The sequence below is a fragment of the Arthrobacter sp. 7Tela_A1 genome, from assembly GCF_049311065.1.
In the GTDB taxonomy this organism is placed as follows: Bacteria; Actinomycetota; Actinomycetes; order Actinomycetales; family Micrococcaceae; genus Arthrobacter_B.
On record NZ_JAXIOO010000015.1, the window covers coordinates 1 to 84628 of the forward strand.

Below are 84628 nucleotides of genomic sequence, written 5' to 3' on the forward strand. Positions count from 1 at the left end.
GTGCCCCCACACACCCCGCACCTCTCCACCCGACACTAGGCGCCGCAGAATCCTAGCCACCTAGTGAAATTCCTGTTTTACTAGGTGGCATTAGCAGGTGAGGGAAAGTGGACGGATGACCGAGGCAGCCAGGCCAGACAGCACCACACGGACAGTGGAACGCGCACTGTCCCTGCTGAGCGTGGTGTGCCGCCAGGGCGCAGTGACCCAGTCCGAAGCGGCCAAAGCTGCGGGCCTGTCCACCAGCACGGCCCTGCGCCTGCTGCGCACCCTGGAAGGAACCGATTTCCTGCGCCGGGAAGAGAACGGGATTTACCGCCCCGGTCCGGCAGTCGTACAGCTGGGCGTCCTCGCCCTGAGCTCAGAATCCCTGATCTCCACCTACCGTGCCGCCATGGACCGGATCGTTGAACAGACCGGTGAATCCACCTACCTCAGCATTCCCGCGGCCGGCGGCCACGGCCTCTACATTGCGATCGCGGAGGGCACCCAGTCCGTCCGGCACGCCAATTGGGTGGGGCGGCGCTTCGTCCTGGAAACCAGCGCCGCCGGCAAGGCAATGCGCGGCGAGGCGAACGGCACCGGCTGCGCGGTGGTGAGCGACGGCGTCGAACCAGACATCACCGCCATCGCCGTGCCGCTGACTGCCGGCGGAAAAGCCGTGGCGGCGATGAGCGTGGTGGTGCCCAGCTACCGCATCACCCCAGACCGGCTGGCGGATATCTGCCGGGTCCTCACAGCAGAAACCAGTGCAGTTCAAACACACGGCTAACCGACAACGACGACGGAGAACCCCATGAACGAAAACACCCCGCGCACCGTCCGGGCTCCGCGCGGCACCGACCTGAACGCCAAAAGCTGGCAGACCGAAGCACCGCTGCGGATGCTGATGAACAACCTGGATCCGGAGGTCGCTGAGCGGCCGGAGGACCTGGTGGTCTACGGCGGCACCGGTAAGGCCGCCCGGAACTGGGAAGCCTTCGACGCGATCATCCGCACCCTGAAGACTCTCGACGACGACGAAACCCTGCTGGTGCAGTCCGGCAAACCCGTCGGAGTGTTCCGCACCAACGAGTGGGCTCCGCGGGTGCTGATCGCCAACTCCAACCTGGTGGGGGACTGGTCCACCTGGCCCGAGTTCCGGCGGCTGGAGGCCGAAGGACTGACCATGTACGGACAAATGACCGCGGGGTCATGGATCTACATCGGCACCCAGGGCATCCTGCAGGGAACCTATGAAACTTTTGCCGCCATCGCCAACAAGCGGTTCGGCGGCACCCTCGCCGGCACCGCCACCCTCACCGGCGGCTGCGGCGGCATGGGCGGTGCCCAGCCGCTGGCGGTCACGCTCAACGGCGGAGCGGTGCTGATTGTCGACGTCGACGGGTCCCGGCTGCGGCGCCGGGCCGGCAAACGCTATCTCGACGACGTCGAAACCGACCTCGACGCGGCCCTCGCCAAGGTGATGGCCGCCAAGGCCGAAGGCCGGGCCCTGTCCGTGGGACTGGTCGGCAACGCGGCGGAGGTCTTCCCCGAACTGCTCCGCCGCCGGAACGCCGGCGAAGGCGCGGACTTCGACATCGTCACCGACCAGACCTCGGCCCACGATCCGCTCAGCTACCTGCCGGAAGGCGTGACTGTAGAGGACTGGCACCGCGAAGCCGAAGCCGACCCGGTGGGCTTCACCAAAAAGGCGCAGGCCTCCATGGCCCGCCACGTCGAAGCCATGGTCGGCTTCCAGGACGCCGGCGCCGAGGTCTTCGACTACGGCAACTCGATCCGGGATGAAGCCCGCCAGGGCGGGTACGACCGGGCCTTCGACTTCCCCGGCTTCGTTCCCGCCTATATCCGGCCGCTGTTCTGCGAAGGCATGGGCCCGTTCCGCTGGGTGGCGCTCTCCGGGGACCCCGCGGATATTGCCGTCACCGATGCCGCACTGAAGGAACTCTTCCCCGAGAAGGAACACCTGCACCGCTGGCTGGACGCCGCGGCCAAGCACGTGGAATTTGAAGGCCTTCCCGCCCGGATCTGCTGGCTCGGCTACGGGGAACGCGCCCAGGCCGGGCTGCTGTTCAACCGGCTGGTCGCCGAGGGCAAGGTCTCCGCGCCGATCGTGATCGGCCGGGACCACCTGGACTCCGGGTCCGTGGCTTCCCCCTACCGCGAAACCGAGGGGATGAAGGACGGCTCCGACGCGATCGCCGACTGGCCGCTGCTCAACGCCCTGCTCAACACGTCTTCCGGCGCCACTTGGGTCTCGATCCACCACGGCGGGGGAGTCGGCATCGGCCGTTCACTTCACGCCGGGCAGGTCTCCGTCGCCGACGGCACCGACCTGGCCGCCCGCAAGCTCGAGCGGCTGCTCACCAACGATCCGGGTACCGGCGTCATGCGCCACGTCGACGCCGGCTACGACGAGGCAGGGCAGGTCGCCAAAGAACGCGGCGTCCGTATCCCGATGGCCGAATAGGGTAAACCCATGGCAGCAGTTACTACCCTCCTGGACAGCATCTCCGATATCGGCCGGGATCCGGTCCGCGGCGGCTACAGCCGCCCGGTCTTCTCCGCGGCGGAAACGGACCTTCGCGCCTGGTTCACAGCGGAGGCGCAGTCCCGCGGGCTCGACGTCGAGACTGACCGCAACGGCATCCTCTGGGCCTGGTGGGGCGAACCCCAGAAAGGCGCACTGGTCACCGGCAGCCACCTGGACTCCGTTCCCGGCGGCGGAGCTTTCGACGGGCCGCTCGGCATCGCGGCGGCCCTCGCCGCCGTCGACGTCCTCAAAGAGCGCGGGGTCCAGCGCAACCGGTCCCTCGCCATCACCGTTTTCCCCGAGGAAGAGGGCTCGCGCTTCGGCGTCGCCTGCCTGGGGTCGCGGCTGATGACCGGAGCCATTGACCCGGACACTGCCCGAAACCTGCGCGACGACGCCGGCACCACCTTCGCCGACGCCGCCCGCGCCGCTGGGCTGGACCCGGCGCACCTGGGCCGGGATGAGGATACCCTCGCCCGGATCGGCGACTTCGTGGAACTGCACGTGGAACAGGGCGGAGGACTCGGAGACGACGGTCCCGCCGTCGCCGTCGGCAGTTCCATCCTGGGCCACGGGCGCTGGAAACTCACCGTGCACGGGCAGGGCAATCACGCCGGCACCACGCTGATGGAAGACCGCGCGGACCCGATGGTCGCAGCCGCGCAGATCATCACCGCTGTTCAACAGGCCGCAGCCGCACTGCCCGGGGCGCGTGCCACCGTGGGCCGGATCCAGGCCGTTCCCGGCGGCAGCAACGTGATCGCTTCCCGGGTGGAACTCTGGCTCGACGCCCGGCATGAGGAGGACGCGCTCACCGCACAGCTGGTGGAAACCATCCACGGCAAGGCCCAGAAGATCGCCGCCTTCGAAGGGTGCTCCGTGACGCTGGCGCAGGAATCCTTCAGCCCCACGGCCACCTTTGACCCGGCCCTGCAGCGCCAGCTGCAGCTTGCCCTGCCGGAGGCGCCCGTCCTGGCCACCGGAGCAGGGCACGACGCCGGGATCCTGGCCGGGCACGTGCCCGCGGGCATGGTCTTTGTCCGCAACCCCAGCGGAATTTCGCATTCCCCGGAGGAATATGTGGAAGACGCCGACGCCGACTACTCCGCCACAGCGCTTGCAGATGTCCTGGAGGACCTGCTGTGATCCGCCGTGCGGCAGGGGTCTGGTGCGCACAGGCCGTGTGGGACGGCAGGATTGAATCCGGCGTCCGCCTGAGCGTTGATTCCGCAGGAATCGTCGCCGCCGTGGAAACCGGCGCGGCACCGAGATCCGGGGACCTGGTCCTGGAAGGCATCGTGTTCCCCGGCGCCTCCAACGCGCACTCGCACGCTTTCCACCGGGTGCTGCGCGGCCGCACCCACACCGGGGGAGCGGACAGTTTTTGGACCTGGCGCCAGGCCATGTACCGGGCCGCCGGAACGCTCACCCCGGAGCTGTATGAGGAAGTGGCCACCGCTGTTTTCGCCGAAATGCTGACCGCCGGATATACCTCGGTGGCCGAGTTCCACTACGTCCACCACCGGCCCGACGGCACTCCGTATCCCGGTCACGACATGGAACTGGCACTTGGCCGCGCAGCACGTGCCGTGGGTATCCGGCTGACGCTGCTGGACACCTGTTACCTGGCCGGAGGGTTTGGGGAACCCCTGGCACCGGAACAGCTCCGCTTCGGGGACAGCAGTGCCCAGGCGTGGCTGCAGCGGCTCGCCAGTCTCAGGAAGGCGTTCGAGGCAGAGTTCGACCCGTCTGAGGCCAGCATCGGCGCGGCCCTGCACTCCGTCCGCGCCGTCCCCGAGGAAGCCCTGGCAGACATCGCCAGCGGTCTGGAGCCCGAACTTCCCCTGCACATCCATATCTCCGAACAGCCCGCAGAGAACGACGCCTGCCTGCGGGCCACCGGCCTGACCCCGGTGCAGCTGCTGGGAAAACACGGCCTGCTCAGCCCTCGCCTTTCCGCAGTCCACGCCACCCACCTGGGCCCGCAGGATATCGCGCTGCTGGGCCATGCGGGTGCCACGGTCGTGATGTGCCCCAGCACCGAAGCGGACCTCGCGGACGGTATTGGACCGGCTGCTGCACTGGCGGGAGCGGGCGCGCGGATCGCGCTGGGCTCGGACCAGCACGCCGTCGTCGATCCCTGGCTCGAAATGCGGGCGCTGGAGCACGGAGAACGGCTGGCCTCGGGCACCCGCGGCCGGTTCGCCCCCGTTGACCTGCACCGGGCACTGTCCGACGGCGGTGCTGCCGCGCAGGGGCGGCGCGTGCCCGGTTTCGCGGCCGGACGCATGTGCGACCTGATCGTGGTGGATCCCGCCAGCGCCCGGACCGCCGGCGCGGACCCCGCCCAGCTGGCACTCTGTGCGACGGCGCAGGACGTGAGAGCCGTCGTCGTCGGCGGTGTCCTTACCGCTGACCGGGGAGAGCATGTGCGGCTGGGGGATCCGGGGCGACTGCTCGCTGCTGCGATACGGAAACTTGATGCGGCTCCGGGCAGGCAGATGACCGAAACCGCGTCCGGAGCCCAGGCATGAGCACCCTGGTCACCAATATCGGTGAGCTTTCCACGATGGACGCCGCGCGGGGCAGCGAGTCGGTGCTCCGGGACGCGGCGATCGTGTTCGAGGGTGAACGGATCAGCTGGATTGGCCCCGCCGGGCAGGCCCCGGCAGCTGACGAAGCGGTCGACGCCGGCGGGCGGGCCATGCTCCCGGGCTGGGTGGATTCCCACACCCACCTGGTCTTCGCCGGAGACCGCAGCGCGGAGTTTGAGGCGCGGATGGCCGGGGAGCCTTATGCTGCCGGCGGGATCGCCGTCACCACCGAAGCGACCCGCGCGGCGGGGGACTACGACCTCACCCGGCTGCTGCTCGGCCGGCAGGCCGAAGCCGCCGCGGGCGGCACCACCTGGCTGGAAACCAAGACCGGGTACGGGCTGGACGTGGAGCAGGAAGCACGCAGCGCCCGGATTGCCTCCACCGTTGTGGATGACGTGACGTTCCTCGGCGCGCACCTGGTTCCCGCGGGCAGCGACCCGGACGAGTACACCGAGCTGGTCTGCGGCCCGATGCTTACGGCGGTGCGGCCGTACGTGCAGTGGGCCGATGTGTTCTGCGAGCGCGGGGCCTTCACGGAGGACCAGTCCCGGCGGGTGCTCACTGCCTGCAGGGACGCCGGGCTGGGCCTGCGGGTACACGGCAACCAGCTGGGTCCGGGGGCGGGGGTCCAGCTTGCGGTGGAGTTCGCTGCCGCCAGCGTGGACCACGTCAACTATCTTTCAGCGGACGACGTCGCTGCGCTCGCGGGCAGCTGGGCCGACTGGGACGCCGCCGCCGGAGAGGGAACTCCGGGAACCGTGGCCACCTGCCTGCCCGCCTGCGACCTCTCGACCCGGCAACCGCTGGCTCCCGGACGCCGACTGCTCGACGCCGGCGTCGAAATAGCGCTGGCTTCCAACTGCAACCCGGGAACGTCCTACACCTCGTCCATGAACTTCTGTGTGGCAACTGCCGTGCTGCAGATGGGGCTCAGCGTCCCCGAGGCGGTCCGGGCAGCAACCTACGGCGGTGCCCTGGCCCTGCGCCGGCACGCCGGGGAGGACCGGGACGGTGCACGGGCGGTGGGTTCCCTCGCCGTCGGGCACCGTGCCGACCTCCATCTGCTGAACGCACCGTCGGCAGCGCACCTTGCCTACCGTCCCGGGATGCCGCTGACGGCCGCCGTGTGGCGGGCCGGAACCCGCGTCGGACGCTAGCGTCGCCTGGCCCGCGGAGCCGAGGCGGGCAGCCATCGCAGTTTACGAGCACGTTCTCTGGACTGCCCCCGGCGGGCCACCTACGATACAAGGCACACTGGCCTGCGTGTGAGCCGGGCGGTGGACGGCCAGGACCTCCTGCGGACCCAAGGCGGCGTTGATGTCTACGTTGAAGTATTCGGCAGACGAAGGAACGACTGTACCTCCGCGTGTTGTGCCGGTGTCCAAGGGCCGGGCGGTGGTCGACTGGCTGACAACGACGGACCACAAGAAGGTCGGCTACCTGTACCTGATCACGTCGTTCATCTTCTTCTGCCTGGCCGGGGTGATGGCCCTGATTATCCGGGTCGAGCTGTTCCAGCCCGGGCTGGAGATAGTGTCGTCGCGGGAGCAGTACAACCAGCTCTTCACCATGCACGGCACCCTGATGCTGCTGATGTTCGCAACGCCGCTGTTCGCCGGTTTCGCGAATGTGATGATGCCGCTGCAAATCGGTGCGCCCGACGTCGCTTTCCCCCGGCTCAATGCCTTGGCCTACTGGTTCTTCCTGTTCGGCTCCCTGATCGCGGTGTCCGGGTTCATCACGCCGCAGGGCGCAGCGTCCTTCGGCTGGACTGCCTACGCGCCGCTGTCCAATACGACGTTCTCCCCCGGCGTCGGGGGCGATCTGTGGGTCTTCGGCCTCGCCCTGTCCGGATTCGGAACCATCCTCGGCTCGGTCAACTTCGTCACCACGATCATCTGCATGCGCGCCCCCGGCATGACTATGTGGCGCATGCCGATCTTCACCTGGAACACCTTGGTCACGGCCATCCTGGTGCTGATGGCGTTCCCGCCGCTGGCTGCGGCACTGTTCGCACTTGGAGCGGACCGAAGGTTCGATGCCCACATCTTCGATCCGGAGAACGGCGGGGCCATTCTCTGGCAGCATCTGTTCTGGTTCTTCGGCCATCCCGAGGTGTACATCATTGCCCTGCCCTTCTTCGGGATCATTTCCGAGATCCTCCCGGTCTTCAGCCGGAAACCCATCTTCGGCTACAAGGGCCTGGTCTTTGCCACAATTGCGATCGCCGGGCTGTCCATGACGGTGTGGGCGCACCACATGTATGTCACGGGGCAGGTTTTCCTGCCTTTCTTCGCCATCATGACCATGCTGATCGCCGTGCCGACCGGGGTGAAGTTCTTCAACTGGATCGGCACCATGTGGCGCGGTTCCGTGACCTTCGAAACTCCGATGATCTGGGCCCTGGGGTTCCTGATTACGTTCCTCTTCGGCGGGCTCACCGGGATCATCCTGTCCTCCCCGCCGCTGGACTTCCACGTCTCGGATACCTACTTCGTCGTCGCCCACTTCCACTACGTCGTCTTCGGCACCGTGGTCTTCGCGATGTTCGGCGGGTTCTATTTCTGGTGGCCCAAGTGGACAGGGAAGATGCTCAACGAGCGCCTGGGCAAGATCCATTTCTGGCTGCTGTTCCTGGGCTTCCACCTGACCTTCATGATTCAGCACTGGCTCGGTGTGCTCGGCATGCCCCGGCGCTACGCCGATTACCTGGTGGAGGACAACTTCACCGGGATGAACCAGCTCTCCACCATCGGCTCCATGATCCTGGGCTTCTCGATGATTCCGTTCCTCTGGAACGTGTACGTGACTTGGCGCCGCGGTAAAAAGGTGGAGGTCGACGACCCGTGGGGCTTCGGCTGCTCACTCGAGTGGGCAACCTCCTGCCCGCCGCCGCGGCACAACTTCACCTCCCTGCCGCGCATCCGGTCCGAGCGGCCGGCGCTGGACCTGCACCACCCGGAGCTGAAACCCCGTGCCAATGAGAAGACCGACAACCCGGTAGCGAGCGTGCTCGGCGCCGCGGATATGGGCAGCGAGGATCCGAAGAACCCCGATCCGCGGCAATAGAGCGGGGCCTTCGTCTCACCCAGTTCTAAACTGGAACCAGGGGATTCCACCGCAGGAACGTGCCACCAGAGTGCACGCGCAGGGGCAATGCCGCCCTTCGGCCCCGCGTGAGAGGAGTTGTTGTGAAAGCCTGGCAGTACATGGGGGAGTGCAAGCCGATCCAGCTGAATGACATCCCGGAACCGGTTCCGGGTCCTACGCAGGTCATCATCGACGTCAAAGCCGCGGGACTGTGCCACTCCGACGTGATGTACATGGAAGTCGGGGACCAGGCCATGCCGTTCCTGCCCATGACGCAGGGGCACGAGAACGCCGGCGTCATCACGGCACTCGGAGCCGAGGTCACCGGCTTCAAGGTGGGGGACGTCGTGGGCGTCTGCTCGTCGGGAGTCCAGCCGCCGCTGGGCATGTTCACGCCGGGCGGTTTCGCCGACAAGCTCGCGGCTGACTACCGCGACCTTGCCCGGGTCCCCGAAGGGCTGGACCTCTCCCTGGCTGCCCTCGCCACTGATGCGGGCATGACCTCCTACCACGCCATGATCAAGGTCGGCGGCGCGGCGAAGGGCATGAAGGTAGGTGTCATCGGGTTCGGCGGCCTGGGCCAGATCGGTGCCCGTGCAGCCGTGCTCGCCGGTGCTGAAGTCCACGTCGCCGAGATGAAGGAAGAAGCCTGGGACAACGCCCGCGAGGTGGGTGCCGTCAGCTGTGTCAAGGACGCAGCAGAGTGGGTAGCTAATCCCCGCGCCGGCGGCGACTTCGACCTGATCGTCGACTACGCAGGCTTCGACACCACGCAGAAGGCCATCAACGCCGTGAAGCGCGGCGGCAAAGTGGTGCAGGTCGGCCTGGGCAAGCCCACGTTCACGGTGGCAACCAACACCATCCTGGGCAAGAAGCTCGAAGGCTCGCTCGGCGGCACCGTGGAGGACATCGAGGAAGTCTTTGACCTGATGCTGCGCGGAGAAATCCGCCCCGGTTATGAGGAAATCGGCTTCGAGGAGATCGCCAGGGGCCTGGAACGGCTGAAGAACAACGAGGTCCTCGGCCGCCTCGTGGCGAGGTTTGGCGACTAAGGACACCTCTGCGGTACCGTCCCCACCGCGGCTACGTGCGGATCAGCTCGGGCGAACCCTCCCTGATCCGGGCGGCAAGGTCTGCGGCGTGCGATGCCGGCCACCAGTGGCCGGCATCCACGGCGGTGAACCGTACGCGGGGAGCAAATTCCTCCACACCCTGGTTCAGGGCGGGGGAGAGGAACGGATCCCGCAGCGGCACCATTACGTCAACGGGTATTTGGACAGCGCCCTGCAGGGCGGACGTCCCGCGTGCGGCCAGGTTCGCCCGGTACAGGGCCAGGCCGCGCTGCGGGTTGCGGCCGGCAGGTCTGCCCTGGGTCCGCTCGTAGAGCCGTGCCCCGACCGTGGAAAAGAACAGTTCGGGGAGCACCGGGATCTGGAATCCCGCCACGTAGGAGCTGCGCAGGCACTGCTGGGCGACGTCGGGCCAGCGGGCCGGCACCCGCAGCCGCCGGGCAAACCAGCCGCGGAAGTGCTGCAGGTCCGGACCCGAGATGCTCAGATACCGGGAAAGCCGGGACGGTGCCCGCGGGTCACGCGCAGCAGCCCAGCCCTGTATGGATCCCCAGTCGTGCCCTACCAGCTGGACGGGTCCGGCCGACGCCGCCTTGAGAACCGCGTACAGATCCTCGACCAGCAGTGGAAGCCGGAAGTTTGCCAAGGCGGTTTCCTGCACCGTGGACAGTCCTGCGTCACGGGTGTCATAGGCGATCACGTGGTGGTCTTCTGCCAGCAGGGGAATCACCCCGGCGAAGACCGTGTGGTCGTCGGGATAGCCATGAACCAGCAATACCTCGGGGACACCCGGTCCCGGTTCGGGGCCGTATTCATAGACGGCAAGCTGCGCCCCTTCTCCGCTCACCCAGCTTCGCCGTTCGCTGGGGTGCAGTGGTGCGGGGGCAGATCGGCGGGTTCCTAGGAGGCTCACTGTCCGGTTCCTTCCGGTCGCATTCTTCTGCTCGCGCCGCAGCCGCGCCGCAGCCGCGCCGCGTGGCCGCCAGCCTACCCTCCTCCGGGGGTGGCGCCGCTCCTACCGGCTGCCCTTCAGCCTGGTGAGGGCTGCGCTGACCTCCCACAGGTGAGCGGCAGCGGCCCGGTCGTAGCTGCGCTTGGAGGATCTGCGTGGTTTGCCCCTGCTGAAGTATGCTCCGCTTGCCGTTTCGAGTTCGGAAGCGGAAGCCAACCGGACCGAAGTGGCTGCACCCGTCCCCGCACGCTGCATAAGGGGCCGGAGCAGCGGCACGAACACGCGCTGAACAGCTCCGGGATCCTCCGTCGCGAAGGACGTTCTCACTATTCCCGGATGAAGCGCATTGGCCGTTACCCGGCTACCCTGCAGCAGCCTTGCCAGCTCGTAGGTGAAAAGCACATTGGCGAGCTTGGACTGGCTGTACGCGCGTGCCCCCGAGTAGGAGTTCTCCCCCTGCAAATCGTCGAAGTCGATCCGGCCGGAGGTGTGCGCGTTGGAGGAGACCGTCACCACCCGGGCAGGTGAACTCTCCCGCAGCCGCTCCAGCAGCAGATTGGTCAACAGGAACGGGGCCAGATGGTTCAAGGCAAATGTGTGCTCGAGACCATCGGCGGTGTCGTGCCGGGTGTTCCAATACCCGCCGACGTTGTTGACCAGTACATTGATGCGGGGAAGCGCCGTCAGAATCTCGCCCGCCAATCGCCGGACCTCAGCCTGGGAAGAGAGATCGCCGGTAAAGACGTCTACCTGCCCGCCGCCTTCCTTCCTGAGCTCCTCCGCTGCTGCCTCTGCGCGGTCCGGCCTGCGCCCGGTGACCGCGAGCCGCGCACCCATTGCTGCCAGTTTCTGCGCGGTCGCGAGGCCGATGCCGCCGGTGGCACCGGTGACGAGCACAGTCTTCCCCTGCATGGGGCGGCCCTGGCTCTGTTCCATGACGTGCATCCTTGGTCATCAGGTCCGGACCGAGACCGCCCGGGAGGCTGTTCGTATTCCGGCACCTTATTCCTTCACGCTACGCCCGAAATCCCGCGTGATCGAGCGGTTCAGCATCCGGGTCCGGGGTGGCCGGATTCAACGTCAGCACAATGAAGCGGCGCCGCCCGGACCCAAAGGGCCGGACGTCGCCGCTTCATGTGTCTGCCTAGCCGGAGCGGGTTAGCCGCGGCCGGAGAGGCAGATCAGGTACCGTGCGTAGTCCACCGCGTACTTGAGCCAGCCCCGTACATCCCACCAGTTCTTCGGCGGGACGGGACGGACACAGGTGGGCTGTTCCGGTGCTGCGGGCTCAACAGTGACCGGGATGGTGACGGTTGTCCCTGACGGATCGGCGGTCAGCACCAGGGCACCGGGGCCGGAGGCCGACGCCGGAATGGCGGCCGTGACGCTTGCGGCACCGGCAGTGACGGGAACCGTTCCAAGCGCGACGGCGGTTCCTCCGGCAGGAACCCAGTTCACGGCCAGCGTGGTGTTGGCCGGGCTGCCCAGGGAGGTCAGGTCCAGCTTCTCCACGGAGAAGGAAGCGCTGGAACCGGCCTTTGCAGTGGCCGGAGCGCCCTTGACGACTACGCCCTGGCGGGCGAAATCGGGGGAGACCGGGCTGCTGGCCTGGAGGTAGCTGATCCACGCATCACGGTCGATCAGGCCGGAGTCACGGGTGTCCGTGCCCTGGGCGAAGGTGGAGAAGTTGTCCCCGCCCTGGGCCAGGAAGCTGAACGTACCCACCCGGTAAGCCAGGTTGGGATCCAGCGCTTCGCCGTTGACGGTGACCGACTGGATCCGGGAGCCGCGGGCCTGGTCCGGGTCGTACGTGTAGGTCACGTTGTCGGAGAGCCCCAGGGCCAGGAATGCGCGGGAACTTCCGTCCGGCTGCCACTGTTCCTCGAGGACCGACTTCAGCTGAGCACCGGTCAGGGTGGTGGTCCACAGGTTGTTCACGAACGGCAGCACGGCGTTGGCTTCGGCGTAGGTGATCACGCCGTCCTCGCCGTAGTACAGCTCCGCCCGCATACCGCCCGGGTTGACGACGCCGATTTCCGCTCCGCCGCGCTCGGGTGAGCCAAGGGAGGAGAGCAGCGAGTCAGCCACCAGGTTGCCCAGGGTGGATTCGTTGCCGCGGTCATCGCGGCCTGTTCCAGTGAACGCCGTGGTGATGTCCGCCGTGACCGAGCCGATCGGCTGGTTGCCGACCTCAGCTGCGTACGCCAACGCGGCGTCGACAATCCGCTTCACTTCGGCAACCGCAGGGTACGCGGCCACCAGTTCGGCCGCCGGAGCAGCAGTACGGGCCACGTTGCCGGCGGCGTAGGAAAGGACCTCATCCGTTTCGGCGCTGTATTCGAGCTGGATCTGGCCGATGAACTCACCGTAGGAACCAGTCTGGACCACGGGACGGGTCTTGCCCTCAACACCGGGGACCGGTGCGTCCCACGCGTACTGCTTGTGCGTGTGGCCCGTGTAGATGGCATCTACCAGTGCGCTGGTTTCCGTTACGATCTCGGCAAAGGCACCGCCGCCGGCGATCTCCTCTTCCAGGGTGGCGCCGTCGGGCGCTCCCGATCCGGCACCCTCGTGGTACTCGGCGATGATGACGTCGGCCAGGCCCTCGGCTTCAAGGCGCTCAGCGACACGGTTCACTGCTTCCACCGGGTCACCGAACTCGAGCGTGGAGATGCCGCCGGGGGAAACCAGGGTTCCGGTCTCTTCGGTGACGGCTCCGATCACTGCCACCTGGACGCCGTTCACGTCCAGGATGGTGTACTCCGGCAGGGCCGGGGTAGTGGTGCCCTTGAGGTACACGTTGGCGCCCAGGTACTCGAAGTCCGAAGCGGAAGCCACACGGTCCGTGAGGTCCGCGAATCCGCCGTCGAACTCGTGGTTGCCCACTGCCGAAGCCCGCAGGCCCAGCGCGTTCAGGACGTCGATGGTGGGCTGGTCCTGCTGCACCGAGGAGGCGAACAGGGAAGCGCCGATGTTGTCGCCGGCGGAGAGGAACAGTGAGCTGCCCTCTTCAGCGGCGGCCTTGAGCTGCTCGACGGTGCCGGCGAAGTTGACGGTGTTGGCGTCAATGCGGCCGTGGAAATCGTTGATGTTGAGCAGGTTCAGGTCTGTGACCTCGGCTTCCGCCGGAATCAGGTTCATCCCCACCAGGATCGGATCGTGGTCCGAGGAACGGTAGGGATCGGCTGCGTAGTAGTCGGTGGCGTTGTAGTTGTACCGGCTGTATTCGAAGGCGATCGACTCAACCGAGTTGATGTTCCAGATGTCGGTGCCGGTGACATCCTCAGCTGCAGCGGGGGAGGCCAGGATGTGGTCCAGGGATCCGACCAGGCCGCTGAAGGCGTAGGAGTGCTTGCCGGTGGCCTTGCCCAGGTTCAGGTACCCGGCGTCGGCGAAGACCTGCATGGGGTCTTCCGCGGCGTAGGAGTTGAAGTCACCGAGCAGGAAGACCCGCTCGGTTCCGGCATCCTGCGCCACGGCGTCCGCAAACGCGGCCACGGCCTGGGCCTGGCGGACGCGGTCGGCGTTCCAGCCGCCCTGCCCATTGTCTGCATTCTCGCCGCTGGCCGGCGCAGAACCCTTGGACTTGAAGTGGTTCGCGATCGCCACGAAGCTCTCGCTGTCTTCTCCGCCGGCCGGTTTGAAGGCCTGGGCCAGCGGTTCGCGGGCGTTGGAGAAGACGCTCTCATCGTTCAGGATGACCGAATCTCCCACCGGCTCAGCGGAAGAGGTCCGGTAGATGAACGCAGTGCGGATGACATCTTCGTCGTCGGGCAGTGCCGCGGGGGAGCGGACGTAGTCCCAGGTGCCGGGAGCTTCTGCGTTCAGAGCCTCGGTGAGGTGGGCGAGGGCGGTGTCCCGGTCCTGTCCCAGCTCGGCGGAGTTCTCGATTTCCATAAGACCGACGACGTCGGCGCCCAGGGCGTTGATCGCCGCAACGATTTTCGCCTGCTGGCGTTCGAGGTTCGCCTCATTGGCTGCGCCGCGGGCGTCGCAGCCGCCGCGGACGGTGACCGGAGCGCCGGAGCGGTCGTTGTAGTAGGTGCAGCCGGTGAGGTCGTCACCGGTGGTGCTGAAGTAGTTCAGCACGTTGAAGGCGGCGAGCTTCAGGTTGCCGCCCACACTCTGGGGTGCCGGTGTGCGGGTGTTTTCGAACGACGCCGGCTGGACGGTGTCGGCGTTGGCCGGAGTCAGTTCGGTCAGCGGCTGGAAACGCCAGGCACTGTTGCGGAAGTCCAGGATCACGTTCGTGGTGAACTCCGCCGGGGCACCGATGCGCACCGGATCGGTGGACGTCAGGTACGGCAGCGGCTTGGCCTGGTTGGCTGCGGAGAGGAAGTTGGTGGTGGCGCCGTCGTCGAGCTTTACGGCCTTCGCCGCGTTGGTGGCGACAACTGCCGCGTGTTCCGGGGTGCCAACGGGCGCGACGGCGGTGGGCTGCACCAGCGTCTCGGTGCCGGCGGCGAGGCCGATTTCCGCGTACTGGTTCAGCGTGTAGTTATCCGTGACGGTGAAGTCGCCCTGGGGTGCCAGCAGCATGCCCTCGAGGGTTTCGCGCTCGGCGTCAGTGGCGGGCCAGGTGACTGAGGCCGGCTTGACCTCTTCCGCGGGTTCGCTGAGCTTGGTCAGTGCACCTGCGGGAACGGTGAGCTGGGTCAGGCCGAAGTACTCGCCGACCGTGCCGGTGACCTCGACGTAATCGCCAATTGCTACCTGGCCGACGGTGGCCGAGGAGAAGACGAAGATACCGTGGGATGCCGTGTGGGTTGCGGGGTCCAGTTCGCCGCCGGTGCCCGGGGTCTGGAGGTAGTAGCCGCTGAAGCCGCCGGTTGGGTACGCGGCGGTGACTTTGCCGCGGGTGGTGACGCTCTGGCCGACCAGGGTGCTGGCGTCCCCGGTGCCCTGGATCTCGGCGATCGTCACGGCTCCGGCCGGAGGATCAGTGGGCTCCGGATCCGTGGGCTCGGGGTCCGGTACGGTTCCCCCGCCCGCGGTGTTCGTTGGAGTGACGGAAGCACTGAGGGTGAAGTCTGAGGCGTTGTTGTTCGTGTCCGCGAACCCGGTCCGGTTCAGCGACTTCGGGTCTGAATTTCCGGCAGGAGCCGCAGCAGCCGCGGTCTCGAAAGTGTTGGAGGTGCCGTAGCCGAGCAGGTCTACGACGCCGGTCTGGCCAATGACGGAACCGGTGGGAAGAGGGTTAACTGCAGCTGCCTGGTTGGAGAGCACCAGGGTTCCGGCGGAACCGGAGAAGCTTGCTCCGATCGTGGCATCCGCAGCAGGCAGTGCAGTGCCGTTGGTGCCGTTGCTGGCGCCCTGGATCAGGTAGTACCCGCCGGCGGCGATCGTGCCGGAGAGCCGGCCGATGCCGGTGGGCGGCGCCGTCGTACCTGCGGCGCGGTACTGGAGCGACCACCCGTCCAGGCTGACCGGGGCGTTTGTGGGGTTGTACAGCTCAACGAATTTGTTGGTGAACGGCGCGTTGGCGCTTCCGCCGCTGAGGTAGGCCTCGTTGATGATGACGCCGGGGAGTGCTTCCTCGGCGTGGGCGGGCAACGCCGCCAGGGGACCGGCCAGCAGGCCGGCAGACAGCGCTGTACCCAGCACGGCCTTCCATCGGGTTAATCTCATGCCTCGTTGCTCCTTGGGGAACGGGTGCCGGTTGCTGGGCAGGCGGTAGCGGCCCGGAAAAGCGGCAGTGGGTGCGGTGAACTCCTTCTGGATACCATCCCGGGGTTACAGGCACATGAATTCGATCCCTTTGGCGCCCTAACGGGAGGTAACTATTGACAATGCACGAAAGGGGGCCTAACAGCTTCGGTTAGGCCCCCTTTATAGTGAAGTGCGAGCTACACGTTCGAGTTCTTCACCGTGGTGCTCAGTTTCTCGCCGTCCACCCGGTAGACGGTGCAGAGGATCTCCCGGTCATTCCCCAGCGTCCAAGAGGTGGGGGTAGGCGTCAGGTATCCGATGTCCAGGGCGGACACGGAGTAGTCAGCGCCGATGTAGGGCTGGAACTCAGCGAGGCAGAAATCCTGGGCCGTGGTGTCCACGGTTTCCTCACCGGGGTAGGCGCCGGCTTCCATGTCCATCGCCGCGTAGACCTCGGAATCGTGCGGCTGGGTGCAGGGAAGCACGTCGACGGCGTCGACCTCCTCAGCATCCGGGTCTTCGGCCAGGCAGTCCCCGACCTTCAAATCGACGGCGTCGACGCTTTCCGCAGCTGCCTCTTCCTCTGCGGCCTCTTTGGCCGCGGTCTCGGCTTCCGGCGAGGCCGATGCCGCGGCGGGCGACTCGCTGGTCTTCGGCTCGTCGTTGCCTGCGGAGGCTGAGCCTCCGCAGCCGGCGAGCACGAGGGCAAAGGCGGCAGCCGTGACGGCTTTTCCGGCGCGGGCCAGTTGGACCTGGCGGGCGGAATTCATGCGGGTAACTCCTTCTGCGGTAATTGGTTTTGGTTCTCCATCCCCCAATGGGCCGGAAACCACCAGAAGAGCCTATGTGTGCGGTAAACACGCTTATAAATCGGCAAAGTAACATCCGTGAGCAGTATGCAATGGCATCGAAGGAGGGCAAACAAAAGCACCCCGGTCCGCGGACCGGGGTGCTTCGTCAGGCTGGCTGCATCGCTCAGAGATGCAACGCTTCCCTGCATGAGCGGAAGGTAAGGGATTCGAACCCTTGGTACGGGGTTACCGCACACTGGTTTTCAAGACCAGCTCCATCGGCCGCTCGGACAACCTTCCTCCGCTTAGTAGTCTGGCAGATGAGCGCAGTTCACCAAAATTTTCGCCACGTCCGCAGGAGGCATCATGAAAGCGATTGTCATTACCGAACCAGGCGGCGCGAACGTGCTGGCCCTCCGCGACGTGCCCGCTCCCGTCCCCGGTCCCGGAGAAATCCTCATCGATGTTGCTGCAGCGGGAATCAACCGCGCCGACGTGCTGCAGCGTCAGGGCAAGTACCCGGTGCCCCCGGGTGCTCCCGAGCATCCGGGCCTGGAGGTGTCGGGCCGGGTGGCTGCAGTCGGCACCGGGGTGGAAGGCCTGGAAGTGGGGGCCGACGTCGTGGCCCTGCTGTCGGGCGGCGGCTACGCCGAGCAGGTGGCGGTGCCGGCCGGCCAGGTGCTCCCGGTTCCGCCGGAGCTGGACCTGATCACGGCCGCGGCCCTGCCGGAGGTGGCGGCCACAGTGTTCTCGAATCTTTTTATGACTGCCGGGGTCCGCGAAGGCGAGTACGTCCTGATCCATGGAGGGGCCGGTGGAATCGGGACCATGGCCATCCAGTTGGTGGCGGCTTTCGGGGCGGTTCCCATGGTGACGGCGTCGAGCCCGAAAAAGCTGGCGCTCGCCGAGAGCCTCGGCGCCAAAGTCCTGATCAACTACAAGGAGCAGGACTTCGTGGAAGAGGTCCGCCGGGCCACGGAGGGCAGGGGAGCGGACGTCATCCTGGATGTCATGGGAGCCAAGTACCTGCAGCGCAACCTGGACGCACTCGCCGTCGAAGGCCGCCTGGTGATCATCGGCCTGCAGGGCGGCACCCGGGCCGAGCTGGACCTGAACGCACTGATGACGAAGCGCTGCGCCGTCATGGGCACCACCCTGCGCGCTCGGCCGGAAGCCGAGAAGAGTGCCATCATGGCGGCCGTCGGCGAGTACGTCTGGCCGTTGCTGCGCGACGGGACCGTGAAGCCGCTGGTGGACCGCACGTTCCCCCTCGCCGAAGCCGCTGCGGCACATGAGTACTTCGACTCCGGGCAGCACACCGGGAAGATCCTGCTCACGGTCTAGCGGCCCACTCCCGCGCCCCGGACGCCGTCGACCGGTTCCGGCGTGTGTGTGATCCACATCGCATCGCCGGTGCTAACCTCTTGCGCATCACCTGCACCCCATCGGGGTGCGGACCCGCACTGCTGACAAGGGGTACGCATCATGAGTGAGAACAACCGGCGCCGAAGGGACCCGGACCGCCGGGACCCCGGAGCGTCCGACGCAGACGTCCTGGTCCAGGACCCGGACCTGCCGCCCGTTGCCGTCGACGACGACGCAGCGCAGGCGGAAGAACGCCGCTGGACGCCGCTGAAGATCGCCGTCTGGGTGGGCATCGCCCTGCTGGGCGGCATCAGTTGGACCATGCTGGCGATCGTCCGCGGCGAGACAGTCAACGCCATCTGGTTCGTCTTTGCTGCGGTCTGCACGTACCTGATCGGTTACCGGTTCTACTCCAAGTACATCGAGCGGCACCTGCTCAAGCCCAATGACCGCCGGGCCACGCCCGCGGAGTACAAGGCGGACGGCAAGGACTACGCCGCCACCGACCGGCGGGTGCTCTACGGGCACCACTTCGCTGCGATCGCCGGTGCCGGCCCGCTGGTGGGTCCGGTCCTGGCCGCCCAGATGGGTTACCTGCCCGGCACGGTCTGGATCATCGTGGGCGTCATCCTGGCCGGCGCCGTCCAGGACTACCTGGTCATGTTCTTCTCCATGCGCCGCGGCGGCCGGTCCCTGGGCCAGATGGCCCGCGAGGAACTCGGGCTGATCGGCGGCACGGCTGCCCTGATCGCCACCCTGACCATCATGATCATCATCGTCGCCATCCTGGCACTGGTGGTCGTGAACGCCCTCGGGGAAAGCCCCTGGGGCGTCTTCTCCGTGGCCATGACCATCCCGATCGCCCTGTTCATGGGCGTTTACCTGCGCTACCTGCGCCCGGGCAAGGTCAGCGAAGTCTCGATCATCGGATTCGTGCTGCTCATGCTTGCGATCGTTGGCGGCGGCTGGATCGCGGATACCGAGTGGGGTGTGGCGATCTTCTCGCTGGACCGCGTCACCATTGCCTGGGGCATCATCATTTACGGCTTCATCGCCGCCGTCCTCCCGGTCTGGCTGCTGCTGGCCCCGCGCGACTACCTCTCCACCTTCATGAAGATCGGCACGATCGTCATGCTGGCCGTGGCCATCATCATCGTGCGCCCTGAAATCTCTGTTCCGGCCTTCAGCGAGTTCGCGTCCCGGGACGACGGCCCGGTGGTCGCCGGCCCGCTCTTCCCGTTCCTCTTCGTCACCATTGCCTGCGGTGCGCTCTCCGGCTTCCATGCCCTGATCTCCTCCGGAACCACTCCGAAGATGATCATGAAGGAACGCCAGACCCGCTTCATCGGCTACGGCGGCATGCTGATGGAATCCTTCGTGGCCATCATGGCCCTGGTCGCGGCGATCTCCCTGGACCGCGGCATCTACTTCGCGATGAATTCCTCCGCCGCCGCCACCGGCGGAACCGTGGAGGGCGCCGTCGCGTTCGTGAACTCCCTGGGCCTGGTGGGCGTGAACCTCACACCGGACATGCTCACCTCCCTGGCGTCCGACGTCGGCGAGGAGTCCATCGTGTCGCGCACCGGCGGTGCGCCAACGCTGGCAGTCGGCCTGGCGATGATCATGCAGAGCTTCATCGGCGGCCCGGCAATGATGGCGTTCTGGTACCACTTCGCCATCATGTTCGAGGCGCTGTTCATCCTCACCGCCGTCGACGCCGGCACCCGCGTTGCCCGCTTTATGCTGCAGGACTCGATCGGGAACTTCATTCCGAAGTTCCGGGATACGGGGTGGCGCACAGGCGCCTGGATCTGTACGGCCATCATGGTCGCGGGGTGGGGGTCCATCCTGATCATGGGTGTGACGGATCCGCTGGGCGGCATCAACACCCTCTTCCCGCTGTTCGGCATCGCCAACCAGCTCCTCGCGGCCATTGCGCTGGCCATCTGCCTGGCGATCCTGGCCAAGAAGAATGTCTTCAAGTACATCTGGGTAGTGGTGCTGCCGCTGGGGTTCGCCTCGGTCGTGACCATCACCGCGTCGATGTACAAGATCTTCTCGCCGGTCCCGGCCGTGGGCTACTGGGCGCAGCACAATGCGTTCCGGAACGCCCTGGAGGCAGGGGAGACCAGCTTTGGCACCGCGAAGACGGTGGAGGCAATGGAAGCCGTCGTCCGGAACACGTTCGTGCAGGGCGTGCTCTCGATCCTGTTCGTGACGCTGGCGATCATCGTGATCATCACCGCCGTGATCGCGTCGATCCGGTCCTACCGCTCCGGCGGGGCTCCGAGCGCCGAGGATCCCGCCGTGCCGTCGCGGACCTTCGCACCGGCCGGCTTCTTCGCCACTGAGGAGGAGAAGAAGATCCAGGCAGAGTGGGATGCGCTGCCGGAGGACAAGAAACCGGCGGTGGCGGAGCACTGATGACAGCCGTTGTTGGACACCTGCGCGGATTTATCCGCTTCTTCCGCGACGTGATGGGGGAGGACGCGTACCGCAAATACCAGGCCCACCACGCGGCGTCGGGCTGTTCCTCTGCGCCGCTGACGGAGCGGGAGTTCTGGCGGGACAAGATGGACCGGCAGGACGCCAACCCCGGCGGGCGCTGCTGCTGACCCCGTAACCCATCGAGAGGCCAGTTGCGGCTCCTTTCAGCCCTGAAAAGAGCCGCAACTGGCCTCTCGGTGGGATTGGCGGCGCACGGCAGGCGCTGCACCGCAGAAAAGCGCGGGCAAGAACCCGAAAGCGGGCAGGAGCCCGAAACAACCCGGGGCAGGCGTGAGAGCATTAATCCATGACTGAACAGAACGGACCTGGCGCCGGTCCCGGTGCTGCACCCGCTGCGGGCCCGGCGGCGGAACCGGCCGAGGAGTCCCAGGGTGCAGTCGGCCCGGACGCCCGGAAGCCAGCCGCCGGGCAGCCCGGAGATCAGTCCGACGAAGCGGCAGACACTCCGAGCAAGTCCGGGCCGCCGAAACTGAATGAGCTGGTGGATGAACCGGCCAAAGTCATGCGCATCGGAACCATGATCAAGCAGCTTCTCGAAGAGGTGCGCAACGCCCCGCTGGACGATGCCGCCCGCAACCGCCTGGCGGAAATCCACGACCGGTCGCTGAAGGAACTCTGTGACGGGCTGGCCCCGGAACTGGTCAGCGAACTCGAACGCATCAACCTGCCCTTCCCGGACCATGCCACCCCAACAGACGCCGAGCTGCGAATCGCCCAGGCTCAGCTGGTGGGCTGGCTCGAAGGGCTCTTCCGGGGAATCCAGACCGCGATTGCCGCCCAGCAGACCGCCAACCAGCAGCTCCAAAGCCGGCTGCAGCTGCGGCAGCTCCCACCCGGGACCGTCCTCGCCCCCGGCGTGGTGATCGGGGAGAACGGCGAACCGCGCCGCATGGCCGGCAGTACGGGCCAGTCAGGCCAGGGCGGAATGGGGTCCCAGGCCGAGCCCCAGGCCGGCCCCGGACAATATCTGTAGAATCTCGGGCAGGATGGCACTTTTCGCAGCAGCCCGGCAGGGGCGCAAGGACGACGTTGAACTCGGCAAGGGTGTGTGGCGCCGTGCCCACGATCGTTTCACCCGCGGGCTGGACCGCTACCACCAGATGCTGGAAGGCGTAGCCGACGACGCGCTCTACAACGAGCTGGCGCTGGTGGCGAACGAGCTGTCGGGGCTTTTGCCGCGCGCCCGCGCAGTCTGTGCAGCCGCCCAGAAACACCTGCCCAGCACCGGGCAGGACATTCCGGGCGGACTGATTGCCGTGCACCGCGCCCTGTCCCGGTCCGGCAACTCGCTGGCTGCCACAGCCGAAGCCGCCGCCATGTCCCGGTTGGAAGGCGAACGCTGGGGGATTGCCTCGGCCGGCCTGGAGAACGTCCGGCGCAGGGCACAGCTCGTGGAAGAGGACATCGCCGAAGCTGAGCGGGCCCTGGGAACGTACCGGGCGGGCAGCACCCCCGCGTAGGAACGGCGGTAACCGGGCGTCATATTGCTCAGACCGTTCCCGCACCAATTTCGCGTCCAGCAAACAGCGGCCGGTTTGGTCCTGGAGCTGGGGGTACTGGGTGGAGGATGGTGACCATGACTACATCTCCACTCGTCACATTCAACGACGGCAATACGATCCCCCAGCTCGGCTACGGCGTTTGGCGCGTCGAGGACGACCTCGCGGAGAAGACCGTGGGCATGGCCTTCGAGGCCGGCTACCGCCACATCGACACCGCCAAGATCTACGGCAACGAAGCAGGCGTCGGCCGCGCCATCGCCGCATCCAGCGTGCCGCGTGAAGACATGTTCATCACCACCAAGGTCTGGAACGCAGACCAGGGCTACGAAGAAACCCTGGCAGCCTTCGACGCGTCCATGGAGCGCCTCGGCCTGGAGTACCTTGACCTGTACCTGATCCACTGGCTGCAGCCGAAGCAGGGCAAGTACGTGGACACCTGGAAGGCCCTGATCGAGCTGCAGAAGTCCGGCCGGGTCAAGTCCATCGGCGTCTGCAACTTCACGGTCGAGGCCCTGCAGGAGATTATCGACGCCACCGGCGTCGTCCCCGTCCTGAACCAGGTGGAAACCCACCCGTACCTGGCCCAGTCCGAGCTGCGCGAGTTCGAAGCCAAGCACAACATCAAGCACGAGTCCTACTCGCCGCTCGGCTCCGGACAGGGCCTGCTGGATGACGCGGTGCTGCAGCAGATCGCTGCGAAGTACGACGGCGCGACGCCGGCCCAGGTGGTCATCGCCTGGCACCTGGCACTGGGCAACATCGTGATTCCGAAGTCCGTGACCGAGTCCCGTATCCAGGAGAACTGGGCCGCACTGGACCTCAAGCTCTCCGACGAGGACATCCAGGCAATCAATGCCCTGGATAACGGCACCCGCTTCGGCGCGGACCCGGCGACGTCCGACTTCGCCTAGCCTCACCCACCTAACGAGATAGCAGAAAGTGCACGTCCCAGCTCTGGGACGTGCACTTTCTGCTATCTCGATGGGGGGAGGCGGGGAGGAAGCCGGTTACGCGGCAGCGACCGTTTCCAGCGACGCACGCAGCGGCAGGTCGCGTCCCTCCAGGATGACCTGGGCGCACTGCCAGGTGCGGGTGTTGATGATGACCGGTGCCAGCAGGTTCACCGTGGTCCCGGAGTCCGCCGGATTGGCTACCACCAGGACGCGGGCGTCCGCCGGATCGGTCAGGCCGAGCTGGCCGGCCTGCTCGTCAGAGATCTCGGGGTTGTACTCCGGCAGGTACACCGAGGCGTCAATGGCGTAGAAACGCCGGACTCCTGCGGAGGTATCCGTTCCGGTGAGCGAGTACAGGCCGCTGGCGCCGTCGACGTCCACGAGCGCGAACTCGGTGAGTGGCTCCAGTCCGGGAGGCGGGGCCAGGAAGGAAACCGGCGTCACGGTGCTCATCGCAGGAAGTCCATCAGCGTGGGCTGCAGGACCTTGGCCGTGACAGCCAGGGAAGACTGGTAGGCCAGCTCCTGGAGCTTGAGGTCAAGAATGACCTGTGCGGTGTCCAGGTCCTCGATGCCGGAGCGCCGGGTTTCCAGGCTGACGGACTGCTCCACGTTGGTTTCCTCTGCTTTCAGGACACGTGCATGGCGGATACCAACATCGGTCTGCGACGTGAGTACGGTATTGATGCTCTCGTCGATGCCAGCCAGGTGCGTGCTGATGTCGCCGTTGGCCCGCAGGTCGTTGACCAGGGAATCGATCTTGGCGAAGACGTCCGGCTCGCCGTTTACGCCGCCAAAGACCTCGCTGGCGCTGGCGTCGACGCGGACCGTGGTGTTGGCGTCAATCCGGCGGTTGACCGGGGCGTGGCCGTCACCGGTGAACGAGTACGTCGGTGTTATTGCGGGCGGCACCGGCGGATTCTCGACGACGGCGGCACCGGCATCGGAGTTTCCCGCGAAAATGTTCCGGCCCAGGTAAGAGGTGTTGGCCTGGCCGAGCAGGTCGGACTTGAGTCCTTCGATCTCGGTGGCGATCGCTGCCTTGCTCGCCGCCGTCGTCGTTGCCGTAGCTGCAGTGATCGACAGGTCCTTGATCCGGGTCAGGATGTCGTTCGTGCGCGTCAACGCGTTGTCGAGAGTGGCCAGCCAGCTGTTCGCGTCCGAGATGTTGTTCTTGTACGCGGTGTTGGCGCGGATCTCGCTGCGTACCTTCAGGGCATCCGCCGTACCTGCGGGATCGTCCGACGGGCGGGTGATGGCGGCAGAGGTGTGCGCCTGCTCCTGCAGCTTGGCGAGGCGGGACATGTTCGCCTGAAGATTCTGCTGCGCGTTGCGCGCCATCATCAGGTTGGAGGTGCGGGTGATCACGGGTTACCTTCCCACAATGCCGGTGCGGTTGATGAGTGTGTCGAGCATTTCGTCGATAGCGGTCATGACCCGCGCTGCGCCCTGGTAGGCGTGCTGGTAGGCCAGCAGGTTCAGGTTCTCCTCGTCCAGGTCCACGGAGGAGTTGGAAAGCTGCATGTCGACGGCGGCGGAGGCCGCCACACCGGCGAGGTCCGCCTGTTGCATTTCTACCCGGGTGCTGGCACCGATGCCGCTGACGAAGTTTGCCCAGGCGGAGTCGGGGGATTCCGGGCCGGTTCCCAGCTGGGCAATATCGTCGGCCACGGAGTTGTCCAGGTTTCCCTTGCCCGCGGCTCCGGTCGCGATGCCCGAGGCGTCAGACGGGATCACTTTCAGGGAGAGGGCAGCCGGGCCAGGGCCCTGGCTGAAGAAGTCTCCCCGAACCTGTCCCGCGGTGTTGGTGCCGCCGTTGTGGAACCCGTTCACTGCGTCAGCCAGGTCCGTGGCGAACTTGTTGTACCGTTCGGCCGCACCGGCGAGGATCCCGCCGTCGGCTGCCGGTGCTAGGACGCTCAGCACGCCGGCGATCTCGCCGCTGGCGGCCATGTTGGTTCCGGGCCGATGTGCCCACTCGAGCCGTGGGGCTTCTTCGCCCATAGCGTCGCCGCCGGCAACCGTCACCGGACGGACGATGTCCCCCGAGACGATCGCGTTGCCGTCGATCAGCACGTCCACCATGCCGTTGTCCGACTCGCGAACGGTGCCGCCGGCCAGGGCGGCGATGGTGGTGGTCAGCGCGTTGCGCTGGTCGATGAGTTCGTTGGCGGTGCCGCCGGACGCAAGGGTGGTGCGGATCTGCGCGTTGAGCGAGGCGATCTGGGAGGCGGTGCCGTTCAGCTCCGCTTCCATGTCCCTCAGCTGCTTGTGCGCGTCGGTCCACTGTTCCTTCACGGAGTTGTAGCCGGTGGCCACCTGCGTAGCGAGCATGGTGGCCTGCCCGATCAGCGCGGTGGCGGCAGCTTCGTTGCCCGGCTTATTGGCAACTCCCTGCCACGCGGCCCAGAACTCGGTGAGGGAGGCTGAGATGCCGTTCTTGCCCGGCTCGTTGAGGCTCGCTTCCAGGCCGGCCAGCGCATTGGCGCGGACAGCAGAGAAGCCTGAGGCTGCGGCCGTGGCGCGGACCCGGGTGTCCAGCTGCATACTGCCGAGCCGTGCGATGCCGTCGACGGAGACGCCCTGGCCCACCCGGGCACCGGTGGCGAACTTGCCGGTGATGGCTGCTCCGCCCATGGCTGAGGTGGTGACGCGCTGGCGGGTATAACCGGGAGTGTTGACGTTGGCGATGTTCTGCCCGACGACGTCGAGTCCCTTGCGGGCCGCGCTCAGACCGGTATAGGCGGTATTCAGTCCGCTGAAGGTACTCATGGCGTCATAATTCCTTTGTTCACGGTCTTAAAGTTGCTTGTCCACGATGCGGGCACTGCTGCCGGGCTTCGCCGACGCGCCCCTGGAGGTGTACGTCTTGCTCTCCGTGCCCAGGCCCGCGAGGGTTTCCTGGGCAGAGCGTGCAGCGGTCCGCAGGAACTGCTCATTGGTGTCCCGCAGGTCGCGGATCCTCACCGTCAGTTCCGTCAGGGCCTGCAGGTGGGCCGTGAAGATCTCAGTCCACGGTCCGGGAGGAGCAGCGGCAATGATCTGCCGAAGAGTTGCATCTTCGGCTATGCCCCACTCCTGCGCGAGCTCGGAAACGGCCACCGTCCTGGCCAGATTCGCGGCACGCAGGCGTTCAAGGACCTGTTCTACTTCCCGGGTGGCGTGCTGCAGCCAGCGGGTTTTGCCGGAGGTAAGAAGCAGCTGTTCTTCTTCGAGCTTGAAGGTCAGGAGCTCCAGGAGCTCCCGTTCTTCCCAGAGTAATGCGGATAATTTCTGGGTACCCATGCCTAGCTCACCTCCCGCGATGCACGCGAATGTCTTGTCTCCGATGGGTGTGGACGCACACCCAGCAACGGGTTCACAGACACCCGCTGACGCAGGCTCTAAAAACTTTTAATCCGTCGGAAACACCTATCGGCGCTTCTACCCACAATGTTAGTGGTATGTTGCAGCTATTGCGCCAAAGTAAGGGATGAACCGGGAGTCTCAGCTCCTGTCCAAGCGGTCAGCGTGTTTTGTTGGGGAACAAGGACTTGGGGGTCCACTAGTTGAATCGCGAAGAACGCAACCTTTTGGTTGTCGAAAACTTACCTTTGGTTGGTTATCTGGTCTCAGAGGTGTGTGCCAAAGCCACGCATCTTTCCCGGGATGACCTGGCATCGGTTGGGGCTATTGCCCTGATTACATCCGCCGACTCCTTCAACGCGGAGCTGGGTGTGCCTTTTGGCGCCTACGCCCGGCGGCGGATTGTCGGCGCTTTTGCCGACGAGATGCGCTCGAACGACTGGGCAACCAGAACGGCACGCAAGCGCATCAAGGAAACCCTGGCGGTCAAGGAAGCACTGACTGCTGCCCTGGGCCGTTCACCGAAGGTGGACGAGATTGCCTCCGCCATGGGTGTGGACCGGGCTTCAGCCGAGGACGCGCTGGCAGATGCTTCACGCACTGTCTCCCACTTGGACGACGCTGCTTCCGACTCGCTGGTCAGCGCGCTGCCCTCGCCCGAAGGCTCTGCCCTCTCGGCAGAACGCATGAAGTACCTGCGCGCTGCGGTCGAGGCGCTGCCGGAGAAGATGCGGTACATCGTGGAGCAGGTCTACTTCCACGACCGTTCGGTCAAGGAACTTGCTGCTGAACTGGGCGCCACGCACTCCGCCGTCTCCCAGCAGCGCGCCGAAGCCGTGCGCCTGCTGCGTGACGGGATGGGAACCCACTACTCGGACACCGAGGAGCCCGCTCCGATCGAGTCGAGGATTTCTCCGGCCCGGCGCAATGCCTACCTTGCCTCAGTGGCGGAGTGGACCGCCGGCGGACTGACCCGCCAGGACCCGCATTTCAACCCTGCCGCCTTCCGTGCGCCGGGTGGACACGGGCCGCTGAACGCCGCCGTGTCCTAGCACCCAAAAAACTGGAAAATTCTTTTCCGAATTCCTAACACGCCCGTGATCAGGGCCGATAGCTAGGGGTACAGGCCCACGGACGGGCCTGGTAGTTATCGCCCAATCACGGAGGAATTCATCATGGGTTTCACAATTGCAACTAACGTCTCTTCGCTCAACGCGATGCGTAACCTGACCCTGAACCAGACGGCTCAGTCCAAGTCGGTGGAGCGCCTCTCCAGCGGCCTGCGCATCAACCGTGCAGCTGACGACGCTGCCGGCCTGGCTATCTCCGAAGGTCTGAAGAACCAGATCTCCGGCCTGCAGGTTGCCGGCCGCAACGCCCAGGACGGCATCAGCCTCATCCAGACCGCTGAAGGCGCCCTGACCGAGGTCCACAACATCCTGAACCGTGTTCGTGACCTGACTGTCCAGGCAGCCAACGATACGAACAACGCCGATTCCCGTGGAGCGATCCAGAAGGAGATCACCGCACTTGGCGGGGAACTCAGCCGTATTGCTACCGGCACGAACTTCAACGGGATCAATCTGCTCGACACCGCAGCGGGCGCTGCCGACTTCAGCCTCAAGATTCAGGTGGGTGCAGAGGGTGATAGCGCCGCGAACAACGTCATCGAAGTCAAGCTGACTGACATCGAAGCTGTTGCTAAGGCGGTCACGGATCTCGAACTGGCAGGGGCTGATCAGGCAGCCAACCAGACGGCTGCGATGGATGCTATCGAGACCCTGGACGCACAGATCACCGCTGTGTCAACCGCCCGTGCGGATCTCGGTGCACAGCAGAACCGTATGGAATCCACCGCTCGCTCCATCGCGGTTTCCATCGAGAACCTCTCGGCTGCCAACTCCCGCATCCGCGACACCGACATGGCCACGGAAATGGGCAACTTCACCAAGTCCCAGATCCTGTCCAGCGCTGCCACGGCCATGCTGGCCCAGGCCAACCAGATGAACTCCGGCGTTATGCAGCTCCTGCAGTAATAACGGAATCATCCGCGGGACGGCTCCGCCCGCACCGCAACCAGCAGTAACCGCTTAACCGGCAGGTGAATGGCCGCTGGCGGGAAAAGAATGACTTGGACCTCACACTTTTCCCGTCAGCCCATTCCCTGCCTGCGGCGTTTTATCCGGCCGCAGGACCTCACCTTTCAGCATGACCAAAGGCATCTTCCCTCCGCAGCAGCGGGCCAGAACCTGAGGGAAACGTACAAGGAGCATTCGCATGGCGCTAGGCATTGACGGACTGATCAGCGGTATTGATACGACCTCCATGATCAAGCAGCTCATGGATATCGAAGCACGTCCGCAGGTCCTGCTGAAAAACAGGGTCAGCAGCACCCAGACGTTTGTCACCGCCCTGCAGAACCTCAACACCAAAATCGCATCACTGGCTGAAAACGCCGGCAAAGTTTCGAAGCCGGCCGGCACGGACCTGTTCAAGGCCAGCACCACCTCGGACAAGGTCACTGCCACCACGACCTCAGGCGCCGCTGCAGGATCACTGGACATCTCCGTGTCGCAGACCGCAACAGCCCAGGTGTCCCTGTCTTCGGCCCTGGCAGCCTGGCCCTCGAACAGTGTCCTGGCGATCTCGGCCAACGGTGCTGTGACGTCCTTTGACACCACGGACAAGTCGCTGGACCAGGTCATCAGCGAAGTCAACAAAGCCAACCTCGGCGTCACCGGCGTGAAGATTGCCACCGGAAGCGTGAACGGCGTCCAGCAGTACCGGGTCCAGTTCACCGCTGCCAAGACCGGCTCCGAAGGCGCGTTCACGGCCAGCCTCGGCGGCACGGACATGGACGTCCTCAAAACGGCGCAGGACGCCAAGCTCACCCTCTGGGCCGGTACTCCCGCGGCGCAGGAGATCACCTCCTCCACCAATACCTTTAAAGCCCTGATGCCGGGTGTGGACATCACCCTGGCTACGGACACCCCGGCCAATACCGCGCTGACTATCAACGTGGCCCGTGACGACGAAGCGATCTCCAAGGTCGCTTCGGACCTGGTGGCCGGTCTGTCGGACGTCTTCGCGTACATCAACCGCAACAGTGCGGTCACGGTCTCCACCTCCTCCGGCAACACCAGCGCCTCCGGTGGCGTGTTCACCGGCGACGCCGGGATCCGGGACGTCAGGCGGCAGATGATGGAAGCTGCAACGTCGCCGATTGACGGACGTTCCCCGTCGGAAATCGGCGTGGTGATCACCAAAGACGGCACCGTAGAGTTCAACGCCGAGAAGTTCGCAGCAGCGATGGCTGCGGACCCGACCAAGACCCAGGAAACCCTGCAGGTCATCGCAGGCCGGGTAGAAGCTGCCGGCAAGGTGGCCTCGGACAAGTACGACGGCCTGATCACCCAGCGCATCACCGGCCAGGAATCCACTATCCGGTCGCTGAACACCCAGATCGAAGACTGGGACCGCCGCCTGGCCAGCCGTGAGTCGACACTGAAAATGGTCTGGGGAAACCTCGAAGTCAAACTGAGCCAGCTGCAGAGCCAGCAGGACTGGCTCACCGGCCAGCTCGCCTCGCTGAGCTCCTCCAACTCAGGAAAGAAGTGACCGTGAGCTACGGGCTGCAGGCCAAGCGGGCCGAATACATCCGTGACGCCGTGATGTCGGCGTCTCCCGTGCGGCTGCTCACCATGCTGTACGACCGGATGCTGCTGGACCTCAACCGCGCCGAAGCAGCCCAGCAGGCAGGCAATTGGAAGGTTGCCTCGGAGCAGCTGATCCATGCCCAGAGCATTGTGGCTGAACTCAGCGGCACACTGAAGGTGGACGAGTGGGAGGGCGGCGAGAACCTCCAGGCCATCTACGGTTACGTCATGAAGGCCATGGTGGAAGCCAACCTGCAGCACAGTGCAACCATGACCCGCGAGTGCATCAACCTGCTGGAACCGCTCCGCGCCGCCTGGCATGACGCCGCAGCCCAGCTGCCCGCCCAGGCTCCCGCCGCGGCGCCGGCAACAACCGGAGGTACCCTCGGTGTCGGCTGAACCAGTGGAAGAGTACCTGACGCCGCACCAGGAGAACCTTGAACGCTGGGACGAAGTCCTGACCCAGCTCGAGGACAATCTTGAAGCTTTCATGGATGGCACAACCGTCCTGGACCAGGCGCGCACCGTCGCCAGCGCCTGGCATCCGCCGCACGCGCTGGGACCGCTGCCCGCCGAATACGCCACCCGGGCCCGGCTGCTGTCCATGGCCCAGCAGCGTGCGTACGCGCAGCTGCGCAGCGAATCCAGGATGATCCGGCAGCAGGCCGAACTGATCCGCAGCGTTCCCACTGCCTCCTCCGGCGGCGCGGTCTACCTCGACGTCGCGGGCTAGGTCCGTTCCTGCAGGGCGGTGCTAACCGCTCACGTAGGCTGCCAGGTGCTCCCCGGTCAGGGTTGAACGCCCGGCCACCAGGTCCGCCGGCGTCCCCTCGAACACCACCCGGCCGCCGTCGTGCCCTGCTCCCGGACCCATGTCGATGATCCAGTCCGCGTGGGCCATGACCGACTGATGGTGCTCGATCAGGATCACGGACTTTCCGGAGTCGACCAGCCGGTCCAGCAGGCCCAGCAGCTGCCGCACATCGGCCAGATGGAGTCCCGTGGTGGGTTCATCGAGGACGTAGACATCGCCCTTGTCCGCCATCTGCGCAGCGAGCTTCAACCGCTGGCGTTCGCCGCCGGACAGCGTGGTGAGCGGCTGCCCCAGGCTGAGGTAGCCCAGCCCCACGTCCGCCAGACGCTCCAGGACCTTCTGGGCCGCAGGGGTTTTCGCCTCGCCGTCGGCAAAGAACCCGAGCGCTTCCGTCACGGACATGGCCAGCACCTCGGCGATGTTCCGGCCGCCGAGCGTGTACTCCAGCACAGCGGACTGGAACCGCCTGCCTTCGCACTCCTCGCACGTGGACTCCACCGTGGCCATGACTCCAAGGTCGGTGTAGATCACCCCGGCACCGTTGCAGACCGGACAGGCGCCCTCCGAGTTGGAGGAGAACAGCGCCGGTTTCACCCCGTTGGCTTTCGCGAACGCCTTGCGGATCGGTTCCAGCAGGCCGGTGTAGGTCGCAGGGTTGCTGCGCCGCGAACCCTTGATGCCACCCTGGTCGATCACCACGACGCCGTCGCGCTTGGCCACCGAACCGCGGATCAGGGAACTCTTGCCGGATCCCGCCACCCCCGTCAAGGCGCAGAGGACGCCGAGGGGAATGTCGACGTCGACGTCCTGCAGGTTGTTCAACGAAGCGCCGCGAACCTCAAGCACCCCCGAACGCTCCCGCACGGTGTCCTTCAACCGGGCCCGGTCATCCAGATGGCGGCCGGTGACGGTCCCGGAGGCGCGAAGACCGTCGAGCGTGCCTTCAAAGCAGATTTCTCCGCCGCCGGAACCTGCTCCCGGACCGAGATCAACTACGTGGTCGGCAACGGCAATCATTTCCGGCTTGTGCTCCACCACCAGCACGGTGTTGCCCTTGTCCCTGAGCTGGATCAGCAGCTGGTTCATCCGCTCGATGTCATGGGGGTGCAGCCCGATGCTTGGTTCATCGAACACGTACGTCACATCCGTCAGGGAGGATCCCAGATGCCGGATCATCTTGGTCCGCTGGGATTCGCCGCCGGACAGGGTGCCTGACGGGCGGTCCAGGGACAGATAGCCAAGCCCAATGTCCGTAAAGGAGTCCAGCAGGTGCTGCAACCCGGCCAGCAGGGGGGCCACCGACGGCTCGTCCAGCTCCCGCGCCCACTCCGCCAGGTCGCTGATCTGCATCGCACACAGTTCGGCGATGTTCTTTCCCCGGATCTTCGAGGACAGTGCCTCCTGCGCCAGGCGGGTGCCCCCGCACTCGGGACAGGTGGAGAAGGTAATCGCCCGGTCCACGAAAGCCCGGATGTGGGGCTGCATCGCTTCTCGGTCCTTGGAGAGCATGGATTTCTGGATCTTCGGAATGAGCCCCTCGAAGGTGACGTTGATGCCGTCCACCTTCAGCTTCGTCGGCTCCGCATAGAGCAGCGCCTGCAGCTCCTTCTTCGTGAACCGCGCTATCGGCTTGTCCGCTGGGAAGAGTCCGGTGTTGCTGAAGATCCGCCCGTACCAGCCGTCCATGCTGTAGCCGGGGATGGTGAGTGCACCTTCCTGGATGGACTTGGAGTCGTCAAAGAGCACAGCGAGATCGAAGTCGCTGACGTTCCCCATGCCCTCGCAGCGCGGACACATTCCGCCCAGCCGGTTAAAGGTGGCCTTCTCGGCTTTGGTCTTGCCGCCGCGCTCTACGGTGATGGCGCCGGACGCCTTCACGGACGGGACGTTGAAGGAGTAGGCGTTGGGGGAGCCGATGTGCGGATTCCCGAGCCGGCTGAAAAGAATGCGCAGCATGGCGTTGGCATCGGTGGCCGTTCCCACGGTGGACCGCGGATTGGCGCCCATCCGCTCCTGGTCCACGATGATCGCCGTCGTGAGCCCTTCCAAGCGGTCGACGTCGGGCCGGGCCAGGTTGGGCATGAACCCCTGGACAAAAGCACTGTAGGTTTCGTTGATCATCCGCTGGGAATCCGCGGCAATCGTGGCAAAGACCAGTGAGCTTTTCCCGGATCCCGAAACACCGGTGAAGACCGTGAGCCGCCGCTTGGGGATGTCGACGTCGATGTCCTTGAGGTTGTTCTCCCTGGCACCGATGATCCTGATGAGATCGTGGCTGTCCGCGGGATGAACCACTGGGGACTGCGCTGAAGGATCCGTGGCTGTGCTCATGGTTGCTCCCTGGGAATGTCCTGCGTGTCTGGTGTGCCACGTTACCCGTGCTGCGGGACGGCATGCTTCTTGAATTCCGACCACCCTGCTACTTGGTTTATCCCCGCGCCATACCCAGAAAAATACTTACGCAAGCCGCCAAGCCGCCGATAGCAAGCAGTGAGCATGGATAGCTCACGCAACAGGCCACGGATCGGCCGCTCTGTTCCCCCATAAGAAGCGGGTTTTCCTGTGTTCGACTCCGTGTCCTCGGTGGCGCTGCAAAGCGCTCTCAATGGCCTGGCCCTGCGCCAGCGCACCATTGCCAACAACATCGCCAACGTGAACACCCCCGGCTACCACGCCCAGCGGGTGAGCTTTGAAGACGCCCTGGCAAAGTCGGTCAGGGCCGGAAACAAGTCCTTCACGGAGTCAGTCACCGCCCGTTCCCTGGAACCGACCCGCCTCGACGGCTCCAACGTCAACCTGGACACCGAGACGCTCTCCAACATCGATACGGTGCTGCGCTTCCAGTTCGCTTCCCAAGCAGTTGGCGGAGAAGCCAACTCCCTCCGTACCGCGATGAGGACACAGTAATGACCTTCGACGCCATCGGCATTGCCGGTACCTCCCTGACCGTCCACCGCAAGTGGCTGGACGCTGTCTCGGACAACCTCGCCAACATGAACAACGCCTCGTCGACCGACGGCACCGCCTTCCAGGCCCGCTACGTCATCGCCCGCGAAGGGGCGGAGAACACCGGAGTCTTCGTTTCAGGCGTTGAATACGGCGACGGCGAGGGCCGGATGGTCCACGAACCCAACCACGCCCTCGCAGACGAAAACGGATATGTCCGCTACCCGGACATCGACATGGCCGAACAAATGAGCGCCCTGATCATGGCGCAGCGGGGCTACGAAGCCAACGCCGCCGTCGTTGACCGCGCCAAGGCCACCTACGAAGCCGCTCTCCAGATTGGACGCTCCTGATGCCCGTTCCCGCCGTAGGCGCCGTTGTCAGTACCCTGCCCACCGGTTACCTCGAGAACACCGCACCCGCTGCGCCGGCCACGGACGGCTCCGGGTTCGCGACGCAGCTCGCAGGCGCCGTTGACAACGCGCAGCAGCTCTCCTCCACCTCCAAGGAACTGGCCGTCAAGGCCGTCACCGGGGACCTGGATGACATCCACGCCGCCACGATCGCTTCCACCCGTGCCTCCGTCACGCTGGAACTGGTGGCCGCCGTGCGCAACAAGAGCGTTGACGCGTTCAACGAGATCATGCGGATGCAGGCCTAATGACACAGGTGAACGCGGCATTTGGCCGTTTGGGGAAAACCATCAGCCAGTTCACTCTGGCGCAGAAGACCCTTGCGCTGATTGGCATCGCTGTCCTGGCCCTGGGCATCTTCGCCCTGGCCAGCTGGGCCACCAAGCCTTCCTACTCACCGCTGTTCTCCGGCCTCCAGCCCTCCGATGCCAACACCATCGTGGAGCAGCTGCAGGCCGACGGCGTCCCGTACGAGATCGCCAACGGCGGCGGCACCATCATGGTGCCGGAGCAGAACGTCTACGACCAGCGGCTCAAGGCCGCCGGTGCCGGGCTGCCCGCGTCTTCCACGGGCGGTTACTCGCTGCTCGATGACATGGGCGTGACCTCCTCCGAGTTCCAGCAGTCAGTGACCTACAAGCGGGCACTGGAAGGCGAACTCGCCAAGACCATCGGCGCGCTCAACGGCGTGAAGACCGCTTCGGTCCAGCTGGCGCTTCCCGAAGAAACGGTCTTCGTTTCCGAGAAAGTGGATCCCACCGCGTCAGTCTTCATCGACACCGAATCCGGAGTGACGCTCAGCGGCGACCAGGTCCAGGCGATCGTGCACCTAGCCTCGGCTGCAATCGACGGCATGAAGGCCACCAACGTGGCCGTGATCGATTCCGCCGGAACCGTGCTCTCCGCCGTAGGCGTGGGCGCCACCGGTTCGGCCAACAAGCAGGCCACCGATTACGAAGAGCGCGTGGCCGCATCCGTGCAGACCATGCTGGACCAGGTTGTGGGGCCGGGCAACGCCACGGTCGCCGTGGCCGCCGACATGAGCTACGAATCCGCGAACCGGGTGGAGGAAACCTTCACCAATCCCGACGGCACCCCCGCCCTGAACGAAGCGACCACCACCGAGGAATACACCGGCGGCAACGGCAACACCGCCGCCGGAATCCTGGGCCCGGACAACATCGCTGTTCCCGACGGCGGCGACGACGACGGCAACTACACCTCTGAGTCCACCACCAAGAACAATGCGGTCAACAAGGTCACCGAAACCCGCGACATCCCCGCCGGTGCCCTGAACCGCCAGACCGTGTCGGTGGCCTTGAACTCCGCGACAGCCGCCGGGATGAACGTTGCCGATATCCGGGCGCTGGTCGCCAACGCCGCCGGCATCAGCGAAGCCCGCGGCGACGAACTCACCGTGGAAATGGTTGCCTTCAACGCCACCGGAGCCGAAGCTGCCCAGGAAGCCCTGGCAGCGGCCGAGGCAGCCGAAGAAGCTGAGCGGCGGGCTGAACTGCTGAGGACGGGCATCCTCGCCGCCGGAATTGTCCTGGCGGTCATCCTGGCCCTGATCGCCTACGCCATGCGCTCACGCCGCCAGAACCGTGAAGCCGTGGACATCGGCATCCTGCCCGAGCTGGATCCGCTGGCCCCGCCGGCAAACCTGGCCCTGATTGGACAGGATTCCGGCCGCAGCGCCCTGGAACCGCCGGTGGACACCGCTTCCATGAGGATCGTTGCCAATGCCGCGGACTCCGAGCGCAAGCTCGAAGAACTGGACCACCTCGCCTTGCAGGACCCCAGCCGCACCGCGGACTACCTGCGCAACTTCATGGATGAGGGGCAGCGCGTATGAGCGAGCAGAGTTCCGGGACAGCACTGGCCACCATGCCCAAACCCGACGAATCCCAGCCCTCGGACGCTCCGACAGCGGCCGTCCCGGCCATCCGTCCGACGGTCCCCAAGCCTGTCCTGCCCAAGCTGACCGGCATGCAGAAGGCTGCCGTTATCCTGATGCAGCTGGAAACCTCCCGCGCCGCCACCGTGCTGCAGCAGTTCACCGAGGCGGAGGCCCAGGAACTGGCAGCCGAGATCGTGAACCTCCGCCGCGTTGACGTGGCACTGGTGGAAGCGGTCATCAACGAGTTCTACGACATGACCGTGGACGGCAGGCGCCGTGCCCACGGCGGCCGCGACGTCGCCATGGGCCTGCTCGAAGCCTCCTTCGGCACCGAACGTGCCTCCGGCGTGATGGACCGGCTGGCCTCCTCCATGGCCGGGAAGTCCTTCGAGTTCCTGGAACGCGCCGAAGCCGTCCAGATTGTCAGCCTGCTGGAAAACGAACTGCCGCAGACCATCGCCCTGGTCCTGGCGCACATGCGGCCGCAGCGTGCCTCCGCCGTGATCGGCGGCTTCCCGGAGCAGCTGGGCACCGACGTCGCACAGTGCATTGCCAACATGTCCCGCGCGACTCCCGAAGCGATTCGGATTGTCGCGGAGACGCTCAAGGCCCGTGCCACCGCCGTGGGCGCAGCCCGCGAGGCCGCGGACCAGATCGGCGGCATCCAGCCGCTGGTGGACATCATCAACCGGGCCGACGCCGCCACCGAGCGCGCGCTGCTCGAAGCCCTCGATGCCCGCGACCCGGAACTGGCCGAAGAAGTCCGCTCGCGCATGCTTACCTTCGCGGACCTCACCAAGCTCGAACGCCGCGATGTGCAGCTGGTACTGCGCGGAATCGATGTGGCAGTCCTGGCACTGGCCATGAAGGGCGCCAACGAATCCGTCCTGGAGACCGTGCGGACCAACGTGTCCGAGCGCAACCGGGAAATTCTCGACGACGAAATTGCCGCATCCGGACCGGCCCGCCTGTCCCAGGTCGAGGAAGCACGGGCGACGATCGTCCGTGCCATCCGCGACCTCGAAGCCCAGGGCGCGATCACCATCCACCATGCGGACGAGGAAGAGTATGTCTACTGAGTCTGCGGAGCGCACGTTCGCGCGCATGGCCTACCCGACCCTGGGCGGCCATGACGTTGAGCGTGCCGCGGAACGCGGCCGGGCTGCAGGGCATGCCGCGGGGTACGCCGCAGGCCTGCATGCAGCCGCGGCTGAGACTGCCCGGGTCCGCCAGGAACTCAAGGCCCGGTTCGACGCGGAGCGGGCCGCGCTGCGTGCCCGCGCGGACCACGCCCTGGCGCTGCTGAACGCCGCCGAACAAAGCGTGGCGCAGCTGACCGTTCCCGTGGTGGCCCAGGTCCAGGACTCGCTGGCCGCCGCGGCTCTCGAACTCGCCGAGGCCCTGCTGGGCCGCGAACTGGCCAACGGAGAATCCTCGGCGCGCGCAGCACTGGACCGCGCCCTTAACGGCGTTGACGTCGGGCTGGTCCAAACCGTTCGCATGCACCCTGATGATCTGCAGCTCCTGGACAACGACACCCTGAATCAGGCAGGCGTGATCTTTACCCCGGACGCCGGCCTGAAGCGCGGCGACGCGGTCACGGAGTTCCCCGACGGCTTCCTGGACGCCGCACTGTCCAGCGCCCTGTCCCGTGCCCGGGCCGCCCTGCTGGGAGACGGCGCATGACGCTCACTGCCGAACCCCAGACCCAGACTCAGAACCAGGCCCAGGTCCAGACCCCGCCCCTGCCCAGCCGCCGCGACCGGCGCCGCGCCGAGGCACGCGAAACGCAGCCCATCACGTGGCGCCCGAAGCCCGAGGCCTTCGCGCAGGCGCTTGCCGCAGCGCGCCCGCAGCGGGTTGGCAAAGTCTCTTCCGTCCTTGGCCTGAGCGTCGAAGTCACCGGCCTTGACTGCGCCGTCGGAGACCTGGTGAGCCTGGGCGAACCTGAAGCCTCCGTGGACGCCGAAGTGGTCGCCGCGACGCGGGACGGCATCCGCTGCATGCCGTTCGGCCGCCTGGCAGGTTTGACCTCCGGCAGCCCGGCCCGTTCAAAGGGAGCACCGATGCGTGTTCCTACCGGAAACGGACTGTTTGGCCGGGTCCTGGACGGGCTGGGACGGGCGATCGACGGCAAGGGACCGCTGGACGTGGAAGCGTTCGTGTCCCTGGACCATGAAACTCCGTCCGCCATGCAGCGCTCCCGGATCACCGAACCCCTGCAGCTGGGCGTACGGGTGCTGGACACCCTCACCACCGTGGGCAAGGGGCAGCGCATGGGCCTGTTCGCCGGCTCCGGCGTGGGAAAGTCCTCCCTGCTGTCCATGATTGCCCGCGGCACCGATGCTGAAGTTTCCGTCATTGCCCTGGTGGGGGAGCGTGGCCGCGAGGTCCGGGAATTCCTCGAAGACGATTTGGGTGAAGAGGGCCTGGCCCGCTCCATCGTCGTCGTCTCCACCTCTGACGAGCCCGCCCTGATGCGCCTGCGGGCTGCGTTCGTCGCGACCCGCATCGCTGAATCCTTCCGCGACCGCGGCGCCGACGTCATGCTGATGATGGATTCGCTGACCCGCGTGGCCATGGCCCAGCGCGAGATCGGCCTGTCCGTTGGTGAACCCCCGGCCACCCGCGGGTACCCGCCGTCGACCTTCTCCCTGCTGGCCCAGCTGCTCGAACGCGCCGGAACGGACAAGACCGGCTCGGTCACCGGGATGTACACCGTGCTGGTGGACGGCGATGACCACAACGAACCGATCGCGGACTCGGCCCGCTCCATCCTGGACGGCCACGTGGTCCTGGACCGCAAGCTCGCCGTCGCCGGCCATTTCCCCTCGGTGGACGCCCTCGGTTCCATCTCCCGTGTTGCTTCCCGCGTCAATCCGCGCGAACGCAGCCAGGCTGCCTCCGGCCTGCGCCGCGTGCTTGCCGCGCGGCGGTCGGCGCAGGACCTGATCGACGTCGGCGCCTACCAGCGCGGAACCAATCCGTTGGTGGACGCGGCCGTGGACCATGAGAGCGCCATCAACACATTCCTGCAGCAGCGCATGGATGAACAGACTCCGGCGGATGCTGCGTGGGATCAACTGCACCAACTCACACGGAACCTGGGGGTTTAGGCATGGGACGTGATTTTCCGCTGGCCGGGCTGCTGAGGCTGCGCCGGCTGCAGCAGGACAGCGCTGCCGGGGAGCTGGCCGCTGCCAACGCCAAGCTCCGGCGCACCTCCGCCGCCCGGAGCGAAGCCTACGACTCGCTCGCGGCAACCCCGCTGGAAGCCGCTGACCCGGCAACCCTGAATGCCATTGCCGCGGCACGTGCTTCATCCCGCAGTCTGCTCGCTGACCTGCTGTCCGCCGAAGCCCTGGACAGCGCGGCAGCCAGCAATGCCCAGACCGAGTTCCATGCCGCCCGGGCACGGTCGGTGGGCTTGGAAAAGCTGGAAGACAAACATGCCGAAGCCCTCGCCGTCGAGGATCTTCACGCCGAACAGACGGTCCTGGATGAACTTGCCGGCACCACCTGGCACCGCCGGCAGAAAGAAGCCCTGTAAATGAGCATGACCGACGCGATCGGCCGGATCCAGGAGATCCGTTCCACGATCGACGCACTTTCCGGGACGTCCGCCGCTTCGGCGGCTTCCGCTCCTGCGGCCCGTTCCGCGTCCCTCGGGGGCGACACCGGCTTTGCAGCCGCGCTCTCAGCCGTAAGCGGCAGCGCTGCGGCTCCGGGGGGAGCCTCCAACGAAGCGCTGATGGCCTCCGTGGAGAAATACGTTGGCCTGCCCTATGTCTGGGGCGGGAACGATCCGGCCGTTGGACTGGACTGTTCCTCCTTTGTTCAGAACGTCTTCAAGGATCTTGGCCACAGCCTTCCGCGCGTCACCTGGGACCAGATGAACAGCGGAACCAAGGTCGATTCCCTGGCGCAGGCACAGGCAGGCGACCTGCTGTTTACCCACGACGGCGGCCACGTGTCCATCTACCTCGGCGACGGCAAGGTGGTGGATGCCCCGCAGCCGGGCAAGACCATCCAGGTCCGTGACGCCTGGGAAACCGATGCCAACATCACCACCATCCGGCGCATCCTGCCCACCGAAACTGCCGCTGTCCAAGGAGCATCCGCGCCCTCAACGGCTGCAGCAATCACTGACATGGTTGCCTCCGCACGGGCCATGCAGGCATCCCTGATGGGAGCGGCCCAGTGAGTATTCCAGCGGCTTTCCTGGCGCCCCGCCCGGCCGCCCCGGCCGGCGGACGGCCTGAATCGGCTACCGCTGACGGCGGTGCCGGGTTTGGTTCCGCCCTGGAGGCGGCCTCCGCCGGCGCGCTCCCCGTCCAGCAGCACGGTTCGGGGTCCGGTGCTCCCGCGGATGAGTCAGACCAGCCAGCCGCGGGTACCGACGCTGAAGCCGCCCTGGCGGCCGCCGGCTTCGGATTCGCCGAAACACTGCCGGCATTGGCGGGAACCGTTCCCGACCCAGGCACTGTTGCGGATGCTGAGTCGCCTGCTGCGGCAGCTGGCCGCAGCGGCATCGTCTCGGTGGAGACGGAGGCGGCCGCCTTGCAGCTGCCGGCAAACGGTATGCCTGCGGTCCAGTCCAACGACGGCGCTGCCGTGCAGGCAGCCGGACAGCTGTCGGGCGCGGGGCAGGACACCGCAGAGACGGCAAGGTTCTACGCTGCACCAACCGCCGCGGCTGCCGCAGCTGCGGTTCCAGGTTCGACGACAGGTTCCGCAACAGCTTCGGGAACAGCCCCGACACCCGCGGAACCGGCCCCGGGAACGGTTCTGCCTGCGCCGGTCCAGCCGGCGGCCGGAAACCCGCTTTCCGCCGGTACGCCGCAGGGCAGCGGTGGAATGGACGCTGTTGCGGCGGCCCGGGCAGCTGCCGTACCGGCAGCCGGAGCGCATCCGGAAGGCACCCCGGCCACTCCGGTGGCCGCGGCTGCCCCGACTGCTGCGACCGACGGCGCCGAACCCGCCGGCGCGGCACCTGCCGCTGCCCCAGGGACCGCCGCGGCGGCCCCTGCACTGCCGCTTCAGGCGCCCGCCGTCCCGGTGACGGTCCAGGCACCGGCCCCTGCACCCGCACAGGCACCGGCGCAGCCGGTCCCGCTGCTGACGCAGGTCGCCCAGCCGCTGTTCAGCTTGAACTCCGCAGCTGCCGGTGAACACGTCATGACCCTGAGCGTCACCCCGGAGAACCTCGGTCCGGTCACGGTTCGCGCCCATGTCAGCGCCGACGGGATCCGGGTGGAACTCTTTGCCCCGAACGACGCCGGCCGCGAGGCTTTGCGGACCATCCTCACCGACCTGCGGCGGGACCTTTCGGGGGCCGGCCTGAACACCTCGCTCTCCCTCTCTTCCCAGGACCAGCCCGGTGCAGAAGCGGACGGTCACGGGGAAGCCGCTGAACCCGGCACCGGCACCGGACGCCACCGCGCAGAAGCAGAGGCTGCGCCGATTCCCGTACAGCAGATTTTCCGACCCGTGGCCCACGGTGCGGTAACTACCCTCGACATCCTGGCCTGAGAAGGAGAACCACCCATGCCGGTAGAAGCAGTAGCACCAACCAGCGGGGCCACCGCTGCGGAGGCCGTCCGTGCGCCCAAACAGGTCATGGACAGCGAACTTTTCCTGACCCTGCTGGTCACCCAGCTGCGCAACCAGGACCCCAGTTCGCCCATGGACACCAATGAGATGATCGGCCAGACCACCCAGCTGGCCACCATGGAACAGCTCACCAACATGGCGACCATGAGCGAGGAGAACTTCTCCCTGCAGATGCGGATGGCCGCAGCGGGACTCATCGGCCAGACGGTGACGTACACCAATGCCGCCGGGGAAGCCGTCACCGGAACTGCCGGATCGGTTTCCTATCTCCAAGGGGTGCCGACAGTAAACGTTGACGGCGTGGATGTCCTCCTCGATGCCGTTTCCGGCGTAGTCGCTGCAGGTACGGCGGCTCCCGCCCCCGGCGGCAACGCCGGTTCCGGAACCCCGGGCACGACGGCGTAGCCCGGCCTCCGCGGCACTTCACCAACCCCTCCAGATTTTTTGAGACTTTCCGAACCCACCAGCTGAAAGGCGTATCCCATGCTCCGCTCCCTGTACTCCGGAATCTCCGGACTCCGCTCGCACCAGACCATGCTCGATGTCACCGGCAACAACATCGCCAACGTGAACACCACGGGTTACAAGGCCACCGCCGTCCAGTTCCAGGACACGCTGTCCCAGCTCACGCAGGGTGCCACTGCCCCCGGCGCCAACAACGGCGGCGGCAACCCCGCACAGGTCGGCCTGGGCGTGCTGGTCTCCGGCATCACCACCAACTTCACGCAGGGCTCCGCGCAGTCCACCGGCCGCGCCACGGACATGATGATCTCCGGTGACGGCTACTTCGTCACCCGGCAGGGAACGCAGACCACCTACACCCGGGCCGGTGCCTTCGACCTCGATGCAGACGGCCGCCTGGTCACCACGGACGGCAAGATTGTCCAGGGCTGGACCGGCGTCAACGGCGTCATCAACACCGGCGGTGCGGTGGGCAATGTGCAGCTGCCCGACGGCGCCATCGCTCCGGCCGTCGCGACGAGCGCCGCCACGGTTGGCGGAAACCTGCCCTCTGAAACGACTGCCGGTGACCAGAACGCCGCTCCAGCCGTGCCTGCCGGCACGATCGTCCGCGACATGGATGTCTACGACGCCAACGGCAACGCCACGGTTGTCTCCCTGACCTTCACCCGCACGGGGACCGGCTGGGACGTGTCTGCCCCCAACGCAACCCCTGTTTCGCTGGCCTTCACTGACGGCAAGCAGGCCGCTGGCGCCAATCCCGTGCTGAATGTTGGCGGCGTGGCCGTGAACCTCAGCGGACTGACCAGCAACGCCGGCGTCAGCACCGCTTCGGTGACCGACCAGAACGGCCGCGCGGCCGGAACCCTGGAATCGTTCTCGATCGCCAAGGACGGCACCATCATCGGCTCCTTCACCAACGGCGCCAAGCAGTCCCTGGCCCGCATCGCCGTCGCCACCTTCACCAACCCGGCCGGCCTGGAGAAGGCCGGCAACTCCGGCTACACCGCCACGGTGAACTCCGGCAACCCCGTCCTGGGCGGTCCGGGCGATCCCGGCATGGGCAACGCCATTGCCGGTTCGCTGGAAATGTCCAACGTAGACCTGTCCCAGGAATTCACCAACCTGATCGTCGCGCAGCGCGGCTTCCAGGCGAATGCACGCATCATCACCACGTCGGACGAAGTGCTGCAGGAACTGACCAACCTCAAGCGCTAGCACTGCGCGCCGCCCGGCCGCCCCCCCCCCCCCCCCGGGGGGGGGGCCCCGGGGGGCGGCCCGGCCGGAACATGGGCGGCCGGACCAGGCGTCTTCCGGGAGCGCGGAGCGGGGCCGCAGGCCCCATTTCCTTACGGACAGCGGCAACCGGCCGAAAGTAGGGGTGACGGCTTACTCAAGCCGGACGCTGCAACCGGGACGGGCCAATGATTGTTCTTACGCGACTGAACGATGCTCAGTTTGCGATCAACCCTGACCTGATTGAACGCATCCACTCCAACCCGGATACCACGCTGGTCATGGTTGACGGAGCCAAATTCATCGTCACCGAGTCCATGGATGAGGTGATCGCCCTGATTGCCCAGTTCCGTGCCCGGGTGATCTCCATGGCCCGGGACGTGCCTGCGGTTCCGTTTCGCCCCGGCGCCGGGCTTGGACTGGTCCCAGCTGCAGGCTCCGGGGGGACGCCGGCAGAGAATGACAGCAGTACCAAGACCGTGCCCCTTCGTCCGAGGAACAAATAATGGATCCGGCAACAATAATCGGCCTAGTACTCGCCTTCGGCTCGCTTTACGCGATGATCACCCTCGAAGGCGCGCACCTCAGCGCACTCCTGCTGCCTGCCCCCATGATCCTGGTCTTCGGCGCCACCATTGCGGTAGGCCTGGCCGGAGGCACCCTGAAGGACTTCATCTACTCCTTCAAGGCCCTGCCGCGCGCCTTCATGGGTAAGAAGCCCAACCCGGAGGAAACCATCGACAACGTCGTGGCCCTGGCGGAAAAGGCCCGTTCTGAAGGTTTGCTCTCGCTGGAGCGCGACGCCGCCGAAGTGGACGATCCCTTCCTGCAGGTTGCACTGCAGAACATCGCCGACGGAACCGACGGCGATGAGCTGAGGGTCCTCCTCGAGGACGAGATCCATACCAAGGCTTCCAGCGACAAGGTCGCCATCAAGTTCTTCAACAGCCTGGGCGGCTACGCGCCGACCATCGGCATCATCGGCACCGTGGTGTCCCTGACCCACGTGCTCGAAAACCTGTCCACGCCGGACACCCTCGGCCCCATGATCGCAACGGCGTTCGTGGCCACTCTTTGGGGCCTGCTCTCGGCTAACTTCATCTGGCTGCCCATCAGCGCCCGGCTCCGTCGCCTCAGCGACCTCGAAGTTGAGCAGATGACCCTCCTGATGGAAGGCGTCCTCGCCCTCCAGGCGGGAAGCCAGCCCCGCCTGCTCGGCGAGCGGCTGCGGGCCATGGTTCCCGCCCATGAACTTACCTCCCGGGCCCGCGAGACCAGCGAAGCGGCATGAGCACCAACCGGCGCAGGAAGCGCAAGGACGAGGAAGACGAACACCCGGACGAGCGCTGGATGGCTTCCTACATGGACATGGTCACCGTGCTGATGTGCATGTTCATCGTCCTCTTCGCCATGTCCACTGTTGACCAGGCAAAATTCGAGCAGCTGAAGGCGTCGCTGGCCACTGGATTCGGCCAGGTGGAAACCAACACTGTGGACACCGCAAAAGGGGTAGTAGTACCTCCGGCCATGGTGGAGACAGAGGAAATCCTTGACCCTGACGCTGATCTGGCGATGCTGGCAGCCATGGAGGTCGAGGATCTCACCGCGCTTCGGGACCGCCTCCAGGACGGTCTTGAAGAAAAAGGACTTCAGGACGACGTCCGCTTCGAGATCGACGAACGCGGGCTGACCATCCGCCTGGTCAGCTCCGAAATGTTCTTCGAGCCGGACCTTGCCGCACTGACAGGTGAGGCGCTCGATGTGCTGGACGTGATCGGTCCGCTCCTGCAGCCCACCAAGTATGAACTTTCCGTGGAAGGCCACACGGCCCAGGTCCGCCAGTACACGGACTCCGCACTGGACTGGGAACTGTCGACAGCTCGTTCAGTAAACGTGCTGCGTTACCTGATGGAGCCCGGCGGGATCGACTACAGCCGCATCAAGGCTGTCGGTTTCGGTGAATCGAGGCCCCTGACAGCGGGGACCAGCGCAGCCGAACTGGCGCAGAACCGGCGCGTGGACATTGTGGTGCTTTCGGGCCAGTCCGAGGCCGTCCGGCAGCTGATGCCCGCCGTCGTGGCGGGAGAGATTGTCTTCCCCGAACCTGACACGGATGCGGCACCCGCGGATCAGGGCGACGAGGAAGTTTTACCGGCCTCCAACCACTAACCGCACCACCGGACCGGCCGATAGTTTCTCCTGTGACGGTCCAGCAAGATATACCCCTTGGCATACCCCCAAAAGCCTCCCGGCAGGTGGAAATCTATGATTTCCGCCGTCCGACGACGCTTGCCCGCGAGCACGCCCGTGTCCTGGAAATGGCATTCGATACCTTCGGCCGCCAGTGGGGCACCCAGCTGACAGCCAAGGTCCGGGTCCTGTCCCAGGTCACCTCGGAGCAGGTGCAGACGATGACGTACGACGAGTACGTTGCCTCCCTGCCTGAGCACACCGGCATGGTGCTGTTCTCGATGCCGAACATCTCCGCCAAGGCGGTCATCCAGTTCCCGATGGCAGCGGCGCTGTCCTGGGTCCGCCACATGCTCGGCGGCACCGGCAACGAACCCGTCCCGGAACGCAAGCTGACCCACATTGAGCAGGCACTGCTGAGCCGAATCATGGACGAGGCTCTCGAAGACCTCCACTACGCGCTGGGCAGCCTGCTCGCAGCCCCGCTCTCGCCGTCGTCCATCCAGTACAACTCCCAGTTTGCGCAGGCCGCCGGTTCCACCGTGCCCATGATCGTGGCACGTTTTGAAATGGTCGTCGGGGACGCCTCGGCGCCCGCCACCGTAGCCCTTCCGGCCGAAGCGATCCTGCCCCAGCTGGGTCCGGTCCGGCCGAACATGTCCGACGCCACGCCTGCGGAACTGATCACCGAACAGCTGGCGAACCTACCCGTCGACGTCTCGCTGCAGCTCAACCCCATCTGGGTCAAGCCTGGCATGGTGCTGAACCTGGCCGTTGGCGACGTCCTAAATCTTGACCATCCGCAGCACCGGCCCCTCAACGTCGCAGTCGACGGCCAGACACTGGCCCAGGCTGCAGTGGGAGCCAGCGGCAATCGGCTGGCCGGAGTCATCGTAAGCACCGAGGAGAACAACTGATGAGCACCACCCTGGCCCAGCACACCGAAGCCGCCAACGCCCTTGTCCGGCTGCTGCCCACCCCCACGCCGCTCCAGCCGGCGCCGCACTCCTCCCTGGGCCTGCCCCTGGAGCAGATGGGGCAGGCAGTGACGGCATCCTTCGTCGGCGCTGTCTCGGCTGACCTCGCCGTCGTACTGCTGTCCGCGGGCCCGGGCGTTTCCGCGGTCGCGGGATCCGATTCACCGGTCATTTCCAATGCCGATGTCCTGCGGCCCGCCCTCGAAGCGGCCAGCGCATGCCTTGGTGCCGGTGTCCTCGGCGAAGCACGCACTGAAGACGCATCGGCACTGTTCGGACACATGGACAGCTCGGTTTTTGAACTGCGCGGCCCGGAAGGAACCGCCGGCTGGTTCGCGGTCCGGCTGCGTTCGGGCAGCGGTGCAGGGGCGGGCGCCGATCAGTCAGTGGTCGGCAAGCTCGGCCGCATCAACAACGTTGAAATGGCGCTGACGGTCGAAATCGGCCGCACCCGCATGGCAGTCCGCGATGTGCTGAACCTCGAACCCGGCCGCGTCGTGGAACTGGACCGTTCAGCAGGTGCGCCGGCTGACATCCTGCTCAACGGACGCCTGATCGCCAACGGCGAGATCGTCGTCGTGGACCAGGACTATGCCGTTCGCATCACCAAGATTATGGACGTAGCTGAGGGCCTGGGCTAAATGGATGAATCCGCAGTCCTGGCGCTGCGGGTCCTGGTATCGCTCAGTGTGGTCCTGGGGCTCCTCTGGTGGCTCCAGCGCCGGCTGGTGCGCGGCCGCAGCTCCGCCGGCGCCGAGGCACCCATCCGGGTCATCAGCCGGCAGGCCATCAGCCCGAAAGCATCCGTGGTGGTCGTCGAAACCGGCGGCCAGCGCTTCCTCCTCGGCGTGACCGAAGCCTCCGTCAACGTACTCAACACCACCGACGCCGATCCGGAGCCCGCCGCGGACGCGGCCTTCGCCGATTCCCTGCAGGGCGCCCGGGAATCTGCGGGCGCAGCTGAGGGCATCATGGCCGACGGCGACCTGCCGCGCCGCCGCGATACCCGGCGCGCCGCCCCGGCCCAGGGTCCTTCCGTACTCAACGGTTCGATCCTCTCACCGGATACCTGGCGCCAGAGCGCGGCCTTCCTTCGCCGCGGGAGGAACAGTTGAAGACCATAACGACGGCGCTGCCCGCCGCCGCTGTGCCCGGCTCCGTGCCGCGGGCCTCCCAGCTGCGCAGGGCCATCCTGTGCACTGTGCTGATCCTGGGCGCTGCCTTCGCGCTCCTGCTCGCCGGAGCCACCGCCGGACACGCCACTACTTTTGACCCCGCTCCGCCGGCGGCACCCACCGCTCCCGGCGCGCCGTCGGACCCTGAAGAGACCGGCGGATTCTCGGTGGACATCAACGGTGTGGACGGAACGCCGTCCACCGCCGTCGTCACCCTGATCGGCATCACGCTGCTCTCCGTGGCACCTGCCCTGCTGTTGATGATGACGTCCTTCACCAAGATCTTCGTGGTCCTGGCGATGACCCGGAACGCCCTGTCCCTGCCGTCCATCCCGCCCAACCAGGTGCTGGCCGGGCTGGCACTGTTCCTCTCGCTCTTCATCATGGCGCCGGTCCTGACGGAGATAAACTCCCTGGCCGTACAGCCCTACCTCAACGGTGACTTCACGTTCAACGACGCCCTGTCCGCCGGTTCCGGCCCGCTTCAGCAGTTCATGCTGGCTCACACCCGCGAAGAGGATATTGCGCTCATGACCCGGGCGGCGGACCAGCCGAACCCGGAGAACCCGGAAAGCGTCCCGCTGACCACCCTCATCCCGGCGTTCATGATTTCCGAACTGCGGGCTGCCTTCATCATCGGCTTCGTCATCTTCATTCCGTTCCTCATCATCGACCTGGTGGTCGCTGCGGCACTGATGTCCATGGGCATGATGATGCTTCCCCCGGTCATGATCTCCCTGCCGTTCAAGATCCTGCTCTTCGTGCTCGTGGACGGCTGGGGACTCATCATCACCTCGCTGGTCAACAGCTACCAGGGCGGCGGCTGATGGATACCAGCGCCGTCCTGGACATAGGCCTCCAGGGACTGTGGGTTGCGGCAAAGCTCGCAGCACCGGTGCTGCTGACTGCGCTGGTAGTTGGTTTCGCAGTATCCCTGGTGCAGTCGATCACCCAGATCCAGGAAGTGACGCTGTCCTTCGTACCGAAGGCCCTGGCCGTATGCATTGCGCTGCTCGTCTGCGGACACTGGATGATCACCGAAATGATTACCTTCACGCAGCAGCTGTTCGAGAAGATTCCGTCACTGCTCGGCGGGGGATGACATGTCCATCACCATCGACCAGGCGTGGCTGGAAGCGGTGATGCTCGCCGGTGTGCGGATGGTGGCGTTCCTCATCATCGCCCCGCCGTTTTCCTACAACGCCTTCCCGGGCCGCGTCAAAGCGATGCTGGCCATCGGCCTTGCCCTTGCCGTGGCGCCCCAGGTTTCCGAAGGATATGTAAACCTCGGCACCGCCGCCTACATCACCAGCCTGGTGCTGGAATTCGTGGTCGGCGCCGTCCTGGGCTTCCTGGTGCTGCTGGTTTTCTCCGCAGTGCAGTCCGCCGGCCAGCTGATCGACCTTTTTGGCGGCTTTTCCCTGGCCCAGGGCTTCGATCCGCAGTCCATGGTCAACGGCGCCCAGTTCACCCGGATGTTCCAGATCACGGCGCTGGCCCTGCTGTTTGCCTCAGACGGTTATCAGCTGATCATCATGGGACTTTCCCGCAGTTTCACGGCCTTGCCGCTGGCGGGCGGGATCGACCTCGCGGACCCGGCGCAGGCGATGATCTCCGGCGTGAGCAACATGTTCGTTGCCGCTGTCCAGATCGCCGGACCGCTGCTGGTGGTCCTTTTCCTGGCCGACGCCGGACTGGGCCTGCTCACGCGTGTGGCCCCGGCGCTGAATGCCTTCGCGCTGGGCTTCCCGCTCAAGATTTTGCTGACGCTGACCCTGATCTCGGTGGTTTTCCTCGCCCTGCCCCGCGTTGTTTCGGTGCTGGTCCAGGAAATCGTGCGCACGCTGGCGGGGGTGGGATAGATGCCGGAACAGGACTCCGGAGAGCGGTCAGAAGCCGCCACCCCGAAACGGATGAAGGAGGTCCGGGACAAGGGCCAGCTGTCCCGCTCGGATGACCTCACTGCCTGGGTGGGCGTGGGCGCAGCCGCGGTCATGATGCCCACGACCATCAGCCGGGGCGCTGACAAAGGCGCAGAAACACTGATGCGGGTGGATGCAATTACCGGGAATCCCGATCCGCTGGCAGCACTGCGGATGTTCCAGGACTCCCTCGGTGGACTGGTCTATATTATGGGGCCGCTGCTGTCCGTCGTCGTTGCCGCAGTCCTGGCCACGGCAGCGCTGCAGGGCGGTATCCACTTCAAGAAGTTCAAGGGCAAGTACGAACAGTTCGACCTGGTCAAGGGCATGAAACGGGTCTTCGGCGGCCAGGCGATCTGGAACGGCGTCAAAGCGCTCCTGAAGACCGCCGTCGTCGGCCTTGTCCTCTATGCGGTCATCCAGAACCTGATGCCCGTCCTGATGACCGCCGGCGGCATGTCGATTACCGCCCTGCTGGCTGAAGCCGGCGGGGGAGTGGCCACGCTGCTGCAGTTCGCGGTTGCGGCCGGGCTCGCGCTGGCGGGAGCGGACATCCTCATGGTGATGCGGCGGAACCGGAAACGGACCCGGATGACCAAAAAAGAGGTTAAGGACGAAAACAAGAACACCGACGGCGACCCGCTGATCAAGTCCCAGCGCCGTTCACGCCAGCTGGCCATGAGCCGGAACCGCATGATGGCCGCCGTAGGCGATTCCGACGTCGTGCTCCTGAACCCCACCCACGTTGCCGTGGCCCTGAAATACGAACCGGGCAAGTCCGCGCCCCGGGTCGTGGCCAAGGGCGCCGGAAATATTGCCGCCCGCATCCGTGAAGAAGCCGAAGCCAAGGGAGTCCCCATGGTGCGCGATATTCCCCTCGCCCGAGCCCTGCACTCCGCCTGTGAAATCGGCCAGGAAATTCCGGTGGAACTGTACAACGCCGTGGCCCGCGTCCTGGCCTTCGTCATGGCACTGAAGAACCGCGGCGCCGCCGCCGGGGTGCACACCATGGCCCCCGACCCCTCAGCTACTGTCCCCGCTCCCGCCCCACAACACCGTAAGGCAGCACCGTGAACCGCAACCTCCTGAAGCTCACCATCCCCGTGGGCGTGATCGGAATTATCCTGCTGCTGGTGGTCCCCGTGCCCGCCGGCCTGCTGGACGTGCTGATCATCATCAACATCCTGCTGGCACTGGTGATCCTGCTGACCACCATGTTCGTGAAGAAGCCCCTGGACTTCTCCGTGTTCCCCTCCATGCTGCTGGTCGCAACGCTGTTCCGGCTGGGCCTGAACGTTGCCTCCACCCGCCTGGTGCTGGGCGACGGGTACGCCGGGCAGGTCATTGAAGCCTTCGGGCATGTGGCGGTGGGCGGTTCCCTGATCATCGGCGCGGTGATCTTCCTGATCCTGGTGGTGATCCAGTTCGTGGTGGTCACCAAGGGCGCCGAGCGTGTGGCAGAAGTCGGCGCACGCTTCACCCTGGACGCCATGCCGGGCAAGCAGATGGCAATCGACGCCGATCTGAACGCCGGTCTTATTACGGACATCCAGGCCCGTGAGCGCCGGGCCGAGGTTTCCGCGGAAGCCGACTTCTACGGCGCCATGGACGGTGCCTCCAAGTTCGTGAAGGGCGATGCGATCGCCGGCCTGATCATCATCATCATCAACGTCATAGGCGGCATCGCGATCGGCATGCTGCAGCGCGGCATGTCCGCCGGCGAAGCAATCGACACCTACACGCTGCTGACCATCGGCGACGGCCTCGTCACGCAGATCCCGGCCCTGCTCATGGCAGTCTCCACGGGCATGATCGTGACCCGGTCCAACGCCGAGTCGGACATGGCTTCCACAGCCTCGGCGGAACTCAGCCAGTCCCGCAACGCCCTGATGATTGCCGGAGCGGCGGCGATCGTCATGGCCCTGATTCCCGGCATGCCCAAGATTCCCTTCATTGTGATTGGCGCCCTCCTGATCTTTGCCAGCCAGCGGGTTAAGGCGCGGCAGGCTGCCGAAGAAGCGGCCGCGGCGGATCCGGTCGCACAGCTCACCGGTGCACCTGCCTCGGACACCACCGAGGACCTCATCGAGCAGATGCGTGTCCACGCCCTGGAAGTGATGCTCTCCCCGGACCTCGTCGGCATCGTCACCGGAGGCTCGGATGACCTGCTGGCCCGCGTGCGGGCGCTGCGGCGCAAGATCGCCCTGGAACTCGGCGTCGTGGTTCCCCCGGTGCGCACCCGGGACAGCGTGGACCTTCCGGCCTCCACCTATGTGATCAGGATTGCCGGCGTCGAAGCAGGCCGGGGAGAAGCGCCCGCAGGCAAGGTGCTGGCCCTGGGCGACTTCCTGGACGGCCTGCCGGGCGTTGCCACCGTGGAACCGGTGTTCGGCCTGGCCGGAAAATGGGTGCCGGCGGAGATGCGGCATGCGGCGGAAATGGCAGGGGCCACCGTGATCGACCGCGTCTCGGTGCTGGTTACGCACCTCTCGGCGATCATCACCGCGAACGCCGCACGCCTGCTCACCCGTGAAGATGTCCGCGTGCTCACCGAAGGGGTCAAGCAGGTCAACCCGTCAGCCGTGGATGAGTTGATCCCGAACGTGCTCTCGCTGGCCGAGGTCCAGCGGGTGCTGCAGGGCCTGCTGGCCGAACAGATCCCCATCAACGACCTGCCCCGCATCTACGAGTCGCTGCTGCTGAAAGCAAAGTCCTCGCCGGAACCCGAAGGGCTGATCGAAGCGGCGCGGCAGGCGCTCGGACCGGCGCTGGCCGCCCAGTACATTAACTCAGGCGTGCTGCGCGTGATCATGATCGATCCGTCGCTGGAACAGTCGATGCTGGAGAACCTGCGCCCTTCCGACCAGGGGACGCAGATCCTTCTGGATCCCACCCGTATCGAAAACATTATTGCGTCACTTAAGACTACTGTTGCCACTGTGGAGAACGCCGGACACAGTGCCGTGCTGGTCTGCGCTCCGGCGCTTCGGCCGGCTATCCGGCGCCTCGTGTCGGCGCAGGCCAACGGACTGCCCGTGCTGTCCTACCAGGAAGCCACCGCAGCCAACGTCAATATTGAAACAGTAGGAGTGCTCCGTGGAACCGAGACGATTTCAGCTTGAGGGTCCTTCCCTTGATGCGCTGAAGGCGAAGATCCTTGCGGAACACGGTCCGCGGGCCCGGATCATCGCCGCCGAAAAGGTCACGGTGGGCGGTATCGGCGGGTTCCTGGCCCGCCAGCACTACGAGGTCACCGTGGAACTGCCGCCGCGCGGACGCCGGGCTGCTCCTGTGGAGGCCGACCTGCCCAGCAGGGCGGGCATCGGAGCGCTGCTGGCGAGTGCCGAAGAGGCGGAGAGCGACTTCCGTCCACTGTCTCCGCCGCTGCCGGGCCTCTCCACGGGAACCAATGCCTTTGCCGAACTGATCGCGGACCTCTCGCAGAATACCGGCGCGCCGGCCCGGGCGCCGGAGCCGCCGCGGACCCCGGAGCCCGTCCCGCTGCCCGCGCCGGTGTCGTTTCCGCAGCTGTTCCCGGAAACCCCTGAGCCGGGGCAGCCTGCCCGCGCCGGCACCCAGGAGGTGCCGACACCCCTGGAAGGGGCAGGAGACCTCGTCATCGTGGTGGGGCTGGGACAGGACGCCATGCTGGTCTGCGAGTCGATGGCCGCGGCCGCCGGTTTTAGCGCCCAGGCGCTGCGGGCAGCAGGCACGGTCGACGGCCCGGGCGTGGGCCGCGCCGGTGACCGGAGGGCCGTCGCGACAGCACGGGCGGCCGGAGTCCTGGCCGGTCATCCCATTTTCCTGGCTTACGGGATAGGCCGCGGCGTCAGCGAGATCGCACGCCACACTACGCTCATTGCAGCTCTCGCACCGGACCAGCTCTGGGTTGCCGTAGACGCCGGACGCAAACCCGAAGACACCGCTGCCTGGGTGAATGCCGTTCGGACCGCCTGCGCGGTCGACGCGGTTGCCGTCGAAGGACTTGAAGGGACCGCCACCCCGCAGAGCGTCAACGTCCTGGGTCTGCCCGTCGGCTGGGTCGACGGGGCAGCCGCCCAGGCATCAGTGTTGTAATTGTTTCCTTGCGGAACGCCGGACAAGGCCAATGCCCGGCGTGGTTGGGATAGAGTGAATAAATGCTCGTGCTAACGCGGAAATCAGGAGAACAGATCCTGATTGGTGATGACATTGTCATTACTGTGCTCGATTCCCGCGGTGACGGAGTCCGCATTGGCATTGACGCCCCGCGCGGAGTGAAAATCCAGCGCCACGAAGTGGTGCGTGCCGTTGAAGAAGCGAATGTCGCGGCCACCGCCGAAATCCCCGACGCCGAAGAGCGCATCAAGGCGCTCCTCAGCATCCGCCGGCCCGACGCCGACAAATAATCCCCTTCGAAGCGTGCACAGCTCTGGCGTGCACGCTTCCATCCCTTAAATGCCAAACCCCGGCACTCATTGGGGTAAGTGCCGGGGTGGCGAGCCAGTACCGTCCGCGGACGGGCGGCCGGTACAGCACATGCAACTGTGCGGCTCGTCTTGTGCAGTATTTTTCGAAGGGATACTGCAGTTCCTTCCAGGGGAAGCCGTTCTAGCTGCCTGCGCGCACCTTGGTGCCGAAGAGGCGCAGCGTCCGGCGTGCCGGGGCTTCCATCTTGCGGCCGGAGCCGGCAACGTGGCGCTGTGCCTGACCCTTGTCAACCCGGGTGCCGTAGTAGTCCTGCAGGACACGGCGCTCATGGGTGGAGCAGCGGACGCCCGGGTAACGGTAGCCGCGGATAACCCAGTAACCGGTCTTGTCTGTGGGGCGGGTGTCGCTCGCCCATTCGGGGACAAGGCGGCGGTTGCACTCACCGCAGAGCGCGGCAATGTGGGAGTCCCGCTGAACATCTGTGTACCGCTTTACCAAAACCTCGGTGCCGGCGTTCCATGCGTTCACGTTGTCCCCCCAATGTCTTTGCGATCCCTGCGGACCATGTGCCGTATTGCTTGATTGATATGACGATATAGAGCCACACCCCGGAAAACGCTCAAGTTCAGCACGCCCCAGGCGCAATGTTTCCTGAAGAATCCCTTGAGCGAATCTTGAGCCAACACTGCGCTTGGCCGCAGGCAGCAAAAAGGGGCGGCCACCGGGGAAGTGGGCCGCCCCTTTTTACGTTCCAGCAGGCTGGGGATTTGGCCTAGAAGGGGTAGGACGCAATTTCCGGGCGCATGGTGAGCCACTGGATTTCCGTGAAGGATTCCATGTTGGCTGCGGCGCCGCCAACGCGTCCGCCGTTGCCGGAGTCCTTGACGCCGCCGAACGGCGCGTTGGATTCGTCACTGACGGTTTGTTCATTGATGTGGACCTTGCCGGATTCCACGCGGTCGGCGATTTTCATGGCCATGCCGACGTCGCCGAGGATGGACAGGGACAGCCCGTACTCGCTGGCGTTCGCCAGTTCGACGGCTTCATCCACGGTGCTGAACTTCATGACCGGCGCCACGGGGCCGAAGATTTCCTGTGCCCAGGCCGGGTTGTCCGGAGCCACGTCCGCCAGCACGGTGGGCCGGTAGAACAGGTTGTCGCTGGTTCCGCCGGCGAGCAGGCGGGCACCTGCCGCCACGGAGTCCTGGACAATGCCGTCAATCTTCTTGAGCTGGTTCTCGTCGATGATCGGCCCAAGGGCCACCTGTCCGCTGGCCGGATCACCGACCGGCAGGTTGGACGCCTTCTCGGCGAGGGCCGCAACGTACGCGTCGTAGATATCCTCGTGGACAATGTGGCGGCCCGTGGTCATGCAGATCTGGCCCTGGTGCAGGAAGGAACCGAAAGCGGCGGCGGAGGCAGCCTTGGCCACATCCGCGCCGGGCAGCACGATCATGGCGTTGTTCCCGCCCAGTTCAAGATGCGCGCGCTTGAGCAGGCGTCCGGCGGATTCCGCGATCTTGCGCCCGGCCGCCGTGGATCCGGTGAAAGCGATGACACGGACTTCGGGAGCCTGGACGACGGCAGCACCGATCTCCGCTCCACCCGGAAGCAGCGAGAGCAGGCCCGCCGGGAGTCCGGCCTCTTCAAAGATGCGCATCAGGGCCACGCCGCCGCACACGGCGGTGCGGGGGTCCGGCTTCAGCAGGACGGCATTGCCCAGCGCCAGGGCCGGGGCAACGGCCCGGATGGAGAGGATCAGCGGGAAGTTGAACGGGGCAATGACGGACACGACGCCGGCTGGCCGGCGCCGGGCCATTGACCAGCGCCGTTCGTTGGTCGTCAGTACCTCGCCCGCGGGGAGTGCAGGGAGCGCCGACGCGTCGTAGCACTCGTTCGCGGCGCTGTGCGTTTCCAACCCGGCCTTGGTGGGAATGCTGCCCGATTCGCGGGTAATCCAGATGCCGATTTCTTCGGCGTGCTCCTCCCAGAGCAGGCCTGCCCGGCGCAGGACGGCGGCGCGCTCTTCAGGCTTGCGCGCTGCCCATTCCCGCTGCGCCGCAGCGGCAATGCGTGCGGCTTCTTGAACGTCTTCCACCGAGGCCACGCCGTAGCTGCCCAGCGTGTTGCCGGTCGCGGGTTCGAGGGCGCCGGCTGAACCGGCGCCGCCCTTTCGCCAACCGTTTACATAAATGTTGTCTGTCCAGATCGACGGGTCGAGCAATGCCATGGGATTCCTAGCTGTGGGTTTGGTGCCTAGGCCAGAATTATCCCAGAAGCGTCCGAGTCAGGGCGCATCGTTCTTCGCCGGGCGGGGATCCCTGTGCCGCCGCCGGGCGGCCTGCCGAAGCAGGCGGGCCAGGCCGGCAAGGCCAAAAACCAGAGGCATCAGCGCGATGATCCCGGCTACGGGATCACTGACGAACAGCAGGATGCTGATGCCGAAAAACACGTGGAGTCCGTACCCCGCGGCCTGCACGGGCCCGGAACGTTTCTTGAATGCCGCGGCGACGGTCCTGATGGTGGCTCCCCGGAAAGAACAGCAGATGATGGTGCAGAGAAGCCCCCGGAGACCGTGGTTTCCGGGGGCTTCTCTTAGTGAGCCTCCTGCCAGAATCGAACTGGCGACCTTCTCATTACGAGTGAGACGCTCTACCAACTGAGCTAAGGAGGCAAGCTTCATCTGTCCGTCAACGGCCAGAATCCACAAGGAACAACTTTATACGGCGGGAGCACCCGGGTCAAAACGCCGGGGTCCGCCTCCCGGGCTAGGAGCAGACCAGGCCGTCCTGGGGGACCGTCCCGTCAATGAAGTAGTCATCCACGGCATCGGCAATGCACTGGTTGCCCCGTCCGTACGCGGTGTGTCCTTCGGCCTCCCAGGTCACCAGCACTGCTGAGTCCAGCTGGCTGGCCAGTGCCTGGGACCATTCATAAGGAGTCGCCGGGTCGCCCGTGGTGCCGAGGACAACGATCGGGGCCGCGCCGTCGGCGGTGATCCGGTGCGGTTCGCCGGTGGGCCCGTGCGGCCAGGCTTCGCAGGTCAGCCCGCCGTAGGCGAGGAAACGTCCGAGCGTGGGGGAGGCAGCCTCCAGTTCGGCGGCGTCGAGGTCCATCTGGGCGCGGTCAATTTCCATGGGGTAGTCCAGGCAGTTCACGGCGCTGAACACTTCGACGGAGTTGGACGCGTACGTGCCGTCCTCCTCACGCTCGGCGCCCAGGTCAGCCAGCATCAGCATCGTCGTCGGATCGCCCCGCAGTGCTGAAGAGAGCCCCTGCGTCAGCGCCGGCCAGTTGGCGTCGTTGTAGAGAGGAAGGATGAATCCGCTGACAAAGGTGGAGGCCGTGACGGTGCGGCCGTCCGCGGCAGTCATCGGGCTCGCTTCAACGGAAGCGATCAGGTCCCGGATCGTTTCCACGGCGTCGTCGGCAGTGCCGCTGAGCGGGCAGTTCGACGAGGTCAGGCAGTCTTCGACGTAGGCGCGGATGGCCTTCTCAAAGGCGCGGGCCTGTCCCAGGGTGATCTCCTCGTTGCTGGCGGAGGGGTCGATTCCGCCGTCGAGCACCATCCGTCCCACTGTTTCCGGGAACAGCTCAGCGTAAGTGGCGCCCAGGAAGGTGCCGTAGGAGAATCCGAGGTAATTCAGTTTCGAATCCCCGGCGACAGCCCGCAGGATGTCCATGTCCCGTGCGGCGCTGGCTGTGTCGACGAAGCCCAGCAGATCCCCGGATTCCTCGGCACACTGCGCCGCGTAGTCCGCCGCATTGGCCCGGGCTTCCTCGAACCCGGCATCAGTCGACGGATCAAACGCCTCGTTGCGGGAGGCATCCAGTTCTTCATCCGTGAGGCAGTCCACCGGAGTGGAACGCCCGACACCGCGCGGATCGAAGCCGAGAACGTTGTAGTCATCGCGCAGCCGGCTGGTCGTCACGCCTTCGAGCGATTCGAGCACCGTGTCATATCCCGAGCCGCCTGGCCCGCCGGGATTTATCAGGATGGTACCTTCAGCGGTTCCGCCTGCCTCGGCGAGGATCACCTCGAGTTCGATGCTGCTGTCCCCGGGATTCGCATAGTCCAGGGGGACTTCGACGGAGGCGCAGAGGAAGGAGTCCTCACAGGATTCCCAGACAACTTCCTGGCTGTAATAGGACTCGAGCTCCCCGGGAACGTCCCCGATGACTTCCGGTGCCGCGGACTGGGTTCCCCGCTCCGGCCCTGCGGACTCACCGGGAACACAGGCCACGAGCGAAGCGAGCACGACGGCGGCGGATCCCGCTGCCGCGGCGCGGCGCAGGCTGCGGGCAGGCAAGGCCCTGGGACGGCGTCGTGCTGGGGTCATTGGTGCGGCTCCTGGGTCCTGGGCGGGTCTGGTGCGGAAAATGCGGGTTAAAGCAGGCTGACGGCCATCGCTTCGATGGCGAGCAGCGGGGCGACGTTGGTGGTGACCAGCCGCCGCCGGACCTCGTTGATCTCCTCCATGCGGGCCAGGATCACTTCGGGCGTGGACCGTGAGGCAAAGTCCTCCAGCTCCGGGCGAAGCGACTCATTCACCAGGTCCGTGCCCGAGTTGAGGGACAGCACCAGGGCGTCGCGGTAGAAGGAGAGCAGGTCTGTGAGGGCCCGGTCGAAATAGTCGTTCTTGGAACGCTTGGCACGCCGGACCTGGTCCTCTTCGAGGCGTTTGACCTGGCTGCGCATCGACGGAGGCAGGGTCCCGGTCTCCGGCGCGCCGAGGGAGGCGAGCAAGGCGGCCTTCTCTTCGGCGTCGCGCTGCTCAAAGGAGCTGGAGGCCTCTGCTTCCGCGAGCGCCACCAGGTCCGCAGCAGCTTTCATCGCTCCGGAGACACTGCGCAGGGACAGCGGCAGGCGAACGATCTTCTCGCGCCGGGCCCGGGCACCCTCATCGGTGGCCAGGCGCTTGGCAATGCCAATGTGGCTCTGCGCTGCCCGTGCAGCTCCCCTGGCGACGTCCGGATCGATGCCGTCACGGCGCACCAGCAGCTCGGCGACGTCGTCCACCGGAGGCAGCCGCAGGCCCACGGGGCGGCAGCGGGAGCGGATGGTCACCAGCACGTCACCGGGACTCGGCGCGCAGAGCAGCCAGACGGTCCGCGGCGGCGGCTCTTCAATCGCTTTGAGCAGGACGTTCGTGCTGCGTTCCTGCATGCGGTCCGCATCTTCGACGATCATCACCCGCCATCGGCCGGTGGACGGCTTGTCCTGGGCCTTCTTCACCAGCTCGCGGGCCTCGTCGATGCTGATGGTGACCTTTTCCGTGGTCACGGAAGAGACGTCAGCATGTGAGCCGGCCAGCGCCGTGCGGCAGGCCCGGCATTCGCCGCAGCCGCGCTCGGCGGGGTCGGGCTGATCACACAACAGTGCTGCAGCGAAGGCACGGGCGGCGTTGGACCGCCCGGAACCGGGCGGCCCGGTGAAAAGCCACGCGTGGGTCGGCTGGCTCTCGGCGGCGGCTCGGCGCAGCTGCCCGACGACGGGTGCCTGGCCCTGGAGGTCATCCCATACGGTCATGGCAGCAGGGCACCGATCCGGGCGAGAATCCGGGCAGCCAGTTCGGCAACGGGCGCCCTGGCATCGAGCACCAGGTAGCGTTCCGGAGACGCTTCGGCCAGGTCCAGGAAGGCGGCACGGATGCTGCCGTGGAATTCATCCGGCTCGGACTCCAGCCGATCCTCGGCGCCGGCGGAGGCTGTCCGGCGGGTCCGGCCCGATTCGGGGTCAACATCCAGGAGCACCGTGACATCCGGGACCAGGCCTTCGGTCGCCCATTCGTTGACCTGGCGGACCGGGCCCGTGCCCAGGGCGCGTCCTGCGCCCTGGTAGGCCACGGAGGAATCAATGTAGCGATCGCAGACCACGATGTCGCCGCGTTCCAGGGCAGGCCGGATCACCTGCTGGACGTGTGCGGCGCGGGAAGCGGCAAAGATGAGGGCTTCGGTGCGCGGGTCGATCTCGCCGTGCCCGTGTTCCAGGACGAGCGCCCGCAGCTTTTCCCCGACGGGTGTCCCTCCGGGTTCACGCGTGCGGACCACCGTGCGGCCGGCATCCTGCAGTGCCTGGGTGAGCAAAGTCGCCTGCGTTGACTTGCCGGCGCCGTCGCCGCCTTCGAACGCGATGAAGAGTCCAGCGGAAGGTTCAGAATTACTCACCCGCCTAGCCTACCCAGTCAGGCTGGGAACCGGCTGCGGGGGTAACGCGCCCTCTGTGTCCGAACGTGACAGGCCGCGCCGAAACACTCGGCGTCCGCGCTCTGCGCCGGTTTAGGCTAAGAGCCATGAGCACAACCACCGGTCCCCGGCACGCCTCCGGACTGTCCCCCGAAACCACTGTCGTCTCCGCCGGCCGTCCCGAGCGGACCGCGGATTCAGCAGTCAATCCGCCGATTGTCCTGACATCCACGTTCCTGGGCACGAGGGCAACCCGGGAGGGGGACCGGGTGTACGGCCGGTACTCAAATCCCACCTGGGATCCCTTCGAGGAAGCCCTGGGCACCCTGGAGAACTCCGACCTGCCCGCCTTGGTCTACTCCTCCGGACTCGCAGCCGTGATCGCAGCGATGTCCCTGCTGCCGACCGGCGGAACCCTGGTGATGCCCCGGCACACCTATCAGGGTTCGCTCGTGCTCGCGGCCGGTGAGGCACAAAACGGGCGGATCACCATCCGGACCGTGGACATTGCCAATACCGAAGAAGTGGTCTCCGCCCTCGAGGGTGCAGGCATGCTCTGGATTGAGAGCCCCACCAACCCCATGCTCGAGGTAGCGGACATCCGTGCGCTCGCGGATGCCGCCCATGCCGCCGGCGCGCTGGTGATAGCCGACAACACGTTCTCGACGCCCCTGGTGACCCGGCCCCTGGACCTGGGTGCCGACGTCGTCGTCCATTCCGTGACGAAGTATCTTTCCGGCCATTCCGACGTCGTGCTCGGCGCCGCTGTCACCTCGGATCCGGAACTGCGTGCACGCCTGTTGACGTACCGGTCCCTGCACGGCGCGGTGGGCGGACCCTTTGAAGTCTGGCTGGCCCTGCGCGGGCTGCGCACGCTGGCGCTGCGGGTAGAGCGCTCGATGGCTACCGCCATGGAACTGGCCCTTCGGCTGCAGGACCATCCGGGCGTTGAAGCAGTCCGCTATCCCGGGCTTCCCGGCGATCCCGGGCATTTGCGGGCCGCGGAACAGATGGACGGCTTCGGTTCCATCGTGTGCATTGAAGTGGCGGGAGGCGCCGAAGCGGCCGACGCCGTCACGGAGAAGACCGGAATCTGGCTGCCGGCGACCTCGCTGGGCGGAGTGGAGTCACTGATCGAACGCCGGCGCCGCCAGCCCGCAGAACCCGTCTCCGTTCCGGAGAACCTGCTGCGGCTGTCGGTCGGAATCGAGAACGTCGAGGACCTGTGGAGGGACCTCGATGAGGCGCTTCCGCGGTAGGCTGTGCCAGTGATACTTGTCTTCGAGCTGCAGAACCTGCTCTACCTCGCCCTGGGCATCGTGGCGCTGGGAATCGAACTGTGGGCGTTTGCCGACTGTGTACGGCGCAAGCCCGCAGATTTCGAGCGCGCCTACAAACGGACCAAGGGTTTCTGGATGGGCCTCACCGGCGGCGCCGCCGCGGTCGGCCTGCTCTCGGTGCTGCTGTTCGGGCCGCTGGCGCTGCTGCTCTTCGAACTGGCTGCAGTCGTCGCCGCGTCCGTCTATCTTGCCGACGTGCGCCCGGCCCTCAACGAGTCCAAGGGTCGCGGCGGGGCCTACGGTTCCTGGTAGTCCCGGGACGGCTCGACGGCGTTCCACGCCACAGTGACCTCGCCCAGGCGCCAGCGCCCGGGCCCGGTCAGCAGCGGCCAGCCCTGATCCTTGAGCGACCGGCACATGGCAATCCAGCGCTGCCGGTTGCCGTAGGACGCCATCGGAGCCGCGTCCAACCAGGCTTTGTCCATCGCCTGCAGGAAGGCGTGCACCTTTTCGCCGGGAACGTTCCGGTGGATCAGTGCCTTGGGGAGCCGCTCGGCTACATCAGAGGGCAGTTCGAAGGCTCCGAAACGCAGGGAGATGCTCAGTGACAGCGGCCCCTGCCTGTCCAGCACAACCCAGGTGGAGCGCCTGCCGATCTCGTCGCAGGTGCCGTCAACGAACACGCCCCCCTCAGCCAGCCGGCTGCGGACCATGTCCCAGTGGGCGGTGTATTCGTGCTCCGCATACTGGCGCAGGACGTTGAAGGCCCGAACCATGACGGGGCGCCGCCCGTCCAGGGGCAGTTCGAAGCCGCCCTGCCGGAACGTCAGCCCCTCCCGCTCCAGCGGCTTCGCAGCCCGGACCCGGTTCGGATCGATTTCAATTCCAATGACCGAGACATCGGCACGCACGCTTCCCATGCGCGCATGCAGTTCCACAGCCGTGGTGGGAGATGCCCCGTACCCGAGGTCGATGACCAGGGGATCCGCAGCCTGCCTCAAACGCCATGCTTCAGGACCAGCAAGCCAACGATCCACACGCCTGAGCCGGTTGGGATTTGTAGTGCCCCGGGTCACATTTCCCACGGGTTTGAGGGGGATTTTCACCAAACAATGTTACCGTCCGGCGAACGGTGGTCCTGACCGCTTCCATCCCCCTCAGGTGCCCGGCCGGCATCCCCCGCCCCGCCGGCACAGTGCAAAAACCTGCCTCAAGTGCAATGGTTACGTCCGGCCCTGCCCCGCTCCACGCACTGACGATACGATGCTTTTATGACCTACAAAGTGATCCTTCTGCGCCACGGGCAGAGTGAATGGAATGAAAAGAACCTCTTCACCGGCTGGGTGGACGTGGACCTCACGGACCTGGGCAGGCAAGAGGCCCTCCGCGGCGGCGAACTGCTCGTCGAGAACGGGATCCTCCCGGACATCCTCTACACGTCCCGGCTGCAGCGGGCCATCAACACGGCCAACATTGCTCTTGGCGCAGCAGACCGTATCTGGATCGACGTCAAGCGCAGCTGGCGCCTGAACGAGCGGCACTACGGTGCCCTCCAGGGCAAGGACAAGGCACAGACACTGGCCGAGTACGGCGAGGAGCAGTTCATGCTCTGGCGCCGTTCCTACGACACCCCGCCGCCGCCCCTGCCGGACGACAGCGACTTTTCCCAGGCCAATGACGCGCGATATGCCGACCTCAGCAAGGATGAGCTGCCGCGCACCGAGTGCCTCAAGGACGTCCTGGAACGCTTCCTTCCATACTGGGAGGAAGAGATCTCCAAGGACATTCGGTCCGGCAAGACTGTCATGATCGCAGCGCACGGCAACTCCCTGCGTGCCTTGGTCAAGCACCTGGACGGCATTTCCGACGCCGACATTGCCGCGGTCAACATTCCCACCGGCATCCCGCTGGTCTACGAGCTCGACGAGAACCTGAAGCCGGTCAAGGCCGGCGGCACCTACCTGGATCCGGAGGCCGCTGCCGCGTCGATCAAGGCGGTTGCAAACCAGGGCAAGAAGCAGAACTAGCCCCGTATTCCTCGAGATAACAGAAACTGCCCGTATGAGCTCTCATACGGGCAGTTTCTGTTATCTCGATGGGGGAGGGCTAGACGGATCCCTCGGAGATAGGCTGCCACTCACCCGTGACAAGGTAGTTGACCTTGCGGGTCACCGAGACGCCGTGGTCGGCGAAGCGCTCGAAATACCGGCTGGCCAGCGTGAGGTCCACCGTCGTGACGGGGGAGTTGTCCCAGTCCGGAGAAGCCACCGCCTTGAACACACCTGCGTGCAGTTCGTTGATCCGCGTGTTGTGCGCGTAAATGTCCTTGCTCAGCTCGAGGTTACGGGTTTCGAGCAGCTCGGTGAGCAGTTCGGAGATGGCGATGTCCAGGCGTGCCATCTCCATGAACGTGTCGACCATGTTGGCGGGAACCACGTTGGCCGGGTAGCGCAGCCTTGCGAGCTGGGCGATGTGGCGGGCGAGGTCGCCCATGCGTTCAAGGGAAGCGCTCATCCGCAGGGAACCGACGATCATGCGGAGATCACTGGCAACCGGACCCTGCAGGGCCAGGACATCGATGGCCCGCTCGTCCAGGTCGTTCTGCAGGAAATCAATGCGGGCATCGGCGGCGATAACGTCCTGTGCCAGTTCAGTGTCCGCCGTCTCGAACGCCTGCGTGGCTTTCTTCATTGCCTCGGTGACGAGCTGTGAGATCTGGGTCAGCTCCTCGCCAATCTGGTGAAGCTCAGCCTGGAAAACCTTGCGCACTTAATGCGTCCTTTCGATGAACTCTTACAGGGCCGCCGCACCTGCCGGTGCGGCTCCATTCATGGTGCCTGCGTCCGGTTAACGGTCGGTCCTCTTGAAGTGAACGTTAGTTTAACGCTTGGTTGAATGCCACCGGAGCTCCTGCCGGTCCGGCGGCGTCCGCCTAAGCTAGGACTGTGAACCCTGTATTGCTGGGCCTGCTCTCAGGCATCCTCGGCCTGGCCGTTGGCGTCTTCGGCGTCGTCGCATACTTCTCCAGCCAGCGCCACCGCCGCGAACTCGCTGAGGTGGACGAACCGGCGCTGTCCGAAGGTGCTGCGGAAATCCTCGGCGTCCTCGGCCGTGCCTACATCGTCGTGGACGGAATCGACGGCGTTGTGCGCGCCAGCCCGGGCGCCTATGCCTTTGGCCTGGTCCGCGGGCACACCCTGGTGCAGGACGACGTCCTGGCACTGACCGGCCGGGTGCGCCGCGACGGTGTCATCGAGGAACGCAACGTGGAGCTCCATCGCGGTCCCCTGGGCCAGGGCAGCCTGATCCTGCAGCTGCGCGTGGCGCCGATCGCCGAGGAGTACATCCTGATCCTCGCCGACGACCGGACCGAGGCCACCCGGACCGAAGAGATGCGCAACGACTTCGTGGCCAACGTCTCCCACGAGCTCAAGACACCTGTCGGCGCGATCTCCCTGCTCTCGGAAGCGATCGACGAGGCGGCAGCGGACGAAGAAGCTGTCCGCCGCTTCGCCAAGCGCATGCAGAAGGAAACCGTCCGGCTGTCCGCCCTGGTCCAGGACATCATTGAACTGTCACGGCTGCAGGGGACCGATGTCGTGGACCACGCCGAGCCGGCGGATATCAACGAGCTCGTCAACGATGCGGTGGAGGCGAACCGGCTTGCCGCCGAAGAGCGCAACATCACCGTGGTGGTGGGCGGCGCCGCGGAGAATCCCGTCTACGCGGACGGGCCCATGCTTACCACTGCCTTCCGGAACCTCATCGACAACGCCATCCGGTACTCGCCCGAGGGCAGCCAAATCGGCGTCGGGATCCGTTCCAGGGACGGGCTGGCACGGGTCACGGTGACGGACCGCGGACCGGGTATCGCCGCCGAGGACCAAGAACGGGTTTTTGAACGCTTCTACCGCATCGACGACGACCGCTCCCGCAACACCGGCGGCAACGGCCTCGGACTCAGCATCGTCAAGCACGTCGTAGCGAACCACGGCGGGGAGGTCGACCTCTGGTCGCAGCCGGGTCAGGGATCGACTTTCACCGTGAAGCTTCCGGAATTGGACACAGCAGACAGCGAAGACGGTCCGGATGCTCCGGCCGCGCCCGCAAGGGCAGGCAAGGAGTAAGGTGACCAGGATCCTGATTGTGGAGGACGAGGAGTCCTTCAGTGACCCGTTGTCCTATTTGCTGGAACGCGAAGGGTTTGAGGTCGCCGTGGTGGATAACGGCCTTGACGCCGTCGCCGAGTTTGACCGGAAGGGCGCTGACCTGGTGCTCCTGGACCTGATGCTGCCCGGCCAGTCCGGGACAGAGGTCTGCCGGCAGCTGCGCCAGCGCTCCGACGTCCCGGTGATCATGCTGACCGCCCGTGATGCCGAGATCGACAAGGTGGTGGGCCTGGAGCTGGGTGCCGATGACTACGTCACCAAGCCGTACTCCTCGCGGGAGCTCCTGGCGCGGGTGCGTGCGGTCCTGCGCCGCCGCAGCGATGCCGGGGACTTCGCCTCGGCTGCCGTCCAAGCCGGTCACGTACGCCTGGATGCAGAACGGCACGTGGTGAGCGTCGATGGGGTCAACGTGCCGATGCCGCTCAAGGAATTCGAGCTGCTGGAAATGCTGCTGCGGAATTCGGGCCGCGTCCTGACCCGCGGCCAGCTGATCGAGCGCGTCTGGGGCGCCGACTATGTGGGGGATACCAAAACCTTGGATGTGCACGTGAAACGGCTGCGGGCCAAGATCGAGCCGGACCCGTCCGTTCCCCGGCACCTGGTCACCGTCCGCGGACTGGGCTACAAGTTCGAGGCGTGACCGCTCCCGCCGGTGTACAGGGGGGGGAGAACATAGAAAGGGGCCCGCCGGCCGCGGGCGGGCCCTTTCCAAAGGCAAGCTGTTTTTGGGCTACGGAGCAGCAGTCTCGGTCGCTTCGCCGGACGGGGTCTCCGAGGAAGCGGGTTCCGGAGTCGGTTCCTCGGTCGGCAGGTAGTCCTCGTAGTACTGGACCTGGCCGTCAACCACGGGAACGTTCAGGGTGGCGGTTTCCGTGCCGGCAGTGGCTTCGGCGCGGATGCCGGTGCCGGGCAGGACGTCAACGGTTTCGACGAGGACCTCGGACTGAGGGGCGTCGTCATAAATGACCTTGCCGCCGGCCGGGAGATTCCACGTCAGGGTCGAGCCGCCGACCTCGAGTTCAAAGTTCACCGGATCAGAGGAATCGTTGATGACGGTGCCGAGCAGACGCCCGGGCTCACCGTCTCCGTCGCTGACAACCAGGATGTTGCGCAGCTGGATATCACCGAGGTCCTGGACGATTCCGTCAGACGGGGAGTATTCCATGGTGGTTGCCTGGTCGTTCACGACGCTGCAGCCGGTGGCGCCCAGCAGCGACAGGGTGATAACACCGGCGGCGGCAGCACTGCGCGTCCGGTTCCTGGATGTGAATCTCACAGCACAAACTCCTGATGTGTGGCGGTCGGAGGACCTGGGGAACGTTTGCTCATAGCCTATCGGCAATCACCTGAAAACATGGATTTCGCGACGTCAGAGGCCTTTACGGAACTACTCAGTAGGCTACGTGCCGGAGGCCGAATACTACTCAGTTTTTGGGGGCGCGCCCCTGACCTGCGAAAACTCTTCTCGGCGTGTCGCTTGCATGCTAAAGTAGGGTTCGGGAAAGGGGAAAGTCCACATGGTTTTTGAGGTTGGCGAAACAGTTGTTTACCCTCACCACGGTGCCGCGAAGATCGAAGAGATCAAGATGCGGACCATCAGGGGCGAAGAGAAAATGTATCTCAAGCTCAAGGTGGCACAGGGTGATCTGACCATTGAAGTACCGGCAGAGAACGTTGACCTCGTTGGAGTGCGCGACGTCGTGGGCAAGGAAGGCCTCGAGCATGTTTTCGATGTCCTGCGTGCCGAACTGACAGAAGAGCCCACCAACTGGTCCCGCCGATACAAGGCGAATTTGGAGAAGCTGGCTTCGGGCGACGTAGTCAAGGTTGCAGAGGTCGTCCGCGACCTGTGGCGCCGCGACCACGACCGCGGGCTGTCCGCAGGTGAAAAGCGGATGCTGGCGAAAGCCCGGCAGATTCTCATTTCAGAACTCGCTCTGGCGGAAAAAACGGACGAGGACCAGGCAGCCGCTGTTCTGGACGAAGTCCTGGCAAGCTAGACCCTGGCTATCAGTTGCCGGCCCCCCGGGGCCGGCTTCTGCCGTTTAAGGACACGTGTTTGCGCTGCCCGGGCGGGTCAACAGAGCCGGTCCCGCCGGACTTGCGCCCCGGGGCACTAGGCTTGGTACGTGTCAGAATCCAATCCCGTCCCGCAGCGAGTGGGCGTCATCCTGGTGGCCGGCGGTTCCGGCCAGCGCCTGGGCTACGGCATGCCGAAGGCCCAGGTTCCCCTGGCAGGTGAAATGCTGCTGGCGCACGCCTTGAGGGGTGTGGATGCCTCCGGTGTCGCCTCCTTCATCAGCGTTGCCGTACCGGCTGCCGACACGGCCCTTCGCGCTCTCTGCGCAGCGTCACAGCTCAGCTGCCCTGTGGTGGTGGTGGACGGCGGCGCCACCCGGTCCGACTCAGTCCGCGCTGCCCTGAACTCGCTGCCGGACGACATCGACTCCGTCCTGGTGCACGACGCGGCCCGTGCGATGGCACCCGCCCAGGTGTTCCACCGTGTGGCGTCGGCACTGGCTGCCGGCGCACAGGCTGTCATTCCTGCCGTTCCCGTAACGGACACCGTGAAGACCGTGGAACCCACATCCTCCGAAGAGGCCGCACTGGCACCGGCCCGTGTGACGGCTACGCCGGACCGCGCGTCGCTTCGGGCGGTCCAGACGCCGCAGGGGTTTGACGCAGACCTGCTGCGCCGGGCACACGCGGCAGCCACGGACTTTCCCGAAGAACGGGCGGCTGCCATCACGGATGACGCCATGCTGGTTGAAAGCCTGGGGGTTCCCGTTCATGTGGTGGAAGGCTCCGCCATGTCCCTGAAAATCACTACCCCCCTGGACCTGCTGCTTGCCGAAGCGGTGCTTGCAGGCGGATCCAGCATGCAGGAGGACTAGACCGTGATCGCCCTGCCCCGCACTGGAATCGGAACCGACGTGCATGCGTTCGCCCCAGAGGATTCACCCCGCCCGCTGTGGGTAGCGGGACTCGAATGGGAAGGCGAACGCGGACTCGCCGGACATTCCGACGGCGATGTGGTGGCCCACGCGGCCGCCGACGCGTTGTTTTCGGCCGCCGGGATCGGAGACCTGGGACTGCACTTCGGAACGGACCGGCCGGAATATGCCGGAGCATCCGGAACGGTCCTCCTGGCTGAGGCTGCCCGGCTGGTCCGGGAAGCCGGCTTCCGGATCGGCAACGTTTCGGTGCAGCTGATCGGCAACCGGCCCAAGTTCAGTCCGCGACGGGCCGAGGCGGAGGCGGTGCTCAGCGAAGCAGCGGGAGCCCCGGTGAGTGTCTCGGCTACCACGACGGACGGACTGGGCTTCACCGGCCGCGGCGAAGGAATCGCCGCCGTGGCTACCGCCGTCGTCGTTCTGGCCTGACGCCTTAACGCAGGGGAGGGCCGGAACACGGCACGCGGTAGTCTAGAGCAGTGAGCCTGAGATTCTATGACACAGCAACTGCGCGCCTCCGGGACTTCGAGCCCCTGGTTCCCGGGCACGTCAGCCTGTATTACTGCGGCGCCACTGTGCAGGGCCTGCCGCACGTTGGGCACATCCGCTCGGCTATTGCCTTCGACCAGCTGACCCGCTGGCTGCAGGCCCGCGGTTACCGTGTCACCGCCGTCCGCAACGTCACCGACATCGACGACAAGATCCTGGCGAAGGCCGCGGCTTCCGTTGGAGCTGAGCCCTCAGACGGCGTCATACCGGATGAACCCTGGTGGGCACTGGCCTACCGGTTCGAGCAGGAGTTCTCCCGGGCTTACGACGTCCTGGGCGTCCAGCGCCCCACCTACGAACCCCGCGCAACGGGCCACATCCCCGAGATGCACGCCCTGATCCGGCGGCTCATCGACGCAGGGCATGCCTACCCGGCACTTGACGACTCAGGCGATGTCTACTTCGATGTCCGTTCCTGGCCGGCGTACGGTTCGCTGACCCGCCAGGACATTGATGACATGCAGGCAGCGCCCGACGCCGACCCCCGCGGCAAGCGGGACCCGCGCGACTTCGCGCTGTGGAAGGGCCATAAGGACACCGATCCGGAGACCGCCGCCTGGGACAGCCCCTGGGGCCGCGGCCGCCCTGGGTGGCATCTGGAGTGCTCGGCCATGGTCACGAAGTACCTCGGCCCGCGCTTTGACATCCACGGCGGTGGCCTGGACCTGCGCTTCCCGCACCACGAAAACGAGATGGCCCAGTCCCAGGCGGCAGGAGACGGCTTCGCGAATTTCTGGATGCACAACGGCATGGTCACCTTCGAGGGTGAAAAGATGTCCAAGTCCATTGGCAACACGATCAGCCCGGAGCAGATGCTCGCCGAAGCCTCCCCGCGCGTCGTGCGCTATTACCTCGGTCAGGCCCACTACCGCTCCGTGCTGGACTACCGTCCGACGTCGCTTCAGGAAGCAGGGGCGGCCGTGGAGCGGATCGACGGGTTTATCGCCAAGGCAGAAGCCAAGTTCGGGGAAGTGCAGGGCAGCGCCGCTGACCTGCCGGAAGCCTTCGGAACGGCAATGGATGATGACCTGAATGTTCCCCAGGCACTCGCTGTCCTGCATGACACTGTCCGCGCCGGCAACACGGCGCTGGCGGCGGCGGACCTCGAAACCGCCCGTACGTCCCTGGCGCAGGTCCGTGCCATGACCGGGGTGCTCGGCTTGGATGCGGTCCAGGCGCCGGCCGCATCCGGTCCAGAGCACTCGGCGCTGGACGGGCTGATCCAGGACCTCCTGCGTGAGCGCGGCGAGGCGAGGGCAGCCAAGGACTGGTCACGCGCCGACGCCATCCGGGACTCCCTTGCGGCTGCCGGGATCGTGGTGGAAGACACCGCCGACGGCGCTCTTTGGTCGCTGGAACAGGGGTAGGCGTTAGCTCTCGGCTAACAGCCCCGGGGTCCGGCACACGGGTTTGGACGGCCTGCGTAGACTAGAAGTAGTGCTTTCTTCTACTTAAGGTGTATTACCCATGGCCAACCACGGACGACCCGGCGCGATTCGCAAAGCCAAAAAGGGCCCTTCCCAGGGTACCGGCGGCCTCGGCCGCAAGGCCCTCGAAGGCAAGGGACCGACGCCCAAGGCTGAAGACCGCCCCTACCACAAGGCATACAAGAGCAAGCAGCTGGCTGAACGCTCCGCCGCCAAGCACGGCGGACAGCGCTCCGGCGGCCGCAACGCGCCCGCGCGCGGAAAGGTGGCCGAGGAAGTGGTCACCGGACGCAACTCGGTGGTTGAGGCGCTGCGTGCCGGTATTCCTGCCAAGGCCCTCCACGTGGCCGTGCGGATCGACATGGACGACCGCGTCCGCGAATCCCTGAAGATGGCAGCCGAGCGCGGCCTGCCCGTCATGGAAACGCACAAGCCGGAACTGGACCGCATGACCAACGAGGCCGTGCACCAGGGCCTCGTCCTGCAGATCCCGCCGTACGAGTACGCGGACCCGACAGACCTCGCCGAGGAGACCATCCAGGCCTGGAAGAAGGGCCACATCAAGAACGCGCCGCTCTTCGTAGCCCTGGACGGCATCACCGATCCCCGGAACCTCGGAGCGATCATCCGTTCCGCGTCGGCCTTCAGTGCCCACGGCGTGATCGTTCCCGAACGCCGTTCCGTCGGCGTCACGGCCTCTGCCTGGAAGACCAGTGCAGGTGCCGCCGTCCGCGTGCCGGTTGCCCGTGCGAGCAACCTGAACAACACCCTCAAGACGTTCAAGAAGATGGGCATCTTTGTCCTGGGCCTGGACGGCGACGGCGATGTTTCCCTTCCCGACCTGGCGCTGGCCAAGGAACCGGTCTGCATTGTGGTCGGGTCCGAAGGCAAGGGCCTGTCCCGCCTGGTCCGTGAAAACTGCGACCAGATTGTCTCCATACCGATCGACTCCGCCATGGAATCCCTGAACGCCTCCATGGCAGTCGGGATTACCCTTTACGAAATTTCACGGCAGCGCTCCGCCTAAGTCCTACGGAGCGACGGAGAGGCAACATGGCACACGTCGTTACTGATGGAAAGCAGATTCCCTCTGGACGGGTCTCCAAGGCCTTCCCCCTGGGAATCCATGAAAGCGTTGCCGGCGTCCCGGACGTTCCGGGTGCCGTCAACGTTTCGGTGTACGCACCGGGCTTGGAATCCGTGGATATCTGGTACGAGACGGTGCCGGGGGGATGGGTGTCCAGCCGGCTGGACAGCAAGTCTGCCGGAATCCACCACGGCCGGGCGGAGGGATTCACCCCCGGGATCCGCTACGGGTTCTGGGGCGGTGGAGAACCTCTCCCTGCCGCGCCCGGTGAGTTCCAGCTCCTGCTGGACCCCTACGGACGCGGCATCGACACGAAGCAGGACGCAGACGGCCGTCCGCTGTACTTTTCCGTAGCCACGAACTCCGGCTTCGACTGGGAAGGCGACGGACAGCTGCACACGCCGTGGCGGGACAGCGTGATTTACGAGGCGCACGTCCGCGGCCAGACGATGCTCAACCCGGCGCTGCCGGAGGAACTGCGCGGCACCTACGCGGGCATGGGGCATCCCGCCACGATCCAATACCTGCTGGACCTCGGAATCACCGCCGTCGAGCTGCTGCCCGTGCACTTCCACATCGACGAGCTGCACCTGCGGGAACTGGGCCTGACGAACTACTGGGGCTACAACACCCTGGGCTACTTCGCCCCGCACACCGGCTATGCCACGGCGATCGCGCAGGCTGCCGGGCCGCAGGCTGTCCAAGACGAGTTCAAGACCATGGTGAAGGCCCTGCATGCAGCGGGCCTGGAAGTTCTCCTCGACGTCGTCTACAACCACACGGCCGAGGGCGGTCCGGACGAGCCGGCCCTCTGCTGGCGCGGACTTGGCGACAAGGTCTATTACCGCCACGATGCCGAAGGCCGCTACCTGGACACCACCGGCTGCGGCAATACCCTGGACTTCAGCGAACCGCGGGTCGTCCAAATGACGCTCGACTCGCTGCGTCACTGGGTTCGCGAGTACCACGTGGACGGATTCCGCTTCGACCTGGCGCCGACGATGGCCCGGGATGAGGAAAACAGGTTTGACCGTCGGCATCCGCTGCTGGTGGCACTCGCGGCCGATCCCGTGATGCAGGACATCAAGCTCATCGCCGAGCCGTGGGACCTGGGTCCGGACGGCTGGCAAACCGGGAACTTCCCGCCCGGATGGGCCGACTGGAACGACCACTTCCGTGACACCGTCCGGGATTTCTGGCTGGAGGACCAGGCGGCCCTGGCGGCCGGGAAACCCGCCGGATCGCTGGCACGCCTGGGCGGGGCCCTTGCCGGGTCCGCCGACCTGTTCGCCCGTTCGGACCGGACCCCGCTCTCCTCGGTCAACCTCGTCACGGCCCATGACGGATTCACGATGGCCGACCTCACCGCCTACGACCACAAGCACAACTACGCCAACGGCGAGGACAACCGGGACGGATCAAACCACAACCGCAGCTGGAACCACGGCTGCGAGGGCCCGGCCGACGACCCTCAGATCCAGGAACACAGGGCGCAGACGGCCAGAAACCTCATGGCTACCCTGCTCTTTTCCCTCGGAGTTCCCATGATCACGGCCGGCGACGAGCTTGGACGTTCCCAGCACGGGAACAACAACACCTATTGCCAGGACAACGAGACCGCGTGGCTCTCCTGGAACCAGGGCGAGGACGCCCGCCGGATGTTAGACGCCACGGCACGGCTGCTGCGGCTGCGCCGGGAATTCCTGGCCCGGCAGCCCTATGCCTTCCCCGACGATGCCCGTGCTGCGCAGCTGCTCTGGTTCAGCGCCGAGGGGGAGCCGATGTCAGACGCTGCCTGGCACGATCCATCCTGCCGCGTGCTGCAGCTGCTGCTCGGATCCGAGCGGGGCGAACGTGTCGGACTGGTGGTTATCAACGGACAGTCGGAACCAATCGACGTCGTCCTGCCGGACATGGAAACGCTGCGCGCCAGCGGAGTTGCGGCGGCCAACGAGGGACAGTTCTACGACCTGCTGCTCGCCACCTCGGATCCGGAAGGGCGGCGCAGGGGCGCCCGCCTGGCGGGCGGCGAGAAGGACCGTGTCGCTGCCAATTCCATCAGCGTCTACCGCCTCTGACGCCCCGCCGGCAGAGTCACGCGTTCGCGACCAGTCCCAGCTCCGCCTTTGACGCCAGCCCGGAGTGTTGGGGCAGGACACGCACGGTGTAGCCGAACGAACCCGCCACCTCAATGTGCAGTGTCCCTGAATAGAGGTACCGGCCCGAGCCGAGATCCTCGGCGACCTGCAGGTCCAGGAACTGGTGATCACTGAGTTTGTCCGTGCTGGAGACCTTGCCGTACGCGGCCTCCACCACCACATCCGTGGGCTTGAGCGAGCCGAGGCTGACGTAGGCCTGCACGGTGAGGCTGTCACCGATCTGAGGTGCGTCGGAAATGCCGATCGAATCCACGTGCTCCACGGAAACGCCGGACCAGCCGTCCCGGACCTTCAGGATCCACGCCGCGAGTTCCTTTGCAGCCTGATACTGATTCGCTGCCGCTGAGCGGCCGGAGTCGCAGGCCGGCCGGTACAGCCGGTTCACATAGTCCTTCAGCATCCGCGAGGCAGACACCTGCGGCCCGAGTTCAGCCAGCGTGTGCTTGACCATTTCCAGCCACTCGCGCGGCAGGGAGTCCGCCGGAGCGTCCGACGGCCCGGCGGCACCGGCGTCGCCCGGAGGCTCCTGTCCATAGAACAGGGGAGCGACGGTGTTTTCCAGGAGGTCGTACAGGGCCGAAGCCTCGATGTCGTCCCGTTGGTCCGCGGTGTAGAGCTCGCGGGTGTGCGTCCCTTCCCGCGGGTTGGCTGAGGGGATCGCCCATCCGTTGTCGCCGTCGTACATTTCGTCCCACCAGCCGTCCATGATGGACACGTTCAGGCCGCCGTTGATGGCGGACTTCATGCCGGAGGTCCCTGAGGCTTCGAGCGGACGGATTGGATTGTTCAGCCAGACATCGCAGCCCGGGAACAGTGTCCGCGCCATGGCGATGTCGTAGTTCGGCAGGAAGACGATCCTGTGGCGCAGCTCCGGGTCGTCGGTGAACTGCACCAGGTCCTGGATCATCCGCTTTCCCTGCTCGTCCGCCGGGTGCGACTTGCCGGCAACGACGATTTGCACGGGATGGGTCGGGTGCAGGAGCAGGGCCTTGAGCCGGGCCGGATCGCGCAGCATCAGGGTGAGGCGCTTGTAGGTGGGAACCCGGCGTGCAAACCCGATGGTGAGGATGTCCGGATCGAGTACCTCGTCGGTCCAGCCCAGCTGGGCGTCGGCGGCGCCTCGCTTGCGCCATGCCGCGCGGACACGGCCGCGGACGTCCTCGATCAGATTGCTGCGCAGCCGGCGCCGCAGGTCCCAGAGGTCCTGGTCGGGGACTTCATAGGCGCGTGCCCAGTCCCGGTCGTGGACGGAAGCGATGCCGAACTGCTGCATGGCCAGTTCGGTGAGCTGCGGGTCGACCCAAGTGGGCACGTGCACGCCGTTCGTCACGGAGGTAATGGGAACTTCCGAGGCATCGAAGCCGGGCCACAGCCCGGAGAACATCTGGCGGGAGACTTCGCCGTGGAGTTTCGCCACGCCGTTGGCCCGCTGCGCCAGGCGCAGTCCCATGACGGCCATGTTGAACTTGCTGGAATCTCCGCCCTCGTAGTCCTCTGCCCCCAGGGCGAGCACTTTGTCCGTCGGGACCGACTGTGCGAGGCCGGCACTGAGGAAGTGCCGCACCTCCGCCTGGTCAAAGCGGTCGATGCCGGCGGGAACGGGGGTGTGGGTGGTGAAGACGGTGGACGCACGGGTGACAGTGAGGGCTTCCTCCCAGCCCATTCCGGTATCCATCAGCTCCCGGATGCGCTCCACGCCGAGGAAACCGGCATGGCCTTCGTTGGTGTGGTAGACCTCCGGAGAAGGTGCCCCCGTCAGGCGCTCGAAGACCCGGAGCGCTTTGACGCCTCCCATGCCAAGCAGGAGTTCCTGCTGGAGGCGGTGGTCCCCGCCGCCGCCGTAGAGGCGGTCGGTGATCCCGCGGGCAGCGTCGTCGTTGCCGCGCACATCCGCGTCCAGCAGCAGCAGCGGGATGCGTCCGACGTCGGCGCGCCAAATCTGTGCCATGAGGTGCCGCCCGTTGGGCAGCGGCAGGTTGATCCGGGCAGGTGTGCCGTCTTCTTCACGCAGCAGGGTCAGGGGCAGGCCGTTGGGGTCCAGGACCGGGTAGGTTTCCTGCTGCCATCCGTCCCGGGACAGAGACTGCTTGAAGTACCCGGCCTGATACAGCAGGCCGACGCCGACCAGTGGTACGCCCAGGTCCGAGGCAGCCTTGAGGTGGTCTCCTGCGAGGATGCCGAGACCGCCGGAGTACTGCGGAAGGACGGCGCTGATGCCGTACTCGGGCGAGAAGTAGGCGATGGACCGGGGAACGTCTTCGCCCAGCGACTGGTACCAGCGCGGCGCGCTCAGGTAGTGCTCGAGTCCTTCGTCCACGGTCCGGATGCGTTCAACAAGGTCCGGATCGGCCGCGATGCGTTCCAGGGTCTGGCGGCTGACCGCGCCCAGGGCACGGATCGGGTCGTGGCCGCTGGCTTCCCAGTTCTCCGGGTCCAGGTCACGGAAGAGCTCCAGCGTGGGCTGATGCCAGCTCCAGCGCAGGTTCTTCGCCAACCTTGCCAGCGGGGCAATGTTCTCGGGGAGGACAGTACGGACGGTAAACCTTCGGATTGCCTTCACCCCAGTTACGCTAGCGCAGATCGATTCAAACGTGCTCTGTATCACGTAAAAGCAGCACTGATTAAGCCCGAATTTCCGGTTATGCCCCTCACCTGCAGGGATTCTTGTGACCCCGCTCTGACCTGTGCCGATGGATCAAAAAGTACGTGCCCTTAGCAATCTGTCCTGATTATCGCTAACGTCTAGTCTGTGACCACTTCCAGCGCGTTGCCATCTGATGTCCAGCCCGCCAAGGAACTCCGGTTTGGCCGGATTCCGATCCTCAATGTGTCTCCCGTAGTCGGCTGCGGCCGATTTCCGGCGAAGGCGGTCCCGGGGGAAGACCTCGTGATCGGGGCGACCGTCTTCCGTGAAGGCCACGACCTGGTCGGGGCGACTGCCGTGCTGTATGACGCCGCGGGCGATGAGGTGCAGCGGCACCGGATGCACCCTGTGGGGCAGGGACTTGACCGCTGGGCAGGCCAGTTGCGCCCGGAGGCCGTGGGCAGTTTCTCCTTCGCCGTTGAAGGCTGGGCAGATCTCTACGGCACCTGGCACCACAATGCCGAGGTGAAAATCGACGCCGGCGTCGACGTCGAACTGATGCTGGCTGAAGGCGCCGCACTTTTTGAGGCCGCAGCTGACGGGCGGCCCGAGGAGGACGCCCGGATACTGCGTGAAACCGCCGGCACCATGCGCGACACAGCCCAGGACCCGCGTGTCCGGCTGGAGGCCTCCGGCCGGAGCGAACTGACACAGGTGCTGGACCGCGAACCGATTCGCGACCTCGTGACCTCGTCGGACAGGTTCCCGATCAACGTTGAGCGCGAGCGTGCGGGGCGGGGCGCCTGGTACGAATTCTTCCCCCGCTCAGAAGGCGCATCCTTCGACCCCGCGACCCAGACCTGGACATCCGGAACGTTCCGGACCGCTGCCCACAGCCTGGACCGTGTGGCAGCCATGGGATTCGATGTCATCTACCTGCCCCCGATCCATCCGATCGGCACGACACACCGGAAGGGCCCGAACAACACCCTGGTAGCAGGAGAGCAGGACCCCGGTTCGCCGTGGGCCATCGGCGCACCGGAAGGCGGCCATGACGCGATTCACCCTGATCTGGGCACCTTCGAGGACTTCGACCACTTCGTTGACGCTGCCGGGCGCCGGGGCCTGGACGTAGCGATCGACCTGGCGCTGCAGGCCTCACCGGACCATCCGTGGGTGAAGGAACACCCGGAATGGTTCACCACCCGCATCGACGGGACGATCGCCTATGCGGAAAACCCGCCGAAAAAATACCAGGACATCTATCCGCTGAACTTCGACAACGACTACGAAGGCCTGTCCCGCGAGATCCTGCGGATCGTGCGGATGTGGATCAGCCACGGCGTCAAGATCTTCCGGGTGGACAACCCGCACACCAAGCCGCTGCGGTTCTGGGAATGGCTGATCGCCACCGTCAACGAGGAGGATCCCGACGTCGTCTTCCTGGCTGAGGCCTTCACCCGCCCGCCCATGATGCACGCACTGGGAATGGCCGGTTTCCAGCAGTCCTACACGTACTTCACCTGGCGCAATACCAGGACCGAGATCGAGGAATACTTCCACGAGGTCTCACGTGAGACCGCCGCGTTCTTCCGTCCGAACTTCTTCGTGAACACCCCGGACATCCTGACGGAGTTCCTCCAGTACGGCGGCCCGCCCGCATTCAAGATCCGTGCGGTGCTGGCCTCCACGGCCAGCCCGCTCTGGGGGATGTACGCAGGGTTTGAGCTGTACGAGCATGTTGCCCGCCCCGGTGCCGAGGAGTACCTGGACAACGAGAAGTTCGAGTTCAAGCAGCGCGACTTCGCCCTTGCCGAGGCCCAGGACCGCAGCCTTGCCCCGTACATCACCCGGCTCAACCAGATCCGCCGTTCGCACCCATCGCTTGGCGACCTCCAGAACCTGACCGTGCACTCCAGCACTGACGAAGCCACGGTGGTCTACTCCAAGCACAAGCAGGAACGGCTATCCGACCCGAGAAGTAAGGACACACTGATCATCGTTGTGAACACCGATCCGCACAGTGCACGGGAGTGCACTGTGACGCTGGATCTCGACGCCCTGCACCTGGACCCGGAGGACTTCAACGAGGACGGGACTTTCTGGGTGGACGACCTGATCAGTGGACAAAGCTGGCGCTGGGGACAGTACAACTATGTGCGGCTTGATGCGCACTACGAACCCGCGCACATCCTCTCGGTTCGGAGGGCAAAGTAGTGGTAAATCCATTCCAGCTGCATGCACCCGGCCTCACCAACGACCCGAACTGGTACCGCAAGGCGGTTTTCTACGAAGTCCTGGTACGCGGTTTTCGTGATTCGAACGGAGACGGCAACGGTGACTTCACCGGATTGATCTCCCAGCTCGACTACCTCCAGTGGCTCGGCGTCGATTGCCTGTGGCTGCCCCCGTTCTTCAAATCTCCGCTGCGCGACGGCGGATACGATATCTCCGACTACTACGACGTGCTGAGCGAGTTCGGCACCATCAGCGACTTCAAGCGACTGGTGGCCGAAGCCCACGCCCGCGGCCTGCGCGTCATCATCGACCTTCCGCTGAACCACACCTCGGACAAGCACCCCTGGTTCGAAGAGTCCCGCAATGACCCGGAAGGCCCCTACGGCGACTTCTACGTCTGGTCCGACACCGACCAGAAATACGAAGATGCCCGCATCATCTTCGTGGACACGGAGGAATCGAACTGGGCCTTCGACCCGGTACGCCGCCAGTTCTACTGGCACCGGTTCTTCAGCCACCAGCCGGACCTGAACTTCGAGAACCCCAAAGTCGTCGAGGCGGTGTTCGACGTCGTCCGTTTCTGGCTGGACCAGGGAATCGACGGCTTCCGCGCGGACGCCATCCCCTATCTCTTTGAAGAAGACGGCACCAACTGCGAGAACCTGCCGGCAACCCACCGGTTCCTCAAGGATCTGCGCACCATGGTGGACGAAAACTACCCCGGCCGGGTCATCGTGGCCGAAGCCAACCAGATGCCACATGAGGTCGTGGAGTACTTCGGCGACGAGACCGGGCCGGAATGCCACATGTGCTTCCATTTCCCGATCATGCCCCGCCTGTTCTACGCGCTCCGGGACCAGAAGGCCGCACCGATTGTGCAGACCATGGAAGAAACCCCGGAAATCCCGCAGGGCGGCCAGTGGGGAACGTTCCTGCGCAACCATGACGAGCTGACCCTTGAAATGGTCACCAACGAGGAACGCCAGGCCATGCTGGGCTGGTACGCGCCGGACTCCCGGATGCGGGCCAACATCGGCATCCGGCGCCGGCTGGCGCCGCTGCTGGATAACTCGCGCTCCGAGATCGAGCTCATCCATGCCCTGCTGCTCTCGCTTCCGGGCAGCCCGTTCCTTTATTACGGGGACGAGATCGGGATGGGCGACAACATCTGGCTCGAGGACCGGGACTCTTCCCGCACCCCCATGCAGTGGAACCCCGACCGTAACGCGGGATTCTCCACTGCAGACCCGGGCAAGGTCTACCTGCCAGTGGTGCAGTCGCTCGTCTACCACTACAACCACGTGAACGTTGAAGCGCAGCTTGCCAGCTCTTCGTCGCTGCTGCACTGGATGCGCCAGATGATCATGGTCCGGCGGGTCCACCCTTCGTTCGGCCTGGGGTCCTACCGGAACGTACCGACCGACAGCGAAGCGGTCCTGGCTTTCCTCCGCGAACTGCCGGAGGACAACCCCGAGGGCGAAGCGGGGGAGACGATGTTCTGCATCTTCAACCTCTCCCAGCACCCGGTGGCGGCAACGGTCCAGCTGCCGGAGTTCGCGGGCAGGGGACTGCGGGATGCTTTCGGCGGCACCCCCTTCCCCACCTTCAGCGAGGACGGCGTGCTCACGCTCACGCTCGGAAGCCATGACTTCTTCTGGCTCCGGCTGCGCTCCGCGAAGTCCAACACCAGCTCCCCGCAGACCGAAGCTATTCCGCTCATCGTCGCCTCGGAGGCCGCATCTAAATGACAGAGACCATTCCGACCCTGCCCGAACTCCTCACTGCCTGGCTGCCCCGGCAGCGATGGTTCCCGGCCAAGGGACGGGATGTGACCCTCAAACGCGTCGGCGGCATCGAACTGGAGGATCCCGCGGGACTCGTTGAACTCCAGGTGCACTTCGTTGCCGTGGAGTCCGGGCGGCGGGTCGACGTCATCAGCGTTCCCGTCACCATGAGGACCGAGCCGGACCCCGAACTGGAAGCTGCGCTGCTCGGGCCGGTTGAACAAGCCGGCACCGGACGGCAGTGGCTCTATGACGGGACAGCGGACCCGGTTTTCGTCACGGCCTGGCTCGAGACGATGCGCTCGCAGGCAAGTTCGCTGGACGGGCGCACCCACGGCTACGCAATGGGCGGCTTCGCGGACTGGGACGCGTTCACCGAGCCGCTGTCCATTCACGTGCTCAAGGGAGAGCAGTCCAACACCTCGGTCATCGCCGCGACGCCGCAGGCGCCTGTCATCGTGAAGTTCTACCGGGTACTGGCCGCCGGTGAGAGCCCGGACGTCCTCGTCAGCGCCAAGCTCACCGAAGGCGGTTCGCACGATGTCCCGGCAACCCTGGGATGGCTCACCGGAAGCTGGATGGACGTGTACGACGCCGACTCCGCTGCCTGGACGACCGGAGACGTGAGCGTCCTGCGGGAATTTATCCCCAAGAGCGAAGATGCGTGGCGGACGGCGTCCTCCGCGGCCGTTGCGGGACGGGATTTTACGGCCGAGGCCGAAGAACTTGGGGCCGTCACCGGCCGGATCCACTCACAGCTCGACGCGGCGTTCGGAGCAAGGAAGCCGACGCCGGCAGAAAGAGCGGAGTTCCTTGCTTCCCTGACCCGCCGGATCCGCTGGGAATGGGATGAAGCAGAAAGCTACGTCGGGCCCTACGGTGCCACCTTGGAGCGCCTCTTGGCGACCCTGGCGGACTTGGAAACGCTGCCGAACCTCCAGCGCATTCATGCCGATTACCATCTGGGACAGGTGCTGCACTCGGCGGAGCGCGGCTGGACGGTGCTGGACTTCGAAGGCGAGCCGCTGCGCCCGGCGGCTGAACGAAGCGTCCCTGACGTTGTCCTGCGCGACGTCGTCGGAATGCTGCGGTCCATTGACTACGCCGCCGCGGTGGCGGTGATCGGAAGCACCGGTTCCGGCCCCGAAGACTCGACCGGTCAGTCCGGCCGCCGCGCCAAGGCCGCTCGGTGGGCGCAGGCTGCTTCCGACGCTTTCCTCCGTGGCTACGAGAAAGAGACAGGAACAGCAGTCCAAAAGTCGGATCCGCTTTTCCTTGCCCTGTGGCTGGACAAAGCCCTGTACGAAGTTGTCTACGAGATCCGCAACCGCCCGGCATGGATTGAGGTGCCGGCCACGGCAGCCCGCAACGTGCTGGAAGAACTCCAGTTGGAGCAGGATCAGACGAAAGGCCAGGAAGAGAGCCCCGTGAACACGACACACAACCCTGAACCCGAAAAGCCTGCTGCCGGGGAACCTGCTCTGCCGGCGGCTCCTGCGCCTGCTGAGCCCGCACTTCCGGCCGTGCCCGACAACGCAGCCGGCACGGCTCTCTCCGAAGGACCGGGTGGGACAGAAGCGGAACTTCCCGCCGTTCCAGATGCCGCCGCAGCCGGGAACGATGCGGCAGCCAAGGCGCCGCTGCCCGTCTCGGAGGACGTGCTGGCCGCGGTCTCTCACGGAAGCTATTACCAGCCCCATGCAGTGCTCGGCGCCCATCTTGACGACCGCGGCACGGTAACCATCCGCACCCTGCGGCCGCTGGCCCGGGAAGTCACGGCGGTGACGCCGGACGGGCGCGTGCCGCTGCACCACGAGTACACCGGGATCTGGGCGGGAACCCTGCCCGCCCCCGCCCCCGGCCAGGTTCCCGATTACCGGTTGGAGGTCGGATATGAAGGACTGCCCGCCACGACGGTGGATGATCCGTACCGTTTCCTGCCCAGCCTCGGGGAAATGGACCTTCACCTCATCGGCGAAGGCCGGCATGAGAAGCTTTGGACGGTCCTTGGCGCCAATCCGCATCATTACAGCTCTGTTTTGGGTGAGGTCCGCGGCGTCAGTTTCGCCGTCTGGGCTCCGAATGCGCAGGCAGTCCGGGTGGAAGGTGACTTCAACGGCTGGGACGGGCGGATCCACGCGATGCGTTCACTTGGCAGCACAGGAGTCTGGGAGATCTTTATCCCGGACGTGGAACCGGGGTCGCGCTACAAGTACGAGATCCTCGGCAAGGACGGGATCTGGCGGGAGAAAGCCGATCCCATGGCCAAGGGGACCGAAGCCCCTCCGCTGACCGGATCGCGGGTTGTCGAATCGACCTACCGCTTCGAAGACCAGGCCTGGATGGAGGCCCGCGCCCAGCGGGATCCGCACAACTCCCCGATGAGCGTCTACGAAGTCCACCTGGGCTCCTGGCGCCTGGGACTGGACTACCGCGAACTGGCAACCCAGTTGGCGGAGTATGTCAGCTGGCAGGGATTCACCCATGTCGAGTTCATGCCGGTGGCCGAACACCCCTTCGGCGGTTCCTGGGGTTACCAGATCACCAGCTACTTCGCACCAACGTCCCGCTTCGGGCATCCGGACGATTTCCGTTACCTGGTCGACACGCTGCACCAGGCCGGGATCGGCGTTATCCTCGACTGGGTTCCGGGGCATTTCCCCAAGGATTCGTGGGCTTTGGCGAACTTTGACGGACAGCCGCTCTACGAACACCCCGACCCGATGCGCGGTGAACAGCCGGACTGGGGCACGCTCATCTTCGACTACGGCCGCAACGAAGTACGGAACTTCCTCGTGGCCAACGCGATTTACTGGCTTGAGGAATTCCACATCGACGGGCTTCGGGTCGACGCCGTCGCCTCCATGCTGTACCTCGACTACTCGCGTCCGGCAGACCAGTGGCGGCCCAATGCATTCGGCGGCCGGGAAAACCTGGAAGCCATTTCGTTCCTGCAGGAAGTCAACGCCACCGCTTACCGCCGGGTGCCGGGAATCGTCATGGTCGCGGAGGAGTCGACGGCGTTCCCGGGTGTCACCGCCCCGACAAGCACAGGCGGACTCGGCTTCGGCCTGAAATGGAACATGGGGTGGATGAACGACACCCTGGAGTACATGTCGGAAGACCCGATCAACCGCATGTACCACCACGCCAAGCTCACCTTCTCCCTGGTCTACGCCTTTACCGAGAACTTCCTCCTGCCCATCAGCCATGACGAAGTCGTGCACGGCAAGGGTTCGCTGCTCCGCAAGATGCCGGGGGACCGGTGGCAGCAGCTCGCCAACGTCCGCGCCTACCTGGCGTTCCAGTGGGCGCACCCGGGCAAGCAGCTCATCTTCATGGGGACTGAGTTTGGCCAGGAAGCCGAATGGTCTGAGCAGTACGGACTGGACTGGTACCTGACCGAAACGCCGCAGCACCGCGGGGTCCAGCTGCTGGTCAAGGAGCTGAACGGGATCTACCAGCAGACACCTGCACTGTACGACCGGGACAACGAACCGGCCGGGTTCCAGTGGATCAACGAGAACGACGGCGCGCGCAACGTCCTCTCCTTCATCCGGTGGGACCATCAGGGCAACCCGCTGGTCTGCATCGCGAATTTCTCCGGGAACCCGCATGAAGGCTTTCGTGTGGGGCTGCCCTGGGCGGGTGAGTGGGAGGAACGGCTCAACACGGATGCAGCCGACTTCGGCGGCTCGGGTGTCGGGAACATGGGGATGGTTACCGCGACTGAAGGAGCCTACGAAGGGCAGCCGGCTTCGGCGGAACTCCGGCTACCGCCGCTGGGCGTCCTCTACCTGACACCCCGCGCCTAGCGGTATTCGAGGGGCGGAACAGCCGCCGGCGACGGCGGGTTCGGACGGGGGTCCGAGCCCGCCAAAACCGTGCTATAGTTGATATCCGCGCAGAACGAGAGATCGGGAAGCGCGCCGCAGGGCCAACAAGCCGGTTTGACACCGACGGACCAGCGGTACTAGGATAGAAAAGTTGCTCCGGAGCGACGGAGAGCACAAAATTCCACGGAATATCTGCTCTCCCGGTGCCGGAAGTACCTGTTGTTTGAGAACTCAATAGTGTGCCAAGTTTATTGATACCAATTATTTTGATTGGTTGAACTGGCTGTTCGGCCCACCCCGTGGGCTG

At 65.7% G+C, this 84628-nt stretch carries 76 protein-coding genes and 2 tRNA genes; 57 read left to right on the forward strand and 21 right to left on the reverse strand.

Annotated features, from left to right (window positions below):
- Positions 1–115: 115 nt before the first annotated feature.
- From TVB01_RS08230 to TVB01_RS08260, 7 genes are all read left to right on the forward strand, one after another.
- The gene (locus TVB01_RS08230; RefSeq protein WP_422455415.1) at positions 116–772 is read left to right on the forward strand and encodes an IclR family transcriptional regulator; all 657 of its coding nucleotides are present in this window, start codon (positions 116–118) and stop codon (positions 770–772) included.
- A gap of 24 nt (positions 773–796) precedes the next feature.
- The gene (hutU, locus tag TVB01_RS08235) at positions 797–2470 is read left to right on the forward strand and encodes a urocanate hydratase (RefSeq protein WP_422455416.1); all 1674 of its coding nucleotides are present in this window, start codon (positions 797–799) and stop codon (positions 2468–2470) included.
- 9 nt (positions 2471–2479) lie between these two features.
- A complete protein-coding gene (locus TVB01_RS08240) occupies positions 2480–3679 on the forward strand; it encodes an allantoate amidohydrolase (RefSeq protein WP_422455417.1) in 1200 nt (399 codons plus the stop codon).
- Positions 3676–5067, forward strand: coding sequence for a formimidoylglutamate deiminase (locus TVB01_RS08245; protein WP_422455418.1), 1392 nt, complete (start codon positions 3676–3678; stop codon positions 5065–5067). Before TVB01_RS08240 ends, TVB01_RS08245 begins: the two co-directional genes overlap by 4 nt.
- Entirely contained in the window at positions 5064–6287 is a 1224-nt protein-coding gene (locus TVB01_RS08250; protein ID WP_422455419.1) for an amidohydrolase family protein, read from the forward strand. Before TVB01_RS08245 ends, TVB01_RS08250 begins: the two co-directional genes overlap by 4 nt.
- Before the next feature lie 160 nt (positions 6288–6447).
- The gene (ctaD, locus tag TVB01_RS08255) at positions 6448–8199 is read left to right on the forward strand and encodes a cytochrome c oxidase subunit I (protein WP_422455420.1); all 1752 of its coding nucleotides are present in this window, start codon (positions 6448–6450) and stop codon (positions 8197–8199) included.
- Between the two features lie 122 nt (positions 8200–8321).
- Positions 8322–9272, forward strand: coding sequence for a zinc-binding dehydrogenase (locus TVB01_RS08260; RefSeq protein WP_422455421.1), 951 nt, complete (start codon positions 8322–8324; stop codon positions 9270–9272).
- 31 nt (positions 9273–9303) lie between these two features.
- On the opposite strand, the gene TVB01_RS08265 is transcribed toward TVB01_RS08260, so the two are convergent.
- The 5 genes from TVB01_RS08265 to TVB01_RS08285 form a co-directional block, all read right to left on the reverse strand.
- Positions 9304–10203: an alpha/beta fold hydrolase gene (locus tag TVB01_RS08265; protein ID WP_422455422.1), complete on the reverse strand. Its 900-nt coding sequence runs from the start codon at positions 10201–10203 to the stop codon at positions 9304–9306.
- Between the two features lie 102 nt (positions 10204–10305).
- Positions 10306–11178 carry an SDR family oxidoreductase gene (locus TVB01_RS08270; protein ID WP_422455423.1) on the reverse strand — a complete coding sequence of 291 codons (873 nt, stop codon included), beginning with the start codon at positions 11176–11178 and terminating at the stop codon, positions 10306–10308.
- Positions 11179–11400: 222 nt separating this feature from the next.
- Positions 11401–15870 carry an ExeM/NucH family extracellular endonuclease gene (locus TVB01_RS08275; RefSeq protein ID WP_422455424.1) on the reverse strand — a complete coding sequence of 1490 codons (4470 nt, stop codon included), beginning with the start codon at positions 15868–15870 and terminating at the stop codon, positions 11401–11403.
- A 218-nt stretch (positions 15871–16088) separates the two neighbouring features.
- Positions 16089–16661: a septum formation family protein gene (locus tag TVB01_RS08280; RefSeq protein WP_422455425.1), complete on the reverse strand. Its 573-nt coding sequence runs from the start codon at positions 16659–16661 to the stop codon at positions 16089–16091.
- 233 nt (positions 16662–16894) lie between these two features.
- Positions 16895–16982: transfer RNA gene (locus TVB01_RS08285), tRNA-Ser, on the reverse strand.
- A gap of 66 nt (positions 16983–17048) precedes the next feature.
- Here TVB01_RS08285 and TVB01_RS08290 point away from each other — a divergent pair.
- From TVB01_RS08290 to TVB01_RS08315, 6 genes are all read left to right on the forward strand, one after another.
- Entirely contained in the window at positions 17049–18026 is a 978-nt protein-coding gene (locus tag TVB01_RS08290; protein WP_422455426.1) for an NAD(P)H-quinone oxidoreductase, read from the forward strand.
- A 141-nt stretch (positions 18027–18167) separates the two neighbouring features.
- A complete protein-coding gene (locus tag TVB01_RS08295; protein WP_422455427.1) occupies positions 18168–20471 on the forward strand; it encodes a carbon starvation CstA family protein in 2304 nt (767 codons plus the stop codon).
- A complete protein-coding gene (locus TVB01_RS08300; RefSeq protein ID WP_422455428.1) occupies positions 20471–20662 on the forward strand; it encodes a YbdD/YjiX family protein in 192 nt (63 codons plus the stop codon). The genes TVB01_RS08295 and TVB01_RS08300 overlap by 1 nt, the downstream gene beginning before the upstream one ends.
- A gap of 179 nt (positions 20663–20841) precedes the next feature.
- On the forward strand, positions 20842–21528 hold the full coding sequence (locus tag TVB01_RS08305; protein ID WP_422455429.1) for a bacterial proteasome activator family protein: 687 nt from the start codon (positions 20842–20844) through the stop codon (positions 21526–21528).
- A gap of 13 nt (positions 21529–21541) precedes the next feature.
- Entirely contained in the window at positions 21542–22015 is a 474-nt protein-coding gene (locus TVB01_RS08310) for a hypothetical protein (RefSeq protein ID WP_422455430.1), read from the forward strand.
- Positions 22016–22131: 116 nt separating this feature from the next.
- A complete protein-coding gene (locus tag TVB01_RS08315; RefSeq protein ID WP_422455431.1) occupies positions 22132–22968 on the forward strand; it encodes an aldo/keto reductase in 837 nt (278 codons plus the stop codon).
- A gap of 96 nt (positions 22969–23064) precedes the next feature.
- On the opposite strand, the gene fliW is transcribed toward TVB01_RS08315, so the two are convergent.
- The 4 genes from fliW to TVB01_RS08335 are packed head-to-tail and all read right to left on the reverse strand — an operon-like array spanning position 23065 to position 26294.
- Entirely contained in the window at positions 23065–23463 is a 399-nt protein-coding gene (fliW, locus tag TVB01_RS08320; protein WP_422455432.1) for a flagellar assembly protein FliW, read from the reverse strand.
- Positions 23460–24377, reverse strand: a complete 918-nt coding sequence (gene flgL / locus TVB01_RS08325) for a flagellar hook-associated protein FlgL (protein WP_422455433.1) — start codon at positions 24375–24377, stop codon at positions 23460–23462. The genes fliW and flgL overlap by 4 nt, the downstream gene beginning before the upstream one ends.
- 3 nt (positions 24378–24380) lie before the next feature.
- Positions 24381–25781 carry a flagellar hook-associated protein FlgK gene (flgK, locus tag TVB01_RS08330; RefSeq protein ID WP_422455434.1) on the reverse strand — a complete coding sequence of 467 codons (1401 nt, stop codon included), beginning with the start codon at positions 25779–25781 and terminating at the stop codon, positions 24381–24383.
- A 27-nt stretch (positions 25782–25808) separates the two neighbouring features.
- Entirely contained in the window at positions 25809–26294 is a 486-nt protein-coding gene (locus tag TVB01_RS08335; protein WP_422455435.1) for a flagellar protein FlgN, read from the reverse strand.
- A 263-nt stretch (positions 26295–26557) separates the two neighbouring features.
- Between TVB01_RS08335 and TVB01_RS08340 the strand changes: the two genes are divergently transcribed.
- The 5 genes from TVB01_RS08340 to TVB01_RS08360 all read left to right on the forward strand — a co-directional run bounded on the left by TVB01_RS08340 (position 26558) and on the right by TVB01_RS08360 (position 30743).
- Positions 26558–27406: a sigma-70 family RNA polymerase sigma factor gene (locus TVB01_RS08340; protein WP_422455436.1), complete on the forward strand. Its 849-nt coding sequence runs from the start codon at positions 26558–26560 to the stop codon at positions 27404–27406.
- A gap of 123 nt (positions 27407–27529) precedes the next feature.
- Positions 27530–28390, forward strand: coding sequence for a flagellin (locus tag TVB01_RS08345; RefSeq protein WP_422455437.1), 861 nt, complete (start codon positions 27530–27532; stop codon positions 28388–28390).
- Positions 28391–28631: 241 nt separating this feature from the next.
- The gene (fliD, locus tag TVB01_RS08350; RefSeq protein WP_422455438.1) at positions 28632–29972 is read left to right on the forward strand and encodes a flagellar filament capping protein FliD; all 1341 of its coding nucleotides are present in this window, start codon (positions 28632–28634) and stop codon (positions 29970–29972) included.
- Positions 29969–30409 carry a flagellar export chaperone FliS gene (fliS, locus tag TVB01_RS08355; RefSeq protein ID WP_422455439.1) on the forward strand — a complete coding sequence of 147 codons (441 nt, stop codon included), beginning with the start codon at positions 29969–29971 and terminating at the stop codon, positions 30407–30409. The genes fliD and fliS overlap by 4 nt, the downstream gene beginning before the upstream one ends.
- On the forward strand, positions 30399–30743 hold the full coding sequence (locus TVB01_RS08360) for a hypothetical protein (protein ID WP_422455440.1): 345 nt from the start codon (positions 30399–30401) through the stop codon (positions 30741–30743). The genes fliS and TVB01_RS08360 overlap by 11 nt, the downstream gene beginning before the upstream one ends.
- A gap of 21 nt (positions 30744–30764) precedes the next feature.
- Here TVB01_RS08360 and TVB01_RS08365 read toward each other — a convergent pair whose 3' ends face one another.
- The gene (locus TVB01_RS08365; RefSeq protein ID WP_422455441.1) at positions 30765–33155 is read right to left on the reverse strand and encodes an ATP-binding cassette domain-containing protein; all 2391 of its coding nucleotides are present in this window, start codon (positions 33153–33155) and stop codon (positions 30765–30767) included.
- A 231-nt stretch (positions 33156–33386) separates the two neighbouring features.
- Between TVB01_RS08365 and TVB01_RS08370 the strand changes: the two genes are divergently transcribed.
- The 25 genes from TVB01_RS08370 (at position 33387) to csrA (ending at position 54046) form a co-directional block, all read left to right on the forward strand.
- Positions 33387–33731, forward strand: coding sequence for a flagellar basal body rod protein FlgB (locus TVB01_RS08370; RefSeq protein ID WP_422455442.1), 345 nt, complete (start codon positions 33387–33389; stop codon positions 33729–33731).
- Positions 33731–34123 (forward strand): flagellar basal body rod protein FlgC, encoded by a 393-nt coding sequence (locus tag TVB01_RS08375; protein WP_422455443.1) that lies wholly within the window; start codon positions 33731–33733, stop codon positions 34121–34123. The genes TVB01_RS08370 and TVB01_RS08375 overlap by 1 nt, the downstream gene beginning before the upstream one ends.
- A complete protein-coding gene (gene fliE / locus TVB01_RS08380; RefSeq protein WP_227896154.1) occupies positions 34123–34431 on the forward strand; it encodes a flagellar hook-basal body complex protein FliE in 309 nt (102 codons plus the stop codon). Before TVB01_RS08375 ends, fliE begins: the two co-directional genes overlap by 1 nt.
- Positions 34431–36038: a flagellar basal-body MS-ring/collar protein FliF gene (fliF, locus tag TVB01_RS08385; RefSeq protein ID WP_422455444.1), complete on the forward strand. Its 1608-nt coding sequence runs from the start codon at positions 34431–34433 to the stop codon at positions 36036–36038. The genes fliE and fliF overlap by 1 nt, the downstream gene beginning before the upstream one ends.
- A complete protein-coding gene (fliG, locus tag TVB01_RS08390) occupies positions 36035–37162 on the forward strand; it encodes a flagellar motor switch protein FliG (RefSeq protein ID WP_422455445.1) in 1128 nt (375 codons plus the stop codon). The genes fliF and fliG overlap by 4 nt, the downstream gene beginning before the upstream one ends.
- Positions 37152–37769, forward strand: a complete 618-nt coding sequence (locus tag TVB01_RS08395; protein ID WP_422455446.1) for a FliH/SctL family protein — start codon at positions 37152–37154, stop codon at positions 37767–37769. The genes fliG and TVB01_RS08395 overlap by 11 nt, the downstream gene beginning before the upstream one ends.
- Entirely contained in the window at positions 37766–39199 is a 1434-nt protein-coding gene (locus tag TVB01_RS08400; RefSeq protein WP_422455447.1) for a FliI/YscN family ATPase, read from the forward strand. Before TVB01_RS08395 ends, TVB01_RS08400 begins: the two co-directional genes overlap by 4 nt.
- Positions 39200–39201: 2 nt before the next feature.
- Entirely contained in the window at positions 39202–39633 is a 432-nt protein-coding gene (locus TVB01_RS08405) for a flagellar export protein FliJ (RefSeq protein ID WP_422455448.1), read from the forward strand.
- Positions 39634–40287: a C40 family peptidase gene (locus TVB01_RS08410; protein WP_422455449.1), complete on the forward strand. Its 654-nt coding sequence runs from the start codon at positions 39634–39636 to the stop codon at positions 40285–40287. It abuts the gene before it with no gap.
- Positions 40284–41615, forward strand: a complete 1332-nt coding sequence (locus tag TVB01_RS08415; RefSeq protein ID WP_422455450.1) for a flagellar hook-length control protein FliK — start codon at positions 40284–40286, stop codon at positions 41613–41615. Before TVB01_RS08410 ends, TVB01_RS08415 begins: the two co-directional genes overlap by 4 nt.
- A gap of 15 nt (positions 41616–41630) precedes the next feature.
- A complete protein-coding gene (locus tag TVB01_RS08420; RefSeq protein ID WP_422455451.1) occupies positions 41631–42101 on the forward strand; it encodes a flagellar hook assembly protein FlgD in 471 nt (156 codons plus the stop codon).
- Positions 42102–42179: 78 nt separating this feature from the next.
- On the forward strand, positions 42180–43376 hold the full coding sequence (locus tag TVB01_RS08425; RefSeq protein ID WP_422455452.1) for a flagellar hook protein FlgE: 1197 nt from the start codon (positions 42180–42182) through the stop codon (positions 43374–43376).
- Positions 43377–43582: 206 nt separating this feature from the next.
- Entirely contained in the window at positions 43583–43900 is a 318-nt protein-coding gene (locus tag TVB01_RS08430; RefSeq protein WP_422455453.1) for a flagellar FlbD family protein, read from the forward strand.
- Positions 43900–44685 (forward strand): motility protein A, encoded by a 786-nt coding sequence (locus tag TVB01_RS08435; protein WP_422455454.1) that lies wholly within the window; start codon positions 43900–43902, stop codon positions 44683–44685. The genes TVB01_RS08430 and TVB01_RS08435 overlap by 1 nt, the downstream gene beginning before the upstream one ends.
- On the forward strand, positions 44682–45563 hold the full coding sequence (locus tag TVB01_RS08440; protein ID WP_422455455.1) for a flagellar motor protein MotB: 882 nt from the start codon (positions 44682–44684) through the stop codon (positions 45561–45563). Before TVB01_RS08435 ends, TVB01_RS08440 begins: the two co-directional genes overlap by 4 nt.
- An 86-nt stretch (positions 45564–45649) precedes the next feature.
- Positions 45650–46501 carry a flagellar motor switch protein FliM gene (locus TVB01_RS08445; protein WP_422455456.1) on the forward strand — a complete coding sequence of 284 codons (852 nt, stop codon included), beginning with the start codon at positions 45650–45652 and terminating at the stop codon, positions 46499–46501.
- The gene (fliN, locus tag TVB01_RS08450) at positions 46501–47202 is read left to right on the forward strand and encodes a flagellar motor switch protein FliN (protein WP_422455457.1); all 702 of its coding nucleotides are present in this window, start codon (positions 46501–46503) and stop codon (positions 47200–47202) included. The genes TVB01_RS08445 and fliN overlap by 1 nt, the downstream gene beginning before the upstream one ends.
- Positions 47203–47676, forward strand: coding sequence for a FliO/MopB family protein (locus TVB01_RS08455; RefSeq protein ID WP_422455458.1), 474 nt, complete (start codon positions 47203–47205; stop codon positions 47674–47676).
- 5 nt (positions 47677–47681) lie between these two features.
- Positions 47682–48563, forward strand: a complete 882-nt coding sequence (fliP, locus tag TVB01_RS08460) for a flagellar type III secretion system pore protein FliP (protein ID WP_422455485.1) — start codon at positions 47682–47684, stop codon at positions 48561–48563.
- On the forward strand, positions 48563–48838 hold the full coding sequence (fliQ, locus tag TVB01_RS08465) for a flagellar biosynthesis protein FliQ (RefSeq protein ID WP_422455459.1): 276 nt from the start codon (positions 48563–48565) through the stop codon (positions 48836–48838). The genes fliP and fliQ overlap by 1 nt, the downstream gene beginning before the upstream one ends.
- Before the next feature lies 1 nt (position 48839).
- Positions 48840–49598, forward strand: a complete 759-nt coding sequence (locus TVB01_RS08470; RefSeq protein ID WP_422455460.1) for a flagellar biosynthetic protein FliR — start codon at positions 48840–48842, stop codon at positions 49596–49598.
- Positions 49599–50732: an EscU/YscU/HrcU family type III secretion system export apparatus switch protein gene (locus TVB01_RS08475; protein ID WP_422455461.1), complete on the forward strand. Its 1134-nt coding sequence runs from the start codon at positions 49599–49601 to the stop codon at positions 50730–50732.
- Positions 50729–52780 carry a flagellar biosynthesis protein FlhA gene (locus TVB01_RS08480; RefSeq protein ID WP_422455462.1) on the forward strand — a complete coding sequence of 684 codons (2052 nt, stop codon included), beginning with the start codon at positions 50729–50731 and terminating at the stop codon, positions 52778–52780. Before TVB01_RS08475 ends, TVB01_RS08480 begins: the two co-directional genes overlap by 4 nt.
- A complete protein-coding gene (locus TVB01_RS08485; protein WP_422455463.1) occupies positions 52755–53735 on the forward strand; it encodes a hypothetical protein in 981 nt (326 codons plus the stop codon). Before TVB01_RS08480 ends, TVB01_RS08485 begins: the two co-directional genes overlap by 26 nt.
- A gap of 62 nt (positions 53736–53797) precedes the next feature.
- Positions 53798–54046, forward strand: coding sequence for a carbon storage regulator CsrA (gene csrA, locus TVB01_RS08490; RefSeq protein WP_422455464.1), 249 nt, complete (start codon positions 53798–53800; stop codon positions 54044–54046).
- A 202-nt stretch (positions 54047–54248) separates the two neighbouring features.
- Here the strand turns inward: csrA and TVB01_RS08495 are convergent, their stop codons facing one another.
- The 7 genes from TVB01_RS08495 to tmk form a co-directional block, all read right to left on the reverse strand.
- Positions 54249–54596: a hypothetical protein gene (locus tag TVB01_RS08495; protein WP_422455465.1), complete on the reverse strand. Its 348-nt coding sequence runs from the start codon at positions 54594–54596 to the stop codon at positions 54249–54251.
- A gap of 244 nt (positions 54597–54840) precedes the next feature.
- Positions 54841–56298: a benzaldehyde dehydrogenase gene (locus TVB01_RS08500; RefSeq protein ID WP_422455466.1), complete on the reverse strand. Its 1458-nt coding sequence runs from the start codon at positions 56296–56298 to the stop codon at positions 54841–54843.
- 57 nt (positions 56299–56355) lie between these two features.
- Entirely contained in the window at positions 56356–56547 is a 192-nt protein-coding gene (locus TVB01_RS08505) for a hypothetical protein (RefSeq protein WP_422455467.1), read from the reverse strand.
- A gap of 122 nt (positions 56548–56669) precedes the next feature.
- Positions 56670–56742: transfer RNA gene (locus TVB01_RS08510), tRNA-Thr, on the reverse strand.
- A 94-nt stretch (positions 56743–56836) separates the two neighbouring features.
- The gene (locus TVB01_RS08515) at positions 56837–58408 is read right to left on the reverse strand and encodes an alpha/beta hydrolase (protein WP_422455468.1); all 1572 of its coding nucleotides are present in this window, start codon (positions 58406–58408) and stop codon (positions 56837–56839) included.
- Between the two features lie 47 nt (positions 58409–58455).
- On the reverse strand, positions 58456–59598 hold the full coding sequence (locus TVB01_RS08520; RefSeq protein ID WP_422455469.1) for a DNA polymerase III subunit delta': 1143 nt from the start codon (positions 59596–59598) through the stop codon (positions 58456–58458).
- Positions 59595–60236: a dTMP kinase gene (gene tmk / locus TVB01_RS08525; RefSeq protein WP_422455470.1), complete on the reverse strand. Its 642-nt coding sequence runs from the start codon at positions 60234–60236 to the stop codon at positions 59595–59597. The genes TVB01_RS08520 and tmk overlap by 4 nt, the downstream gene beginning before the upstream one ends.
- A 125-nt stretch (positions 60237–60361) precedes the next feature.
- Here tmk and TVB01_RS08530 point away from each other — a divergent pair, with 125 nt between their 5' ends.
- The gene (locus TVB01_RS08530) at positions 60362–61513 is read left to right on the forward strand and encodes a trans-sulfuration enzyme family protein (protein WP_422455471.1); all 1152 of its coding nucleotides are present in this window, start codon (positions 60362–60364) and stop codon (positions 61511–61513) included.
- 9 nt (positions 61514–61522) lie between these two features.
- Complete coding sequence (locus TVB01_RS08535; protein WP_227896125.1) at positions 61523–61846, forward strand: DUF2516 family protein; 324 nt, start codon at positions 61523–61525, stop codon at positions 61844–61846.
- On the opposite strand, the gene TVB01_RS08540 is transcribed toward TVB01_RS08535, so the two are convergent.
- Positions 61831–62619 carry a class I SAM-dependent methyltransferase gene (locus tag TVB01_RS08540; RefSeq protein WP_422455486.1) on the reverse strand — a complete coding sequence of 263 codons (789 nt, stop codon included), beginning with the start codon at positions 62617–62619 and terminating at the stop codon, positions 61831–61833. The genes TVB01_RS08535 and TVB01_RS08540 overlap by 16 nt on opposite strands.
- A gap of 186 nt (positions 62620–62805) precedes the next feature.
- Between TVB01_RS08540 and TVB01_RS08545 the strand changes: the two genes are divergently transcribed.
- Complete coding sequence (locus TVB01_RS08545) at positions 62806–63561, forward strand: phosphoglyceromutase (RefSeq protein WP_422455472.1); 756 nt, start codon at positions 62806–62808, stop codon at positions 63559–63561.
- Between the two features lie 79 nt (positions 63562–63640).
- Here the strand turns inward: TVB01_RS08545 and phoU are convergent, their stop codons facing one another.
- On the reverse strand, positions 63641–64303 hold the full coding sequence (phoU, locus tag TVB01_RS08550; protein WP_422455473.1) for a phosphate signaling complex protein PhoU: 663 nt from the start codon (positions 64301–64303) through the stop codon (positions 63641–63643).
- 176 nt (positions 64304–64479) lie between these two features.
- On the opposite strand from phoU, the gene TVB01_RS08555 reads away from it, so the two are divergent.
- Together TVB01_RS08555 and TVB01_RS08560 are read left to right on the forward strand one after the other, a co-directional pair.
- The gene (locus TVB01_RS08555; RefSeq protein WP_422455474.1) at positions 64480–65661 is read left to right on the forward strand and encodes a sensor histidine kinase; all 1182 of its coding nucleotides are present in this window, start codon (positions 64480–64482) and stop codon (positions 65659–65661) included.
- Position 65662: 1 nt separating this feature from the next.
- The gene (locus tag TVB01_RS08560) at positions 65663–66343 is read left to right on the forward strand and encodes a response regulator (protein ID WP_422455475.1); all 681 of its coding nucleotides are present in this window, start codon (positions 65663–65665) and stop codon (positions 66341–66343) included.
- Positions 66344–66433: 90 nt separating this feature from the next.
- Here the strand turns inward: TVB01_RS08560 and TVB01_RS08565 are convergent, their stop codons facing one another.
- Positions 66434–66979, reverse strand: coding sequence for a hypothetical protein (locus TVB01_RS08565; protein ID WP_422455476.1), 546 nt, complete (start codon positions 66977–66979; stop codon positions 66434–66436).
- Positions 66980–67220: 241 nt separating this feature from the next.
- On the opposite strand from TVB01_RS08565, the gene TVB01_RS08570 reads away from it, so the two are divergent.
- The 6 genes from TVB01_RS08570 (at position 67221) to glgX (ending at position 73798) form a co-directional block, all read left to right on the forward strand.
- Positions 67221–67703: a CarD family transcriptional regulator gene (locus TVB01_RS08570; RefSeq protein ID WP_227896119.1), complete on the forward strand. Its 483-nt coding sequence runs from the start codon at positions 67221–67223 to the stop codon at positions 67701–67703.
- Positions 67704–67832: 129 nt separating this feature from the next.
- A complete protein-coding gene (ispD, locus tag TVB01_RS08575) occupies positions 67833–68597 on the forward strand; it encodes a 2-C-methyl-D-erythritol 4-phosphate cytidylyltransferase (RefSeq protein ID WP_422455477.1) in 765 nt (254 codons plus the stop codon).
- Between the two features lie 6 nt (positions 68598–68603).
- Positions 68604–69086, forward strand: a complete 483-nt coding sequence (gene ispF / locus TVB01_RS08580) for a 2-C-methyl-D-erythritol 2,4-cyclodiphosphate synthase (protein WP_422455487.1) — start codon at positions 68604–68606, stop codon at positions 69084–69086.
- Positions 69087–69136: 50 nt separating this feature from the next.
- Positions 69137–70573 (forward strand): cysteine--tRNA ligase, encoded by a 1437-nt coding sequence (cysS, locus tag TVB01_RS08585; RefSeq protein WP_422455478.1) that lies wholly within the window; start codon positions 69137–69139, stop codon positions 70571–70573.
- Positions 70574–70673: 100 nt separating this feature from the next.
- Positions 70674–71660, forward strand: coding sequence for a 23S rRNA (guanosine(2251)-2'-O)-methyltransferase RlmB (gene rlmB, locus TVB01_RS08590; protein ID WP_422455479.1), 987 nt, complete (start codon positions 70674–70676; stop codon positions 71658–71660).
- A gap of 26 nt (positions 71661–71686) precedes the next feature.
- A complete protein-coding gene (glgX, locus tag TVB01_RS08595) occupies positions 71687–73798 on the forward strand; it encodes a glycogen debranching protein GlgX (RefSeq protein ID WP_422455480.1) in 2112 nt (703 codons plus the stop codon).
- Between the two features lie 16 nt (positions 73799–73814).
- Here glgX and glgP read toward each other — a convergent pair whose 3' ends face one another.
- Positions 73815–76439 carry an alpha-glucan family phosphorylase gene (glgP, locus tag TVB01_RS08600; RefSeq protein WP_422455481.1) on the reverse strand — a complete coding sequence of 875 codons (2625 nt, stop codon included), beginning with the start codon at positions 76437–76439 and terminating at the stop codon, positions 73815–73817.
- Between the two features lie 189 nt (positions 76440–76628).
- Here glgP and TVB01_RS08605 point away from each other — a divergent pair, with 189 nt between their 5' ends.
- From TVB01_RS08605 to glgB, 3 genes are read left to right on the forward strand one after another with little or no spacing between them, the layout of a single operon-like run.
- Entirely contained in the window at positions 76629–78680 is a 2052-nt protein-coding gene (locus TVB01_RS08605) for an alpha-1,4-glucan--maltose-1-phosphate maltosyltransferase (protein ID WP_422455482.1), read from the forward strand.
- Positions 78680–80449, forward strand: a complete 1770-nt coding sequence (treS, locus tag TVB01_RS08610) for a maltose alpha-D-glucosyltransferase (RefSeq protein WP_422455483.1) — start codon at positions 78680–78682, stop codon at positions 80447–80449. The genes TVB01_RS08605 and treS overlap by 1 nt, the downstream gene beginning before the upstream one ends.
- Entirely contained in the window at positions 80446–84300 is a 3855-nt protein-coding gene (glgB, locus tag TVB01_RS08615) for a 1,4-alpha-glucan branching protein GlgB (protein ID WP_422455484.1), read from the forward strand. The genes treS and glgB overlap by 4 nt, the downstream gene beginning before the upstream one ends.
- Positions 84301–84628: the final 328 nt, after the last annotated feature.

What these genes read in the sequence shown, in the direction of transcription:
- TVB01_RS08315 (WP_422455431.1), top strand. Translation starts at nt 22,132, where the DNA reads ATGACTACATCTCCACTCGTCACATTCAACGACGGCAATACGATCCCC.
- TVB01_RS08435 (WP_422455454.1), top strand. Translation starts at nt 43,900, where the DNA reads ATGGATCCGGCAACAATAATCGGCCTAGTACTCGCCTTCGGCTCGCTT.
- TVB01_RS08270 (WP_422455423.1), bottom strand. Translation starts at nt 11,178, where the DNA reads ATGGAACAGAGCCAGGGCCGCCCCATGCAGGGGAAGACTGTGCTCGTC.
- TVB01_RS08545 (WP_422455472.1), top strand. Translation starts at nt 62,806, where the DNA reads ATGACCTACAAAGTGATCCTTCTGCGCCACGGGCAGAGTGAATGGAAT.
- TVB01_RS08375 (WP_422455443.1), top strand. Translation starts at nt 33,731, where the DNA reads ATGACCTTCGACGCCATCGGCATTGCCGGTACCTCCCTGACCGTCCAC.
- TVB01_RS08475 (WP_422455461.1), top strand. Translation starts at nt 49,599, where the DNA reads ATGCCGGAACAGGACTCCGGAGAGCGGTCAGAAGCCGCCACCCCGAAA.
- hutU (WP_422455416.1), top strand. Translation starts at nt 797, where the DNA reads ATGAACGAAAACACCCCGCGCACCGTCCGGGCTCCGCGCGGCACCGAC.
- TVB01_RS08515 (WP_422455468.1), bottom strand. Translation starts at nt 58,408, where the DNA reads ATGACCCCAGCACGACGCCGTCCCAGGGCCTTGCCTGCCCGCAGCCTG.
- fliG (WP_422455445.1), top strand. Translation starts at nt 36,035, where the DNA reads ATGAGCGAGCAGAGTTCCGGGACAGCACTGGCCACCATGCCCAAACCC.
- rlmB (WP_422455479.1), top strand. Translation starts at nt 70,674, where the DNA reads ATGGCCAACCACGGACGACCCGGCGCGATTCGCAAAGCCAAAAAGGGC.
- TVB01_RS08295 (WP_422455427.1), top strand. Translation starts at nt 18,168, where the DNA reads ATGAGTGAGAACAACCGGCGCCGAAGGGACCCGGACCGCCGGGACCCC.
- fliD (WP_422455438.1), top strand. Translation starts at nt 28,632, where the DNA reads ATGGCGCTAGGCATTGACGGACTGATCAGCGGTATTGATACGACCTCC.
- TVB01_RS08440 (WP_422455455.1), top strand. Translation starts at nt 44,682, where the DNA reads ATGAGCACCAACCGGCGCAGGAAGCGCAAGGACGAGGAAGACGAACAC.
- TVB01_RS08365 (WP_422455441.1), bottom strand. Translation starts at nt 33,155, where the DNA reads ATGAGCACAGCCACGGATCCTTCAGCGCAGTCCCCAGTGGTTCATCCC.
- TVB01_RS08310 (WP_422455430.1), top strand. Translation starts at nt 21,542, where the DNA reads ATGGCACTTTTCGCAGCAGCCCGGCAGGGGCGCAAGGACGACGTTGAA.
- TVB01_RS08405 (WP_422455448.1), top strand. Translation starts at nt 39,202, where the DNA reads ATGGGACGTGATTTTCCGCTGGCCGGGCTGCTGAGGCTGCGCCGGCTG.
- TVB01_RS08455 (WP_422455458.1), top strand. Translation starts at nt 47,203, where the DNA reads ATGGATGAATCCGCAGTCCTGGCGCTGCGGGTCCTGGTATCGCTCAGT.
- TVB01_RS08335 (WP_422455435.1), bottom strand. Translation starts at nt 26,294, where the DNA reads ATGGGTACCCAGAAATTATCCGCATTACTCTGGGAAGAACGGGAGCTC.
- fliF (WP_422455444.1), top strand. Translation starts at nt 34,431, where the DNA reads ATGACACAGGTGAACGCGGCATTTGGCCGTTTGGGGAAAACCATCAGC.
- ctaD (WP_422455420.1), top strand. Translation starts at nt 6,448, where the DNA reads ATGTCTACGTTGAAGTATTCGGCAGACGAAGGAACGACTGTACCTCCG.
- fliN (WP_422455457.1), top strand. Translation starts at nt 46,501, where the DNA reads ATGAGCACCACCCTGGCCCAGCACACCGAAGCCGCCAACGCCCTTGTC.
- TVB01_RS08240 (WP_422455417.1), top strand. Translation starts at nt 2,480, where the DNA reads ATGGCAGCAGTTACTACCCTCCTGGACAGCATCTCCGATATCGGCCGG.
- TVB01_RS08345 (WP_422455437.1), top strand. Translation starts at nt 27,530, where the DNA reads ATGGGTTTCACAATTGCAACTAACGTCTCTTCGCTCAACGCGATGCGT.
- TVB01_RS08500 (WP_422455466.1), bottom strand. Translation starts at nt 56,298, where the DNA reads ATGGCATTGCTCGACCCGTCGATCTGGACAGACAACATTTATGTAAAC.
- TVB01_RS08290 (WP_422455426.1), top strand. Translation starts at nt 17,049, where the DNA reads ATGAAAGCGATTGTCATTACCGAACCAGGCGGCGCGAACGTGCTGGCC.
- flgK (WP_422455434.1), bottom strand. Translation starts at nt 25,781, where the DNA reads ATGAGTACCTTCAGCGGACTGAATACCGCCTATACCGGTCTGAGCGCG.
- TVB01_RS08250 (WP_422455419.1), top strand. Translation starts at nt 5,064, where the DNA reads ATGAGCACCCTGGTCACCAATATCGGTGAGCTTTCCACGATGGACGCC.
- TVB01_RS08470 (WP_422455460.1), top strand. Translation starts at nt 48,840, where the DNA reads ATGTCCATCACCATCGACCAGGCGTGGCTGGAAGCGGTGATGCTCGCC.
- TVB01_RS08425 (WP_422455452.1), top strand. Translation starts at nt 42,180, where the DNA reads ATGCTCCGCTCCCTGTACTCCGGAATCTCCGGACTCCGCTCGCACCAG.
- TVB01_RS08410 (WP_422455449.1), top strand. Translation starts at nt 39,634, where the DNA reads ATGAGCATGACCGACGCGATCGGCCGGATCCAGGAGATCCGTTCCACG.
- TVB01_RS08280 (WP_422455425.1), bottom strand. Translation starts at nt 16,661, where the DNA reads ATGAATTCCGCCCGCCAGGTCCAACTGGCCCGCGCCGGAAAAGCCGTC.
- TVB01_RS08305 (WP_422455429.1), top strand. Translation starts at nt 20,842, where the DNA reads ATGACTGAACAGAACGGACCTGGCGCCGGTCCCGGTGCTGCACCCGCT.
- TVB01_RS08570 (WP_227896119.1), top strand. Translation starts at nt 67,221, where the DNA reads ATGGTTTTTGAGGTTGGCGAAACAGTTGTTTACCCTCACCACGGTGCC.
- fliW (WP_422455432.1), bottom strand. Translation starts at nt 23,463, where the DNA reads ATGAGCACCGTGACGCCGGTTTCCTTCCTGGCCCCGCCTCCCGGACTG.
- TVB01_RS08275 (WP_422455424.1), bottom strand. Translation starts at nt 15,870, where the DNA reads ATGAGATTAACCCGATGGAAGGCCGTGCTGGGTACAGCGCTGTCTGCC.
- TVB01_RS08400 (WP_422455447.1), top strand. Translation starts at nt 37,766, where the DNA reads ATGACGCTCACTGCCGAACCCCAGACCCAGACTCAGAACCAGGCCCAG.
- TVB01_RS08520 (WP_422455469.1), bottom strand. Translation starts at nt 59,598, where the DNA reads ATGACCGTATGGGATGACCTCCAGGGCCAGGCACCCGTCGTCGGGCAG.
- TVB01_RS08420 (WP_422455451.1), top strand. Translation starts at nt 41,631, where the DNA reads ATGCCGGTAGAAGCAGTAGCACCAACCAGCGGGGCCACCGCTGCGGAG.
- fliE (WP_227896154.1), top strand. Translation starts at nt 34,123, where the DNA reads ATGCCCGTTCCCGCCGTAGGCGCCGTTGTCAGTACCCTGCCCACCGGT.
- TVB01_RS08230 (WP_422455415.1), top strand. Translation starts at nt 116, where the DNA reads ATGACCGAGGCAGCCAGGCCAGACAGCACCACACGGACAGTGGAACGC.
- fliQ (WP_422455459.1), top strand. Translation starts at nt 48,563, where the DNA reads ATGGATACCAGCGCCGTCCTGGACATAGGCCTCCAGGGACTGTGGGTT.
- TVB01_RS08395 (WP_422455446.1), top strand. Translation starts at nt 37,152, where the DNA reads ATGTCTACTGAGTCTGCGGAGCGCACGTTCGCGCGCATGGCCTACCCG.
- TVB01_RS08300 (WP_422455428.1), top strand. Translation starts at nt 20,471, where the DNA reads ATGACAGCCGTTGTTGGACACCTGCGCGGATTTATCCGCTTCTTCCGC.
- glgB (WP_422455484.1), top strand. Translation starts at nt 80,446, where the DNA reads ATGACAGAGACCATTCCGACCCTGCCCGAACTCCTCACTGCCTGGCTG.
- csrA (WP_422455464.1), top strand. Translation starts at nt 53,798, where the DNA reads ATGCTCGTGCTAACGCGGAAATCAGGAGAACAGATCCTGATTGGTGAT.
- TVB01_RS08430 (WP_422455453.1), top strand. Translation starts at nt 43,583, where the DNA reads ATGATTGTTCTTACGCGACTGAACGATGCTCAGTTTGCGATCAACCCT.
- TVB01_RS08530 (WP_422455471.1), top strand. Translation starts at nt 60,362, where the DNA reads ATGAGCACAACCACCGGTCCCCGGCACGCCTCCGGACTGTCCCCCGAA.
- glgX (WP_422455480.1), top strand. Translation starts at nt 71,687, where the DNA reads ATGGCACACGTCGTTACTGATGGAAAGCAGATTCCCTCTGGACGGGTC.